This is a genomic window from Leuconostoc sp. DB-1 (assembly GCF_013414845.1).
GTDB lineage: Bacteria > Bacillota > Bacilli > Lactobacillales > Lactobacillaceae > Leuconostoc > Leuconostoc mesenteroides.
The window spans coordinates 115343-230685 of the sequence record NZ_JABFNJ010000001.1 but is presented as its reverse complement, the minus strand read 5'-3'; the positions used below and the strand labels follow the sequence as shown (position 1 = coordinate 230685).

Annotated in this window: 100 protein-coding genes, 5 tRNA genes, 9 pseudogenes, 1 riboswitch and 1 other annotated feature (2 of these 116 running past the window's edge); of the genes and pseudogenes, 21 read left to right on the top strand and 93 right to left on the bottom strand. The window is 38.0% G+C overall.

The window, feature by feature from the left end:
* The 6 genes from HFP47_RS01140 to HFP47_RS01115 form a co-directional block, all read right to left on the bottom strand.
* Positions 1-742, bottom strand: partial view of a M1 family metallopeptidase gene (locus HFP47_RS01140; protein ID WP_096638967.1) — the start only. It extends 1793 nt beyond the left edge of the window; 742 of the gene's 2535 nt are visible here — the first part of the coding sequence; its start codon is at positions 740-742; the stop codon falls past the left edge of the window.
* A gap of 81 nt (positions 743-823) precedes the next feature.
* Positions 824-1768 (bottom strand): phosphoglycerate dehydrogenase, encoded by a 945-nt coding sequence (locus HFP47_RS01135; RefSeq protein WP_042250780.1) that lies wholly within the window; start codon positions 1766-1768, stop codon positions 824-826.
* A 1-nt stretch (position 1769) separates the two neighbouring features.
* The gene (locus HFP47_RS01130; RefSeq protein WP_011679338.1) at positions 1770-2732 is read right to left on the bottom strand and encodes a sugar kinase; all 963 of its coding nucleotides are present in this window, start codon (positions 2730-2732) and stop codon (positions 1770-1772) included.
* A gap of 21 nt (positions 2733-2753) precedes the next feature.
* Positions 2754-4031 carry a hypothetical protein gene (locus HFP47_RS01125; protein ID WP_014324368.1) on the bottom strand — a complete coding sequence of 426 codons (1278 nt, stop codon included), beginning with the start codon at positions 4029-4031 and terminating at the stop codon, positions 2754-2756.
* A gap of 15 nt (positions 4032-4046) precedes the next feature.
* Entirely contained in the window at positions 4047-4790 is a 744-nt protein-coding gene (locus HFP47_RS01120) for a sugar phosphate isomerase/epimerase (protein WP_042250782.1), read from the bottom strand.
* Positions 4791-4800: 10 nt separating this feature from the next.
* Positions 4801-5055: a hypothetical protein gene (locus HFP47_RS01115; RefSeq protein WP_010286019.1), complete on the bottom strand. Its 255-nt coding sequence runs from the start codon at positions 5053-5055 to the stop codon at positions 4801-4803.
* A gap of 119 nt (positions 5056-5174) precedes the next feature.
* Here HFP47_RS01115 and HFP47_RS01110 point away from each other — a divergent pair, with 119 nt between their 5' ends.
* Complete coding sequence (locus HFP47_RS01110; protein ID WP_025267825.1) at positions 5175-6164, top strand: LacI family DNA-binding transcriptional regulator; 990 nt, start codon at positions 5175-5177, stop codon at positions 6162-6164.
* A 45-nt stretch (positions 6165-6209) separates the two neighbouring features.
* Complete coding sequence (locus tag HFP47_RS01105; protein WP_179875929.1) at positions 6210-8297, top strand: sodium:proton antiporter; 2088 nt, start codon at positions 6210-6212, stop codon at positions 8295-8297.
* A 43-nt stretch (positions 8298-8340) separates the two neighbouring features.
* Here HFP47_RS01105 and HFP47_RS01100 read toward each other — a convergent pair whose 3' ends face one another.
* From HFP47_RS01100 to HFP47_RS01085, 4 genes are all read right to left on the bottom strand, one after another.
* The gene (locus HFP47_RS01100; protein WP_179875928.1) at positions 8341-8934 is read right to left on the bottom strand and encodes a DUF1054 family protein; all 594 of its coding nucleotides are present in this window, start codon (positions 8932-8934) and stop codon (positions 8341-8343) included.
* Positions 8918-9778 carry a YihY/virulence factor BrkB family protein gene (locus tag HFP47_RS01095; protein ID WP_011679332.1) on the bottom strand — a complete coding sequence of 287 codons (861 nt, stop codon included), beginning with the start codon at positions 9776-9778 and terminating at the stop codon, positions 8918-8920. The genes HFP47_RS01100 and HFP47_RS01095 overlap by 17 nt, the downstream gene beginning before the upstream one ends.
* A 77-nt stretch (positions 9779-9855) precedes the next feature.
* The gene (locus HFP47_RS01090; RefSeq protein ID WP_004164582.1) at positions 9856-10539 is read right to left on the bottom strand and encodes a VIT family protein; all 684 of its coding nucleotides are present in this window, start codon (positions 10537-10539) and stop codon (positions 9856-9858) included.
* Positions 10540-10553: 14 nt separating this feature from the next.
* Positions 10554-11240, bottom strand: a complete 687-nt coding sequence (locus tag HFP47_RS01085; RefSeq protein ID WP_011679331.1) for a VIT family protein — start codon at positions 11238-11240, stop codon at positions 10554-10556.
* Positions 11241-11350: 110 nt separating this feature from the next.
* On the opposite strand from HFP47_RS01085, the gene HFP47_RS01080 reads away from it, so the two are divergent.
* On the top strand, positions 11351-11755 hold the full coding sequence (locus tag HFP47_RS01080; RefSeq protein ID WP_004164584.1) for a Fur family transcriptional regulator: 405 nt from the start codon (positions 11351-11353) through the stop codon (positions 11753-11755).
* Positions 11756-11813: 58 nt separating this feature from the next.
* On the opposite strand, the gene HFP47_RS01075 is transcribed toward HFP47_RS01080, so the two are convergent.
* Positions 11814-12743 carry an alpha/beta hydrolase gene (locus HFP47_RS01075; protein WP_179875927.1) on the bottom strand — a complete coding sequence of 310 codons (930 nt, stop codon included), beginning with the start codon at positions 12741-12743 and terminating at the stop codon, positions 11814-11816.
* 157 nt (positions 12744-12900) lie between these two features.
* Between HFP47_RS01075 and HFP47_RS01070 the strand changes: the two genes are divergently transcribed.
* On the top strand, positions 12901-14712 hold the full coding sequence (locus HFP47_RS01070) for a M3 family oligoendopeptidase (RefSeq protein ID WP_115230966.1): 1812 nt from the start codon (positions 12901-12903) through the stop codon (positions 14710-14712).
* A 36-nt stretch (positions 14713-14748) separates the two neighbouring features.
* On the opposite strand, the gene HFP47_RS01065 is transcribed toward HFP47_RS01070, so the two are convergent.
* The 14 genes and pseudogenes from HFP47_RS01065 to HFP47_RS01000 form a co-directional block, all read right to left on the bottom strand.
* A complete protein-coding gene (locus tag HFP47_RS01065) occupies positions 14749-15501 on the bottom strand; it encodes a DUF1003 domain-containing protein (RefSeq protein WP_179875926.1) in 753 nt (250 codons plus the stop codon).
* A 111-nt stretch (positions 15502-15612) separates the two neighbouring features.
* On the bottom strand, positions 15613-17019 hold the full coding sequence (locus tag HFP47_RS01060) for an NAD-dependent succinate-semialdehyde dehydrogenase (protein ID WP_179875925.1): 1407 nt from the start codon (positions 17017-17019) through the stop codon (positions 15613-15615).
* Between the two features lie 119 nt (positions 17020-17138).
* Positions 17139-17777 carry a thiamine phosphate synthase gene (gene thiE / locus HFP47_RS01055; protein WP_011679327.1) on the bottom strand — a complete coding sequence of 213 codons (639 nt, stop codon included), beginning with the start codon at positions 17775-17777 and terminating at the stop codon, positions 17139-17141.
* The gene (thiD, locus tag HFP47_RS01050; protein ID WP_179875924.1) at positions 17770-18603 is read right to left on the bottom strand and encodes a bifunctional hydroxymethylpyrimidine kinase/phosphomethylpyrimidine kinase; all 834 of its coding nucleotides are present in this window, start codon (positions 18601-18603) and stop codon (positions 17770-17772) included. The genes thiE and thiD overlap by 8 nt, the downstream gene beginning before the upstream one ends.
* Complete coding sequence (thiM, locus tag HFP47_RS01045) at positions 18596-19375, bottom strand: hydroxyethylthiazole kinase (RefSeq protein WP_014324356.1); 780 nt, start codon at positions 19373-19375, stop codon at positions 18596-18598. Before thiM ends, thiD begins: the two co-directional genes overlap by 8 nt.
* Before the next feature lie 144 nt (positions 19376-19519).
* Positions 19520-19610, bottom strand: a riboswitch (TPP riboswitch).
* 37 nt (positions 19611-19647) lie between these two features.
* Positions 19648-20361, bottom strand: coding sequence for an ABC transporter ATP-binding protein (locus HFP47_RS01040; protein WP_014324355.1), 714 nt, complete (start codon positions 20359-20361; stop codon positions 19648-19650).
* Positions 20358-21143 carry an ABC transporter ATP-binding protein gene (locus HFP47_RS01035; protein ID WP_179875923.1) on the bottom strand — a complete coding sequence of 262 codons (786 nt, stop codon included), beginning with the start codon at positions 21141-21143 and terminating at the stop codon, positions 20358-20360. Before HFP47_RS01035 ends, HFP47_RS01040 begins: the two co-directional genes overlap by 4 nt.
* On the bottom strand, positions 21115-22089 hold the full coding sequence (locus tag HFP47_RS01030) for a branched-chain amino acid ABC transporter permease (protein ID WP_014324354.1): 975 nt from the start codon (positions 22087-22089) through the stop codon (positions 21115-21117). The genes HFP47_RS01035 and HFP47_RS01030 overlap by 29 nt, the downstream gene beginning before the upstream one ends.
* The gene (locus tag HFP47_RS01025; protein ID WP_179875922.1) at positions 22089-22967 is read right to left on the bottom strand and encodes a branched-chain amino acid ABC transporter permease; all 879 of its coding nucleotides are present in this window, start codon (positions 22965-22967) and stop codon (positions 22089-22091) included. Before HFP47_RS01025 ends, HFP47_RS01030 begins: the two co-directional genes overlap by 1 nt.
* Before the next feature lie 57 nt (positions 22968-23024).
* Positions 23025-24200: an ABC transporter substrate-binding protein gene (locus HFP47_RS01020; protein WP_014324352.1), complete on the bottom strand. Its 1176-nt coding sequence runs from the start codon at positions 24198-24200 to the stop codon at positions 23025-23027.
* 350 nt (positions 24201-24550) lie between these two features.
* Entirely contained in the window at positions 24551-25057 is a 507-nt protein-coding gene (locus HFP47_RS01015) for a hypothetical protein (RefSeq protein ID WP_014324351.1), read from the bottom strand.
* On the bottom strand, positions 25054-25344 hold the full coding sequence (locus HFP47_RS01010; RefSeq protein ID WP_179875921.1) for a hypothetical protein: 291 nt from the start codon (positions 25342-25344) through the stop codon (positions 25054-25056). The genes HFP47_RS01015 and HFP47_RS01010 overlap by 4 nt, the downstream gene beginning before the upstream one ends.
* A pseudogene (locus tag HFP47_RS10900) lies at positions 25341-26497 on the bottom strand (VWA-like domain-containing protein). The gene HFP47_RS01010 and the pseudogene HFP47_RS10900 overlap by 4 nt, the downstream one beginning before the upstream one ends.
* Complete coding sequence (locus HFP47_RS01000; protein WP_179875920.1) at positions 26494-27645, bottom strand: AAA family ATPase; 1152 nt, start codon at positions 27643-27645, stop codon at positions 26494-26496. The pseudogene HFP47_RS10900 and the gene HFP47_RS01000 overlap by 4 nt, the downstream one beginning before the upstream one ends.
* Positions 27646-27769: 124 nt before the next feature.
* On the opposite strand from HFP47_RS01000, the gene HFP47_RS00995 reads away from it, so the two are divergent.
* From HFP47_RS00995 to greA, 3 genes are all read left to right on the top strand, one after another.
* Positions 27770-28387: an NAD(P)-binding oxidoreductase gene (locus HFP47_RS00995; protein WP_011679316.1), complete on the top strand. Its 618-nt coding sequence runs from the start codon at positions 27770-27772 to the stop codon at positions 28385-28387.
* Positions 28388-28475: 88 nt separating this feature from the next.
* Positions 28476-31085 (top strand): YfhO family protein, encoded by a 2610-nt coding sequence (locus HFP47_RS00990; RefSeq protein ID WP_179875919.1) that lies wholly within the window; start codon positions 28476-28478, stop codon positions 31083-31085.
* Positions 31086-31140: 55 nt separating this feature from the next.
* Positions 31141-31623, top strand: coding sequence for a transcription elongation factor GreA (greA, locus tag HFP47_RS00985; RefSeq protein ID WP_011679314.1), 483 nt, complete (start codon positions 31141-31143; stop codon positions 31621-31623).
* Between the two features lie 81 nt (positions 31624-31704).
* On the opposite strand, the pseudogene HFP47_RS00980 reads toward greA, so the two are convergent.
* From HFP47_RS00980 to HFP47_RS00925, 13 genes and pseudogenes are all read right to left on the bottom strand, one after another.
* Positions 31705-32669, bottom strand: a pseudogene (locus HFP47_RS00980) (GRP family sugar transporter).
* Positions 32670-33052: 383 nt separating this feature from the next.
* Positions 33053-34354: a glycoside hydrolase family 73 protein gene (locus HFP47_RS00975; RefSeq protein ID WP_179875918.1), complete on the bottom strand. Its 1302-nt coding sequence runs from the start codon at positions 34352-34354 to the stop codon at positions 33053-33055.
* 74 nt (positions 34355-34428) lie between these two features.
* Positions 34429-35688 carry an acetate/propionate family kinase gene (locus HFP47_RS00970; protein WP_042250835.1) on the bottom strand — a complete coding sequence of 420 codons (1260 nt, stop codon included), beginning with the start codon at positions 35686-35688 and terminating at the stop codon, positions 34429-34431.
* Positions 35689-35750: 62 nt separating this feature from the next.
* Positions 35751-36739, bottom strand: a pseudogene (locus tag HFP47_RS00965) (class I SAM-dependent methyltransferase).
* A 37-nt stretch (positions 36740-36776) separates the two neighbouring features.
* A complete protein-coding gene (locus HFP47_RS00960; RefSeq protein ID WP_179875917.1) occupies positions 36777-36983 on the bottom strand; it encodes a hypothetical protein in 207 nt (68 codons plus the stop codon).
* Between the two features lie 72 nt (positions 36984-37055).
* Positions 37056-37244 (bottom strand): hypothetical protein, encoded by a 189-nt coding sequence (locus tag HFP47_RS10460; RefSeq protein WP_257229676.1) that lies wholly within the window; start codon positions 37242-37244, stop codon positions 37056-37058.
* Positions 37245-37294: 50 nt separating this feature from the next.
* Positions 37295-37468 carry a prepilin-type N-terminal cleavage/methylation domain-containing protein gene (locus HFP47_RS10455; RefSeq protein ID WP_257229675.1) on the bottom strand — a complete coding sequence of 58 codons (174 nt, stop codon included), beginning with the start codon at positions 37466-37468 and terminating at the stop codon, positions 37295-37297.
* Positions 37458-37670 carry a hypothetical protein gene (locus HFP47_RS00950; RefSeq protein ID WP_223316978.1) on the bottom strand — a complete coding sequence of 71 codons (213 nt, stop codon included), beginning with the start codon at positions 37668-37670 and terminating at the stop codon, positions 37458-37460. The genes HFP47_RS10455 and HFP47_RS00950 overlap by 11 nt, the downstream gene beginning before the upstream one ends.
* Positions 37671-37766: 96 nt before the next feature.
* Positions 37767-38045, bottom strand: a complete 279-nt coding sequence (locus HFP47_RS00945) for a Tfp pilus assembly protein FimT/FimU (protein ID WP_257229674.1) — start codon at positions 38043-38045, stop codon at positions 37767-37769.
* Positions 38029-38340 carry a competence type IV pilus major pilin ComGC gene (gene comGC / locus HFP47_RS00940; protein ID WP_011679307.1) on the bottom strand — a complete coding sequence of 104 codons (312 nt, stop codon included), beginning with the start codon at positions 38338-38340 and terminating at the stop codon, positions 38029-38031. Before comGC ends, HFP47_RS00945 begins: the two co-directional genes overlap by 17 nt.
* A complete protein-coding gene (locus HFP47_RS00935; RefSeq protein ID WP_179875916.1) occupies positions 38337-39347 on the bottom strand; it encodes a type II secretion system F family protein in 1011 nt (336 codons plus the stop codon). Before HFP47_RS00935 ends, comGC begins: the two co-directional genes overlap by 4 nt.
* Positions 39316-40257 carry a competence type IV pilus ATPase ComGA gene (comGA, locus tag HFP47_RS00930; RefSeq protein ID WP_010289199.1) on the bottom strand — a complete coding sequence of 314 codons (942 nt, stop codon included), beginning with the start codon at positions 40255-40257 and terminating at the stop codon, positions 39316-39318. The genes HFP47_RS00935 and comGA overlap by 32 nt, the downstream gene beginning before the upstream one ends.
* A 108-nt stretch (positions 40258-40365) precedes the next feature.
* Positions 40366-41211 carry a bifunctional 5,10-methylenetetrahydrofolate dehydrogenase/5,10-methenyltetrahydrofolate cyclohydrolase gene (locus HFP47_RS00925; RefSeq protein WP_004164635.1) on the bottom strand — a complete coding sequence of 282 codons (846 nt, stop codon included), beginning with the start codon at positions 41209-41211 and terminating at the stop codon, positions 40366-40368.
* Positions 41212-41282: 71 nt separating this feature from the next.
* Here HFP47_RS00925 and HFP47_RS00920 point away from each other — a divergent pair, with 71 nt between their 5' ends.
* Both HFP47_RS00920 and HFP47_RS00915 read left to right on the top strand, forming a co-directional pair.
* Positions 41283-41759, top strand: coding sequence for a deaminase (locus HFP47_RS00920; RefSeq protein WP_014324339.1), 477 nt, complete (start codon positions 41283-41285; stop codon positions 41757-41759).
* 200 nt (positions 41760-41959) lie between these two features.
* Positions 41960-42928: a thymidylate synthase gene (locus HFP47_RS00915; RefSeq protein WP_179875915.1), complete on the top strand. Its 969-nt coding sequence runs from the start codon at positions 41960-41962 to the stop codon at positions 42926-42928.
* A 21-nt stretch (positions 42929-42949) separates the two neighbouring features.
* On the opposite strand, the gene HFP47_RS00910 is transcribed toward HFP47_RS00915, so the two are convergent.
* From HFP47_RS00910 to HFP47_RS00810, 22 genes are all read right to left on the bottom strand, one after another.
* The gene (locus tag HFP47_RS00910) at positions 42950-43558 is read right to left on the bottom strand and encodes a JAB domain-containing protein (protein ID WP_179875914.1); all 609 of its coding nucleotides are present in this window, start codon (positions 43556-43558) and stop codon (positions 42950-42952) included.
* 35 nt (positions 43559-43593) lie between these two features.
* Positions 43594-44982, bottom strand: a complete 1389-nt coding sequence (locus HFP47_RS00905) for an MFS transporter (protein WP_011679302.1) — start codon at positions 44980-44982, stop codon at positions 43594-43596.
* Positions 44972-46153 carry a folylpolyglutamate synthase/dihydrofolate synthase family protein gene (locus HFP47_RS00900; protein WP_011679301.1) on the bottom strand — a complete coding sequence of 394 codons (1182 nt, stop codon included), beginning with the start codon at positions 46151-46153 and terminating at the stop codon, positions 44972-44974. Before HFP47_RS00900 ends, HFP47_RS00905 begins: the two co-directional genes overlap by 11 nt.
* Positions 46154-46297: 144 nt before the next feature.
* Positions 46298-47887 (bottom strand): DEAD/DEAH box helicase, encoded by a 1590-nt coding sequence (locus HFP47_RS00895; protein WP_042251003.1) that lies wholly within the window; start codon positions 47885-47887, stop codon positions 46298-46300.
* 35 nt (positions 47888-47922) lie between these two features.
* Positions 47923-49065 carry a serine hydrolase gene (locus HFP47_RS00890; RefSeq protein WP_011679299.1) on the bottom strand — a complete coding sequence of 381 codons (1143 nt, stop codon included), beginning with the start codon at positions 49063-49065 and terminating at the stop codon, positions 47923-47925.
* A gap of 23 nt (positions 49066-49088) precedes the next feature.
* A complete protein-coding gene (gene murF / locus HFP47_RS00885) occupies positions 49089-50417 on the bottom strand; it encodes a UDP-N-acetylmuramoyl-tripeptide--D-alanyl-D-alanine ligase (protein WP_042250864.1) in 1329 nt (442 codons plus the stop codon).
* Between the two features lies 1 nt (position 50418).
* Complete coding sequence (gene rlmD, locus HFP47_RS00880; protein WP_042250866.1) at positions 50419-51810, bottom strand: 23S rRNA (uracil(1939)-C(5))-methyltransferase RlmD; 1392 nt, start codon at positions 51808-51810, stop codon at positions 50419-50421.
* Positions 51811-51849: 39 nt separating this feature from the next.
* Entirely contained in the window at positions 51850-52116 is a 267-nt protein-coding gene (locus tag HFP47_RS00875; RefSeq protein ID WP_004164650.1) for a type B 50S ribosomal protein L31, read from the bottom strand.
* A gap of 92 nt (positions 52117-52208) precedes the next feature.
* Positions 52209-53495, bottom strand: coding sequence for a UDP-N-acetylglucosamine 1-carboxyvinyltransferase (locus HFP47_RS00870; protein WP_011679296.1), 1287 nt, complete (start codon positions 53493-53495; stop codon positions 52209-52211).
* Positions 53496-53575: 80 nt separating this feature from the next.
* Positions 53576-56032 (bottom strand): phenylalanine--tRNA ligase subunit beta, encoded by a 2457-nt coding sequence (gene pheT / locus HFP47_RS00865; protein ID WP_042250869.1) that lies wholly within the window; start codon positions 56030-56032, stop codon positions 53576-53578.
* Between the two features lie 2 nt (positions 56033-56034).
* Positions 56035-57084 carry a phenylalanine--tRNA ligase subunit alpha gene (gene pheS / locus HFP47_RS00860; protein ID WP_025267790.1) on the bottom strand — a complete coding sequence of 350 codons (1050 nt, stop codon included), beginning with the start codon at positions 57082-57084 and terminating at the stop codon, positions 56035-56037.
* A gap of 99 nt (positions 57085-57183) precedes the next feature.
* Positions 57184-57377: a binding site (T-box leader), on the bottom strand.
* 10 nt (positions 57378-57387) lie between these two features.
* A complete protein-coding gene (locus HFP47_RS00855) occupies positions 57388-57756 on the bottom strand; it encodes a helix-turn-helix domain-containing protein (RefSeq protein ID WP_014324330.1) in 369 nt (122 codons plus the stop codon).
* A gap of 18 nt (positions 57757-57774) precedes the next feature.
* Entirely contained in the window at positions 57775-58704 is a 930-nt protein-coding gene (locus HFP47_RS00850) for a phosphoglycerate dehydrogenase (protein WP_042250874.1), read from the bottom strand.
* Entirely contained in the window at positions 58704-59144 is a 441-nt protein-coding gene (locus HFP47_RS00845; protein WP_004164656.1) for a nucleoside 2-deoxyribosyltransferase, read from the bottom strand. The genes HFP47_RS00850 and HFP47_RS00845 overlap by 1 nt, the downstream gene beginning before the upstream one ends.
* 16 nt (positions 59145-59160) lie before the next feature.
* Entirely contained in the window at positions 59161-59550 is a 390-nt protein-coding gene (locus tag HFP47_RS00840; RefSeq protein WP_011679291.1) for a cytidine deaminase, read from the bottom strand.
* Positions 59551-59660: 110 nt separating this feature from the next.
* Positions 59661-61454 carry an oligoendopeptidase F gene (pepF, locus tag HFP47_RS00835; protein ID WP_115230952.1) on the bottom strand — a complete coding sequence of 598 codons (1794 nt, stop codon included), beginning with the start codon at positions 61452-61454 and terminating at the stop codon, positions 59661-59663.
* Positions 61455-61511: 57 nt separating this feature from the next.
* Complete coding sequence (locus HFP47_RS10860; protein WP_306556659.1) at positions 61512-61820, bottom strand: hypothetical protein; 309 nt, start codon at positions 61818-61820, stop codon at positions 61512-61514.
* A complete protein-coding gene (locus HFP47_RS00830) occupies positions 61820-62533 on the bottom strand; it encodes a competence protein CoiA (protein WP_306556658.1) in 714 nt (237 codons plus the stop codon). The genes HFP47_RS10860 and HFP47_RS00830 overlap by 1 nt, the downstream gene beginning before the upstream one ends.
* Positions 62534-62574: 41 nt before the next feature.
* Positions 62575-64020 (bottom strand): ABC transporter substrate-binding protein/permease, encoded by a 1446-nt coding sequence (locus HFP47_RS00825; protein ID WP_096638949.1) that lies wholly within the window; start codon positions 64018-64020, stop codon positions 62575-62577.
* Positions 64021-64086: 66 nt separating this feature from the next.
* Entirely contained in the window at positions 64087-64839 is a 753-nt protein-coding gene (locus tag HFP47_RS00820; protein WP_011679288.1) for an amino acid ABC transporter ATP-binding protein, read from the bottom strand.
* Entirely contained in the window at positions 64836-66278 is a 1443-nt protein-coding gene (locus tag HFP47_RS00815; protein WP_011679287.1) for an ABC transporter substrate-binding protein/permease, read from the bottom strand. Before HFP47_RS00815 ends, HFP47_RS00820 begins: the two co-directional genes overlap by 4 nt.
* Positions 66279-66534: 256 nt before the next feature.
* Positions 66535-67590 (bottom strand): BMP family protein, encoded by a 1056-nt coding sequence (locus HFP47_RS00810; RefSeq protein WP_011679286.1) that lies wholly within the window; start codon positions 67588-67590, stop codon positions 66535-66537.
* A gap of 172 nt (positions 67591-67762) precedes the next feature.
* Between HFP47_RS00810 and HFP47_RS00805 the strand changes: the two are divergent.
* Positions 67763-68739 (top strand): annotated as a pseudogene (locus tag HFP47_RS00805) (sugar transferase).
* A 70-nt stretch (positions 68740-68809) separates the two neighbouring features.
* On the opposite strand, the gene HFP47_RS00800 reads toward HFP47_RS00805, so the two are convergent.
* The 3 genes from HFP47_RS00800 to HFP47_RS00790 all read right to left on the bottom strand — a co-directional run bounded on the left by HFP47_RS00800 (position 68810) and on the right by HFP47_RS00790 (position 74039).
* On the bottom strand, positions 68810-69256 hold the full coding sequence (locus tag HFP47_RS00800; protein ID WP_011679284.1) for a hypothetical protein: 447 nt from the start codon (positions 69254-69256) through the stop codon (positions 68810-68812).
* A 6-nt stretch (positions 69257-69262) separates the two neighbouring features.
* Positions 69263-71926, bottom strand: coding sequence for a calcium-translocating P-type ATPase, PMCA-type (locus tag HFP47_RS00795; RefSeq protein ID WP_011679283.1), 2664 nt, complete (start codon positions 71924-71926; stop codon positions 69263-69265).
* A gap of 271 nt (positions 71927-72197) precedes the next feature.
* Complete coding sequence (locus HFP47_RS00790) at positions 72198-74039, bottom strand: DUF2207 domain-containing protein (RefSeq protein ID WP_050894794.1); 1842 nt, start codon at positions 74037-74039, stop codon at positions 72198-72200.
* Positions 74040-74135: 96 nt separating this feature from the next.
* Here HFP47_RS00790 and HFP47_RS00785 point away from each other — a divergent pair, with 96 nt between their 5' ends.
* The 6 genes and pseudogenes from HFP47_RS00785 (at position 74136) to HFP47_RS00760 (ending at position 80111) form a co-directional block, all read left to right on the top strand.
* Positions 74136-74795 (top strand): YoaK family protein, encoded by a 660-nt coding sequence (locus tag HFP47_RS00785; RefSeq protein ID WP_179875913.1) that lies wholly within the window; start codon positions 74136-74138, stop codon positions 74793-74795.
* 446 nt (positions 74796-75241) lie between these two features.
* A pseudogene (locus HFP47_RS00780) lies at positions 75242-76086 on the top strand (MetQ/NlpA family ABC transporter substrate-binding protein).
* A 27-nt stretch (positions 76087-76113) separates the two neighbouring features.
* Positions 76114-76955 (top strand): annotated as a pseudogene (locus HFP47_RS00775) (MetQ/NlpA family ABC transporter substrate-binding protein).
* Between the two features lie 51 nt (positions 76956-77006).
* Positions 77007-78338 carry a M20/M25/M40 family metallo-hydrolase gene (locus tag HFP47_RS00770; protein ID WP_373562331.1) on the top strand — a complete coding sequence of 444 codons (1332 nt, stop codon included), beginning with the start codon at positions 77007-77009 and terminating at the stop codon, positions 78336-78338.
* A pseudogene (locus tag HFP47_RS00765) lies at positions 78335-79413 on the top strand (methionine ABC transporter ATP-binding protein). The gene HFP47_RS00770 and the pseudogene HFP47_RS00765 overlap by 4 nt, the downstream one beginning before the upstream one ends.
* Before the next feature lie 2 nt (positions 79414-79415).
* On the top strand, positions 79416-80111 hold the full coding sequence (locus HFP47_RS00760) for a methionine ABC transporter permease (RefSeq protein WP_004164688.1): 696 nt from the start codon (positions 79416-79418) through the stop codon (positions 80109-80111).
* Positions 80112-80144: 33 nt separating this feature from the next.
* On the opposite strand, the gene HFP47_RS00755 is transcribed toward HFP47_RS00760, so the two are convergent.
* From HFP47_RS00755 to HFP47_RS00745, 3 genes are all read right to left on the bottom strand, one after another.
* Positions 80145-80843, bottom strand: a complete 699-nt coding sequence (locus tag HFP47_RS00755) for a GntR family transcriptional regulator (RefSeq protein WP_011679277.1) — start codon at positions 80841-80843, stop codon at positions 80145-80147.
* Between the two features lie 4 nt (positions 80844-80847).
* Complete coding sequence (gene nagA / locus HFP47_RS00750; RefSeq protein ID WP_179875910.1) at positions 80848-81984, bottom strand: N-acetylglucosamine-6-phosphate deacetylase; 1137 nt, start codon at positions 81982-81984, stop codon at positions 80848-80850.
* Between the two features lie 140 nt (positions 81985-82124).
* Positions 82125-82649 carry a phosphatidylglycerophosphatase A gene (locus HFP47_RS00745; protein WP_004164692.1) on the bottom strand — a complete coding sequence of 175 codons (525 nt, stop codon included), beginning with the start codon at positions 82647-82649 and terminating at the stop codon, positions 82125-82127.
* Positions 82650-82747: 98 nt separating this feature from the next.
* Between HFP47_RS00745 and HFP47_RS00740 the strand changes: the two genes are divergently transcribed.
* Positions 82748-82819, top strand: a tRNA-Gln gene (locus tag HFP47_RS00740).
* Between the two features lie 45 nt (positions 82820-82864).
* Here HFP47_RS00740 and alr read toward each other — a convergent pair.
* Entirely contained in the window at positions 82865-83986 is a 1122-nt protein-coding gene (alr, locus tag HFP47_RS00735; protein WP_050884244.1) for an alanine racemase, read from the bottom strand.
* Between the two features lie 111 nt (positions 83987-84097).
* Positions 84098-84646 (bottom strand): TetR/AcrR family transcriptional regulator, encoded by a 549-nt coding sequence (locus tag HFP47_RS00730; RefSeq protein ID WP_011679274.1) that lies wholly within the window; start codon positions 84644-84646, stop codon positions 84098-84100.
* A gap of 222 nt (positions 84647-84868) precedes the next feature.
* Here HFP47_RS00730 and HFP47_RS00725 point away from each other — a divergent pair, with 222 nt between their 5' ends.
* Positions 84869-86695, top strand: a complete 1827-nt coding sequence (locus HFP47_RS00725; RefSeq protein ID WP_179875909.1) for an MFS transporter — start codon at positions 84869-84871, stop codon at positions 86693-86695.
* A 32-nt stretch (positions 86696-86727) separates the two neighbouring features.
* Here HFP47_RS00725 and HFP47_RS00720 read toward each other — a convergent pair whose 3' ends face one another.
* The 6 genes from HFP47_RS00720 to HFP47_RS00695 form a co-directional block, all read right to left on the bottom strand.
* Entirely contained in the window at positions 86728-88818 is a 2091-nt protein-coding gene (locus HFP47_RS00720; protein WP_179875908.1) for a DNA topoisomerase, read from the bottom strand.
* A gap of 133 nt (positions 88819-88951) precedes the next feature.
* The gene (locus HFP47_RS00715; RefSeq protein WP_179875907.1) at positions 88952-89362 is read right to left on the bottom strand and encodes a DUF3021 family protein; all 411 of its coding nucleotides are present in this window, start codon (positions 89360-89362) and stop codon (positions 88952-88954) included.
* Positions 89349-89816, bottom strand: coding sequence for a LytTR family DNA-binding domain-containing protein (locus tag HFP47_RS00710; RefSeq protein ID WP_014324308.1), 468 nt, complete (start codon positions 89814-89816; stop codon positions 89349-89351). The genes HFP47_RS00715 and HFP47_RS00710 overlap by 14 nt, the downstream gene beginning before the upstream one ends.
* Entirely contained in the window at positions 89794-90435 is a 642-nt protein-coding gene (locus tag HFP47_RS00705; protein WP_010295418.1) for a membrane protein, read from the bottom strand. The genes HFP47_RS00710 and HFP47_RS00705 overlap by 23 nt, the downstream gene beginning before the upstream one ends.
* 82 nt (positions 90436-90517) lie before the next feature.
* Positions 90518-91318, bottom strand: coding sequence for an ATP-binding cassette domain-containing protein (locus HFP47_RS00700; RefSeq protein ID WP_115230943.1), 801 nt, complete (start codon positions 91316-91318; stop codon positions 90518-90520).
* Positions 91319-91437: 119 nt separating this feature from the next.
* On the bottom strand, positions 91438-92886 hold the full coding sequence (locus HFP47_RS00695) for an NCS2 family permease (RefSeq protein ID WP_011679267.1): 1449 nt from the start codon (positions 92884-92886) through the stop codon (positions 91438-91440).
* Positions 92887-93220: 334 nt separating this feature from the next.
* Here HFP47_RS00695 and HFP47_RS00690 point away from each other — a divergent pair.
* Both HFP47_RS00690 and hemH read left to right on the top strand, forming a co-directional pair.
* Positions 93221-93292 (top strand) — tRNA-Glu (locus HFP47_RS00690).
* A gap of 406 nt (positions 93293-93698) precedes the next feature.
* Positions 93699-94646 (top strand): ferrochelatase, encoded by a 948-nt coding sequence (hemH, locus tag HFP47_RS00685; protein WP_179875906.1) that lies wholly within the window; start codon positions 93699-93701, stop codon positions 94644-94646.
* Positions 94647-94694: 48 nt separating this feature from the next.
* Here the strand turns inward: hemH and HFP47_RS00680 are convergent, their stop codons facing one another.
* The 14 genes from HFP47_RS00680 to pth all read right to left on the bottom strand — a co-directional run bounded on the left by HFP47_RS00680 (position 94695) and on the right by pth (position 107937).
* On the bottom strand, positions 94695-95411 hold the full coding sequence (locus HFP47_RS00680) for a YebC/PmpR family DNA-binding transcriptional regulator (protein ID WP_004164706.1): 717 nt from the start codon (positions 95409-95411) through the stop codon (positions 94695-94697).
* A gap of 70 nt (positions 95412-95481) precedes the next feature.
* Positions 95482-96015: an rRNA large subunit pseudouridine synthase E gene (locus tag HFP47_RS00675; protein WP_011679265.1), complete on the bottom strand. Its 534-nt coding sequence runs from the start codon at positions 96013-96015 to the stop codon at positions 95482-95484.
* Between the two features lie 78 nt (positions 96016-96093).
* Positions 96094-96166, bottom strand: a tRNA-Thr gene (locus tag HFP47_RS00670).
* 4 nt (positions 96167-96170) lie between these two features.
* Positions 96171-96243, bottom strand: a tRNA-Asn gene (locus HFP47_RS00665).
* Positions 96244-96349: 106 nt separating this feature from the next.
* Positions 96350-96422: transfer RNA gene (locus HFP47_RS00660), tRNA-Asn, on the bottom strand.
* A gap of 62 nt (positions 96423-96484) precedes the next feature.
* Positions 96485-97972, bottom strand: coding sequence for a lysine--tRNA ligase (lysS, locus tag HFP47_RS00655; protein ID WP_042250941.1), 1488 nt, complete (start codon positions 97970-97972; stop codon positions 96485-96487).
* An 87-nt stretch (positions 97973-98059) separates the two neighbouring features.
* On the bottom strand, positions 98060-98953 hold the full coding sequence (hslO, locus tag HFP47_RS00650; RefSeq protein WP_042250944.1) for an Hsp33 family molecular chaperone HslO: 894 nt from the start codon (positions 98951-98953) through the stop codon (positions 98060-98062).
* Between the two features lie 107 nt (positions 98954-99060).
* Positions 99061-101163, bottom strand: coding sequence for an ATP-dependent zinc metalloprotease FtsH (gene ftsH, locus HFP47_RS00645; RefSeq protein ID WP_011679262.1), 2103 nt, complete (start codon positions 101161-101163; stop codon positions 99061-99063).
* Between the two features lie 27 nt (positions 101164-101190).
* Positions 101191-101730, bottom strand: a complete 540-nt coding sequence (gene hpt, locus HFP47_RS00640) for a hypoxanthine phosphoribosyltransferase (protein ID WP_010277907.1) — start codon at positions 101728-101730, stop codon at positions 101191-101193.
* Positions 101731-103023 (bottom strand): tRNA lysidine(34) synthetase TilS, encoded by a 1293-nt coding sequence (gene tilS, locus HFP47_RS00635; protein ID WP_050884233.1) that lies wholly within the window; start codon positions 103021-103023, stop codon positions 101731-101733.
* A 30-nt stretch (positions 103024-103053) separates the two neighbouring features.
* On the bottom strand, positions 103054-103452 hold the full coding sequence (locus HFP47_RS00630) for a septum formation initiator family protein (protein WP_011679260.1): 399 nt from the start codon (positions 103450-103452) through the stop codon (positions 103054-103056).
* Positions 103453-103533: 81 nt separating this feature from the next.
* Positions 103534-103815 (bottom strand): RNA-binding S4 domain-containing protein, encoded by a 282-nt coding sequence (locus HFP47_RS00625; protein ID WP_004164715.1) that lies wholly within the window; start codon positions 103813-103815, stop codon positions 103534-103536.
* A gap of 15 nt (positions 103816-103830) precedes the next feature.
* Positions 103831-107370: a transcription-repair coupling factor gene (mfd, locus tag HFP47_RS00620; protein WP_179875905.1), complete on the bottom strand. Its 3540-nt coding sequence runs from the start codon at positions 107368-107370 to the stop codon at positions 103831-103833.
* On the bottom strand, positions 107371-107937 hold the full coding sequence (gene pth, locus HFP47_RS00615; protein ID WP_115230939.1) for an aminoacyl-tRNA hydrolase: 567 nt from the start codon (positions 107935-107937) through the stop codon (positions 107371-107373).
* Between the two features lie 125 nt (positions 107938-108062).
* Between pth and cbpA the strand changes: the two genes are divergently transcribed.
* Complete coding sequence (gene cbpA / locus HFP47_RS00610; protein WP_011679258.1) at positions 108063-108707, top strand: cyclic di-AMP binding protein CbpA; 645 nt, start codon at positions 108063-108065, stop codon at positions 108705-108707.
* Between the two features lie 71 nt (positions 108708-108778).
* Here cbpA and HFP47_RS00605 read toward each other — a convergent pair whose 3' ends face one another.
* The 5 genes and pseudogenes from HFP47_RS00605 to uvrB all read right to left on the bottom strand — a co-directional run.
* On the bottom strand, positions 108779-109381 hold the full coding sequence (locus HFP47_RS00605) for an ATP-dependent Clp protease proteolytic subunit (RefSeq protein WP_004164719.1): 603 nt from the start codon (positions 109379-109381) through the stop codon (positions 108779-108781).
* 87 nt (positions 109382-109468) lie between these two features.
* A pseudogene (whiA, locus tag HFP47_RS00600) lies at positions 109469-110412 on the bottom strand (DNA-binding protein WhiA).
* Positions 110413-111381 carry a gluconeogenesis factor YvcK family protein gene (gene yvcK, locus HFP47_RS00595; protein WP_011679256.1) on the bottom strand — a complete coding sequence of 323 codons (969 nt, stop codon included), beginning with the start codon at positions 111379-111381 and terminating at the stop codon, positions 110413-110415.
* 97 nt (positions 111382-111478) lie between these two features.
* Positions 111479-114336, bottom strand: a pseudogene (gene uvrA / locus HFP47_RS00590) (excinuclease ABC subunit UvrA).
* 31 nt (positions 114337-114367) lie between these two features.
* Positions 114368-115343: the 3' end of an excinuclease ABC subunit UvrB gene (gene uvrB, locus HFP47_RS00585; protein ID WP_218925547.1), read on the bottom strand. The gene runs 1034 nt beyond the window's last position; the window shows 976 of its 2010 coding nt (coding positions 1035-2010); its start codon lies beyond the right edge, outside the window; its stop codon occupies positions 114368-114370.

The window sequence follows — 115343 nt, the reverse complement described above, 5'->3', positions numbered from 1 at the left end:
GCAAGGCTAGTTGCCAAGAATGTGGTAATGGGTAAGGTGTCTGATAAAAATCTTCGAAAAACTCAATCGATCGTTTAGCAATGTCTAGTGCAAAATCCAATTCTTTGGGAGCATGTGCCTTGGTAGAAAATACACCAACTTTTACCCCTGTGTTAGTAACCGTTTGCTTACTTTGTAATTCACCAAAGGCAAAGGCCACTAAATAAGTTGACATCCGCACTGTTGTATCAAAATAATGTACGCCATTTTCTGTGCGTATCTCTGGCATATTGGCTAAAATTGTTTCATTTGGTTGTTCATCAAACTTGATTGATAAATCAAATGTCGCTTTAGCTTCCGGTTCGTCCACACTTGGAAAAGCTTGACGAGCAAAACTTGTTTCAAATTGTGTACCGATAATTTGTTTTTTAATACCATCTAGATCGTAATACGAAGGATAAATCCCCATCATTGTGTCGGTTAGTGTCGCCTTATAAGTCACAGTGATATCTATCTGACCAATAGTTTCTGTCGAAATTTCAATCAAATCAGCGTTATCATCAATGACAAAAGGAATCTCTTTTTCATTAATGTGAACAGACTGAATTTGCAAATTTTTTTGATGTAAGGCAATATTGTTGACTAGCGCATTACCACTAATCTTTGTTTTACCATTAAACTGTTTCGTCTCACGATTAATATCTAAATAGATATCATAGTGTTCAGGTTGAAAATTATTATAAAGCCGTGTGAATTGAGTCATGTTTTCTCCTGTAATCTATTAGAATAGGTACATTATACACCTTGAAATTAAAAAACGACTTTTAATCAGTCGTTTTTCTAGTTATTTATCAATTTTATTCACAGCTGATTCTGGGTTCTTGCCAGATAATACCCGAACAATGTCATTGGTTGCATCAACCGCCATACGCGCCTTAGTTTCAACAGTGTTAGAAGCAATATGTGGTGTGAGCAAAACATTTTCCAATGCAACTAATGGGTTTGTAACAGGCAATGGCTCTTCTTCAAAAACATCTAAAGCCGCACCAGCTATCTCACCCGATTTCAGAGCCAAGACCAAGTCAGATTCAACCAGAATAGAACCACGAGCCATATTAATTAGAAATGCGTCATTTTTCATTAACTTAAACTCATCTGCGCCAATTGAATGCTGAGTCTCAGGTAATGCCGGCAAATGGACCATCACATAGTCGGCAGTTTTAAAAATCGTTTCACGATCAACCAATTTAACACCAGGCACATCCTTGGCAAAGGGATCAAAGGCAATGACCTTAACATCAAACCCACTTAATTTTTTAGCAACTTGCTGACCAATACGACCAAATCCTAAGATACCAACAGTTTTCCCTTCAATATCACGGCCTGGGTGTGCCTTTCGATAATTCCAATTATCATCATGAATTGCTTTTGAATCTTGATATAAGTTCTTGCTGATAGCTAATAACTCAGAGACAGCCGTTTCAGCAACTGATCCTGATAAAGCTTTAGGTGTGTTCACAACATAGATACCGCGCTGGGTTGCAGCATCCACGTCAACAGCATCATAACCAACGCCGTTACGTGCAATAACCTTTAAATTTGGCATAGCGTCCATTATATCTGCATCAAACTTTTGTGTACCAATCAATACAGCACTTGCCTCTACCCCTTCAGCCTTCATCTTTTCATGATCACGACCAGAACCAACAACTACTTCTAATCCTGCTTCTTCAAGAATCTTTTTCCCAACTGCTGGAATATCATCTGGTAAGAATACTTGTTTTGTCATATTATGCCTCTTTCTTATTATCTGCCAAAAATGCTTCTAGTTCTTCCTGTGTTGGGTACCCATCGTTGTCACCTGGTGTTTGAACTTGTAGAGCACCTACAGCGTTCCCCCGTCTTACAGCATCTGCCATGGTCAATCCTTCAATCAAACCGGTAATCAAGCCAAGCGCAAATCCATCCCCTGCGCCAACAGTATCAACGACCTTTTCAACCTTAAACCCATTAACAATGTAACTCTCACCGCTCTTGTTTTTGACATAGGCTCCATCAGAACCAATTTTGACAACGACAGTTTGTGTGCGGTCACTATTATTCAGATAAAAATCGGCGATGGTCTCTGGGTCTCTTGATCCAATTAGGATTTCACCTTCATCAATACCAGGTAAAACAATTTCACCATATTTTGCTAAATCATTGATCGTTTCAATCATCACTTCTCTAGACTCCCATAAAGCAGGGCGTAAGTTTGGATCAAATGTTGTTCTAATACCATGATCAATTAATTGTTCAGCAAAATAACGGAATGCTTCACGTGCTTGAAGCGAAATTGCGGGGAAAATCCCTGATAAATGGGCTATCTTTACATCGGAAAAATCAACTTGATCAATTAATGATTTGTCAAAGTGTGCCGCAGCTGAATTTCTGCGAAAATTAAAAGTTGATGGATCTCCTTGATCAACTAATTCTTTTAACTGAAACGCCGTCCAATTGCCTTCATCTGTAGCAATATAATGATTACCAACATTATAACGCGCTATTTCCTTAATCGTAAATTGACCCAACGGATCTGCACCAACCTGAGAAATGTATTCCGTGTTATGACCTAATCGAGTAGCACCGATCATGACATTTAGTTCAGCACCACCCAAAAATTTATAGTAATTAATACTATCAACTAAACCCTTATTTAAGTCGGTGGAAGCAAACGTCACTACCGGTTCACCTAATGTTAAAATTTCACTCATCTTGTTTCTCCTAACTCCTTTTTAATGTCCAAAAAAGCCATAAACCAATAGTTCGTTCACAAACGATACTACCCACATCACTGGTATGCCCATTTTTAAGTATTCCTTTGTTTCCAACTTTGAATAAGTTAGCGCCCATGTATTCCATGACTGTGTTAAATCAATGGAAACTGCCATAATACTTGCCGTGTAAAGAAGTGGTAGCAAAAATATTGGTTGGAAAGTACCTGTAGCAGCTAAAACTGCCGCCGTAGCCGCTCCGGCACCCCAAACATGTAAAGGTCCGCGGAACAAAGCCAATGGTGCTAATATACCAATGGCAATTGCCAAAACCAATGGACTACTTGGTAAAATAACTTCAATCATGCTTTTGAAATGGGGAACGTTCATAGTAGCTGCGCCGGCAAACATAACCAACGCCATCAAGAATATGATCAAACCAGAAATATCATTGATTGCTTGTGAAACTGTTTTGTTGATAAAAGCAACTAATCCTTTATAAGATTTCATTTGCCCTGTCAATAACAACGCAATAATAGTTGCCAATAACAGAGCAGGAATAGCATCCCAATGGAAGAACATATTCAAGGCCACCGGTAAAACAGGGATGATAAATGTAATTGGATGCGTTTTCTGGAAGGTTGCTTGTTTACTGTCATCAATTGTTTCAATTTCACCATTTTTGATGCTTTTACTATTAAGCAATATGAAGATAATAACGCCTAATAATTGAACCCCCATGGCTGCTAATCCAAAAATCAAGTATTTTCCCGAAAAACTAACTGACGGGAAGAACGCTTTTATTTGATTAAATAGGACTACGTTAATGTACATTGGCGCACCAATAGCCATTGTGAATGCTGGAATGGCGACCTTTTTAGGGACCCCAATCGACAACAAGATTGGAATTAATATAACACCAATGGCGATAACCGAACCAACGCCGTATGCCGACGAGAAAATCAATGCTGTGACGAGCACAACTAATATCGTTGCAAAAATAGGCGCTTTTCGTCCAACTCTTTCAGTCTGCGCCGAAATGGATCCAGCTATACCAGAATCAACTAGTACACGACCAAACCAAGAACCAAAAACAATGTAAATAATTGTTGGTCCATAATTCAATGCTGGCTCTGCAATAACCTTTTGAACAACTTGGTCGAAAGGCACCAGCCCAATAACAGACCAGAGAAGCGCCATTACAAAGAAACCAATAACTAAATTGCCACCCTTAACAATGTAATAGATAAAGCCTACGAATGTTAGTAAGAGCAAAATACTAATAATTATATTAGTCATAAGTCTTACACCCCTTTAATTAAAGATGGCGAGTGCCTGAACGCCATCTTGTATAACTTTGTCATTAACTGTTGGATATTCAACCGCTACGGGAACGTTGCTTGGCAAGATGTTCAAAATTGATTGCCATGCAATATCTCCTTCACTAAGCGGTACGGTTACCAAATTATCACCGTGTCCTTGATCATCTTTAACATGAATATAGCGTACATACTGTGTTAGTTTTTCAGCTGCCACAACTTCGTCTTCACCAACATAACGCCAATTACCCATATCATAAACATAGCGAATATCTAAATTATTTTCGGTAACAGCAGACATAAACTTTTCAATGGCTTTTATTTTTCCCGAAACTTGGGTTTGATCATTTTCAATATTTGTTTGAATGCCGCGCGCTAATAATTGGTTTAATTCAGACACATCTTCCGAAGATAACGTTTCGAAATCTCCAATATTAAATTTAATGGCATAAATGCCAAGCGCCTGTGCTTCATCATAGTATTGTGCCAATTTTGGATTAAGACGATGGTTCACAAATACCTCATCTGGTACGGAATAAAATAACCGCAACTTGTTATCAACTGCATACTGTGCAATGGCTGGAGTTTCTTTAACAATGTCATCAAAGTACTCCCGTCGTAATTCAACCGATGAGACACCGAAAGACACAGCTTTTTTTAACATTTCAAGTTGTTGCATTCCCTTCTCATGATCATTCATGAATACTAAATTATTTAAAACAATTTGTTCTTTTCTCATTATCCGCTCCTCAATACTTGTTTAGTTCTGTTACATGTTTCAATAACTCGTCAAATCCTAAATCTGATAGATTAGGTTGTGACCGATCAAAGTTTTCGCCTTCAATTTTATTAAATTTTTCAACTAGAAAGTAAGCAGATAGATAGGCCGCAAGTTGTTGTTTAGCCATACCCTCAAGATTTTTAGCATCAAAATTTAGTTTAAAAGATTCAAGAAATTGTAACGCAAACTTTTCTGGATCAATATGTAACTGCTCTTTTTCCATTTTTCCATCCCTTTATTTTTATTACGTGTATCGTTTTCGGAAACCGGTTTACATGATATATTGTAAACGCTTCCAAATATTTGTCAACCCCTTTTTTTAATTTGTCGTATAATGTTCTCATGAGTAAAAAAGTGACCATCAACGTTATAGCTGAAATGGCAAGGGTTTCAAAGACAACTGTTTCCCGTTTTTTAAACGGGAAATTTGATAATATGTCAGAAGCAACAAAAGAACGTATTGCTGAAACAATTGCTGAATTAGATTATCATCCTAGTCGCCAAGCACAAGCCTTAAAAGCCAAAAACTCTCTGTTAATCGGTATCTCTGTAGCAGATATTTCCAATATGTATACCTCGCGTCTTTTAAAAGGCATCAGTGATTATTTTCAAAATACAATCTATCAAGTTTTGATTATGGACGGCGACAATTCAATTGAACGTGAATATAGTAATTTGGAAAAGATGGTCACCGAAAGGATCGACGGTATTATCTTGCAACCATTGGTTCACCAACCTGATCACTACCAACTATTAATTGATGAAAATATCCCCGTTGTTCAAGTTGATCGTTATACTGAACCATTTACTTGGCCAGCAGTGGTATCGGATAATTTTCAAAAATCACTAGAAGTGGCAGATCTAATGAAATCAAAAAATTACGAAGAAATTATTGTTTTATCCAATCATATCAACGGTGTGTCTAGCCGTATGAATCGTTACAATGGCCTAAAAACTGGTATTGAGAACACAAGTATTACGATTAAACTAATCGAAATTGATGACAATAAGGACTGGCAAAACACACTACAATCCATGCTTGAATCACCCACAAAAAAAGCGCTGTATGCGCTCAATGGACAAGTCTTGTGGGAAATTGTTCGATTTTTAAAGAAACATCATATTGCTATACCTGATGATGTTGGTGTAATTGGTTATGATGATGACATGTTTGCTGACATGATTTCACCCGAAATTACTTCTGTATCACAAAACCCCCAAGAAATAGGTCGAACGGCTGCAGCCAACTTAATGCAGATTATGAATGATGAAACCACTTTGTCCAAAACAATTCGAATCCCGTCAACAATCCAAATGAGAGAATCTCTTTGACTAGAACTATTGTAACCACTGAAACTTCATTCTTAAGGAGGATATATGACAGCACTATATACATTAGTTTTATTGTTAATCGGTGTGATTGGTACTAACCTAATTAAACAATTCTTCCCCAAAATTCCGGAACCATTCATCCTAATTATTGTTGGTATTTTCCTGTCATTTACACCGATATTTCAAAATTTCGAACTTGAACCTGAGTTTTTTATGCTAATGATTATTGCACCGTTAATGTTTCTAGATGGACAAAAACAATCATTTTCTAAAATAAAAAAACGTTTTTCAATTATCTTTCTCCTATCAGTAGTCCTAGCTGTGGCCACCGCAATCGTTGTTGGCTTAATAGCTAACCGCGTGGAAGTACAGTGGACATTACCATTAGCAATTGCTCTAGCTGCAATTGTTGTGCCTACCGATGCTGTTGCCGTCAAATCAATGACCTCGTCAGTTGATATGCCCAATGGTGTGGGCGAGGCTCTTGAATTAGAATCACTATTCAACGATGCAACAGGACTAGTTTTATTAGACTTAGCCCTATCCGTGCTTGAACAAGGAAAATTTTCTCTCATCGCAGGCATTGGTCACTTCTTGTTTGTTGCAGTTGGTGGTGCGCTAATTGGTGTCATTGCTGGTTTTCTACTCGTCACTATCCGAACCAATATTACTTTCAGAACCGTTAGCCCAGAAACAACGATCATCCCGATTAGTCTCTTAACCCCGTTTATTGTTTACTTTTTAGCAGAATCATTTGGCACTTCCGGTATCTTAGCCGTGGTTGCTACTGGTATTGTGCACAATTGGGAATCCAATAAGCTTCGCTTAACATCGACACGAGTACAACTGACTTCCAACACTATTTGGGAATCAATATCGAATGTCTTAAATAGTATTGTTTTCATTATTTTAGGTATTTCTTTACCGATTGTTTGGCAAGAAATTATTCATATGGGCTTAGTTGGAATCATGCAACTATTAGGTTTAAGCATCTTAATTTATATTGCTATGTATGCTGTGCGATATATTTGGGCATTTCGCGAAGACAACCAGTCGGCTAACACTTTCTTTGACAGCCACAGCAATCCCAAACAACATCGTTTTTTGTCCCATATATTCGCCATCAGTGGCGTACATGGGACCATGACGCTAGCCATGGCATTTTCTTTACCGTTAACTATTGCCAATCATGCTTTCCCTTATCGTGCTGAACTTATTGTAGTTGCCACTTTGATTATCTTAATTAGTATGTTAATGAGTGCAATTATTTTACCTATCGCCCTACCAAAGAAAGCGGTCACCTATACCAAGGCTGACCTTGAAAACACCCGTAACAAAATGGTTGACTATGCCTCATTAAAGGTTTCTGAGACTACTGCAAACCCAGCAGTTCGAGAGGCAATTATGATACAATTACAGTCGCAAAAAGGCTGGTTAAACGACAACCATTCAACAAGAAATTATAATTCTCAAAAATATAATAGTTTGCTAAACAACACGAAAGATTTTATTATTCATTATCTCCACAGTGACAGTGTTGAACAAAAATACAGTTCTGAAGTAATTGATGCATATGAAAAAATTCTTAATCGTCTCAAAATCAGCAGTTTTTTCCAACACAGCCCCCTACAAAGATTTTTTCACTATGTAAAGGCAAGATATCGTCATATAAAGTGGCACGTCCGAAATGGCCAAATTACGAAAAAACAACGGCTAAAGGGTCGTAAAAAATGGGCCAAAGAGCATCAAGGTAGTGCACAACAATGGCAAAATATTCATGAAGGATTACTGCTATTAAATAACGACGTCATTGGTGAAGTTAATCAGCACTTGGATAATCTCTTACGTAATAGTTTAGATAATGACACTGATGACCACCAATACATTAGTTATGTTCGTCAAAGATTTGATCGTTATTTTAATTTAATAAAACGTGAATATAATCAAGAAACGCCAACTATCAACAGTGATTTATATATTCAAGCATTTCAATTTGAATATAATTATATTCAACAAGCCAGCTCGACAGGCATTATTCCCAATACACTGGCAGCCGTACTATACAATGAAATAAATGAAGCCCAAACGCTAGAGTTACAACAAATTAACCAGATAGAAGCAATGAATTCTTAAAAAAATAATGGCTAGACTTAATATTCAAGTCTAGCCATTATTTTTATTTAATTTTTTCGTAGATTGGTAACAAATTTTTCATTGCTAGAACCAAGGTATCTACAATGCCATCGCCATCCCAAAGTTTATCACCACGTTTTATTTCTACTCCAATCAATACCTCACTATGCTTAACCGATTCATAACGTTCTACTGAATCGTCATATTGTAATAATGAGTATGTCTTGTTTACCATATGATCTTGACTTAATCGGTGTGAATCTGGTAATTCTCTCACTAATGGGCTCACCTCACGCAATTTTTGAGTAATTACGTTGGTTTGAGCAGGTTTCATATTCTCTTCAACAGCAAGATAAAAATAAACATTATCTTCCCAAATGCCTAATTCAAAATGTGGTAACATTTTATAACCGCGCTTATTTGGCGCAAAGGCTACCCATGTATTATCCGGCGCATAAGTTGTTCTTCGTAAATGCTTAGCTACATGTGCATACCATTCTTGCCCATTTGTATTCAATATAGGCAACACAATCGACGCAAACTCTTCAAACTTTGGATCAATAATCGTTCTTATTTTTTCCATTCGACCATTTAACGTTTTGTCTTCAAAAATATCAAAATCACTGTTTCGAAACATCTTCTTTCCTCCAATTAATGACCGATAACCATTTGATGACTACATAACCTAATACCAAAATTGTAGCAATCAAGTTTAACCAAATCAGCATAGCAATCATAGAACTCACGGATTGATAAAAATCATATTTCCCCAAAGCAAATTGAGCATAAAACGTGAATCCTCTATTCAAGAGATTCAACATCACTAATTCAAGAAAACTGCCAACTAAAACAAAACGAAATGGTGCTCGAGCGTCTTTTGCCGGCAGAAAAAAATTCATCATGACCAAAGCCAGCCAAATACCCAACCATATAAACCAACGCGTTTGATGTTGTAAAAAGTTAGTCCATTCTGAATACGGCAAGTGCTGAATGACGATGGTCAAAACATTGCTACCAACCATTAACAAAGCAAATAATGTCAAAATAAACAACAACCATATAAATGAAAAAGCTCGTGTGAACAAACTATTAATGTGTTCTTTAACGTCTGCAATGGCATTAAATGATTGACGAAAGACCGCAATCACACGTGAAATCGACCAAATCGTAAACAGGACGGAAAAAGAAAGTAGCGAAGTACTTCTTGATGATAAAACGGATTCCATAATTGGAATCACAATATTCTCAATATTTTTTGGTAATACATTACGCATCATTGCTAGTAAATCAGCAGTACTGATGCTCGTGAAAGAGACAATTAAAGCTGCCCCCATCAATATAGGAAAGACTGTTAAAAGTGCATAATAAGCAAATGTCGGTCCAACATAACCAATTTGTGAGCGTGTAAAAAAAGTAGTTAAAGTTGATATTTTTAATCGTGCATCTAAAACACGCCATTTGTGCATAATTTTCTTATTCATAATACTATTATCTCAAACATAGCCCGTATTCAGCAACATTAATTAAAAATATAACAGATATTGTTAACTTATACTAGTTAGAATATTTTTCCTATGCCAAAGTGGATTGCAATCGTAATAAGACCAATGATAATATTACGAATCACTGCACGCTTAACTAAGCCGTTAGAAATTTTCGCACTAAGAAATCCAGTAAGTGCAACTGCTACTACAGTTGCTGCAATTGTGGCAACGAATTGATACTTTCCTGACACAATTAACAACGTCAACAATGGAAAGGCACCACCTAAAGCTGCAGAAAACAATGATGACCAAGCAGCTGACCATGGACTCATATAGTGTCCTAGTGTAATATCATACTTAACACTTAATACTGTTTCTAAAGGCTTTTTCTGCAACAGCTCATCAGCTATTGCACTTGCTGTTTTTTCAGACACACCACGTTCCATGTAAAAGTCTCGTACACAACGGTGTTGCCCTGGCATATCAGTTTTTAACAATTCTTTTTCAGTTTCAACGGCCACCTTTTCGCTATCTGACTGTGAACTGACAGAGGCGTATTCTCCAGAAGCCATTGATAAAGCACATGACACTAAGTCAGCTAGCCCAGCAATAAAAATTGCAAATTGATTTGTCGTTGCTGCTGCTACTGAAAACAAAACCCCAACAACCGTCAGTATGCCATCATTAGATCCGAGAACCCCTGCTCGAATGGCATTTAATCGTTCATCCATGGTTTCGTGTTTTTTTACTTTTTCCATTTCAGTCCCCTTTTTTATCTAAACAAACTACCGATTAAGAACGTCACAATCATTGTAAAGATACCGGCAATGACATTACGAATTACGGAATGCTTTTTGTTTGCACCATTTACTTGAGCTGCTGCATATCCTGTAATGGCTAATGCTACAATAACAGCAATAAATGTGGCAATTTCTCGCGTTCCCTGAGGCGCTATAGAAATAGCAACCATTGGTAATATTGATCCTATGGGGAAACTAACTAATGACGCCAAAGCAGCGTGGCCAGCACTTAATTCTTGGTTTAAAGAAAATCCATAGCGTTCGCGGACAGATGTGACCAAGGGATCTTTTGACATCATCTCCTGCGTAGCTTGTTGAGCTAACGTTGATGATATACCTGTTTCTTCATATTTTTTTTGTACAAATTCAAATTCGCCATCGTAATCATTTGCAACAGCCCGAGTTTGAATTTGACGCACTTTTTCTTGTGCATCATGTTGAGAATTGACCGAAACATATTCCCCCATTGCCATCGACACAGTTCCAGCTAACATACCAGCAAACCCCGCTAGTAAGATTGTATCTGTGTGACTAGTAGCACCTGCAACACCTAAAACGATACCAGATACTGATAAAATACCATCATTGGCACCCATAACTGCTGCACGAATAATATTATTTCGCTGCATAAAGCTTGTTTTTTCAGATTTTTCAGACATAACTTCCCCTTGTTGTTAGAACTATTCTAACTCATCTAGTTTCATAAATCAAGTTATTTGGAACAATTCTACATATCATGATATAATAGTAATAAATATGGAGGATTCTTATGACTGATCAAAAATTGCGTACAATATTGCAAGAACACGGTTTAAAAGCTACGTATCAACGAATGGCCGTTTTAGAATATCTCGCCACAAATAAAACCCACCCCACAGCAGAAATGATTCACGAAGATTTAAATAATATTAGTTTGGCAACAGTTTATAACACGCTTGATAAATTAATTGAAACTGGATTAATCATCGCTATAGACATTCATGATGATGGCAAGCGCCACTTTGATTATTATGGTGAGCCACATTATCACATCATCAATCAACAAACTAGTGAGATTATTGATGCAGATAATTTCGATATGGCTCCTTTGTTTGACGCAGCACGTAAAGCTAGCGGTTTAAATATTACAGGATATCATATTGAGATCTTTGGGGTTAATCCAGAAGATTCGTAGTGTTTCTGATATTAACTTTGTTCCAAAAAAGGATCAACTCATTAATGAGTTGATCCTTTTATTTATCATATTTTTCCAAAAATGCTTTTATTTTACTTCTATAAGCGACTGGGTAGTCATGAAAACTTTGAACATGTTTTGAGCCCTTGGTAATCCATAACTGCTTTGGTCCTCTAGAAGCGTTGTACAGCGGGTAAACCATTTTGGTTGGCACAAAAGTGTCGGCCCCACCTTGAATGAAAAAGGTTGGCCGCGTGTTTTTTTCAACTTGTCTCAAAGGACTAGCTTCCTCATATGAGTATCCGGCCCGTACCTTCGAGATACCCGAAACCACATTAACAAGTGGAAACCATGGTAAGCCATACATATCTCCTGCTTCATGTTTAATCTCTTCTATAACACTTGTGTAGGACGAATCAGCAATAATTGCTTTCACCTGATTCGGTAAATCATTTTCACCAGAAGTTGACAACACAGTAGCAGCACCCATGCTCATACCATACATGACAATATCTGATTTTTGACCATTATTTTCTAAAATTTGATTCAACCAACCGATATAGTCTCGCCGATCTAACCAACCGTAGCCAATCATTTCACCCTGTGAATCACCATGTGCACGATTATCTGGAATTAATACGTTGTAGCCCAACTCATGGAATAGCTCACCATATATGGCCATCGTCGTTTTATTGTTGTGCCAGCCGTGAGCCAGGATAGCTGTTTTACCTGTTTTTTTCTCAGCAGGTACGTACCAAGCAATTAGTTTCAAATTATCAGATGTTTTTTGTGTCCATGTTTGCTTTTCACGAGACAAAAAATCATGTTCGTAGTGATAAAGTGAATTTGTTTTTGCACGCAATTTGTCTGGCTTATCTGCTGCTACATCGCGGGCCTCAGCAACATGAAAAAAATACATACCAGCTGATAACAATAAAATAGCAATAAAAACCAAACAACCAATTAACCACTTATACTTTCTTTTCATAAATCACTTTCCCTTATAATCAATCCATAAAATTGTACGCTAATTTTGGTTATGGAGCAAATAAATTATGATTAAAATTGAAGTTTCATAAATTATTATCCCTAGAATTTCATTAAGAATGGTATCATAAATTATAAAGAAAGCGAGGTATATTAACGTGACCTACTCACAAAAATGGAATTTAGAAAGTATATTCCCGGGTGGTATAACTTCACCACAACTCACTCAAAAATATGAACTTATCGCAAAGCAAATCAATGATTTTACTGATATGATAGCCGATTACAGCCTCGCACAGGATAAAGATTTCACGGTGTTGTCTGATTTAGCTGATTTAGCACAAAATATTGGTGCTGGAATTGGTACTGCCAATATTTTTGTTAATGGTTGGTCGTCTGTAGATTATGGTAACAGTGTTTATGCGCCTCATTTTAATAAATTGGGAAACTTATGGGTATCTTTCTCATCTCCTTTAAATGCTTTTCAAAAACTACTTTCAAAATTAGATGATGAAACATTTGAAAAAGCTATCACTACTAGCCGTCTTGCACCAATTGCTTTTTACTTAACAGAGTTGCGTACTGATGCTAAACGATTGTTGGACGATAAAACAGAAACGTTAATTAACAAATTTGATCTTGATGGACAGCAAGCTTGGTCCCAGCATTATGACACAATATCTGCTTCATTATCGATGAGCTATACCGATGAAAACAATAAAACTCGTCAAATTTCCGCTGGACAAGCTTTGAACATGTTAGATGGTGAACCCGATAATGAGGTGCGGGCTAACCTCATGACAAACTATGAAAAAATGTGGGCAAAAGCTGAAAATTTAACGAGTGATACATTAAATCATTTGGCTGGATTTCGTCTAACCAATCAAGAAGCTCATGGTCGTCAATCACACTTAGAACAGCCACTGGAGCTCAACCGTATGTCTCGCGGAACTTTGGATGCTATGTGGCAAGTTGTAGATGCTAACAAGAGTATGTTTAAACCATATTTTGAACGTAAAAAGCAATTACTCGGTTTGAAATCCATCGGTTGGCAAGATCAAGTCGCGCCACTAACCAACATCGGTGACTACAAACCATCAGATGTTTCTTATGATGACGCTGCTAAATTTATTATCGAACAATTTGGTAAGTTTTCACCTAAGATGGCAACGTTTGCTCAAAAGGCTTTTGAGAATAATTGGATTGAATCAGAGAACCGTCCTGGTAAACAACCAGGTGGTTATATGGAATCTGTCCCAGATTTACACGAGTCTCGAATATTTCTAACCTACACAGGTTCAGTAAATGATGCTGCGACAATTGCGCACGAACTGGGTCACGCATTTCACTCTGCGCAGCTAACTGACTTACCATTTTGGCGTGATGCCTATGCTATGAACGTTGCCGAAACAGCCTCAACTTTTGCCGAATTGATTGTTAATGACGCTAACGTAAAAGAAGCAACAACAGATGCCGAGAAAATTGTATTATTAGATGCAAAAATGACTAATCCTATTGCTATGTTTTTAAACATACATGCCCGCTTCTTATTTGAAGATTCGTTTTACACAGAACGTAAGCATGGCCTAGTGACACCACAGCGTCTCAATCAACTAATGGATAACGCGCAAAAAGAAGCTTTTGATGGTATTTTAGATGTCCGTCATCCCCACTTCTGGTCATCAAAACTGCACTTTTTCATTGATTCTGTGCCATTTTATAATTTCCCTTATACATTTGGTTATTTATTCTCATCAAGCATTTACGCGCAAGCACAAAAAGATGGTGACAATTTTGAAGAAAAATATATTGCCTTACTACGTGACACTGCTAATATGACTTCAGAAGAATTAGCAAAAAAGCATCTTGGTGTTGATCTAACGAAGCCGGAATTTTGGCAGACTGGTGCCGATTTGGTTAAAGAAGATATTGACGAATTCTTGTCACTTTCTGAGCAATTTATAAAATAAAAATAGACAGAACAAAAGGCCTAAAGTGTATCACACCTAGGCCTTTTTATTTGTCAACATTTTTAATTTTTGGTGACTATGTAAATCATTGACCTGTTTTTGTAATTCTCCAAGCATTTTTGTCTGCATTTTTTGAATTTCAAATAAATCGGGGTTATCTTTTTGAATAATACGGTCAATTTTAGCATGCAGTACCCTCATCTCCTCCTCGGTCTTTAAATTCACATGGTAATCATTATCCGCGTGCAATCTGTCATAATCAGATGATCGATTCTGACTCATTAGTATTAACGGCGCTTGTAATGCGGCCACCATACTCAAAAATAAGTTTAATAATATAAAAGGGTAGGGATCAAAATGCATGTTGAACAATTGAAAAACATTGGTGATGATCCACATAATCATTGCACAAATGGACACGATAATAAATCCCCAACTACCGCCAAAATGTGCAACATTATCTGCTATTTTTTGGCCAAATGTATAGGATTCTCTTTGATGCTTATTCACATTAACAACTTTAAAACTTTTATCTGTCAATATGTGCGTTAGTTTGTTATTAATATGTTTGTTTGTTCTATGCTTCTCCAATATCATTTTATCGATTTTTTCTAAACGGTATTGAAGCAAATGATCAAAGCAAATAAAATCTGCCAACATGCTGTCAGGAAAATCATGCTTTATCTTTTGTTGTAGTTCAATATCTAGTTCTGCCAGTAAGACACCATCGACAACATTCTTTTCTTCACCATCCACAAAACATGTAAAACTTCTTTGCATACTGGTCATTATTTATCCTTTCCAACCAAGTTCTCAATTTGAAGTAACGAAAAACGATTAAATCTCAGCATTATTCGAGATCTAATCGTCTAACCAGTAATAACCGGCATTTAGTAATTTTTAAACAAATCCACCAAACGTATTATCTAAATCAATTGGTTCCTTTTTGGTAACAATAAGTTCCTTGTTCACAAAGGTTTCGATACCAAAGCGTCCTAGCTCACGTCCATAGCCAGAATTTTTAACACCACCAAATGGTAACTCAGGTAATGTTCCACCAAAACTATTCACATAAACCGCTCCCGTCTCAATACGAGAAGCAACTTCCGTCGCATGCTCAGGTGAACCACCAAATACCACGCCCGATAAGCCATAATTAGAATCATTAGCTAGTGTAATTGCCTCTTCTTCATCTTTCACTTTGTAGACTTGTCCAACTGGACCGAAGAACTCTTGATAATAAGCTGGGTTGTCTTTTGTAATACCAGTTAAAATAACGGGATCAAACAGTGCAGCTGGTTTATCTTGGACAACACTACCATATTCAAGAGTAGCACCGGCCTCAACTGCCGCTTTCACTTGTTTGGTCAAGTTTTTCTTAGCCTTGCTGGTACTTAATGGTGCTAATGTCGTATCTTCCAACAATGGGTCGCCTAGTTTTGCTTCAGCAAAGGCATCTTTTAACATTGTAAGTACCGCATCATAATTTTTTTCGGTTACAATAAACCGTTTAGACGAAGTACATACCTGTCCTGCATTGTATAGACGAGCACCCCCGATAATCTTTTTAATCTCAGATAAATCGGCATCATCCAGAACAATGAATGGATCACTTCCACCAAGTTCAAGCGAACTTTGTTTCATATTTTTACCAGCTTCGGCAGCAATTAATTGTCCAGCACGTTCTGAACCAGTTAACGCCACCCCCTGTACACGATCGTCAGCAATAATTTTATTCACTTGATCGTAATCAATGAATAAATTAGCAAACGCACCAGTAGGGGCACCAGCCCGTTCAACAATTTTTTCAAATTCTGATGCAGCCATTGGCGTATTGCTTGCGTGCTTCAAAAGCATTGGATTTCCAGCTATATAATTTGGTGCAAATACACGAATAATTTGATAGTAAGGAAAATTCCATGGTTCAACCATCATCAATACACCAGTGGGGCGCGAAATTACTTGCGCATCCCCCATCGAGGATTTGATTGGTTCTGGCTTAAGAAAATCTGCACCATTTTTGGCGTAGTAACGAGCAATTGAAACACTTAATGCTACTTCACCTTGAGCCTCGACAAATCGCTTACCCATTTCAATAGTAAGTACCTTAGCTAAATGATCAGCATCTTCTTCCATCAAGTCAGCAATTTTGTTTAATATCTCTGCGCGACTACTAGCCGGGTCATTGCGCCACTTTTTATACAGTGCATGACCTTCGGCAATGGCCTTCTCAACATAAGCGTCATCATGATTGTCAAATGTTTGAATAACTTCGTCGTTAAAGGGATTAATTGTTTGATAGCTCATTTTATTCGACCTTTCTTCAATTAACAAATTACATTTCTGTTCTAAACACCCCTACTATAACACCATTATTCATTCGCAAAGTATATTTTGTTTGTGATATTTTCAGCAAAACACATTATTTATAAATGTAATGAACGCCAATATTTTAAGGTAGCGCTTATATTTGCACTTTGACTAATCATACTGATTACAGCAGCACCGTTAACACCCGTAGATAAAACTGATGACAAATTTATTTCCGATATTCCACCGATTGCCACACTTGGCCATTTACTTTTGCTTGTCAAATATTTTAAACCTTCAACCCCAATCTCTGGATTTGCATCAGCTTTGCTTACCGTCGCAAAAACAGGACCAATTCCGATATAATCAATCCCTTTAATATTCTCTATTCTTTTATATTGGCTGTCATTAGACACCGATACCCCAACAGCTAGATTCCCAGCTAATTGAATATTATTGATAATATCGCCATCTTTTTGCCCAAAATGAACACCCTCTGCATCAATTTCATGTGCTAGTTGAATGTCATCATCAATAATCAATGGTACATGGTAGTCAGCTGTTAGTTGCCGGACTTTTTTGGCTACTCGTAATTTCTCTGATCCACTTAAAGCCAGTTGCCCTTTTTCTCGATATTGAAACACACTGATTTTCGATTGCAGTGCTTCCTCTAAGACTTCAAAAAAATGTCTCTCTCCATTGGTGTCCTGAGTTCCTAATACAAAATAATTTACTAATATGCTCGGATCAAACATTTTCTAGTACCTCTGGAAAATGCCTGTCAGTCACTCTTGCCTGGTGATTAAGCGGTCCATGCCCATGCCCAACATCGATACCTTCACGAATGGTAGCATCAACATAAGCTTTTGCATGAATAATAGCCGTTTTCATATCATCTCCCAAAGCTAAACGAGCAGTAATGGCCGCAGAAATTGTATCCCCTGTCCCGTGAGTTCTAATTGTATCTACCCGTGAGCTTTTAAGCCAAAAATGACTACCATCAGCCAATAGAATATAGTCATAAACATCTTTCCCGGAGGCATGCCCACCTTTTAATAATACGTTTTCAACTCCTAATTGTTGTATCTTTGAAGCTGATTGCATCACATCTTCATGGTTAGTAATGTTTGACCCACTTAAGACTTCAGCTTCTGGCATATTAGGCGTAATGAGCGTTGCCAGCGGTATCAAACTAGACTTAATAGCAACTATGGCCTCATCACTCAATAAGTGAGCGCCTCCCTTGGCAACCATTACAGGATCTAATACATAGTTACCAAAATCTGCTTGTTGTAAAAATTCAGACACTGATTTTACTGTGGGCACATCACCAAGCATGCCACTTTTTACAGCACTTATTTTTAAGTCATCAGCCACTGATTTTAATTGGGCATGGATCATAGATGGTGAAGTCATCGAAACTTGCTGTACACCCATTGTGTTTTGTGCTGTTAGAGCAACAATAACATTAGCGCCATAAACACCTTGGGCGGCAAACGTCTTTAGATCCGCGCTAACTCCAGCGCCACCACTGCTATCCATACCAGCAATTGTTAGAACTTGGGGTGTTTTATTAACCATGATTCAGCACACTTTCCTTAATAAAATTTTGAACATCGATATTATCAATAACAAATAATTCATCTAATAATTGATTTGTAAAAGAACCTGGTTGATTCGTTTTTGTAGCGGCTTTTTGTCCAGCAAGTTTGAATGTAGCCATTGCATTCATCACATTAGGAACCTTTAGCCCATCGGCAATGAACGCACCAATTAATGATGATAAGGCATCTCCTGTACCTACAATAGAAGATAATTGTTCAACATTTATATCAAGTGTTTGTGTGTATTGACCATCACTGACAACGTCACAAGCCCCGCTTAGCGCAATCACTGCACCTGTTTTTTTGGCGGCACGCTGTGCAATTTCAATTACGTCACCTTTTCCAGTAGCATCGATACCTTGACTAGCAAAATCAATATCGGCAAACCAAGCAATTTCGGCTGCATTGCCACGAATAACATCAACATGACCAGAGGCTAAAAATTGTGTAATGGCTTTAGACCTAAATGGAACTGATACAGCAACCGGATCTAATACGACTGGCTTGCCTAATTGGTATGCTTCCTGAGAAAGTTTAATAATATCGTTAATTTCTACTTTTTGAAGCGTCCCTGTGTTAATAATCACCGCATTGGCAATTCCGGCTAATTCCTTAAATTCTGCTAGCTCGCGACTCATTAACGGTGAGGCACCAACAACATTAACTACATTAGCTACAAATTGTGGTGTAACAAAATTTGCATAAGTCAGGACAAGAGGTGATTTCGTTCTAATGTCTGTAATATTCATGATTAAATTCCTTTTTTGTTTGGCTTCGTGTTTTTAAACAAATATCTTCATTAATTTTAAAAATTAACATTAATGAATAAAAAAACCGCTAACTATCAGAAAAGATTAGTTAACGGCTAAATAGGCATATTTATACACTAGAATAGTTCATTATTATAATCTTCCTTCGCACGAATTACCGTAATCAGGTTCAATGGGTATCTCTCAGCCAGCTTGGGCACCCCAGATATTTATTTAATTCTACTTCAGTGTACCTGAATCCATATGAATAATCAACCGCCTAAGTATGCTTTGCGCACGTCATCTGATGCAAGTAGCTCTGCTCCCGTACCTGTCATCGTGATCTTTCCACTTTCCAAAACATAGCCGCGATCCGCAATTTTTAGCGCTTGATTCGCATTTTGTTCGATTACTAATACTGTCATTCCTTGTGCATTAACATTTTTAATAATATCAAAAACTTTCTCAATAAATAGCGGTGCCAAGCCCATGGAAGGTTCATCCAACAATAACAATTTTGGTTTTGCCATTAATGCGCGACCCATGGCTAGCATTTGTTGTTCACCACCAGATAAAGTCGCTGCATCTTGATTACGTCTTTCCTTTAAAATTGGAAACTGATCGTAAATAAGTGTGTATTCATCTTTCAAGTTAATACCCTTGCCTCGAGTAAAAGCACCCAACTGTAGGTTTTCTTGAACAGTCATGCCAGAAAACACGCGACGTCCTTCTGGCACTTGAGCAACTCCACTTGAGACAATTCGCTCTGAATTCATAGTCAATATGTTTTGATTTTCAAATAAAATACGTCCCTTAGTGGGTTTTTCTAAGCCCGAAATCGTACGTAAAATTGTAGTTTTCCCAGCGCCATTAGCACCAATTAGTGATACGATTTCGTTATTGTTCACCACAAAGTTAACATCTTGTACCGCTTTAATGGCACCATAACTTACGTTTAAATTTTCAACTGTCAGTAATGCACTCATTCGTTATTTTCTCCCAAATATGCACGGATCACATCGGCATTTTGCTGTATTTCTAATGGTGTGCCACTGGCTAATAACTTACCGTACTCTAATACATATAATCGCTCACTGACAGCCATAACAAGGTTCATATCATGCTCAATTAAAATAATTGTCATCTTAAATTCTTGTTGAACTTGTTTAATTAAACGTGTTAAATCAGCCGTTTCTTGTGGATTCATACCAGCTGCTGGCTCATCTAAAAATAAGATTTTAGGTTTTGTGGCCAATGCCCGCACAATTTCTAAACGTCGTTGTTGCCCATATGGTAAGTTTGTTGCCAGCGTATCTTGTACCTCCAGCATATCAAAAATACTTAGTAGCTTACGAGCTTCGTTTTTTAGTTGCTCTTCATTTTTATAAAATGAAGGTAAACGAAACAATGAACTGAATACATGTGCCTGAGTACTAGAATTCATAGCAATCATAACATTCTCTAATACTGTTCGACTTTCAAACAAGCGAATATTTTGAAAAGTGCGCGCAACGCCTAATCGAGCACGTTTTGCAGGAGATTGACGATTGACATTAGCTAACTGCTGACCATCAAATAGGAGTACTTCTCCCTCACTAGGTGAATATACACCTGTTAGTAAATTAAATAATGTGGTTTTACCCGCACCATTTGGCCCAATTAAACCAATTAACTCATTTTCGGCAGCTTCAATACTAACACCATCAACAGCAGTTACACCTCCAAAACGGATACTTAAATCACGCGTTTTCAGTATTGTCTGAGCCATGTCCGTCTCCTTCATCAAATAACCATTTCTTTAATGATAGTTCTCGACTACCAAAAATACCTTGAGGTCTAACCAGCATCACAGCAATTAAAATAACAGCGTAGATGACCATACGCAAGGAACCAAAATTTTGTAACATTGTGTCTAACACACCTAACGCAATTGCTGTCACAACTGTCCCACTCATTGAGCCAATCCCACCTATCACAATAATAATTAAGATCATAATACTTTGCATAAAAGCATAGTCTTTAGGCGCAATAGATTGGATGAAACTTGCACGTAAGCTACCAGCCATAGCAGCAAATAATGCCCCTGTCACAAAAGCAATTACCTTATACTTAGTTGTATTAATTCCTAAGGATTCGGCAGCAATTTCATTATCACGAACGGCAATAATGGCTCGCCCAGGCATACTACGAACAAAGTTGACCACAATAATCAATGTTATAACTGCTAGTATATAAACTAATTGCCAACTCACAAAAGGTGCGATGCCAAAAATACCAGCTGGTCCGTTAGTTATTTTCAAGTTCATAATGACAATTCTAATAATTTCAGCAAACCCTAATGTTGCAATAGCCAAATAATCACCACGTAAACGCAAAGTTGGGATACCAACAATTAAGGCAATTACGCCACTGACTACGATGCCTGCAGCCATTCCCAAAATAAAGCCAATGATACCAGGAACAACTTCCATAACTAATGCTGTCGCGTAAGCACCGATAGCCATAAATCCAGCGTGCCCTAACGAAAACTGCCCTGAAATACCAACCACTAGATTAAGTCCCAGTGCAGCAATGATATTAATGCCGATAAGTACAATCGTTGTGATGCCATAATGACCAATAAGGCCAACCATTTGAGCTACGAATATCAAAATGAACCCCATTGCAGCCAAAGATGCCCATGATAACGTGTATTTAATATGCGCTTGATCCATCAAACTTTCTCCCGCTTGTTTTTCCCTAAAATACCAGTCGGTTTAATAAGCAATATGACAATCAACATTGCATACACAATCGCATCTTTGTAATCTGAAAAAGCTGTCGCTTGAACCATTGTTTCCAATATACCGATTAGCCAACCACCTACTGCTGCCCCTGGAATAATGCCTATACCACCCAAAACCGCGGCAACAAACGCTTTCAACCCAGGAGTCATACCCATCACTGGGTCAATACTGTTATAATATAATCCAATCAAAACGCCACCAGCCGCCGCCAATGCTGACCCAATTGCAAATGTAAATGAAATTGTGTGATTGATGTTGATGCCCATTAATGACGCTGCATCTGGATCTGCGGATACTGCCCGCATCGCACGACCCATTTTTGTATTTTTAACAATGTAAGTTAATAACAGCATCAAAACTATTGAAGTTACAGCAATAATCAACTGAATATTTGAAACTTGTATACCATAAAAGTGGTATTGTACTGTCTTAATCGCCTGTGGAAATGAACGTTGATCTGACCCATACAAATAAGTCATGCCATTTTCTAGCAAAAAAGAGATGCCTAAAGCGGAGATAAGAACCGCAATTCTTGGAGAATGACGCAATGGTCGATAGGCAATATACTCAATGACCACACCAATAATGGCGCTTACTGCCATTGCGAGAATTAACGCTATAAAGAAATTCAAATGTAAAACCTTGATGAAAAAATAGCCAAAATACGCACCGAGCATGTATATATCACCATGTGCAAAATTGATTAATTTAATAATACCGTAGACCATTGTATAGCCTAAAGCTAGTAGCGCATAGACACTACCTAGCATAAGACCATTGATTAATTGCTGAATGAAAGTAGTCATTTTAACCTCAAAATATTATCAAACGCATTAGTTTCATACGTTTCTTAGAAAACGTGTTCACTTAACAACTACGGCAGATGACTCTTTACCATCAGTCATACCGACCATAACCATTGATTTGACAGGATTGTGGTCTTTGTCAATTGACATCTTACCAGTTACACCATCAAAATTTTTCAAGTTAGCCAATCCCTTAGTAATTGCCGATTTGCTAGTTGAATTTTCATTTTCAATAGCTGCTTTTATCATGCGAACTGAATCATAAGCTAAAGCTGTAAATTGTGATGGATACTTGCCGTAAGCCTTTTTATAAGCTTTGGCGAATGGTGCTGAAACCTTAGTAGCTGGTGCATCAACTGAGAAATGTGCCGCGTAATAAACATTGCTTGTATTTTTATTTCCTGCAATTTCAGCCGTTTTAGGATCACCAATGCCATCTGGTCCAATAACCGGCACATCAATCCCCATATCACGCATTTGCTTCAAAATTGCGCCACCCTCAGTGTAATAGCCATTGATTGCAATTGCGTCAAACTTTTTATCCTTAATTTTTGTCAAAACTGCTTGAAAGTCTTTCGTCCCTTCTTGATAAGATTCAACATCTACGACGTTACCCTTAAAGGCTTTTTTAAATGCAGATGTGATACCAGTACCGTAATCGGAAGAATTGTCCTGGAAAATCACAATATTTTTAGCTTTTAAAGTCTCTGTGGCAAATTGTGCCATCTTTGTACCCATAAAAGAATTTTTGTATTGTGCGCGGAATACGTAAGGTTGAACATTCCCATTCTTTTGCAAAGTAATGTTGTCTGCACCAGCAGTTGGTGAAATCATCGGCGTCTTACCCTGAGTTGCCACTGGCACTGCTGCTTGAACACCAGAGGTAATCACGGGACCAACGATAGCACTGACTTTTTCTTTGTTAATCAAACTACTTGTTACCGAAGCAGTTTCAGTATTGTCCGTCTTAGCATCTTTGTTAATGATTTTAAACTTATAGCTTTTTCCGTTAACTTTAACACCACCATTAGCATTAATTTGCTTTATAGCAAAGTTAGCACCATCTTGCTCAGCTTTTCCATATGAGGAAGCGTCACCAGATGTATCAAAAACACCCCCAATTTTGATCACATTTGATGTTGATGCTTTGCTAGACTTATTGACTACCCCAAATGCAACAATACCACCAATAGCAACAATAAACGCAGCGCCGACAATTACAATTTTTTTCATTCTTTCTTCTCCAATTTATTCTCTCAATTCCTTCTTTTCGCAAACAAAAAACCCATGAATACCAAAATTCATGGGTTACTAATCGTTAATAATGACAGCAGTTATACTCATCACTTCAACACCCATGAACACTGATTCCAGTTAGTCATGAGTGCGAAAAACCTCATCATGACTACAGCATGAGGAGGAGAAGGAGGGCTTGAGATGAGTTTTGTTTTTGATTCATATTTTGCATGATGTGTTGCCTCCTAATTTCTTAATATCTAATATCATACAGGCCAGTAAAAACATTGTCAAGAACATATCGGGATTTACACGATAAAAATGTGAAAATTAGCCTTCGTAATTACTTATCCCCACCACTCCTTGTCAAAGTCACGCATTTTGGTAGTCAAGGATAATTGCGATTGATCAGTCACGTGCTGATAAGTTGTAGTATACGGATTTTTCATCAAAGCGTGCATTTGTTGATAGATTTCACTAGCTAGAAAACGTGCCAATTCATCGTGAGTAGACCAGAATGACCAAATCATGTACTCTGACTTACCATTGTCATTTTGAGCCATAATGGCATTCCCAGTTAATAACTTTGCAATCAATTCATCATTGTTATCTTTAGCCTGAAAAGCAATTTGATGGATAACATTCCCCTTAAATTGTCCGATAACTGCTCGACTCTCAAATCCAATAGGACGGGCAAATTTTGCAACGACATTCTGTGCATCAATGATGAGTAAATTTGTCCCCGCCAGTTGAGAAATTTTTCCTAAATAAAATACATTTTGCGGTTGAGCACTTTGTAATGTTAACAGTTCCGAAACTGGCTGCTCTGGTGCTAATACTAAGTTTATTTTCATAAAAATGGCTCCTTTAATAGTTTAACAACGTCTGGTGATAGTCGACTGTTGTTGTGGCTTATAAATTTCTGTACACCCTTAAACGTCGACAAATCAACATCTGTTTTAACAACATTTGCTTCGCTTAATGTTTTCGCAAAAGAAACATCGGCTCGTGTAATCATCGGCATGTTCCACGGCTCACTTAATAGCAATGATTCCCACTGCCCAATCAGTAATGCTTCTGCCCGCTTGTAGCGTATGTCTTTATCAATAAAACTCTTAAGATCTCGAGGTTTTAATTTCATAGCGTAATAACCTTTCCAAATGGTGATGGTATGCTTAATGTTTGCCCCTCTGGTAGTAACCAATACACATGTTTAAATTTGGTTTGAATCAACTCATTTTCGCCATCGCCATCCGTAAAAATAACTACCAGTGTTTGCAAAGGAGAAAATTTCAAAGCGGGCAATACATCAAATATGCTTTGGAAAGTTGTCCCACCACCGGCATGGCGCTGCCAAGTTTTTATATTTTTAATTTGATGCACCTTCGTATCAAACGAAAAGAAATGCACGTTAATATCAAATTGTTTTGTTATCTGCATTGCATTGGCTAAAAACTCACTTGCCTGTGAATTAGATATTGATGCAGAATTATCAATGAAAACAGCAATTTCCGTATCATAACGACTAATTTCTCCTGGTAGATCAAGTCGATAAGCCTGTCGGCGATTAAACCTAGCTCGTGAATCTTTCTTTTTATTTGGTGCTTGACTGATACCAGATCGCAAAATACTTTTCCAGTTACGTTTTGGTACGACAACCTCGCTAATTTGTTGCAAAACCGCACCCGATACATTACCACGCCCAGCGTATTTCGTATCGTCATTAGCTTTTTTTATCACATTTTTAAGTGCAGACTCAGCTTCTTCTATTGAATTACTCGCGCTCTGCCATTCCGTATGTTTTGGCAAAGCCTTCTTTTTTGCCCGTGAATTTTTTGATCAACTTCTGACAATAAAGAAATATAGGTCGATGAATCTTGATTGTGTGGTAAATTAATGTGATAGAGTTCATTAATAGTTTGAAACGATATTGCACCAGGTAGTTCACCCAAATCTCTTGGTAAGTATTGGTTGACCGCTAAGTCAGTACCTATATCAACCATTTGATTATGTTCTCGTTCTTTCGCATAACGAGTCGGATGCTGCCAAATAACATGCAAAGCCTCATGAGCTAACGCAGCAGCAACCTGGTTGTGTGATGTAAAACGAGCCGTTAATAAATTAGGGTTAACCAGTAAGTACCAGTTGTGTCCTTGCCATTTTAACGCTAATGGATTAGCAGCCTGTGGGTTCACCTCTCGGACTAAGTTCATCACAATATTGCCGTAGAGGGGCGATACATCGAGCAATGTTTTAATACCATCAATAATTAGATTGTCATTCTCTGATTTCATCGTGTAGCAATATCCATAATCTGTTGATATAACACGTTGGCATAATGATTATCAGAAGCATATAAATCATCCAAAATTGGCGCGCTCGTCATTTGTTTTACCAGTGCATACTGTCCATCGGGAGCAATCAAATTGAGTAACTCACTGAAACGTCCAGCATTATTGTCTAGTCTCATATCTGCCGTTAATAATAAGGTTTTCATCACGTTCAGCTTTTGAATTTCTGAAAAGCTCTCAAATTTTTTACGTATTGTCTGTGGTAATTTTGGACCACTTGGTACTGAATTAAAGACATCTTCAGCTGTTAGACTAGTTGTTTTTTCTTGGACAAAAGTCACAAATTGTGTGGCACAATTGTCCCCAAGATCTCCTGCCACGATATCAAATAACAGTTCATCCTGCTGCTCATTGGTTAGTTTTTGCAACTGGAATAAATTATCAGATACGCGCTGCCACGCACGCGGGGTAGGGTTCAAGTCAATATCTCGATTTTTTGGGTACAATAATTCGGCATTTTCGGCAATAAATTGGCGGACCAAGTCGTGTATGTGCGGCCGCTTTTTTCCAGATGCGGCCCACTGCAACCAATCACGAACTGAGACAGTCATGACAAGTCGAGTGGTTCGATCTTTAATCGCTGCATCAGATGTTTGAACCGCATATTCGGCATTCTCAAACCCTTGCATTGAATCATCAGGATTTTCTGCGAGAATGAGTTTAACATTATCAGGCAATACCAGATCATTAATCTGTCGCTGTAAAACAAGATTCATTAGTTCACCTTGTACTGCTTGTGATCCTCGGTTGAATTCATCTAAAAACCAGATAATTGTTCGGTCCGGTTCGACTTCAGCTTGTTCTATAATCTGTATCAAAGTGTGTGTATAACCAAATTTGATATCAGCCAATCGACCATAATTTTTAGTTTGCAAGAATGATGTCTCATTCAAAGGTGGAATTGGAATTGCTAAATCTCCTTTTTCAGATAATGAAACTACTGTTGTAAAAAGTTTTGCACCCAATTTTTTAGCTATTTCAGCAACAAGGGCAGATTTTCCAATTCCAGCTTCTCCCACAATCGTCGGTACGTTACCGCCACGCAAAATCAAAGGTACAGCTACTAGTAATTTTTGATAAGTTAAACTCATATAAACCTCATGTTTTATGTATAGTTAACCGTGTCTAAAAGCTAATAATTATCACCACGTTTATTTCTATACCCTTTCTAAGTATATTCTACCGCAACACAAACAATCGTGCTAAAATGAAGACATGACAAAAAACATTTTAATCCTCGGTGCCAACGGTCAAATTGCTAAAATTGTGGTTGACATACTGGCAAATACCGATACAAAAATTACATTAACTTCTCTTCATGCTCGCCCTGAAAAGTCAATCAAATCACTTGATGCTACCAAGGAAGAAAACTTGGTTCGTGCGCTAAAAGACATTGATATTGTTTATGCAAATATTGGTGCAGAAGGTCGACAAAAAAACGCCGCTAATGCCTTAGTTAACGCAATGCACACTGCTGGCGTTAAGCGCTTAATTTGGGTCGCAACAATCGGTATTTACAATGAGATAGCTACCGAAACTGCTGACATTTGGCGTAATATTTTGGGCACCCCAGACAATGAAAACACCTACATGGGCGATCAAGCTGCTGCAGCTAAGCGCATCGAAGAGTCCCAATTGGACTATACAATCATCCGACCCAATGAATTAACAGATGATAATAAAATGCAACAAGTGAATGTCCAAACTGATCCTCACGAAAAAATTATTGGTGGCCCAATCACTAGAACAAGCGTCGCAGAATTTATTGCACAGCTATTATTAAATCCCGAACAACATATTGCAGAATCTGTTGCGATTTCTTCAACTAAATAACAACAACTTGGCCAGAATTTTCTAATACGGAAGAAGATTCTGGTTTTAATTTTTCTCAATTTAAATAAAATTTGGTATGCTAATACTTATGAAAAGTAAAATTAAAAAATACACAATTTCACCGCTTGCACTCAGTTTCTGGATTCCTTTTCTTGTTCTAATCGGATATTTTGCTTATCGAAAAATGGCACCCTTTGGTTCCAACTCTATCCTGACTGTTGATCTTGGTCAACAATACATTGATCAATTTGCAGCATTCAAATACACTATTTTACAACACCCATCCAGTTTCTTCTATTCATTTTCAAACGCATTAGGTGGAGATATGTTAGGTGAATGGGCCTACTATTTGATGAGCCCATTTAACTTCATTTTTCTTTTTGTATCAAACGCTAATTTACCTGCTGCGATTCTATTGGTTATCTGTTTAAAGATTGGTGCAGCTGGTCTCTCAATGGGTTACCTTTTAAAAAAATTGCATTTACAACATGGCTACTATATTACCCTCTTTGCCATCAACTTTGCTCTATCTGGTTGGTTTGTCGCTAATAATCTCAACCTATTATGGCTTGATACAGCTGTCATGCTGCCACTTGTAATTTATCAGCTTGAACAAATATTCTATCGTCAAACCTGGTGGCGTTATAGTGTCTTACTTGCTATTACTATCATCACGAACTATTATATTGGTTTCATGATAGCCATCTTTATTGTTCTTTATTTTTTGTGGCGCCTCACATGGCCTAATGTTAAACATCGTCTAACTATTTTATGGCACTTTACTCTTGGTTCTATTATTGGTGGCGCATTATCCGCGTGGCTTATTTTGCCCACCTACTTCCAATTGACGCTTGGTAAATCACAATATAATTCCGAATTTTCTTTCAAATTTGATAACAATCCTTTGCATCTATTTCTCAAGTTAATTCCGGGCAGCTTTGATTTTGACCAGATGCAGAGTGGTCAAGCCAATTTTTATGTTAGCGCGTTTATTTTAATCACATTGGTTACCTTTATTACTACTCGTGTCATACATTGGCGTGTCAAAGTTGGTGCGTTTGCTATTTTGAGTTTTCTCATCTTGGCAACAACATGGGCGCCCTTAACCTTACTTTTTCATGGTTTTCAATATCCGGTTTGGTATCCTTACCGGTTTAGTTTCCTAATTAGTTTTTTTGTTATATACTTAGCTGCAATGAGTTGGCAGCCGACTTGGCGACCTCAAAAAATAACACTTGTTTTGCTATTTGTCTCTTTAGTAGGCGTCGCGGTATATGCGTTTATAAATGATCAAAAGACAAGCCACACAGACAGTAATAGCATTGCCATTTTTATTGGATTAGCTTTATTAACGCTAGCCCAATTTACTTTTAAAAGTCACGATCGTATTTGGTTGCCGATACTTAGTCTAATCACCATCGTTTCCCTTGGCGCCAATGTAGCATTAACACTGAATCATTTTTCATATCTTACAAACACCGAATATCAGAATGCCATTCACGCCCTTACCGACGCAAATCAAAAAATTAAAAAAGATCATTCATGGTACCGCGTGGCACAAACATTCCAGCGCACACGTGGCGACTCAATGATGCTTAACTATTATGGTGGTGCTCATTTTAGTTCTGCTTTACCAAAGGCAACACCAACTTTCTTTGGTAATTTTGGTCAACCAGATGGTGATAATTACGTTGTTTATAGTAATGGTAGCGTATTATCCGATGCCTTTTTGGGGATGAAGTATTTTATCACGGCAAATGGCAAAGATAATGGAGACGCTGGCCAGCCTAGCCAACATCTAATTGGTTTTCGTCCTGATAGCAAAAAATACAACCTTAAGGCCACTACCAAAACCACAAATGTTTATCAAAATAAAAATGCTTTGCCACTCGCATTTGCAGCTAGCTCTGGTGCATTGAATACGAAAATGCTTTTCAATAATCCACTCCAAAATCAAGGTAATCTTTGGCAAGGTATAACAGGCTCAACAACCTCAACTGTTCATGTAGATAACTTCCAGAAGTCCATCGGACATAATATTACTGCACCAAGTATGATTACTGGTTCAATTATCACTCGACAAAATGCTGCAAAACCTGCAAGTCTTGACTTACAATTTACGCCCACAAATAATGATAGTTATTATCTGACGATCGGCAGCGGATTAGACATTAAAAATTTTGATTTATTAATTAACGGCAAGGTAATTACACAATTCAATACTTACCGACACACTGTTGTTGTTAATTTGGCCACAAATGCCAAAGATAAACTGCAAACTATCACGTTTAGGCTTAAAGATACCCAAACACTAGCGCTGACAAATGTGACTCTGTATCACATCGATAATGAGCGAATAGCCAATGATTCGACTAATTTGAAACAGAATGGTCTAAAGATAAGCAAACGCTCGCAGCGACGCATTGAAGGCACTATCAAAACAACGACAAAAAAGCCACTCGTTATGACAACTATTCCGTCAATTCCAGGCTGGCAAGTTAAGGTTGATGGTAAAACAGTCAAAACGACCAAAGTAGCTAATTATTTTATAGCAGTAAAAACAAAACCTGGCCTTCATAAAATATCCTTTGTATATACACCACCTCTTTTCTATTACGGTGTAATAATTAGCTTACTCGCCTTATTGCTATTATTAATAATTAATCGAAAATCTATTGCAAAAAAAATCCACACATGATATGCTTTTTCCGTTATATTTTGCGGAAAAAAGCGCAAATTGAAAGGAAACACTTATGTCTGAAGAAAAAACATATCCAATGACTGCTGAAGGCCGTGACAAGCTTCAACTTGAGTTGGAAGATCTTATTGCTAATCAACGACCAGAAATTACAAAACGTATTCAGATTGCAAGATCATACGGTGACTTATCAGAAAACTCGGAATATCAATCAGCTAAAGATGAACAAGCCTTTGTTGAAGGACGCATTCAAACATTAAAAAATATGATTGATAATGCTGAAATCATTGATTCTAATGCAACAGCTAAGGACGAAGTTTCATTAGGTAAGACGGTGACATTCAAAGAATTACCAAATGAAGAACCTGAAACATATGCTATCGTTGGTTCTGTAGAAGCTGATCCTTTGGCAGGAAAAATTTCTAACGAGTCTCCAATGGCTAATGCCTTAATTGGTAAAAAGGTCGGAGAAACCGTTGCTGTTCCATTGCCAAATGGTATTAGCATTGACGTTGAAATTATTAACGTAACTAAATAATTTGAGTATTCAAAAAGCACCTGCCTAGGTGCTTTTTTATTGCATTAAAAAACGTCTGAACAATGTTTCAGACGTTTTATATTATGCGAAAGTATAAATATTGCCGATGATAATTGCGCCAATAACAACTAATATTGTACCGATCACAATTAACTTCATCTGATAACTTGACTTCTTCTCTCCTAATATATAGATACCACCAAAAGTACCAACAATAATACCTAATTGTGAGAATGTTGTCGCGATAGTTTGACCAACATCAGGATTGGCAGCTGAGATGAACATGAAAATATTACCAGCAGCCCAAACTAAACCTGTTACAATGTTACGCCAAGTTGGTAACTTAAACATGATACTTGATTCTTTCAAAACGAAGGCAACAATTAGAAAGGCACCAATAACTTGACCGATAGCTTGTGGTCCAACAATGGCGGTCATATAATCGACACCATTACCACGTGCTTTAATGGCATCAGAGATGTAACCAACTTTGTTTAAGAAGTTTGGTAAAACAAAATAGAACATGAATCCGATGGTTGAAACAATCAGGTAGATAAGCCCTTTAGTCCAGTCCTTTTTTTGCTCTTGTGCTTCAATTCCTGCGCTGTTTTTTGCTTTATCACGTGCTGAAATTAAAGTTGCACCGATAACAACCGTAATGATTGAAATCACACCAATTGCCCACATTTTAGCAGTTTTCCATTCGCCTAAGACAGCAGCAGCCATTAAAGCATTTGCTACAATTTGACCGGCCGTTGACAATGGAATAGCAAGCGAAACGCCCAAATCCTTGATAGCCAAAAATTGTCCTGCTGTTCCAACTGCCCAAACCAATCCAGAAACGATACCGACAACCCAAATATGACTGCTTAATTCGATGTGGCGTGGCATGACAAAGAAAAACATTGTTGCTAGGCCAAATATCAAAGCACCAAAAGTCATACCTAAGGTCTGTTGCCCTGCTGTTCCCCCATTTTTGTGTTGACGATTCCAACGGAACCCCAAGCTAGTGCCGGCACTAGGGCCAGTAAAATTGCTAAACTCATGCTAAATATTGCTCCTTTTTCATATGATGTTCTGCAACACATCATTTTTTAACACTGTTTATTTTACATTAGTGAAACCGTTTACACAAGTCTTTTTTTACAATTTCTGTAAACGTTTTCAAATACTTGTTAATTTATTAAAAATTTTGAATAAAAATCATGAAAAAGTTTACGTTATAAAATTACTGATAATCTTTATTACTATTGGTGTGCACTTACTTTTATTAAGTACAATACAATCATTTACACGATAATTTTTGTAAATTTACATCATTTTTTTAAAATATTAAAATTAAATAAGAAATAAAAATTGAAAACATATTCAGTTATATCGTATATTAAAAACCGATCATCTAAAATGTCTAGATGATCGGGTACATTTTTTATTTATCAAAACGTTGTAAATTCCATGTCTCGATCAAATTTATAATCAATTTTGGATAATTAACATCGGTTGCATATGAATCCTTATACAGAGCTTTAGCGGCTTCCTTGTAGTTTTTTGCATCCAATACATCTTGGAACTGATTAGGATTCCAAGTATTACCATTCACTAATGTCTCAGCATGTTCTTTCATGCTATCTTTCCAATCACTATACACAGCAAAACGTGCTTTTTGTGTCTCAGGTTTCCCATCAACATACTCAGTCGTTTCCAAAACAACTGATTTTCCTGCTGTCTCATCCTGAGTTTTAACACCAAAATAGTTATTGTATTTAGATGATAGCTTTGAGTTATCCCAGTTTGATTCATGTGCCGCTTGAGCTATGGATATTGATGCTAAGATACCATATTTCTTACTGAGTGTCTGAGCATATGTCGCAATTTTGTTGACAAAAGCCAAACGATGTTCAAATTCGCTTTTACCCGAAGTAGCCATCAATGTTATAACAGCAGGCTTATTTATACCATCTTTGTTCAAGTCTTTATAATACGACTTTAGTTGTTTATCTGAAGTTGCCAACAATTTCGTCATTAAATCAGTAACATCTGTCACTTTATTTAAATCGTATGCTGCTGGGTAAACGTAATCGGCCAAGTTACTCTTAGAAGACATATTTTTCAATAAATCCGGATACTTTGATTTCATCTTAGAAATAATAGATTTATCACCAAATGCCTTATTCACTTTATCTTGTGACAATTTAGTCTCACTGGCAACGTTTTTGGCAATAGCCGCCTGATCTTGACCTGTTGCTACCAAAACATATCCTTTGCCCAATTGTGGGCCGGCATTAGGCCCCATCGTCAACTGTTTAAAAATCAATTGAACAGTTTGAGAAGGTGATATTTTATAAGTTCCTGCTTGGAGATCTTCAGCACCGTGCTTTAATGAATATTTGTAAAAGGCCTCAGAACTTTTAATAACTTTTTGTTTTTGCAATGCTTTTGCCATCTGAGAGGGTGTAGATCCGGATGGTATTTTCACAGTTTTAAACGTTGTGTCATTCGGATCTAATGCAGCTGTATTATCTGTCAATAACACTTTTAATCCGAAAAACAGACCTATCACTATAACTAAAAGTAACAAAAGTAATATCAGACGATTAGGCTTTTTACGTTTTTTTCTAGGGCTACCACCCTTATTCCCACTATTCATTGTATCAGCAAATGGATCGAGGCCTTTCTCAATCGCCTCAGCATTTTTGATCTCATGCTGATGTCTTTCTTTTCTAGACTGCATATCTCATCTCACCTCTTACAGCGTAATAAAGCGGCTAGTGTTGTCCACTAGCCGTCCACATACTCTACATCTAACTATGCTTTCAAAGATTCAACATCTCTAGCAATCATTAGCTCTTCATTGGTTGGGATCAACAAGGCTTTTACCTTGGAGTCATTCGTAGATATTTCAACTTCTTTGCCGCGAACATTATTTTTTTCTTCATCTAATTTCACACCAAAGTAGTTTAATTTATCAACAATCATTTTACGAACTGGGACTGAGTTTTCACCAATCCCTGCTGTAAATACGATAGCATCAACGCCTCCCATTTCAGCAACATACTGTCCCACATATTTAACAACACGATTAATAAATATTCTAATCGCCATGTCAGCATGCTCATTAGTGTCTTGGACATCTAACAAGTCACGCATATCACTTGAAATTGTCGAAATACCAAGCAAACCGGACTTTTTGTTCAATATATTTAACATCTCTTCGTTAGATAGTTCTTCGCGTTCTTGAATATAATAAACAAGCGAAGCATCGACATCCCCTGAACGCGTTGCCATAGCAACACCAGCTAAGGGAGAAAATCCCATAGAAGTATCTAATGACTTACCATCCTTAATAGCCGTAATTGAGGCACCTGCACCCAAATGCAGCGTGATTAATTTCAAGCTTTTTAAATCTTTACCGAGCAATTCGGCTGCACGCGATGCAACATATCGGTGCGATGTGCCATGAGCACCATATTTGCGGGCGCCATAACGCGTGTAGTATTCATATGGTAAGGCATAAAGAAAGTTTTCATCAGGCATTGTTTGATGGAAAGAAGTATCAAAAACCGCCACTGACAATGCATCAGGGAGGAGCTTTTGGAAAGCACGAATTCCCATAGCATTGGCTGGGTTATGAAGTGGTGCATAATCTGCAAGACGATCAATTTTAGCCAGCACCTCATCTGTTACCACCACGGAATGATTAAACCATTCACCACCAGCAACAACACGATGTCCGACACCAGTAATTTCATTAAAGTCCTTAATAATACCCAGATCTGTTAACTTTTGCAACATGAAGTTAATGGCCTGTTGGTGGTTTTTAATTGCAGTAACGTTTTCGTACTTTTTACCTTTGCCGTCTTTGGACAAAGTAATATGTTCGTCATCTTCTGAATGGCCAACCAAGCGCTCTGCATTGATTTCTGCACCGTATTTAATCGTTACTATTGCATCGTCCATACCAATGCGTTCGATAACACCTTGTGCAATTACTTGTTCTGCAGGCATCTCTAATAATTGAAACTTTAGTGATGAACTACCTGCGTTAACAGCCATTGTTTTAGCCATGATATTCTTTTTACCTGTCTTTCTTCCTTACCTAAATTCTAAGTGACAATGCCACGAATACATCAATTTTGTTCATTCTCTAGTTTAACCCACGCTTTGATTTCTTGCAAAAAATTTTGCAATGATTTTAGATCCTTGAGCGAAGGATATTGGCCCATGAGCACTTCATTATTTTTAGTCCTTTGTTTTTTAAGCACTAAAATAGCTTTTGCTGCACGCGCGTCTTGGAAAAATTCGTTTGGTAATTGTAAAAATGCTTTTAGCTGTGCCCGTGACGTAACAAATTGTAATACTTTTTTGCTTCATCGCCGTTCAAAACATTTGCGGGTACAAGTAGATATATCCATCCATCATCTGCAACAAAATCCAATGACTTTTCAATAAGTAGGTGATGAACGAAAGAACGCCCATTTTGATTACGAGTTATAAATTTGTCACTTGGCTGGAGTGGATAATACCCGACTGGCAAATCAGCTATAACAACTTTGGCTTTAGGGGCCTCTTCTATGCTGATGGTGTCCTCCTTGTATAGAGTTGTTTCATCGCTATTGATTATTTCATCTGTGGCGGACGCGAGCGCTAGTTGTGTTTCATCATTATCAATCCCTATGCGTTTAACTGTCACATCTAGCATCTCATTTATTGTCCATAAAAGATTACCTGAACCAACATTCATGTCGATAATAGTATCATTATCTCGTAACCCAGCTGTCTGGTTGATAAAATCAGCCAGCAAATAGCCAATTCCATCGGGGGTAATCTGGTAATTAGCAGGAGTTTGATCTTCACGATTAGCTTTCAAAACAGCCAATTGTAGTGCTTTGCGTTTTTCAGCTGGTGATAATAAAGACCAGTCCATATCAATTGTTGACTGTATTATTTGCACCACATCGTTACTTGGCTTATCAAACTCGCGATGGACAGTCTGCGAATTAATATCTTCAAGTATCTCAATTAGTGCATCGATATAACTGGTGTTCGTGTCTTTAACCAAAGATTGTGAAGCGCTAGTTAAAGCATCAAAATATTGTGCTATTTTTTCTTGTGTCATAGGTTTATTTTAGCGGTTTTAGGACCAATTTTCAAGGTTATTTCACAAGCAATTCACGCTGATATATACGCTTTCCTAAGTCAATTTTTATTTGCTTATTAATAACGGTGACTTTAGCCTCATCAAAATTGAATTTGGTCTCATTATTTTTGTATACTTGCGTACTGACAATCATTTGTATCTTGTCAATTTTTGCTATTTCGACCAAATGTGTTTGTGCCCGCAACTGTTGATTAAAAGCCATATTCTGCAAAATAAATAACGCGCTTAATGCCCCCAGAACAAAAATGGTTGGTACTAAAACATAGGCATTTTTTTATTCATTTTGTACCGTCTTCTTTAAATGCAATATACTTGAAAATTTACCTTTGTTAGTTGTAATTGTTAAATTCAAATAATTATTGCGATCATCCACCGCTAGATTTGTTACGTTCTCCATTAAAATTATCTGACCCGCACCACTGCCACTTATTTGTAATTTATTATTTTTGACTTCAAGATACATATCTTTACCCTCGTAGCTTTTAAGTCTAACTGATGTCAATGTTGCTGAGGTTATGGTATATTTTGAGTTTCAAGTTGATGCGTGATCGTTTGCAGGACTGTTGCCTTTGGAGCATCAGAAATTTGCTTTAAAAACGGAACAACAAATTGTAAAGAAGTCAAAACTAACGCGGCTATAAGCAATGATATCAAGGCTTCTAGCAATGTAAACCCATCATTTTTCATTACACCCTTCCCACTGATTTATTGCATCAATTCGTTCTCGTTCTGCAACTTTTAATTTCCTTTCCAAGTTACTTTTGTGAATATGAAATTGGTGAACTTGTTCATACTCAAATGACATGCATACTGATACTAGTATTAAAGCTAACATTGATTCTGCCAAAACAAATGCGGACTGCTTATTTTGAATTATTTGTTTCAACACGATATTCTCCTCCTCCAAGACTAAATATTAGTTTTATCGTCTGTTCTCCTGTGAGTGTCACTGTGGTTGGTGCAACATAGCCTGTTGTTAAGACATTTATTCTTTGTTGCGTATCTTTTTTATACCTGATGGATAAACTAGTACTTGATTATTAAATCTCACCTCCTTCTTATCAAAAATAACCTCAACTGTTTTTTGTTCATGTTGTGCCGTTAGTCTTGCGTTTTGCCAGTAGGTTTGAAATGTTGCTAACCATTGTTGCGTGTCTATTTTGGGACGCGCCGATGTTTGTGCTCCAACAAAAAGCAGCAAACTCACAATCGTTAATGTTACAGCTGACTCGATTAATGTGAACCCACTATTTACGTGCTTCATTATGAACAATTGTTATTTTAAGATCTTGTGCTTTTTGAAACTGTTTCTCAGTTAAATAATTTTCTGACTTTAGTGCAGCGAGTGTCACATTATCCTGATTGGGGTGATCATTTTGATACAAATCAATTTGTGTTTGAACAGTTGATACCATCGCTGTCGCATGGTTTTCTACCGCATGTTTACGCTGTGCATTTAAATTTGGCAAAATAAGTAACATTAACAAACTAATAATAAAGAGTACAATTGCTGCTTCAATTAGTGTAAATGCTTTTTTCGATTTTTTAAAAATATTCATTGATATAGTCCTCCGATTGTTTGATACATTGGTAATAGCATGCTCATATACAGACCAACAATTGCAACGCCGATAATACCAAAAAATAATGGTTGCAGCGTGCCAATAAAACGGTCTGTTTGTTGCATAAGTAATTTAAATTGTGTTTTTGCATAATAATCGAGATATCGAGCAAGTATCTTAGGTTTATGACCACGAATAAAATATCCAGCCAATGAATCATTAACAAATGACTGTGATAATATATACCTCTCGATATTGCCTCCCAATTTGAGATGCTTTTGAATATCATGTGCAAGTGCAACTGCGTATGATTTATTATTTTGTTGTGCAACTTCATCAATAATTTCTGGTAACGTTAGTCCACTAAACATTAACATTGATAATTGTTGGCTAACTTGATAGGTAACAATACTGCGCACTATCGTCCCCACAAATGGTACTTTAGCCAGTATATTTAATTGTTGAATTGATGATAAATGATGCCAATACCATAACCACAGTGTTAAGAAGGTTAAAGTTAAGAGACCGGTGCAGAAAATAAATGCATATGGATAATTGATCGCCTCTTGATTAGTTTCTCGCCATTGATTGATCATTGGGTATAAAAAACATTTTAGTCCAATCAACAACAAACCAAGGATACCCAGTAAAATAATTGGATAACGCATGACCTGTGATAACTTGCTTTGTTGTTGCTGAAATTTGGCAAGGGTCTGCCCAATTCGAACCAGTGTATTGGAAATATCCCCATGTTGGTCTGATAACCGCAATTGTAATAAAATATTTGGACTAATAAATGCCTCGAGGGCTTGATAGAATGTTTGCCCTGTTGATAGACCTTTCTGAACCTGGCTAAGGATTGATTGCCATTTTTGATGTGCACTAGTTAAGATATCAATGCTCTGTGCGATACTATATCCTGATGATAGTAGCTCACCCAGCTCTTGAAAAAATAATACCTGGTCCCGCTTATTAAAGCGCGCTAAATTTTTGATAGGTTTCATTTGTTATCTTCCCTTCCTTTAAGGCATCCGCAAGCGTTTCTCGCCATCTATTAGTAAATTTTGGTGAACCTTTTAAAGGCATTCCTGCTACAACATCAGCAACAGCTGCTTGTTTATTGTCTATCGTGGGCACTAACCTTTGATAAACAATTTTTGTTAATGCTGCTTCGAGCTGACTTTTATCAACACCTAGTTCCAACAACCGTAAAGCGACGTCTTTTGTTGACATTGCGTGAATAGTACTAAATACTAAATGTCCACTCAAAGCTGCTTGTATCACAGCTTGAGCTGTTTTAACATCACGAATTTCTCCGATTAGTAAAATTTCAGGTCGGTGGCGTAAAGCTACTTTAATTAATTCTGTATAGTCAATGCCCGCTGTCTCGTTAACCTGCAACTGCACAAACTCTGGGGCATTAATTTCTACGGGGTCTTCAATGGTTAATACTAATTTATTTTCCGCAATGCTTTTTAATAAATGATAAAGTGTTGTTGTTTTACCTGATCCGGTTGGTCCTGAGATTAAAAACAATCCTGAATCAGGTAACTTTAATTTCATATCATCAAACTGCTTTTCAGCCAACCAATTTTGTGTATTGTGCTCTGGATAAATTACACGCAAAACTACTGTCTCTCGGTTCAAAAAATCTCCCACAGTTGAAACACGTATCCAAATATCCTGTTTTTGAAAACGCCCGAGTTGTGGCCTTCGTCGCTCAGAAATATTCATCTTAGCACGGTATTTAATAGCTGAAATCATTTTTTCAGCAGCTTTATTGTCCAGATATTCTTGAGTTACTATTGAACCACCAGCATGAAACTTTATCGTAAACCTATCATCGTTGGGCAATATGTAAATATCACTAGCTTCCTCAGCAACAGCGTTATCAAGTAATTGATCAATTTCCATCATTAACTCCTTTCTCTTTTTTGAGCTCACAGTATCATACGAGTTTAGATATCTTTTCGCACAAAAAAGCATCTGACAAATATGCCAGATGCTTTTTTATTTATCGTTTTATTGATGTTGTTCTGCTAGTGTTACTGTATTTTCTAACAGCGTTGCGATAGTCATTGGTCCAACACCACCTGGAACAGGGGTTATATAACCGGCAATCCCTTGGGCTGAGGAAAAGTTTACATCCCCCGTGGCTTTCCCATCAACAACGTTCATACCAACATCGATTACTGTAGCGCCCTTTTTCAGGTCTTCACCTTGAATAAAGTTTGGAATACCAACACCAACAACAACAATATCTGCATTTTTTAAAAGTGCCTTTAAGGTCGTTGGTTCAGTATAGCGGTGTGCTAAGGTTACCGTAGCGTCTGCATTAGTGAGCAAAGCAAACATTGGCCTGCCAAATAATTGTGAGCGGCCAACGACCACAGCATTTTTTCCTTTTAAAGAAATATTATATTGCGCCAAAAGTGTCATCACACCTTGAGGCGTTGCCGCAACAGTATAATTTTCCAAAGAATCACCGAATAGCATTCCTTGAACTGTTGCTCCTAGACCATCAGCATCTTTATGTGGTGCCACAGCAGAAAAAATTTGTCGTTCTTTAATTCCTTTGGCTAACGGACTCTGAACAAGGATTCCTGTAATACTTTCATCGTCATTTAGCTCTTCTACTAATTGAATAACACTTTCTGTTGTTGCATCAGTTGAGATTGGTATATCTCGCGTTACAATTCCGAGTTTAGCTGCTTGACGTGACTTCATGCCAACATATAATTGGCTCCCATCATTTGAAGGATCATAAATAACTGCTAAAGTGACAGGTCTTTTTTGTTTAGCCACACGTGCTTTTGTTTGTTCATTGATGGTTTTTGCAACCGCCTTACCATCTAAAATCTCTGTCATATTTTTTACTCCTTCAAATAAAAATGTGTTATTATCATTCTAACAGATTTATTTGATAAAGGAAGTTATTCATGGCAGATCAACGCATTAGTTGGCATCAATATTTCATTGCACAAGCAGCAATTTTATCCACACGATCTACCTGCACGCGATTACACGTTGGTGCCATTATTGTTCGTGATCATCGCATTATTGCCAGTGGGTACAATGGCTCTGTATCTGGCACGCCTCACTGTACAGAAGTTGGTGACTTGATGGTTGACGGTCACTGTATTCGAGCAGTTCATGCAGAGCAAAACGCCTTGATGCAAGCAGCAAAAATGGGTATAACAATTGATGGATCGGAAGTTTATGTAACAGACGTACCTTGCGTCCAATGTACTAAATTACTTTTACAAGCCGGCATCAATAAAATTTATTTTATGAGAGATTATCGAAATAATACCTTTGCCGAAGAACTATTAGCACAAAAAGGAATTGAATTAAAACAAGTTCCACTTTCTGCACTTACAGCACAGCAAATTGATATGAACCAATTCATTGTATGAATACGATATACCTTAGCGTTTTTTAATCCAATAGAAAGAGATATCACATCGAAAACCCCGTTAAATCATTTGCTATTTAACGGGGTTTTCGTTAGTATTTTAAGTAAAGATTAATTTTGAAAGGAAATGTGTTTGATAAGGAATCGCCTGGAGGCATTGCATGCCAATGATTCAGTCGCGCACATTACGTATTTTGACATATGTCTCAAAATGAACAACAATATCTCGACCTCGCACAAAAGATTCTTGATGAAGGATCACATAAAGGAGACCGCACTGGTACTGGAACACGTTCATTGTTCGGTACACAAATGCGATTTAACCTGGCTGAAGGATTCCCCCTTTTAACTACCAAAAAGGTTTTCTTTGGTTTGATTAAAAGTGAACTTTTATGGTTCTTAAGAGGAGATAATAATATCCGATTCTTACTTGAACACAATAATCATATCTGGGATGAATGGGCGTTTAAAAAGTGGATTGAATCTGATAAATATACCGGTCCCGATATGACTAATTTTGGTCTTCGTTCACAAACTGATGAAAATTTTGCCAAAATATACAAAGAACAAAAAGACATTTTCGTTAACAACATTCTCAATGATGACGAATTCAAGGAAGAATTTGGTTATATTGGAAATGTTTATGGAAAATTGTGGCGCAGCTGGGAAACAAATAGTCTGACCGCCGGTGATGAAACCGTTGATCAGGTCGCCAGACTTATTGATCAAATTAAGGAAACACCGAATTCACGTCGCCTCATTTTAACAGCTTGGAATGCTGAGACCACACCGCAAGCGCCCTTACCTTCTTGTCACGTACTTAGTCAGTTTTATGTTGCGGACGGTAAACTCAGTTTGCAAATGTATCAACGCTCCGGTGACTTTTTCCTTGGTGTTCCATTCAATATTGCCAGCTATTCACTGTTGCTACACATGGTGGCAGCTCAAACTGGCTACGAAGTTGGTGAATTTATTCATACCATTGGTGACACGCATATCTACAATAATCATGTTGATCAAATAACAGAACAATTGTCACGGCCTATGCACAAATTACCAAAACTATGGCTAAATCCGGAAGTTAAATCATTGTTTGATTATACGATGGATGACATCAAAATATTAGATTACAATAGTGAACCGGCCATTAAAGCGCCCGTAGCTGTCTAAATAAAAAAGTTATCTAAAAAATCAGATAACTTTTTTTAATTGTTGATTTTCTGACATACTCCAATACTCATTTTGCGTCACAATAAACGAGTCAAATAAACGTAAATCCATTTGATGACCAATTGTTGCCAAACGCTGACTGAAAGTAATATCTGCATTGGAAGGCATAATATTACCACTAGGATGGTTATGTGCAATCATGAATCCAAATGCGTTGGCTTTTAGTACGCGTTGAAATATCTCTCGTGGTGAAGCTTGTACTTGACTTAAAGTACCCACAAAGACTACTTCCCAACCGATAACATTCAACTGCGTATCAAGCAAAGCTACACTTAATTGTTCCTGCATTAAATTACCAATTTGTTGTTGCGCAAACCGGCCTATTTCTGCTGAATATTTGGCATTTAGTAACTGTGGCCGTCGCTGGTGCGCAACATGTTTGCCAATTTCAATTCCTAACAGCAAAGCTTCATTAGCAATCGGATTATGAGACAAAAAATCTTCCACTATATCATTTGTCAATTCATTTAAATTATAGTTATTTGGAAAGTAACGTTGAAAAATACGAATATCTTTCTTTTCCTTATACCCCAAAACATTGTAAAATTCCTCTACTTTTTCTTTGACCATATTGTTTACCTCTACAATATGATACGTCATTCTCTCTATTTTCTTATAGAACCTAAAGCACTTAATGAAAGAATGGCGGCTAGAACAATCAGTACTATGTCCACTCTAAATGTCCACAATGCACCAATGTGTGTTGATGAAGCCAACTCACGTACGTTAATTGCTTGCTTTTGAAATGTAGCAATAATGCCAGCAGCAAGTGCAATACCAACTGCAGCGGAATAGTTCGTTGTTGCAGAAAAAATAGAATTTCCTGAGCTTTGAAATTCAACTGGTACACTGCTTACCGAATAGGTCATGTTGTTACCAAACCAGAAACCCGCCCCTATCTGAATAACCATGAATCCACCTGTTAAACTAATGAGATTAATTGGGATAAATGCAATTAGTAACGTCCCAACAAACATCAATGTCACACCAATTGTAATTGGTAGCCGTGCACTATATCGATCATATAGGCGACCAGAAATTATAGCCATCATAGCATAACTTAAAGCACCTGGAAGTAAAGTCAAACCGGCAACTTGTGGATTTTTGAGTAAAACAATTTGTAGAACCATGGGTATTGCATAGTTAAACGTTAGATTAACTATTTGAGCTACAAATGCCGCTGCTATACCAAAACGAAAAACCTTAAACTTAAATATTTCTGGGCTTAACAATGGATTGTCAACTCTTTTTGCATAAAGAATATATCCAATAATACCCACAAACATCGCCAAAGTCATCAATAAACTTAAAAGATTTACTAATCCATGTGTGCTGATTCTTTCGATGACAAAAATACCAGAGACAAAAAACAGACTTAACAACAGCCAGCCAATAATATCTAATTTTTCTTTTTTAATTGTTGAAACTTGCTTGATTGTGGCCCACCCAAGTATGAGAGAACCAATTTGAACGGGCAGCACAACCCAAAAGACCATATGCCAACCGTAATTTTGAGTTAGATAACCACCAAAAGCTGGACCAATTGCTGGAGCAAAAGAAATAATTAATGAGCCAAGTCCGACCATCGTGCCACGCTTTTTCTCAGGAACTTGTTCGAAAATAACATTATACATTAATGGTAAGCCAACGCCACCACCAATCCCTTGTAGCAACCGGCCGAACAATGTAATCACAAAGGTATTACTCACAGCATCAATCAGAACACCTACAATCGATATAACCGTGGCAACAATAAACTGGCTCCGATTGGTGAAGTTTTTCTTTAACCATGGCGACAAAATAACTACCATACTTGTCAACAAGATGACACCTGAGGTCAACCATTGTACTGTGCTAGAGGTTACCTTAAATTCTGTCATCAACATTGGAAAGCTGACGTTCAAGGCAGTTTCTAACATAATATCAGTAAATCCCAGCAATCCAATCGCTAAGACACTTAGCACCAAACGTGGGGATAACTTATCATCTATCATATTGCTCTCTTACCTCACTTATAAAATATAATGATCCAGTCAATACCGTTAAATCCGCGGTTGATTTTTCAACCGCTTCTTGCCAATGTGGCATCGCAGATACCTGATACTGTTTTAATGTCTGCTCAATGGATAAACTAGGACGGCCATTAGGTCCAGTAAATGGCACAAGAACAATATTAAATCTGTCATCTCGCAATATTTCATTGAATTCAGCAGTAACATTTTTATCCATCAAACTACCAATAATCAAGGTGATTTTTCCCTTTGGATATGCCACTGACAACGACTTGTATAAAGCACGAAGTCCTTGAGCATTATGAGCACCATCCACCATAATGTTTGGTGCAATTAATTCAAACCGTCCCGAAAAGTGGCTCTCTTCTAGCCCTTTTTGAATTGTATCATCAGAAATATTCTGAGCAAAAGCACGTACTGCTGCAACAGCAGTCGCTGTGTTTTCTATCTGATATTCTCCTGGCAATCCGGATTGAAATTCATGGCGCAGACCTTTTATGACATGTGGGGTTTTCTTTTCAATGACCAAGCGTGCTTCATCTGGTAAATCACCGGTAACAACAGCAACATCATCATGAATAATACCGGCCTTCTGTGATGCAATTTCAGTAATTGTATTACCCAACATTTTCTGATGATCTAATCCTACGCTAGTGATAACAGCTACCTTTGTATTTGGCATCACATTAGTAGAGTCAAGTAAACCACCAATACCCACTTCTATCACTAATGCGTCTAATTTTTTTGAAGAAAAATAGGTGAACATAATCGCTGTCAAAACTTCAAATTCTACAGGAATATCCGGATATAATTCTGCATCAACGTTTACTAACACTTGTGCGACTTTGTTAGTAGCGTGCAGTAAATCATCTTTCGAAATCATCTCATTATTGATTTGTATTCGTTCCCGAAAATTAGTGATGAAAGGTGAAACAAACAAACCAGTATCATAACCTGCCACACGTAAAATGTTACTAGCCATCGTTGATACTGAGCCCTTACCATTCGTACCAGTGACATGTATGGCATATGGTAAATCATTTTGTGGATTTCCCAAGGCTGCTAACAATGTGGTCATGCGGTATAATGACTCTTTTTGACCACCTTTTGGCCGGTTATGAATATAAGATATGGCATCTTCAACTGTTTTCATTTACTTTCTCCAACTAAAAACCGTCCAAAATGTTTGGACGGTTTCATCGTGTTACAAAATGTGTGGATAACAACTCAATAATAGCTGAGCTCCACTTGTTCATAAGACATCATACAAAGATGTCTCAAACAGCATTTTAATTTATTAATCTTTTTCACGTACAGTAAATTCGCGACGTGATCCGCCACTACTGTTGCGACGACTTTCAGTTGAGCGACCGTCACGACGCTTGTAATCTCCAAAACGGCGTTCGCTAGAAGCAGCGCCACTGCCTCGACGGCGATCATTACCGCGGGTGTCACCATTACCACGACGTTCGCGATTGCCACGGTAACCACCGCCGCCACCACCATTACGACGTCCGCCGCCATTACGTGAACCACCGCGTGATCCACCATTACCACCCTTACGACGTGGTAATGGACGTTCACGAGTAATTTCAACTGGTGTATTTTGCTTTTCTAAATCAGCAACGCTAGATAATACAGCAGCAGCTAATTGTTCAGCAGTATACTTTGCTGTCAACGCATCTACCTGAGATTGAATTTCTGAAACCTCAGTTGTATCAATTAACTTAGCAACTTCACCAGCAGCATTGTTAATCTTTCCAATACGGGCGTCCTTTAGAGATGCTGGTTCAAGAGGCGTCATGCGCTTCTTAGTCAAATCTTCAACAGCACGTAAGTAATCCATTTCGTTTGGTGCAACGAAAGTGACAGATACACCCTTAGCTCCAGCACGACCAGTACGTCCAATACGGTGAACATAAGATTCTGGATCTTGCGGAATATCAAAGTTATAAACGTGAGATACGTCCTTCACATCCAAACCACGTGCAGCAACGTCTGTTGCAACTAAAATATTAATTTCATGTGACTTAAATTGAGCCAACACACGTGAACGCATTTGTTGTGTTAAATCACCATGCAAACCAGCAGCGTGGTAACCACGTGCTTCTAATCCTCGTGATAATTCTTCAACGCGACGCTTTGTACGACCGAAGACGATCGCCAATTTTGGTGCCTGCACATCAAAGATACGCGTCATAGTATCAAACTTTTCGTTTTCGCGCATACGAACAAAGTATTGATCAACCAAATCAGTTGTTAATTCTTTTGCTTCGATTTGAATATGTTCAGGGTTCGTCATGAACTTGACACCAATACGCTTAATTGCTGGTGGCATTGTTGCTGAGAACAACAGTGTTTGACGCTCTGCTGGTGTCTTTGAAATAATTGCCTCAATATCGTCTAAGAAGCCCATATTTAACATTTCATCAGCTTCATCCAATACTAATGTACGAACATTATCAATTTTTACAGTCTTACGGTTAATGTGATCAAGTAAACGACCAGGTGTACCAACTAGGATTTGTGGATGTGACTTCAAATTTTGGATCTGACGGCGAATATCAGCACCACCAAAGACAACCTGTACATCAACTCGCTTGTCGCGTCCCAACTTTTTTAATTCTTCAGCTGTTTGAATTGCTAATTCACGCGTTGGTGATACAATCAATGCTTGAATGTTTTTATTATTTAAATCAATGTGCTCCAAGATTGGCAAACCAAATGCTGCTGTTTTACCAGTTCCTGTTTGTGCTTGTCCAATTACATCACGTCCTGCTAATGTTAATGGAATTGTCTTTTCTTGGATTGGTGTAGCTTCAACATATCCATGCGTTGTAATAGCATCCAAAATGTCTTGTGACAAACCTAATTCACTAAATTTCAAAATTTTTTCTCCTTGCGCTTTGTGCGCGTTTGCCATTACTTTGTTGGAATGGCAGTCATTTTTGTAAATAATTCTCTGGCTAATGGTTGAAAACTGTGATTCTTATAATATTGATTACTAAGCAATATTACCGCATCTTGTCCATTATTTCTTATAACAACCGTGGGTTCAAATCCTGGCAAAATGCCGTGAGCATTAAGGTATTTCCCCTCGTGATACATTCCAGCAGCATAAGTCTCACCGGTTCGTGTTTGCCATAACTGACTGGGATGTTTAATGATAACTTTATCAATCATTAATCGATAAAAGTGATACAATTCTCCAGTTGTCATGGCAACATTTCCGGTGCCAGTTTCACGGTTGTATGCCACTTGATTTTCACTATAAGCTTTATCGTAACTATTATCATACCCAATAGAACGATGTTTGGAATTGATGAAATCTTGGTAATTTCTCACATTTAAATGATAAGTATTATTGAATACTTGGTTCAACAATACGGCAAACGTTTTATTAGTGAGCTTCATCAAAATACCTGCTAACAAACGATAATTGACCGGCTGGTAAGACCAACCGATTCCAGTACCAGGTTCACCAATTTTAACAGCATGAACAGCAGAAAAATCAATGTTATCTTCTTCGGACTCAAATGTCGTCGGTTGAATACGTTGGCTTAAACCACTAGTCATGGTGATTAAATCGCTAATCGTAATACGATTAGCATTCACCACATTCGGATAATAATCACTCAGCTTGGTATCAAATGACAGTTTACCAGATTCTATTTGCTGCATTATTAATACAGCAGTCATGGATTTTTCAATTGAGGCAAGCTGAAAAAGTGTTGAGGCATCGTTATCACGATGCATTTTTTCATCTGCCTCACCATAGCCCTTTTGCAAAATAATTTCATTATGGTGCACAATCAGCGCTGTACCTATATAGTTTTCCGACTGAAGTTTTTTATCCAATGTCTCAGCAAATTTATTTTGTGGCGAGATATTGCTTTTTAGTGCTGACATACTGTTAGCACTATACTTATCATCAACGATTGGATTAATCGTATATTGACCGTTATTCAACTGATTCGGCCATAACACTAATCCCATGGTACAAACTAATATTAAGAACACAGACCATTTTCTGATCTTAAATTGTTGCTTCTGACTGCGTTTCATTTTGTGCCCCTCAACACATAAAACTATTTTACCAATGCGTTAACAACGTTCTCAAGATGAATCCCATGACTTGCTTTTAACAAAATCACGTCCCCGTTTTCACCTAACGTCTGTAAATCTTTGATTAATTCGGCTAACTGATCTGTTTCATATTGGTGCAAGTGCGCTGAATCAAAGCGTCGTTGCAAGATTGGATATAGATATTTATTCATCAATGGTCCAACCAAGTAAACGCCATCAACATTCGCATTTATCACCGTTTCTGCCAGACAAGCGTGCAAGCTTGCAGCCTGTTCGCCTAATTCTAACATATCACCCAACACAACATACTTGTGTGTGGCCGGTATAATTTTTAATGTTGCCAAGACAGCAGCAACAGCCGTTGGATTTGAGTTATAAACATCGCTAATTAAGTTCACGCCGTGAGATGTGGTGAGCTGTTCTGTGCGATTTTTTGTCAAATCAAAATGCTGAAGCGCCTCTGCAGCGTTTTTTAATTCAATATGTAATAAGATACCCGCTGAAATCGCTGCGAGCGCATTCATTATATTATACCGACCCAACAGTGGAATAGCAAATCGAGTATTTTGATAAGTAAAAATTGTCTTGGAGGATGACGAATTAATATCTTTAATATCTTGTCCAAAGGTTTGCACATTTTGTTTAACTTGTGCATTTGTCAGAAGAGGTTCATCGTAAGGAATCAATAATGTTCCTTGTGATTTGAGACCTTTAGTAATTTCGAGTTTTGCCTTAGCGATATTTTCACGTGTTTTGAAAAACTCAATATGCGCCTCTCCAATCATAGTAATGATGGCAATGTCTGGACTCACTAACTCAGATAATGTCGTCAATTGACCAGGTCGATCCATACCTAATTCTACCACTAACACTTCTGTATCATCTGGCATGGTGAGCAACGTCAAAGGAACACCAATTTCATTGTTAAAGTTTTCAGGTGTTTTAAAGGTTTTGTATTGAGAACCCATTATTGCCGAAGCCATATCTTTTGTTGTTGTTTTACCATTTGAACCAGTAATAGCAACAACTTTAGGATTAATTTGGTGACGACGATATTCTCCCAATTGCTGAAGAGCTAACAATGTGTCTGATACAATAATAGCTGGAATTTTTGAATCTATTTGATGCCTGTCGTCCACTAAAACGGCTGTGGCCCCTTTTGTCAACGCCTGTTGCACATAATCATGCCCATCGTTTTCAGCAACCAGAGCAACAAATAAATCTCCAGATTTAACTTTACGAGAATCAAAAGACACACCAGTAACTATTTTGGAATCTATTTGTGTTGTCGCATTTAATATCTGACCTATCTTTTTTACTGAGTAATTCATTTTAATCCTTTCGGAACACTGTAATACTTTCGACGTGAGAAGTCTGTGGAAATTGATCCACTGGTAAGACCGAACCATCAATATGATACCCATTTTCAATAATCTCAACGGCATCACGACTCAAAGTTACTGGATTGCAGCTAATATATACTATTTTTTCTGGTGACATATCAGTTGTGGCGTTAATGAGAGAAGTCGTTAAGCCACGTCTCGGTGGATCAACGAAAACAACATCTGGCTTCAAACCTTGTTCTTGCCACTTTTTAAATTGCACAGGTGCATCAGCCAAAATATATTCGGCATTAGAAATATTGTTGACCTGTAAATTCAATTGTGCATCAGCAACTGCACCAGGAACAACTTCAACACCAAGTACTTTTTTAACCCGACTAGCAACGCTAATTCCAATAGTCCCAATACCTGAGTAAGCATCAATAACAGTGTCTGTCGGCTTCAAATCCGCTTTTTGGGCAGCTAAATTATATAGAACTTCGGTGGTTTGCGGATTAACTTGATAAAACGAATTAGGACCAATAATGAACTCATACCCAAGCAAAGTATCATAAATTGCTTTCTCGCCCCATAGTATTCGATTATTTGGACTTAACAAAACGTAGTCTTTTTTGGGACTATAGTTCAAAATCAAGCTTTTTAATTCTGTCAGCTGGTTTCGGATATCAGCAATAATTTCTGTTTCGTGCGAAATGACTTCTTCGTTTGAAACCAATACGACCATTAATTCATGAGAATAATAGCCACGACGTATCATTATATAACGAATGGCACCACGTTCCAAATCAGGATCAAATGCTGTGATATCATACTTCTCCAAAATATTTCGAACCACAATAATTGCCTGATCAATTTCTGCATCGTTAACAAAATAATCATCCATGGGTACTAAATCATGAGTCCCCCTCTTGTAAAACCCGCTAGTCAAATGATCATTCTGCCATTTCACTGGCACAATAGTCTTATTACGATAGTATGTTGGATTGTCCATCCCAATCGTTCGGTCAACTGACACATCAATATGCTGTTCTTCAAACAGTCTCTTCACTTGGGCTTGTTTTAGTTCAAGTTGTGCCTCATATTTCAAGTTCACTAATGGTGCTGTACCGGCATCAATCAAATACTGCCGGTCACTATTTTGACGTTTATCTGAACTTTCCAACCAATCAAGAACTTTAGCATAGCCAGAAAATTTGTCTACTTGAGTTACCAGTAAATGCACCTTTTCTCCTGGTAATGCATCAGCAACATACAACGGATACTTTGCTGTGACATAAACAATACCCATACCATCAATCCGAATATCATCGACGACAACGATCAACTCTTGATTTAATTTTACTGGTAAAACTGTGCGTGCGATAATTTTCACCTCATACATAAAAAGCGTTCACTAAAGTGAACGCTTCTAAAAGAACAATTACTTGTCTTCGTTGTTCTTGAAACCAAATCCAGCAAACTTCTTGTTGAACTTGTCGACCGCACCATCGGCTTGCGTAAACTTTTGCTTACCTGTGTAGAATGGGTGTGAATCAGATGTAATATCCATACGAATTGCTGGATATTCTTTACCTTCAAAATCAGTTGTGTCATTTGATGTTACAGTTGAAGCTGACAAGAACTTCTTTCCTGTTGAAGCATCAATGAAAACAACTTGACGATAATCTGGGTGGATTTCTGCTTGCATTGTTCATTTCTCCTTAGCGCCCTGAGTCTCGTGACCCAGAGTCAGTTATTAACTAAACTAGTATACCAAATATTAATTCGTAACGCAATACATTATGGCATTAGATTGATAAGGTCGATGCCTTCAATATTAATGTCGGCACCTAAACTTGTTAACTTCTCTTGAATACGATCATATCCACGTAAAATATGATCGGCATTGTTAATGATCGTCTCACCATCAGCCATAATTGCTGCAATGACTAATGCTGCTCCTGCGCGAATTTCTGCAGCCTCAACATCCGTACCAACCAAGCGCGGTGACTGATTAATTTTAATTTCGCCCGGCTTAGCTGAAGCAATATCACCACCCATACGACGTAATTCAGCAATATGCTTCACTCGTTTTGGATAAATGGTATCAATAATAGTACTTTCACCCTGAGCTATTAGTAGTAAAGGAGTGATAGGTTGTTGCAAGTCAGTAGCAAAACCAGGGTACGGCATCGTTTTGATGGCGACCGGTTTTAATGCATCTGATTTGTATACATGAACTGCATCTTCACCAATATCAAGGTTAACACCCATTTCAATTAGTTTTGAGGTATATGATTCTAAGTGTTCTGGAATAACATTTTTTATTGTCACGCCATCCCCATATGCTGCTGCCATACTCATGTATGTTCCAGCTTCAATCCGATCAGGAATAACAGTGTGCGTATTGCGTGCCTTCAAAGTCGGTACGCCAGCAATACGAATAGTATCTGTTCCCGCACCACGAATGTTAGCACCCATGTTGTTCAAAAATGTTGCAATATCAATGATTTCAGGTTCTCGTGCAGCATTTTCAATAACTGTTTGGCCTTTTGCACGAACCGCAGCCAAAACGATATTAATAGTAGCGCCAACAGATACTGTATCTAAAGCGATACGCGCACCAATTAGACCATGATCCGTTGCATCAATATGAATAATATCATTGCTTTCAGTCACCACGGCACCTAGCGCTTCAAACCCCTTAATATGCTGATCAATAGGACGTCTGCCTAAATTATCGCCACCAGGGAAAGTCACTGTTGCACGGCCAAACCGGCCAAGTAATGCACCCATAAAATAATATGAAGCGCGTAATGACTTAATAGCGCCACTGGGCAAATCACTTTCTTCAATGCGTGTTGGATCAATATCCAACACCCCATTTTCAAACTTAGACGTCACATTCATTGCTTGCAAAATCAATTGCAGGTTTTTAACATCTAGAATTTGTGGTACCGTATCAAATTTCACCGGTGTATCAGCTAAAATGGCCGCCGGGATTAATGCTACTGTTGAATTTTTAGCGCCACCAATTGTGACTTCTCCACGTATGCGTTTACCGCCGTGTACGATTATTTTTGCCATGAAATTATCCTATAACTTTATAGTCTGCAACCCATTATATCGTATTTACAATGACAACTCAAATAACATTAGAAAAATAATTAGCGTATTTCTACATTAAATTTAGATTGTAATTCACTCATAATATGTTCAAAATCAGAATTCACATCAGTTTCTAGCAACGTGCCATCACTATCTTGATAAGTTAACGTGTAAGCAAGTGATTTTTTGCTTTCTGGCAGATTGTTACCTGTATAAACATCAAACAAAGTCACATCAACTAAGTGCTCCCCTGCTGTCTCTACAATTGTTGCACTAATTTCACTATTTGTTGTCGCCTGATCAACTAATAATGCGGCATCTCGACTAATTTGTGGAAAACGTGAAATAGGATTAAATTGAATACTATCTGTCACATGATTAAATACAGTAAATAAATTAAGTTCAAACCCAAATACTGGCGCTAATTTTTGCTTTTTTGTAATCTTGGGATGAATTTGACCAACAAATCCGACATATTGTTCTCCAATATAAATATCAGCCGTTTGACCAGGGTGCATACTTTCATGGCGTTCTGTCGCAATATAACGGACGTTATCGACACCAATCTGATCTAAATAATTTTCTACAATTCCTTTGATATCATAAAAATCAACGGCTTTTTCTTGCTTAGATTCTTGCCATGATGATTTTTGTAAATTACCAGTTACTACTCCCGCTATATGCTCAATTTCTTTTGGTTGCTCATTAGGTTCATTAGCAATGAACACTCGACCTTGTTCATATAACGCAACGTTAGGTACAAAATGGCTCACATTATAACTGACATCATCTAATAATCCTGCTAATAAATTTTGGCGAGCCGTTGTACGGTCAGAGCTCATAGGATAGTTTAATGTTACAACACCATCTGCTTTATTTTCAGCAAATAACTGGGCTTTTTCACTCGTTGTTAACACATATGAAATTGCTTGATTTAATCCCAAGCTTTCCATAATATGCCGACTAGCACGGATTTGACGTTGCTCTCTAGACAATTTGCCAGACGTTGTAGGACCGTAAGGCAATGTAACTGGTAAGTTATCATAACCATACAAACGTGCTACTTCTTCAATTAAATCGGCCTCAATAGAAATATCAGCACGACGTGCTGGCACATCAACAACAATTTTTTCATCATTTTTTTCATAAACAAAGTTCAGCTTATCAAAAATGTTAGCAATTTCATCTGTTTCTAATGATGTACCCAAAATATTATTTACCCGTTGCGTTGACAATGACAATCGGATATCTTTACGAACATCATCAGCGGCAACAATTTGGCCACGTGCTACTTGACCGTCTGCTAATTCATCTACTAAACTAGCTGCATGATCCAAGGCATTAAGTGTTTCATCCCAGTTTAATCCACGTTCAAAGCGTGATGATGCCTCAGAATGCAAATTATGGCGTCTTGCAGTTGCTCGAACCAAACTTGGGTTAAATATGGCACTTTCAATCACAATATTTTTCGTATTATTATCGATTTCAGAACCCATGCCACCCATGACACCAGCTAACATCAATCCTTCTGATTCATCAGCAATGACAATGTCTTCACCGGATCGCAATGATCGCTCTTCACCATCAAGGGTTACCAACTTTTCGTCATCTTTCGCACGGCGTACGTAAATATCTGAACCATTTAACTTGTCCAAATCAAATGCATGTAGTGGTTGCCCATAGGTTAACATCATATAATTAGTGATATCAACGATATTGTTGATTGGACGCATACCTGCATTCCACAGGCGCTTTTGTAACCACAAGGGAGAATCCTTTATGGTGACGTTGTTTACAACGCGCAACGCATACTTTGAAACTAGTTCTTGATCCTCAATTTGAACAGCAACTTGACTATCTGCTGTTTGTTCGTACTCGACCAGTTCAAATGATGGCAGAGTAACCGGCTTATTTAACATCGCCCCAAATTCATAGGCTGTACCGATCATTGATAGCATATCTGCTCGATTAGGCGTTAAGTCAGTATCTAATACCGGCTCATTCATTCCCAAAGCTACAAGCGCATCATCTCCAGGTTTAACATCATCAGTTTCATTAAAAACATAAATTCCTGCTTCAAAATCTTTGGGAGCAATTTTGTCACTGAAGCCAATTTCCTGTAGTGCAACTAACATGCCATAAGAGAATTCTCCACGTAATTTAACTGCATTTAGTTCAATTAGCTCACCATTTTCACGGTTAATAATATGTGCACCAACTTTAGCTAAGATAACCATTTGTCCTTCGGCTACGTTAGGCGCTCCTGTGACAATTTGTATTGGTTCTGGCTCACCAGCCTCAACCTGAGTAATAACCATGTGGTCAGAATCTGGGTGTGGAATTACTGATAATATTTTAGCTACTACAAGACCGTTTTGCCCTGAAGCAATCGTTGTATTACTGTCGATTTCTACACTTGTACGCTCTACTTTTTCCGCTAAATCACTCACTGATTTTGGGTGCAAGTCAATTGCATTATCCAAATATTCATTTATCCATGTTAAGCTTGTTTTCATAATCAGTTCCCCTTTCGATTGAATTGTGACAAGAAACGCACATCATTCAAGTAAAATTGGCGGATGTCATCTACGCCATATTTCAACATAGCAAATCGATCTGGTCCTAAGCCGAAGGCGAAAGCTGAATATTTTTCAGGATCAATGCCATCCATTTTTAACACATTTGGGTGTGTCATTCCAGCACCAAGAACTTCAATCCACTCAATGTCTTCTGGATTCATATCTGGTGTAACTTCATTCCAGGAAACATCTACCTCCACAGATGGCTCAGTGAAAGGGAAATAAGAAGGTCGCATGCGAATTTGATGTTTTTCACCAAATAATTCTTGCATAATGGAAAGCAATGTACCTTTTAAGTCAGCCATTGTGATATTTTCGCCAACCACCATGCCCTCAACTTGATGGAACTGATGCGAGTGAGTGGCATCATCCGTGTCACGACGATAGACTTTTCCAGGAGCAATCATTTTCAGTGGTCCTTTTGAAAAATCATGTTTTTCAAGCGATCGAGATTGAACTGGAGATGTTTGCGTACGCAATAAAATTTCTGGCGTAATGTAAAATGTATCTTGCATATCGCGAGCAGGATGATCCTTAGGCAAATTTTCACGTTCAAAGTTATATTCATCAGTCTCAACTTCTGGTGAATCAACTGTATCATCGATTATTTCAAACCCAAGGCCCAAGAAATGTTGTTCAATTTCGTCAATAATTTGTTGTAAAACGTGTGGTTGTCCCACCTGATGCGCGCTACCCGGCAGAGTAACATCAATTTTTTCTGCCAATAACTGTTGATTTAAAGCATATTCTTCTTGCGCTTGTTTTTTTTGTTTCAATAACTCTGTGATAGTTTGACGAACATCATTACCAACTTCACCAACCATTTTACGATTTTCTGCGGCGACATCCTTCATCCCCTTCAGCAAACCTGTTAACTCACCCTTTTTTCCTAATAACTTCACACGTAATTGCTCAATATCAGCATTTTTATCATTAATTCGTTCTACTGCTGAATTTTTTAAAGCCGTAAGATCTTCAATTAAGCCCATATTTTTTCCTTTCAATATTGTGACCATTAACTTTTATCTTTACCAGTCACCTATACTTTACAAATTAAAAGTCCCATGTAATTCTTCCAAAAAAGAACTACATGGGACGTTAAATACCGTGGTACCACCCAAATTCCTGGATAAATCCAGCTTTGGTGTCCATAACGGAGACAACCGTTGGCGATTAAACCAATACTCCTGACTGAATTTCACCGTATCTTAGCCACGGTCTTTCACTAATCACCGTTCGCTGAGGGCATCAATACAATTACTGGGTCATTCATCGTATGCTTCTTTAGTATATCAAAATTTTGTTGCACTGTCAGGTTCTTCCAGGTTAGCAACGTTATTGAATTGATCTGACCATTCATGAATTGCTGTCATCATAGGTCGCATAGCTTCTCCCGCCTCAGTTAATTTATACTCAATTAAATTGGAATCTTCATAAGTTTGACGAATTACTATGTTTGCAGCCTCTAACTCTTTTAAGCGCTCAACTAACACCCGATCCGAACACCCTGAAACAGCACGTGATATTTCTAAAAACCTTTTGGCACCACTAATCAGCAATGTTTCAATAATTAGTCCGTTCCATTTACGCCCCAAAAGTTCGAAAGTACACGTGAAGTTCTTGCACAAAGTATTTTCAGTATTTTTTGTTTTTTTAACCATCATAACCCCCTATTTTAGTTAATTCACTTGAAATACAGCTCGTTCACCTTCCAAGACACGAACGATATCCTCTGCCGCTTTCAAAGCTACATTATCCATGGCCTCCTTGGAAATCATAGCGACATGTGGTGTAACAAATGCATTAGGCAAGTGTAGTAATGGATTTTCCGCTGTAATTGGTTCTTTTTCAACAACATCTACCCCAGCGCCAGCAATTTCCTCATTAGTTAATGCCTCAACCAATGCCCTCTCATCAACAAGTGCTCCACGTCCGATATTAACTAATACGGCACTCTTTTTCATTTTTCTAAAAACACTCGCATTAATCATATGCTTTGTTTCAGGAGTTGCTGGAAGCGCTGTCACTACAAAATCCGCTTGTTCATATATCTCATCTAGCGTTGCCATATGACCATTAGTTACCTCATGTTGATGTCGTGCATAAGCCAATACTTTTACATTAAATCCTGTCAACATACGATTAATTTCTTGGCCGATGTGCCCATAGCCAATAAGACCAACTGTTTTTCCAGTTAACTCTTGACCGTGATGCGCGGCTAGGTAACGCTTGTTCGCGTTATCAGTAATAGCTTGACGACGCTGATAAAACAGTCGTCCAGCCATCAATATATGCATCATAGCCGTTTCGGCGACCGCAGTTGCATTCGCTCCAGGCGTGTTGGTCACAACAATATCATGTGCACTGGCTGCATCTAAATCAACATTATCATATCCAACGCCATGACGTGCAACTACCTTGAGATTGGGCATTTTGGACATCAAGCTTTCACCAAATGGATGCATCATAATTAGAATGCCATCAACATCTGCATGCCCCAGAAAATCATCATCTGAGGCCTGATCATTTTTAATCACTTGATATCCCTTGGATTCAAGATAGTCGACAGCTTTTTGAGATGTCATGTTAGCTACTAATACTTTTTTCATTAGAATAGTTCTCCCGTAAATGGTAACTTTGGTGTTTGATCAAAATCATACGTTGCAATGTCGTCCGAATTTGTGATGTAGGCAGTCAGTGATTCTGATAGCATCAAATTCACTGGGAACTTCAATTCATTAAATACAATAATTGGCTTTTTTTGTACCCATGCCATGCCCTGCTCAAAGGCTGTTCCTGAATCGGCATCATTATCACGATAATCAATAATCGACAAAATAATGTCCGCATCTGTGACATTCTTGATATCACGTTGAAAAACCTCTGCCGCCCATGGTGAGGTGAATTCAGGGTTTTCAGTCTTTTGATGTTTGCGGGGTGAATAATAATCAGTAACAGTTGGATTCGAATCAAGAGCAGCTTCAATACGTTTCACACGATCGATTTGTTCATCTGAAAAAAAAGGTCCTGCAAGATAGATTTGTGACATTATTATTCTTCTTTCTTTATTGTAATGAATTAAAGGATCCCGGCATTAGTTCTGCAATGTTTGTTTCAATTTCTTTACCCTGATCGTTAATCAACCAAATCGGCATGTCAGGATCAAAAAACTCCACCATCACTTGTCGACAAGCACCACATGGAGCTATAGGTTCGTCTGTACGCCCTGAAATAACTAACCCATGAAAATGGCGTTGCCCTGCTGCTATAGCTGTAAAAATTGCAGTTCTCTCGGCACAATTGGTTAGACCAAATGATACATTTTCAATATTAACGCCTTTGAAAATTTCACCGTTTTCGCCGAGTAACGCAGCACCTACAGGAAAATGAGAGTAAGGGGTATATGTATCGTTAAGTGCTTGATTTGCAACGTCGACAAGTTTTCGTGGGGCCATGATCATTTTCTCCTAATGTTATTTTAGCAAAAAATCAGCCGCAAGGACTGATTAGTTTTGTTTTTTATATACGTGGTTAACAATTTCTATTTAACCAATAGACAAATATTTTACTTTAACATGATTTTTTCAAACTCATTTAATCGCTCTTCAAACACTTTGAAAGCTTCATTTAAATAGTCCGGTTGACTCATGTTAACGCCAGCTTTTTTGATCACATTTAAAGCATAATCTGAATTACCTGCTTTCAGATAGTTCTTATAATCCTCAGCACCATTTTGTGTTAGTATGCGTTCTGCCAAAGTTGTGGCAGCAGCTTCGCCTGTCGAATATTGATAAACATAGAAATTGTAATAAAAATGTGGAATACGTGCCCATTCATACGCAATAGCTTCATCTGGAAATAAGTCCGATCCATAAAACTTTTGATTCAACGATCCATAGAATGTACTCATCTCATCAGCTGTCAAAGCCACTCCAGCCGCACTTTGTTCATGAATCCATTGCTCAAACTCAGCAAATTGAGTTTGGCGGAAAACTGTTCCTTTGAATCCATCTAAATACTGGTTCAATACGTAGGCCTGAAACTTGGGATCATCATTTGTCTTTAGCAAATAATCCGTTAATAATCCCTCATTAGTAGTTGAAGCAATTTCAGCTAAGAATATTGGATAATCACCATAATGATACTCTTGATTATGGCGTGTAAAGTATGAATGAACCGAATGTCCCATTTCATGAGCCAATGTATAAACATTATTCAAATTGTTCTGCCAGTTAAGCAAAATGAATGGTTTTGTATCATACGAACCGCTTGAATAAGCGCCAGTACGCTTCCCCTTATTTTCAACCACATCAATCCATCGTTCATCAAAAGCCTTTTGAACAATAGCGATGTAATCCTCGCCTAACGGTGCCAATGCCGCCAAAACAATGCCTTTTGCTTTTTCATATGTTACTTCAAAATTAATTTCATCAACAAGTGGTACATATAAATCGTAAGAGTGTACATCGTCAACATTAAGAATTTTTTTACGTAATGATACAAAACGGTGTAGTAATGGCAGATTGGCATCAACTGTTTTGGTTAATGTTTCAAAAACTGACTCAGGAATATCATTGGCTGTTACAGCAGCTTGACGAGCTGAGTCATAGTGACGGGTTTTAGCCAAAAAGTTATGTCCCTTGACATGTGAAGATAAAGTTGAGGCAAATGTATTTTGCAAAGCAATATAACTATCATAAAGCGTTGTGAACGCTTCCTCACGTAATGAACGATCTTTAGACTCCAACAACAATGAATAGAGTCCATTTGTCAATGGCACAATTTCACCTGTTTCAGTATGGACATCACCAAAAACAATATCTGAATTATCCAATGCACCAAAAGTCTGTTCAGAAGCATTAAAGATGTCGCTTGCTCCTGCTAGTAAGGCTTCCTGTTCTGCAGGTAGCGTATGCGGTTTACGAGCTTTTAAAACGTCAAAAAAGTGTGCATATTTTTTCAAACCAGCTGTCGCTAAGTATGCATCTAGTGTCTCGTTTGACAATGCTAACACTTCAGGCTGGAAGAAGGCTGTATTCGCACTTAATTCAGCATATAAGCCTTGAACACGAGCATTATACGCACTATACTTTTGATTAGTTGTATCTTGATCATAAATTTGATGAGCATATACGTAGACTTTTTCGAATTGACGTTCTACTGCTAAATCTGCTTCTAAGGCTTCTTTCAAAACATCCGCAGAATCCCCGACGTGTCCAGCGTACTTACTTAATGCTTGTGCAGACTTTCGTGTCTCATTAAAAGCGGTTTCCCAAGCTTCATCTGTCGGAAAAATTGAGGATAGATCCCATGTAAGATTTTCTGGTACTTGATTACGTAATAGTTGTTTTTCAGACATAATTATTTAATTTGCGATCAAACGCATACTCCTTATCATTCAGTACTAATCATTTTATCATATTTTCACTATACTTTGTTGACGCGCATTTTTCCACTGTGGCAGACGCCTCACTAATATGTAGTTCTCTTGCTGCAAGATGTAATCATGTACTTCGAGATCATGGTATAACTCTGCAATTTGTTGTCGCTTAAATGTATTATCCCCTAACAAAAAAGGGATTAGCTTAACTGTTAATTCTGTCTTTTTCACAACATTTTGTTGACCTATTTTTTCTAAAAATAGAATAGTAATCAAGCGCCAATACCAATTAGGCACCTTAAGCCCAAAAGTATTTCCACCATGTACCCACACGGGCACATCCATTAGCAGCCGATTCTTTTGTATAGATAATCAACCAACTTAGGATCGACTCGCTGCTGTAGAATTAAGCTCTGCAGTTTATAGATTTGTTTTGGAATATTTAATCTCGTTCTTTGTTTTGGAACTTTTGCATTAAATAATGTTGTATCTATTTTATCAACAAAAAGTACACGTGAAAAATCTGGTTTTCTAAAATGCTGCCGATGTACAAAATATTGTTTATCAGGCAAATAGAAAACCAATGCATTATCAGCCATGAATTTCATAATTGTTCCTTGTGTCATTGTTCTATTAAAATAAGTTTGCCCTAAAATCCAAATAACATGAATATTTTCAGCGAAATATCCTTTATTTCTCATGTCGAGTTTTTTTTGCGATATGGGACTGCACTGATACTCGATAGCTATTCTTTTATGGTTATGTATTAGTAGTATATCTGGTCGCTGTTGAATTTCTGGCAAAACTGCTTCAATTTGCACATCACCATAATACTGTAGTTTAGACGCGAGTTGCAATTTTCCAGACAAATGTTGCATCGATTCGTTTTCAGTAAAAGTCACGCATGCCGCACCAGCACAATGGGAAAAATGTTTTTGTTTGACTTCCCCATTCTTTAAAATAACTTTTTCATGGCATCCAGGGCAAAAGTAATTATTTCTTTTATTTGCTTCGTCGGCCCGCACATATTTCTTGTTACTATCACATGCAATAATCATAAAACACCTCTAATTCATCATACGAATTAGAGGTATCCTTATCACTGTATTTTCTTTTGAGCCCAGTTACTCAACCATGTGAGTAATGTAATAATTATCAAATAAATAATAGCGATGATTGCCCAAACACGAAAACCTTGTGAATTTCGCGCCACGATCAATGTTCCAGTTTGTGTTAACTCTAAAATACCGATGGCTGACAAGATTGAGGTATCTTTCAACGTGATGATAAATTGGTTAATGAAACTTGGTACCATAATCTTCAATCCTTGTGGCATGATGACCTTACGCATCGAACGATTATAAGTGAACCCTAGACTTCGTGCTGCCTCCATCTGACCTTTATCAACGGCTTCGAAGCCACCACGTACAAAGGCCCCTGTATAAGCACCTTCATTTAAGATTAAGGTAATTAGTCCCGCTGTAAAGGCGGGGATCTTTGTTCCAATCACTCCTGGCAAGCCAATATAAATGAAGAATGCCAATACCATCAATGGCAAACCACGGAAAATATAAATAAGTGTTGTTGACAAACCACGAACTGCGCTGTTTTGACTAACACCCATGACTCCTAGAATTACGCCCCAAATTGAGGCTAAAATAATTGCCAATACAGTCAGCTCAATTGTTAACCATAATCCTTTTAGAAATGCACCATCATTGGCTTTTAGGATACCTAGCACTGAATTATTGTTTTTCTTAGAACCAGTAAACGTTGACTGTGTCGCACCAAGATATTTTTTGATAATTTTGTCGTAGGTACCGTCTTTTTTAATTGATGCAAATCCTCTGTTGAAGGATGCCAATAATTCTTTATTTGCGCCTTTTTTAACGAAAAAACCGTATGATCCAGCATTACCTGGATTATTGGCATTCATTACCTTGAGCTTTACACCATTTTTAATAGCATATTGAATGACTGGCATATCCTCGAAAGTGGCAGCAGAGTTACCCACAACGACATCATTATACATCGTATCAGTATCATTAAAATATTTGATGTTAAAACCGTATTTTCTTTGAAGTGACTTACCATATTCAGAGGCAGCTGTGCCCGTTTTCAAAGCTACTGTTTTACCTTTCAAATCCTTCAAAGACTTAATTTCGCTACCTTTTTTTACAATCCAAGCAACACCGGTTTTATAATATGGCGTCGAATTATCATAAACTTCTTTGCGTTCATCTGTAATAGCCATACCGGCAATAATGCCATCCGCTTGACCATTAGCCACTAGTTGCGCCGCTGAGGTAAAGCTCATTGGTTTAAGTGTATAAGTAAAATTTTCTCGTTTAGCAATTTCTTTCAAAATATCTTGATCAATACCAATATAATCATTGTTCTTATCCTGAAAGTCAAATGGTGGATAAGTGGCATCTGTTGAAATTGTATAGTGTGGTTTATCGGCATGAATGCAATCTGCCGCCAATGAAAAAGATAGTAGTGCTACAACCAGTGTAACAGCAAGGATGAAACCTTTTTTGAACATGTTTTTCCCTCTCAAAAAAAGATGGCATTTTAAGCCATCTTACTTAATTGTTTTTTGTTTACGCTATTATGCATGCATAACTTTGCTCAAGAATTCTTGTAAACGCTCATTTTTTGGTGCATTGAAAACTTGTTCTGGTACGCCAGATTCTTGAATCTTACCTGATTCAAAGAACACAACCCGATCCGCCACTTGTTTAGCAAATCCCATTTCGTGTGTCACAATAATCATTGTCATACCTGATCCGGCCAAATTCTTCATAACATCCAAAACATCCCCAACCATTTCTGGATCCAAAGCGGATGTTGGTTCATCGAAGAGCATAATATCTGGCTCCATGGCTAAGGCACGTGCAATAGCAATACGTTGCTTTTGTCCACCAGATAATGAATTCACTGATACATCTGCTTTTTCAGCTAGACCAACCGTTTCCAGTAATTCACGGGCCTTTTTTTCGGCCTTTTCTTTATCCATCTTACCAAGTTCAACAGGTGCCAACATGATATTTTCTAAAACAGTATAGTTATTAAATAAATTGAAGCTTTGGAAAACCATACCAATATTTTCACGAACTTTATTAATATCTGTTCCTTTATGAGAAAGATCGTAGCCATCAACAACGATTGTACCATTGTCAGGCGTTTCTAACTGATTCAACATACGTAAGAATGTTGACTTACCTGAACCAGATGGTCCAATCATTACGACAACTTCATTTTCATTAATATCTAAGGAAATATCACGCAAAACATGGTTCGAACCGTATGATTTATTAACTTTATCGACATGTACTTTAACTTTAGTTTGTGCTTCACTCATGCACGTGTCCTCTTTTCTACCCAATTACTCAACCACGTGAGTAATGTAATAACGACTAAGTATATCACAGCCACAATAGCCCACACACGGAAACCTTGCGAATTACGTGACACAATTAAGGTTCCAGTTTGTGTTAACTCTAAAATACCGATGGCTGACAAGATTGAGGTATCTTTCAACGTGATAATAAATTGGTTAATGAAACTTGGTACCATAATCTTCAATCCTTGTGGCATGATGACCTTACGCATCGAACGATTATAAGTGAACCCTAGACTTCGTGCTGCCTCCATCTGACCTTTATCAACGGCTTCGAAGCCACCACGTACAAAGGCCCCTGTATAAGCACCTTCATTTAAGATTAAGGTAATTAGTCCCGCTGTAAAGGCGGGGATCTTTGTTCCAATCACTCCTGGCAAGCCAATATAAATGAAGAATGCCAATACCATCAATGGCAAACCACGGAAAATATAAATAAGTGTTGTTGACAAACCACGAACTGCGCTGTTTTGACTAACACCCATGACTCCTAGAATTACGCCCCAAATTGAGGCTAAGATAATACCCAAAATCGTTAACAACAATGTTTGCCACAAGCCACGCATGAACGCCCCATTGTTGGCTTTTAAAATACCTAATACTGAGTTATTATCCGACTTTTTACCAGTGAAATCCGATGCTGGTGCACCAAGATATTTTTTGATAATTTTGTCATATGTACCGTCTTTTTTAATTGCTGCATATCCCTTGTTAAAAGAAGCTAAAAGTTGTTTGTTTTGGCCCTTTTTAACGGCGAATCCATACCATCCTGATTCATATGGTGACTTCGCGTTCATAACTTTCAACTTTGTGCCATTTTTAATACTGTATTGCAACACTGGTAAATCACCAAATGTTGCCTGTGCATTATCATTCACAACATCATTGTATAGCGTATCTGAATCATTAAAATAGGTAACCTTGAAGCCATACTGCTTTTGAATTGAAAGTGCGTAATCAGCACCCGCAGTTCCCGTCTTTAAGGCAACGGTTTTCCCTTTTAAATCGCTTAACGATTTGATATTAGATCCTTTTTTTACTGCCCATGCAATACCAGATTTATAATAAGGCGTTCCAAAGTCAAACACTTCTTTTCGTTCGTCAGTAATTGACATACCAGCGATAATCCCATCAGCTTGACCTGATGTGACCGATTGTGTTGCCGCATTGAAGCTCATAGGCTTTAATGTGTACGTGAATCCTTCACGTTTTGCGATAGTTTTCAAGATTTCTTGATCAATACCTGTATATTGATTATTGCTATCTTGAAAATCAAACGGCGGATATGTTGCATCCGTTGTGATGATGTAGTTTGGTTTTGCTGCGCTGACGGTCGTAACAGACGCCATTGCAATGAAACTAACTGCAAGCGTTGTGAGAATTATCCATATTTTTTTCATAATATATTTAGTATAACAAAAAAACGATTGGTTAGACCAGATAATGTTAGATTTTAATCTAAAAGCATATAACAATTGATACTGAAATGCAGCTAACCTGTTTATGTCTTACGAAAAGTCATCTGTTTTTTAGAAATGTTATTAATCTGTATCCAAGAAATTGTAGCAGAAACTGGCCTCTTTATTTTTGAGTTCAATATTACATCAAAAAATTATCGACTTATTAATCGATAATTTTTTACTTAGCTGTTCGTTTTTAAGGATGCACTGGCACAGTGATTTTCCCACTAATAATCTTCTTTTGTGCCGTCTGAACTGCTGACCAAACATCTTCTGAAGCTGAATCCTTTGATAAGCTTACCCCTTTTTGCTTCAGTCCATATGTAATGGTCTTTCCACCAGGGAACTTATCGTTTTTCGCCTTGTTTGCCACATCTTCAACCGCACTGTCAACGCGCTTAACTGCAGATACTAAAGTAAAGTTTGACGCTTTACCATCTTTATCTTTATAGTTACCATCAGTTTTTTGATCACGATCGACACCGATGACCCAGACCTTTTTATCTGCATTTGCAGCTAACTTTTGGTTTTCTGCCTTGGCTTCGGCAAACACACCATTACCTGCGCCACCGGCAGCTTGGAAAATCACATCAGCACCATTCGCAACCATTGAAGCCGCGATTGTCTTTCCTTTAGCTGCATCTGTAAATGAATCTGTATATTGCGTAATGACCTTGATGCTGCTGTCTGTATCTTTCACACCAGCTTTAAAGCCAGCTTCAAAAGTGTCAATTGTGTCACTGTGAATACCGCCGACAAAACCAACGGTCTTTGACTTAGTTTGCTTTGCCGCAGCGACACCCGCCAAATAAGATGATTGTTCTGACTTGAATAGCAATGAAGCTACGTTTTTGTTGTTTACGACTGAATCAATAATCGCAAAATTAGTCTTAGAATTAGCCTTAGAAACACTAGTAACGGCAGGGGCGGCTGCGAATCCCACACCATATACTAATTTGTAACCACCCTTAACAGCAGTTTGCAAATTAGTTTTTATATCCGAAGTATCTGAACTTAGGAAATAATTATAACCACCTTTCCCTTGTTCGAGGTTGTTAGCCTTTCCATAGGCTTTCAATCCCTCCCATGCTGATTGGTTAAATGATCGGTCGTCAATACCACCGCCATCAGTAACCAAAGCTACAGCGTATCCTGTACTTTTAGTAGAAGACTTTTGCGTTGCGGCATAAATACCACCACCAATAACGACTACTGCTGCTACACCAATACCAATTTTTGCTGAACGTTGCATATCTTTTCTCCAAATATTCTTTATGCTCTTATTATCCGTTTTTTAAGCAGCTTTTTTCTTAGAATTTGATTAAAAGTCTGTTTTATATCCGAATATTTAACGTTTTGTTATTTTATAGTTCGTTTTTTGACAAAAAAATTTAAAAATGTTCGGATTTTGATATAATCGTACTATGACAAACTTTATAACTCATACAATAGAACCCTGGATGCCACCAGGTGCTTTAAAAGCAAAAGCGGACTACGCAGCAATTGCCGCTGCAACTGGTTGGAAAATTTTACCTTTAGAACGCTATAACGATGGACGTTTTGACAGCGAAACACGTCAACAAAAGATTCGATCATGGCTAAATATGGTAAATCCGGGTGATCAGGTCATCCACCAATTTCCAACTTATATGAGCGCTGATTTTGAACTTGAACTTATCACGGCCTTGAGTAAACATCAGGCACAGAGCGCTCTATTGATTCATGATATTGAGCCCTTACGCTTGATTAAAACAGCGCCTTGGGAAATAAATGTGTTAAATAGCTACGACACCATTATCGTTCATTCGCAAGCAATGTATGATGAACTTAAGAAATTGGGTGTTCACGTACCTGCCATTATTCAACCTTTTTTTGATTATTTAGGTGACGTCACTAAAAAAGCTACTTTTAGTCACAAAATTAACTTTGCGGGTACTTTTCAAAAATCTCCGTGGCTTAAACATTATAATGGCCCCAAAATAGAGCTTTTTGGTTCAAGACCAAAGCGTTGGGCTGACGTGACCTTTCCTTCAAACATTAACTATCGTGAAAACTTCGACCCTACCAGTATTTTAGATGCTTTTCATGATGGTTTTGGCTTATTATGGGATAGTGATTTTGAGGACAAAACATACCAAACCTACACACGATTCAATGCACCACACAAAGCTAGCCTATATTTGCGCGCTGGCTTGCCATTAATTGCTTGGAATCAAAGTGCAATTGGTCATTTAATCCTTCAATACAACCTAGGGTTTGTTATTGACTCCTTGTCTGAGCTTGAGAGGATTTCTTCAATATCGGAAAAACAATATACTAATTGGCAAAAAATATTATTCCTTTGGCCAAGCAGCTAGAAAATGGTTATTTCACACAGCAAACACTTAAAAAATTAATGTAATAAAAAACGAGTAACTTACTGAGTAAGTTACTCGTTTTTCAAACCTTATATTAATAGCAAGTTACCGTTCTTAACGACCGGCACCCATCATAATTTTTGAAACATTTGCTTGTATTTTGCCAAGATAAAGTTCCTGGTCTTCCTCTGATTTAACGTATAATACGTCATCTACTGTCTGATCGGCAACATTTAATGCCTCGCTCATCATATTGGTTGCTCCAGCATAGGCACTATAATTTTTAGCCAATGATTTATGCAATCCCAACAAACGAACAGGTGCTTGAACCGCATTTAAAATTTGAGCATTCTTTTGATATGCTGCTACAGCGTCTTCAAATTCTGCTTTGATTTCGGCGAATTCTGCTGCAGGGATATCTGCAACAGCATTCGCTTCTTTTGCATCATCTAACTTTGTAAAAAATGGTGCTACACGATCAGCAGTGTCTTGAGTTATTGTTAATACTTCTTGCAATGTTTGTACGTAAACTTGTGCTTGTTTGGGGTTGAATTTTGCCAATGTTGTTTATCCTTTTTTGAAAATTGATCTCTGTATCAATTTTACCAGTTCTACGATGACAATGATACTCATTCCAGCCACTAACACAATAGCCCATTGATAACCATCCAAATGTGATACGTGGAAAAGTGGGTTCAAACCTGGAATAACAACAACTGCAGCCATTACTAAGACAGATCCTAACAATGCCCAGTTAAACATTTTGTTTTGGAAAGCTTGCGGCCCAATCATTGAGCCATAGACAGATTTTACGTTAATAGCATTAAACATTTGCATTAAACCAAGCGTCATAAATGCCATTGTCAAGGCATCTTGGTGCGCCAAATGTACTTCTGGATGAACAGGAGCTGCTAACGCAAACCCATAAACACTTAACACAATCACAGCTTGCAAAATCCCTTGCCAAATAATTGCTGGTCCAACACCACCTGATAAGAAGCTAGCGCCACGACCTCTGGGCTTATTCTTCATAATACCTTTTTCAGCCGGTTCAATACCTAATGCAATAGCTGGCAAAGTATCTGTTACTAAGTTAATCCATAAAATCATGATTGGTGCCAATATATTCCAGCCCAATAATGTCATAACGAAAATTGCAATAACTTCAGCTAAGTTTGAGGCCAATAAGTATTGCAAAGCCTTTTGTATGTTGGCAAAGACCTTACGTCCTTCTTCAACGGCATGAACGATCGTAGCAAAGTTATCATCAGCCAAAACCATGTCAGAAGCACCCTTGGATACTTCTGTACCGGTGATACCCATGGCAATACCAATATCAGCTGTCTTCAAGGCTGGGGCATCATTAACACCGTCTCCTGTCATGGCAACGACTTTGCCCTTCTTTTGCCAAGCATTAACAATTTTAACCTTATGCTCAGGCGCTACTCGTGCATAAACATTATATTTATCAACATTTTGTGCAAATTGCTCTTCGCTCATTGCATCTAAATCAGATCCTGAAATAACAGCTGTTTCTTTATCCGCTTCATCCAATATACCCAATCGAATAGCAATAGCAGCTGCTGTATCTCGATGGTCACCAGTAATCATCATTGGACGAATACCAGCTGCTTTAGCTTCTGCAACGGCTTGTGCAACTTCAGGACGTTCTGGATCAATCATGCCAACGAATCCGGTAAATACTAGTTCCTGCTCAACCGTTTCTGTATCCAGATTGCCAGGTATTTGGTCAACTGTCTTATAAGCAAAACCAAGTACACGAAGAGCTTGCGTTGCTAACTCTGAGTTAATCGACAAGAGCTTTGCTCGAATGTCATCAGATAATGGCTTAATTTCACCATTAATCTCAATTCGTGTCGCACGCTTAAGTAATTCATCAGGTGCGCCTTTGACAGTTATAATATAGCCAGTCGGTGCCGGATGAACAGTTGACATTAATTTACGTTCTGAATCAAACGGAAGCTCGGCCACACGTGGCATTTCTGTAAACAGCTTATCTAAATCACGCCCATGATTTTCATTAAAAGCGATCAAAGCTGTTTCTGTAGGATCACCGATAAAACCATTTTCAGTTCGCTTTGTATCGTTATTTAAAGCCAGAATATCTGCTAAGCGAGCGTAAGTTCCCGTCAATTCTTCAGTAGTAGCAGCATCAGAAATTTCAGTATTGACGACTAATTTCTCCACAGTCATCTTGTTTTGTGTCAAGGTACCTGTTTTATCAGATCCGATAATATCTGTAGAGCCTAGCGTTTCTACCGCAGGTAGTTTACGAACTAGTGCATGACGAGCGGCCATACGCGTTGTTCCTAATGCTAAGGTTATTGTTACAATGGCAGGTAATCCTTCTGGAATTGCCGCCACCGCTAGAGAAATGGAGGTCAACAACATGTCAATAATTGTTTCCTTACCACGTGCTAGACCAACGATGAAAGTGACCACAGCAATACCGAGAATCAAATAAGTTAATACTTGTCCCAACTTAGCCAAGTTTGCTTGCAATGGTGTCTTAGTTTCATCCGTTGCTTCTAACATACCAGCAATATGACCAATCTCAGTTTGCATACCAGTACCTGTGACGACACCAACACCACGACCATAAGTCACATTAGTGTTCATGAATCCCAAGTTTGTACGATCACCGAGGGGCAAATCTGTCTCTTGCAGTGTTTCCGCACTCTTATTGATTGGCACAGATTCACCGGTCAGCGATGCCTCTTCAACCTGCAAGGACGCAGATTCAATCAAACGTACATCAGCTGGTACAATATCTCCAGCTTCCAAACGAACAATATCACCGACTACTAATTCTGTGGACTTAATTGAAGTTTCTTTACCATCACGAATTACACTAGCATTTGGTGTCGACATTTCTTTTAGGGCATTAATCGCATCCTCAGCTTTAGCTTCTTGGAAAACACCAAAAATGGCGTTAATAATAACAATAGCTAAAATGAAAATTGCATCAACCACTTCTCCAGTAAATGCGGCAACAATGGCGGCGGCCAACAGAATAGCAATCATCAAGTCCTTAAATTGATTAATAAATTTTTGGACTAAATTCGTTGACTTAGCTTCATTCAATTGATTAGCGCCATTTTGCTCAAGACGCTTATTAGCTTCAGAACTCGAAAGCCCCTTACTAGCATCCGTCTGCAAATGAGATAACACTTCTGTGTTATCTTGATTATAGAGTGGCTTATCTGCCATGTTGAATATCTCCTTATTCTTTCAAATAAATTTCCAAGTTTTTACCAACAAAAGAAAAAACTCATGTAAACACAAATAAAAGTGTGTTTACATGAGTCTCACTGTTTAATGCTAAACCGGCGCAATAAAGCGCGATATAAAACATTGCTGTTTTGCTTTGACGATTCAGCCACGATCATTCCGTCAGTTACTCCCTCAGAAATTAACTTATGTTTATAGTATAACAAATTTTTCTAAGTACGTGTCATTTTTGTTTGGAAATTTTATCATTTTAGAAAGCACCATCACTGCCGCCCCCTGCACCTCCTGATGAGCCAGCGGAAAATCCCCCACCGTCGCCATTCACATTATTATCGACGTGAAAAGCACCGTCATTTTCAATATTATAAATCAAGCTCTCGCTCCAGTCATCGCCATATAACATGATTGGCACAAAAATTATAGAATCATCTGTATCAACCTTTTGTGACCAAACTTTCATTTGTTTTGCGACATTTTTTGCCTCGCCAAATATGATAGCATAGGCCAACAACTTATCCCAAAGTTGTACGTCCAAAACCGTTTTATTCTCTAAATGAGCAATATCGTGTAACATTTTGGCAAATCCATCCCACTGCCATTTTTCCTGAAAGCCATCAGGAACCTTATAAAATATTGCTGGTTTAATACTAAAAATAAGAACTAATATGACAACAATAATTTCCGTAAAAATAACATACCACATGGACCATGCTTGTGTACTATAAGCAAAAATTCCTAACAAAAAAGTAGATATTATTGTACTAATAATTAGGGCTAGCGTTAGAAAAAATTGCTGACTTTTTATTTTGTTAGTCAGTACATGGTCAATTATTGAAGCCTGCTTTTCAGCTTCCTTTAGTGCTTTTGTAAAAGAACTGATATCTTTTTTAATCCGATTTGACACCCCTGATTCTGGCTGCTTAAATTCGGCATGTACAACCGCTCTACGATACTTACCAAAAATCATATTAATGAAAACTAATTCAAATGGCTGTAAATTCGTTTCATCCAAAACTGAATAGGTTATGTCATCTTGCTTTTGAATATCGTCATATGTCATTGCAATTTTGCGACGGGCAATCAAATCGAGCAGTGTTGCAATAATAAGTTTCGCATTTGTAACTGATTTAGCAATTCGTTCGCTGACCAGCGCTGGTCCAATATCATTTGGTATATCAAAGATATGGACAATGTCACCAGTTACACCGCTCTGTTGTCGCGCGCTTTGTAATAGCTTTCGTCGTTGGATAGTTTTTAGCATAATAATGAATACGAGTATCATAATAACAATTGGAGAAACAATGAATCCAATTACTTTCTTTATCTGTAGGGATTTCTTATTTTTTAACGCAATCGCTTTTTCTTGCTTTTGAATATAGGCAGCACGGTTACCTGACTGCTTATTCGTATTCAACGGAGTCTGGCTGGTATCAAAATAAGTATGGACTTCGACGGTATCATCGGGGCCAATTTTCTTGCTGTTAACTGTTATGTTCGCCTGTTTCTTATTCACAAGAACATGTCCCACCGACCGACCATGTACCCAAGCCTTTAAAGTTGATGCTGGTTGATTAGGTAGTGCAAATTCCAAACGTAATTTTTCGATGGCAACGTCCCTAGTTCCTATAGGTAACCAGTTTATCTCAGCAATATCATCCCAATTTACCACGACACCTTTTAAAGTGTAATGATAAAACATTGTCAACTGATCATTCTCTTGGACTGGATAATATATTTTTTCTTGAACCTGCTGACTGGTTTTTGTTTCAACATAACCATAACTACTATCACCCTGACGAGGTAAAATAGTCTGCTTTTCCCCATTGTTATGGCTAACCTCAATTGAAGTTAATCCTCCCCACTGTAACGATTGTGAATCAGTTCCTTTTTTAAGTGATTCTTTAAAATACACACCGTTCATCTCATCATCAAAATGATAAGTGACCTTTTTAGTAATACGCGCATCCCCGTTGGCATCAATTCGTACAACCTCATTCAAATCAGTAATACGATAATCGCCATCTGCGGAAACCGTTAAGACACCCATCATGGCAAACAAAAATGTAAATACTACTATCTTCAATTTTATCAATTAACTTCCCCTCTCCAAATGGTAGTATCAGTATATCTATTTTTTACTAGTATTAGCAAATCAGGCGTGTTAAAATAATATTTTTTAGGAGATATTATGATATTGAAGAATAAAAATCCAATGCAAGAACGATTGCGTATTGGTCTACTGCTCGTCATGAATTCGGGTTTTATCGACTCGTACACATTTGAATACCACCACGAACGATTTGCTAGCTTACAAACTGGAAATATTATCCAAGCAGGATTCCACCTTGCCCAAGGACACTGGAAAGCAACCTTATTTTTTGTTATCCCAATCATTTTCTTCGTGCTTGGGGCTGCATTTAATACTGTATTAAATCATTTTGTTCCAGCCGGCAAATTATCCTTACAACAGCACAGTATTTTGATCGAATTTATTGGTATTGCAATGATTGGTATCTTTAATCATCACCTAGCTAGTACGGTCATCATATCGGTACTATCCTTTCTATTAGCAATGCAATTAGACTCATTCCCCAAATTACGTGGTCTACCTTTCACAAGCGTTATGTCAACTGGTAATTTACGTAATGTGGGTACCAATCTCGTAAAATACTTTATTAACCGTGACCATATTTTTCTACATAATGCATGGGTATTTTCAATATTAGTTGTCTTTTTCATGGTTGGTGCCTTCTCTTCTGCTGTTCTTTCTGGTATCTTTGGCACTTTCGCACTACTTGGTTCCAGCATAATTATGTTTGTTGTTTTCTTGTTATTATTCAAGAATTAAATAAAACATTTGACAAATAAATATAATCTAGTTATTATAGGCTATAACGATTTTTAAAACGAAAACAAATTGAACAGAAAAGTAGCAATTTATCGAAGCTAAGAAAGCTGACGGTTGATGAGAGCCAGCGTGAGTGCGATTGTGAAAATGACCTGTGATTGGTGTATGCGAATCGGTTTACCGTTAAGCATACAACGACTTGGCCCCGTTACCGGGCACACCATTCGGCTAGGATCATCTCCCGATGCCTGATGGTTAGTGAGCAAATATTTGGTAACAAATATCTACAACTCAGAATGGTAACACGCTATTTTTTAGCCGTTTCTGTATCTATGACTATGATATGGAAACGGCTTTTTTGAACTCATCAAAACTGTTTCGTTCTGTTGTTTGTTTTAAAAATCCGTTTTGCACGTTATTTGGGAATATTGAGGAGAATATATATTATGAGTAAAAAAACCAAATGGCTTATTGGTGGTGCTGCAGTGATTGTAATTGCTGGTGCCGCTTACGCCAGCTTTGGGCAGCACTCAAAAACATCGTCAAAAACAGTAACCATCGGCATAATGTCTGGCTCTAAACAAGACCAAGCCATTTGGAATACTGTTAAGAAAACTGCTAAAGATAAATATGGCATTACAATTAAATTCAAAGAATTTACAGATTATTCACAACCAAACAAAGCCTTGGCTGCAGGCGACATTGATCTTAACGCCTTCCAGCATTATGCATTCTTAAAGGCGTCAAATAAAGCAACCGGTAATAAAATTATTTCAATCGGCGACACGGTTATTTCACCTATCCGATTGTATTCTAAAACATACACCAAGGTTTCTCAGTTCAAAAGTGGTGACACAATCGCCGTACCAAATGATCCATCAAATGAAAGCCGGTCACTGTATGTTTTAAAATCTGCTGGATTAATTGATTTAAAAAATGGTCTGACGACTGCAACAGTTAAAGACATCACAAAAATCCTAAAAATTTGAAAATTAAAGAATTAGCTGCCGATCAAACAGCTCGTACCTTATCTGACATCCAAGGCGCAGTAATCAACGGTACTTATGCAGATTCAGCTAAATTGGACTATAAAAAAGCTATTTTCGTCGAACCAATCAACAAGAATTCACATCAATGGGTTAACATTATTGCCGCAAACAGCAAAGATAAAGACAATAAAACTTATAAACAAGTTGTGAAGGCTTACCAAACAGATGCCGTTAAGAAAGCCATTAATAAGCAATATGATGGTGTTGAACTACCTGCTTGGGATAAAGATTTTTCAAAATAAGAATGAGATACTAAGGGAGAATTTATTATGAGTAAGAAAAAGAACTATATTATCGCTGGTGTTGCCGTTGTCGTTATCGCTGGTGCGGCCTACCTGTCATTTGGTGGACAAGGAAAAACAGAATCTAAGACCGTTACTATTGGTGTAATGGCTGGATCAAAAGCGGAAGATGAAATCTGGGCTTCCACTATTAAAACTGCCAAAGATAAGTACGGCATTACCTTGAAAACAAAGAAATTCACTGACTATTCACAACCGAACAAAGCCTTAGCAGATGGTGACATTGATCTGAATGCTTTCCAAAACTATCCTTTTTTGAAGAACTGGAACAAGACTTACAAGACTAACATTGTTTCTATTGGAGACACTTGGACAACACCACTTCGTATATACTCAACATCATATAAGAAGATCTCTGAATTTAAGTCTGGTGACCAAATTTTGGTAGCTAACGATGTCACTAACGAAAACCGTGGTATTCATCTTTTGGCTGAAGCAGGACTAATTAAGATTAAAGATACTGACACAGCTACACCAAAAGATATTACATCAAATCCTAAAAACTTGACGATTACGCCGGTTGATGCTTCGCAAACCGCTAAATCGTTAGATGATTCAAAAGTTGCTGGTGCCGTGGTGAACACCAATTACGCCGTATCAGCTAACTTAGATGTCAATTCAGCCATTTACGTGGAAGGTTTGAATAAGGAAACTGAACAATACTTCAACTTCATCGCTGCCAATAAGAAAGACAAAGACAACGAGACTTACAAAAAGGTCGTGAAGTCATTGCAAACTGATAAGACAAAGAAACTAGTTAAAAATATTACGGTTCAGCGGAAGTTACAGTTTGGGACTATAACAAGTAAAGACATGCGCCTCGGCGCGTACATAATTTCTGTGGAAGGTAATAAATGAACATGAGCTCTAATCAAAAATATCTAAACTTACTCCGCGATTTAGTTGCACTACCCAGTGTTTCGGCAACTCATCGCTGTTTACCCGAAGCAGCTCAACTCTTGACGACAACTTTTCGTGAATTAGGTGCTCAAGTAACCTATGATGATACTTATTTTGCGCCATTCGTATTAGCGCAATTTAGGAGCAGCGTCCCTGACGCTCAGACGCTAGTTATCTATAATCACTATGATGTACAACCAGTAGAACCAATATCATTGTGGCAAACAGATCCTTGGACGCTTTCTGAACATGACGGTAAATTATACGGACGCGGAACTGATGATGACAAAGGAAACATCACTGCCCGCTTGACAGCTATCGAAGATTACTTAACTGAACACGAAGGTCATTTACCAGTAAATATCACTTTTATTATTGAAGGTTCTGAAGAATCATCCTCTCAGCACTTGGATGAATACTTAAGTAAGTATCAAGATCAACTATTCGCAGATTTAGTTATTTGGGAATCAGGCGGAAAAAACGTGCATGATGTGGTGGAGATTTTTGGTGGTAACAAGGGTATCGTAACATTCAATGTTGATGTAAAAACAGCAAAGACCGATCTTCATTCATCTTTAGCTGGTGTCGTAGATTCTGCTGCTTGGCGTCTGACCCAAGCTTTAGCAACCCTATTTGATAGAGAAGGTCACATTGCTGTCCCAGGATTCTATGACGATGTAGCCATCCCTAATCAACGAGAAAAAGAACTGGTTAGAAATCTTCCTACAACAAGAGACACATTGATTCAACAACATGGTCTAACCTCGCCACTTTTAAGTGATAAAACTGGCGATGACCTAAAAGAAACATTATATTTTCAACCAACATTAAATATAGAAGGTATTCAAAGTGGCTATTTAGGTGACGGTGTAAAAACTGTTTTGCCTGCTGTTGCCTCTGCTAAACTTGAAGCACGTTTAGTTCCTAATATGGATCCTGACAAAACCTTGCAACAAATTAAACAGCATTTCCAAAATGAAGGATTTTCTGATATCGTGGTAACTAAGACGTTAGGTCAACCAGGATATCGCAGTGACATGTCGGATCCCGAAATTTTGCGTGTTATTGATATCACTGAAAAGTATTATCATCAGCATCCAGTTATTATGCCAACGTCACCCGGTACTGGCCCAATGTATTACATTCACGAAGCATTGAACGCACCCATAGCTAGCTTGGGTGTAGGATACGCACATACATTAGACCATGCACCCAATGAAAATATCCGATTAACAGATTATCATCAACATATTGCTGTAATCAAAGAACTAATTAGGAGTTATGAAAAATGACAGAACCAATCATTGAACTAAAAAATATCGATGTCACTTTCCATCAAAAAAGCGCACCATAGAAGCTGTCAAAAACGTTTCCATCAATATTGAACGTGGTGATGTTTACGGTATCGTAGGCTATTCTGGTGCTGGAAAGTCAACACTTGTACGTGTAATTAACTTACTACAAGAACCAACTAGTGGTTCTGTAACTGTTAATGGAGAAACTTTTTTTCAGGCTGATAGTCAGGATGCTAAAAAAACACGCATTGGCACAAATGACTTGCGTGTTCGCCGTCGAAAGATTGGAATGATTTTCCAACATTTCAATTTATTAAATGAACGAACAGTCACAGAAAATGTTGCCTTCGCATTGCAACACAGTAAATTAAAAGACGATGAAAAGAAAGCTAAAGTGGCTGAGCTACTCGAATTAGTTGATCTATCTGATCGTGCAGAACAATACCCTTCACAACTTTCTGGTGGTCAAAAACAACGTGTCGCTATCGCTCGTGCGTTAGCCAATGACCCTGAAATTTTAATTTCTGATGAAGCAACTTCCGCATTGGATCCTAGAACAACGAATCAAATTTTGGCCCTATTAAAAAAGCTAAACCAGGAATTTGGTTTAACAATTGTATTAATTACGCACGAAATGCAGGCCGTCAAGGAAGTTGCAAATAAAGTGGCTGTGATGCAAAATGGTGAAATCATTGAACGCGGCTCACTTTTGGAAATATTTGCCCAGCCAAAGCAACAGTTGACACGAGAATTTATTGAAACAGCTACAAATATTGATAAAGCCATTGAAACAATTAGGCACGAACCACTAGTTAATGAGTTAAAAGAAGGCGAAATTTTTGCTCGTTTATCATATGTTGGTGAAACAACTGATGAACCATTAATCGCTAGCTTGTTCCGTGATTTCAATGTTACGGCAAACATTCTGTATGGTAATATCGAAGTCTTACAGGATACACCAGTTGGATCTTTGCTTGTTATTTTGTCAGGTGAACCCACGCAAGTGCAAACAGCCCTATCTACATTACATGATCATCATGTTGAAGTTACAATTCTTAAAGGAGGCAACTAATTATGAGTCAATGGTTTACAAATACATTCCCTAACGTTGTTTATCAAGGTTGGAGCGGCGATACTGGTTGGTGGACATCAATTATTCAAACGCTGTATATGACTTTTTGGTCAGCTATTTTTGGTGGCATACTTGGGCTAATTTTTGGTCTTGGATTAATCATTACTGCGCCCAACGGTATTGCACCGAACAAAGCTTCATTTTGGATTTTTGATAAGGTCGTGTCCCTTTTCCGTGCTATTCCATTTATTATTTTGCTGGCCTTTATCGCACCATTTACAAAGCTCCTCATTGGTACTCAAATTGGTACCACAGCTGCTTTAGTGCCATTATCATTGGGTGTATTCCCTTTCTATGCGCGTCAAATACAGGTAGCCTTGAGCGAAGTTGACAGCGGAATTGTTGAAGCTGCTCAGTCAGTGGGTTCATCATTTTGGGATATTGTCTTTGGCGTTTATTTACGGGAAGGCCTTTCAGAAATCATTCGTGTATCGACTGTGACTTTAATTAGTCTGATTGGTTTAACTGCCATGGCTGGTGCCATTGGTGCTGGTGGTCTAGGTAATATGGCCATTTCATACGGATACAATCGTTTTGCAACTGACACAACTTTGGTCGCTACACTGCTTGTCTTAATATTGGTGTTAACTGTTCAAGTTACCGGTGACTTCCTGGCTAAGAAGTTTAATCATAAATAAAAAAAGATGGTTGATCATAGATCAACCATCTTTTTATCTTGTTAAAGTAAATTCGAAACGCTCACCTACATAATATGATCGCACATATTCAAACGGCGTATCATGTTGATCATATGAGACCTGTCGCACAGATAAAATTGGATCACCTCTTTTTATCTGTAATAATTCCGACAATCTTTCATTTGCTAACGTGGCCGTAATTGTTTGCTCAGCATGTCCAGGGTATACCCCCGCTGATGCTAATGTGGCGTACAATGATTCTGTCAATGCGCCACGAGTGAATGACTCAATTAATTGGACTGGCAAGGTTGTACGTTCTAGTAAAATAGGTTCATCATCCCCCAAACGTAAACGCTCCATAATCAATACTTTATCTGTACTATCCAGTTGCAAATGCTCAATTTCCGAAGCGGATGGCGTCGTGGTCTTATAGCTAACCGTCACCGTATGCGGCGTTCGACCTGTAGCTGCCATTAATTCTGTAAAACTAGTGACACCCAGGGCACGTTCAGAAACCTTCTGTTCAGCGACGTAAGTGCCTGATCCTACTTTACGCTCCAATATGCCTTCGTCAACCAATGTTTGAACTGCTTGGCGTAATGTCATACGCGACACGTTAAATTCAAGTGCCAAATCTCTTTCAGCAGGTAAACGTTCTTGTGATCGCCACTCACCAGCTTCGATACGTGACAATATTTGATTGTGAATTTCAATATATCGAGGTTTAGCCATTGTTTTACCGTGCAAAACGGCGACCAAGTGAATACGTCGCCTCTAAATGCAATTCCTTGTCAAAAATGTTAAAGTCAGCATCCTTCCCTTCGGATAAGTTGCCTTTTTGGGTTAGCCCAAACTCACGTGCTTGGTTAACTGAACTCATTTGCACTGCATCATTAATATCAGCACTTGTGAATTTTTGAATGTTGGTGAACGCATCATCATAAGCCAGTACAGAACCAGCCAAGTGACCATTATCTAAGCGCGCTTGCTTATCTTTAACAGTAACTTTTTGTCCGCCAAGTTCAGATATACCATTTCCTAATCCTTCAGCTCGCATGGAATCTGTTACTAGTTCTAATTTTTGAGCGCCTTTGATTCTAAAAGCTAATTGTAACATGTCAGGTACAATATGAAAACCATCAGCGATTAATTCACCAGTAATTGCGTCCTCTAGCATAGCATGTCCTGTAACACCAGGTTCACGATGTTGTAATGGCCTTTGGGCATTATACAAATGAGTAATATGTGTTGCACGCGAGTGTACCAATTGTGCTCGTGTCGCGTTAGAATGTCCAATTGATGGAATAATGTTACGCTGTAGCATAAATTCTTCAAAATCAGGAATACCGCCATTTTCTGGCGCATAGGTCACTAATCGAATACGTTCGCCTGAAAGTGCATACCATTTTTTCAGAAGTTCTGTGTTTGGATCAATAATATATTCTTCAGGCTGTGCACCCATGAAGACTTTGTTAATAAAAGGTCCTTCCAAATGAATCCCCTGAATAACCGGATTAGTTTTGGCGACTTGATCAATGTTTTTTAAAGCACGTTCAATATTTTCTGGTGACTGTGTAATTGTTGTTGGGAATAGTGATGTAATGCCTTCCGTAACCATCTTATTAATCATGGTGTTTAACTTTTCGGGATCACCATCCATCGTGTCTAATCCATAACCGCCATGTTTATGAACATCAATAAACCCTGGAACAATTATCTTTCCTGATGCCTCATTAATCAATTCGTCATCAGCTTTTTCCTTGAAGTCAATCATGTAACCGACTTCCTCAACCGTATCTGTAAAACGCATGAAGGCATCTTCCATATGTTGATACCCTGTGTAAAGATCAATGTTTTTAATTAGTTTTGCCATAATATTTCGTACGCGAAGTGAAGTCACCACGCAGCACATTCCTCCTCAATCTTGCCTCTACAACGATAATAATGAAGTCTATAATTATAGTATAATTGGTCTAGACCTATTATGCAAATTTAACTACAAAAAAATAACGCCTAAGCGTTATCTTGGTTTGGTAGAACAGAATCAACTCTACCGGTCGCATACTTGTGCGCAACCTTAGATGCTGCAGCTGCGGCCAGTGCGCCCACAATATCATCTGCAAACGTTGTTACCGCTTCAGAAGTTTTTCCTTTACGATCTAATTCGCCAACAAGGCCAACTTTTGTTTTATCAATGTAACCATAGTTTGTGACACCAATTGTATCAAAGGACATTGCAATTGCTGTACCGATAGTTTCATCAACACCAAAAAGCCCATCATCATTTTCAACCAAATCTTGCAATGGTGCTTCTAGCAAATGAGCTTCGGCCAAACGATCAAGTTCTAAACCAACCCATACCTGGTGCTGAACAACCCGCTTATGTAAGATACTTTCAACTGCATCTTCTACTTGTTCAATTGTTAATCCTTCGACATACGATTGCTCATTGTTAAAGGCTATTCGCGCGATATCTGAAATCGTAATATGATGCGCAGCTAACTTTGCGACTGTATTTTCATATGTTGCATATTGCATAGTATTCCCCTTTAAAGTATTTTAACCAGTATAACGAATTTATCTCCTAATTTCCACTTGCAAATTGATAACAAATTCTGTAAAATATATAAAGTAATTGCCCCTTGGCCAAGCGGTAAGGCGGTGGCTTCTGGTGCCACTACGCGCTGGTTCGAATCCAGCAGGGGCAATAATTTTAAAAGGTGAACGACCTGATGTCGTTCACCTTTTTCTTTTTATGAAACAATTATTCGTTGCAGTCTCGGTGCAAAATCATTCATTAACGCCACAATACTACTTTGTGTATGCTCAGCCAAATCCTGCATCGTTATACTTTGATCACCAACACGACCAATTAAGGTCACCGTAGTGCCAACTGCAACTGGATTAGTAACAAAGATCATTGATTGATCCATGGCTACGCCCCCGACAATATGACCAATTTGTCCATCCGCAACCAGAGCACGCATGCCACTCCCATTGAACGGATAACCGTCAGAATGTCCAATTGGAATAGTAATCAAATACCCATCATTTGGTGCATGATATTCTGCCCCATAGCCGACCGCATCACCTTTTTTCAGCGGTTTGCTGTTAACAACCTTAGCTTTCAATGATAAAGCTGGTATCAACTCGAATGGCATCGACATTATTGGCACAGAACCGTTAATGCCAAATAATCCAATACCCAAACGAACAATATCCGTATTAATTTTTTCGGGATACCAAGTAGCAATACCCGTATTCGCAAAATGCTTTTCATTTGGTTCTACTGGTAAATCATGTGTCAAGCGCTGCCATTCAGAAATTTGAAAATCCACATAGTCAACATTTGGTGTATCTGCAGTAGCAAAATGCGTCCACATACTTTGAAAAATGAGTGTATCTTGCGCTGATACCTCTTGAATTGCTGCCACTAAATCTTCACGACTTTTAAAACCAATACGGTTTAAGCCCGTGTCAACGGGTAACGATACCTTTAATGTCAACCCTGTACCAGCTAACTGTTCAGCTGCTGCTTTTATTGACTCCTTAGTACTAAAAGCTAGCGTAATATTACGTTCAGCAGCCAATCGCGCATAGCGTGGATCTGTTAATCCGAGTACATCAATTGGTTGTATATAGCCCAAATCACGTAATGTCAAAGCTTCATCGAGCATGGCCATGCCAAAGCGGGTAGCCCCAGCTGTAATACTCAAAGAGGCCATCTCAGGTAATCCATGCGAAAAAGCATTAGCTTTCAAAACAGCCATAATCTCTTTGGCATGCGTGTTCTCTTTAATCACTTTTAAATTATGCACAACCGCTGATTGCGACAACTCAATTACAGCATGTCGATGTGGTGCATTATAGTTCATTCATTTTCACACTTTCATTTTATAAATAATTTCTCATGTAATTCTCTTAATTATACAATAACACAAGAATTTTATAAAACTGTATGTTGATGTGTATTCTTTCCTAATTTTTTATAAGGAATTAAACGATTGGATTAGTATTTTGGCAACTTCCGTTATTTCAATCTTTTCACGATCAAATTCAAGCCATTCCCCGTATACGTTCCATAAGCCGCCAACCCCGTACCTTGTTGTATATATTATTTCACGACTATTCACCTCTTTTTGAATATGCCAAGGCGCAGAAATAGTCGCGTACAACTCAGGGATCATTTTGTTAAACTCACTTAACACATAGGTGAATAAACCGTTCTTTTGTAATATAAACAACTCGTGATCATACTGACCCCAATAATTAAAAAAATAAACGATAAACTCTTTGAAATTTGCTAATTTTTTTGAGCGTAAGTCATTACCATACTGCTCAATTAGGATATCAATGTATTCCGTCAAAATATCTTCTTTAGAGGCATAGTAGCGGTAAAATGTTCTCCTTGATATTCCTGATCGTTTACTAATATCTGAAATGGTAATTGATTTAATATCTTCTACTTCATCCAATAACTCCAAGAATGCACTCCGTACCCATTCTCTTGTTTGCAACGACATTCGGTTATTCATCAAGTTCCTCCTATATTTGACACAAATCTTTTAATCTGTGTAACTAGTTACAATTTTATTTCAGCGCTTCTATTTCATTTTTTTAAGCCTATACTATATGTTGTTGTCACAATTGTGACATGAATACACTTCTGTGTCAAGCGTCACTACAATTGTACACTTTTATAACGATGCACAAAAAGGAGAAAACAAGGTGAATAAAAATAGTAGGAGAATTTTAAGATGATTAAATCAACAAAACGTTTGGGATTCATTGGTCTGATAATCGCCATGTTTATGGGGACATTAGACAGCACCATAGTCAATATTGCTTTACCAAAACTAATGACGACATTCAATACTAATTTGGCAGGAGTTAGTTGGGTTGCTACTACCTACACGCTTGCCTTAGCCGTTTTTATGATTACAGCGACAAAATTAGGCGACAAGTTTGGTCGAAAAAAACTCATGATTATTGGTTTACTTCTTTTCGCAGGATCTTCGGCAGCTTGCATGTTTGCCCCCTCACTCATGTATCTTTTAGTTTTTAGATCTTTTCAAGGATTGGGTGGCGCAATAATTACACCACTGGTATTGCCCATGGGTGTTGAACTGTTTGGTAAACAACACATGTCAAAAATTGCGGCAATTGTAGGTGCCATTACTGCCCTTGCCGCAGCTGGTGGTCCTGCTGCTGGTGGCTTTATTTTGGAATATATGTCTTGGCACTGGATATTTGGCCTTAATGTACCGATTGGCCTAATATCTCTACTACTAGTACTGCTCTTTACAAAAGAGTCTTTTGATGAAACACTTGTTGGTCATTTCGATATTTCTGGCATGCTTTTTTTAACCATATCATTAACAAGAATTACTTTTGGTTTACTTGAAGGCCGTGAGTACGGTTGGACATCAACGCTTATTTTGTCAAGCTTTTTAGCTGGCATCATCGGGTTAATCGCGTTTATTCTGATAGAACTAAAAGTTAGTTCACCCATTGTCGAACTTAATCTTTTTCGTGAAAAAACATTCACTTCATCTTGTATTATTTATTTCGCGACTGGATTTGCGCTAGTCGCCCCAGCTGTTATTTTTAATTATTATCTACAAAATGTACTCAACTATGATGCTTTGCATGCTACTTTAATGATCATCCCCGTCTCATTAGCTATTGCTGTGACAATGCCCCTTGCTACACGACTATCTGATAAAATCAGCGCCATCCCTGTAAACTTGATTGGTATGCTACTTATAGCTGGTAGCCTACTATCATTCTCATTTATAACTACAACAACACCAAAAAGAGTAATGATTGTTTTCTCGATTATTGTCGGTTCAGGATTCGGTTTCTCTACGGTTTCTTTTGTTTCTTCCGTCAGGCACTTACCAAAATCAAAAACTGGCATTGGGTCTGGTATTACGAATGCTTCCCGCCAAATTGGTACTTGTCTGGGAATTGCCGTATTAGTTACTGTCCTCAATACTAATATATCAACAGCCAAGTCTCATATACAAAATCATTCGGTAGCCATAATCAATCGAAAAAACTTATCTCCAAATGTTAAAAATACTGCAAAATCCGGAATCAGGCAGATTTTTTCAAGCAATGATCAAAAAAATGTCAACTATACGTCGCGACAAAAACAATTTACTAAACAATTAAAGCATGCTGCTTTAAACAAAAGTAGCATGCCCCGACCTAAAAAAGGCACAGACTACCGAAAGCTATATGATGCAACATTTAAAATTAGTGAGGGAAATCAAAAAATCAATGTTTCTTTACAAAAATTAGCGGGCACAACCACAACAAATAAAGTGTTAAACAACAGTATTATTGCGCTATCTGATGGTACCTTAACTTTACTAAATGGTCAAAAAAACATGTTAGAAGCCATTAAATTGCTGGCTCAAAGGGATGAATTGAAAAGTAGTTTATCAGAAATTAAAAAGGAAAAAAATACATCCCTAAGCCATGCATTCAGTAAAACCTATGTCATATGTGCTTTCTTACTACTTCTTTGCTCCCCAATCGCTTTGTTGTCAGATAAACGTCAAAAGAAAACACATTAATAAACAAAAAAGCATAATCAACCCTATGTTGACTATGCTTTTTTTGTTTTTGGGTTCAACTTAAAACCATAAAAAGTATTCCCCTTAAAAGTTTGTTTCGCCATTTTTCCAACAGCCGTGTATGATTTGCCACGTTTAGACTTAGCTGGAAAGCTGACTTCTGATCCAGTCAGTAGCTTTTGCAGTTCTTCATCTGTAAAAACGTGCCCACTCCATTCGCGAGCAAAGGTAATTTCCTGTCCTTGCCAGATACCGGTCATTTTTTCAGATGTTTTACGTGGCTTTTTTATACTTGGTTTGGGCTTACCAAGCAATGTTTCAAGTGTCTGCGCATTGTCTAACATAATCGGCATATCGTGTTCAACTACTTTTGTCGCTGAATCCAGTACTTGAACCATCGTCATTTCAAATCGGCCGACTTGGTCCATCATTTCGAATAAACGCTTTGTGATTTTTGGTGAAGCAATCCAAGTATCTTTTACCATGATTGCAGATACATTTCCAGTTTCCGTCAAACCTAATTTACCACGCTTTTCAGTTAACATGGCTTTGGTGCCACGAGACGTTTCAGATAGTGTTGATACGCGCGTCGCACCAGTTCCAACGTTATACTTTTCTAAAAACGCCATAATCCATTTGGTCGTCGGTACCTGTGGCTTTGGATTCGCACCTTCATGTAAATATGGCATTGCTTGCGGACCTAATTGGCCACTAATTGACTCCTCTTCTTCACCTTCTTCAACCTTAATAGCTTTTTGTGAGTCATAGACTAACTTAAAGTTTAGCTTAATTGGGATGTTGAAGGCTGTCTTGAATTCCGGATAATCTTTCAAATTAGCCGTAACATGGTCATAAACGTAATCTTCTGCTAACATCGCTAAGTAGTTTTTAGCCAAAACTTCATAAATCGCTGGTCCACTAGAGCCAAATTTTGCTAAAGATTGCGTAGTTTGTGGCACATTCTCACCAGGACGATTGGCACCGTGTGCCCCTTGTGACTTAACATGTGTTTTTCGTGGTGAACGGTGTGTTAGTAAATTCTTATCAACACCAACGACGCCTGCAATTTGATCAATCAACGGCAATAACTCATTAAATTGTTCCGGCGTCACTGTCTTATCCTCTGTACGCGGATAAGACACGATCTGTGCTTCATACATTTTTTGATAGGTACTTAATACTTCTTTGGAAGAAAACCCACGAGGTGCCAATATAGAAGCCAATCCTGCTAAATCTAACAGCTTACCGGGTGCTTGTGTACGTGTTTGGTGTTTTTCATTAATAACTTCAGTTTCATGATAATTATTAAAATCGACTTTTGCTTGTTCTTTTGTTGCAAAACGCCAAGGAATTACCTCTCCCTGCGGTGTCACTCGTCCAAAAATATGCCCCGCTGGATCTTTAAACTTCACTTCAAAATATGGCGTTTTAATATAATTTTTAATAGCTGCAAGTTGTTGATAAATACGCCAAACAATAACAGATTTCAACCGACCTTCACGCGCGACCACTTTAAATCCTTCTTTTTTAGCGGCGGTAGTTGCAATTCGCGTAAGTTGCATAGACGCAAAATCCCAGCGGTTACGACTTTCACCCTTTACATACTCCCCATCCGCCATTTTATCGGAAACATTTCGTAATTGGTGCATGGCTTTTTGAATGCCGGACACTGACTCATCCATAAAATTAGCCCGTAATACCTGTCCACGCCAGCCAATTGCGTCTAATGCTTCCCAAGCGAGTAGTTCCCCTTCTCCGGAAGGATCTGTATCAGTTGCGATTACAATCGCATCGTACCCTGATTTGGACTCCTTTTTCAATTCATCAATAAGTTTTTTGGTTGATTCAATCTTTCCTGTACGAATATTACGTTGGCGAATATAAGTACGTGCCCAAGAAAAATCTTCCAAATTCCATGGTAAATATTTCACCAACCAAGACTTATATTGCTTTTTTAAATCTTCAGCCACCATCTCTTCAGGATCTTTTAAGGTCATAACATGACCACGTAAATTCGTAATTTTATATGTAAAATCACTAAAAACTCCTGTTTTTCCACCAAGCGCTTTTACAAAATTAGCTGCCGCTGAAGGCTTTTCAGTTAAAATGAGGTAGTTTGGCATAAGTAATATTTTTAATCTTTCTTAAAGTTGATTTATTCTATTTTAACAGATTACAAGTTAATCCGCGAAGACGGTCAACTAGAAAATTAAACCATGAATGTATAGCCAATATAAAAAGCAATTCAACATCTCATTAATTTGTTGAATCACTTTTTTTCGGCTTATTTTTTTGCAATTGCTCATTAATACGGCGCGCATTATCTCTGCCTTGTTTCCTGAAGTAGATAAAAATAATGACATAAGTAATCACAAATGTTGGTATATTAGTAAACGTAATCACTGCACTTCCAAACGTTAACCAAATGAAAAATCCATACGTCAACATCTCCAAAATGAAATGGCTAATGAGCTGTGTAATAAACGTTATCTTGTCATACTCAAATATGAGAGATAATAAGCCTATAATTGCGCTCATGGTCATTAACAGACCAAATTGCTTCATCGATGGTGTTGCATGATTTAAGGTAAACGATAATAGAGAGATAAATGATCCAACGCCAATGCCAACTAATAGATATACAATTGCCTCTTTAAAATGCTTCATCTTCTGCGCTCCCTTCTAATCTTTTTAGAATACCTTTGATAAACCGTCTAGATACGGTTACTCGAGCCTGGTTGGTCAAAAAAGCGTAATAATTACCGGAAAACGCAGATTCCATCTTCGACAAATAAGATAAGTTCATTACTTCTGATTTGGAAATTTGCACGAAATCAGATTTTTGGTTTTCTTCCAAAAACCTTTTCAACGTTTTTCTAGTTGTGATTTTGTGATTATTTTTGAGTGTAAAAGTTAAATCATTTCCATAACTTTCAACTAAAATAATATCTTCTTTATCTACAACACGAATATTGTCAGCTGTTTTGATAGCAAGCTGTCGTGAAGGTGTGTTTCTAGATTTAAGATACTGCGCAATATCTGCTAATTGCTCAATATCACTACCTGAAATAACAACTTGAACATCTTTCAATTTATCATCAATATTGATGTTTATTTCCATTTTTATTTCTCACAATCACTTTCAAAATCACACCCAGAATACCTAATAAAATAAGTAGATATAGACCTATTTTACCAGATATATAATCAGTGTCATTAAGATGATTGGTATAATTGGTGACAAATAATTTGATTGGCAAATAATCTCCTAACTTACCGACATCCATATTACCCATAATTCCTGAAATAATCATGATAGCAAAATAGCTAATCATGGAAATACCATAGACACGGGAAAATTTCTTCAAAATCGTTGTCAGGATAAAAACAATGATGAAATATACTGCTGTATTTAATATTTGAAATATTGCCATTTGACCGATGATTACTGCATTTGGCAGAGGCAAATTAAAATGTGATAGAAAAATCCACGAGTAGATGATGCTTGATAATAGAACAAACACTGTTAGTGCCATAAATTTGTGTAAGGCTTGTGAAACGCGCGAATAACCGAAAAGTTCGGCACGCAATGTAAAACCTTGCTCGACTTCTTGTGAAAATAATGAACTAAAACCAACAAATACCATCGAAAGCGGTATCGTACAAAAAAAGCCCAGGTAAAGTTGGTTCAAAGCTTGCGGTACGTTAGCATAGCTATTGCCAAACACTAATGCCATCATTGGTGCAAACGCAAACCCAAAAAATAATGTAATGATATTGCCTAATAAATTTTGAAATTCAAAAACTAACTTCCTTTTTTAATCATGCCCGCTGTCCCTTCATAACTTCCGTATAAACTAATTCAATATCGCTTTGTGTCCGCCTAAAGTCATCCCCATCATCAATCAGTCGACGTGCGACCTTGTATTCATCTTCTGGTTGTTGGACTTTGATGCTTTTTTCAGTATGATTGTCTACTATAAAAGCAGAATAACCTATATACTGCTTAAACAAATTTTTGGGTTCATCAAAAGCTTTTACTTGTCCATCATGAATAACTAGAAGTTTATCAGCTAACGCTTCAATTTCTTGTGCGTAGTGCGTGACCATCAGAACAGTCGTCTGGTGTTGCTTAAAATAGATTTTCAATTGACTAATTAGTGCTTGCCGACTTTCAAAATCAAGTCCCGTCGTCATTTCATCCAAAAATAGTAATTCTGGTTCTTGATAAAGTACCATAATCAAGCTCATTCGTTGTTTTTGCCCACCAGATAAATTTTTAAAATGAAGTGATAGTTGGTCACTAAAATCAAAAAAATTAATTAACTCAGTTAATTTTTTATCTCGCTTAATACGCGTGTTCAGCATGCCTTCTATCATTTTTTGATTTGTCATCGTATCAACGTAGTGCTGTTCCTGCATTAAGATGCCAACATCGTCGGTATCAATTCTCACCTGACCCTTAAAAGGAATCAACCCGAGACAGCTATTAACTAACGTCGATTTCCCTGAGCCAGATTTACCCATTACTCCTATAATCTCACCCTTATTGATGGATAGTTTTGGCACCGTTAAGGCAACTTTTCTTCCGTAAGACACACTTAAATTTTTTATGTTTAACATATATTATCACCCTTCTAATATTGGCTTTATTGTAGCAATTGAGGGCATAAAAAAACCGCTTTTGTGATAAGCGGTTGAATACAAGTAATGAAAATACCTGTTAATATAATTCACTGACATTACATAAATGCAAGTACAGCAAAGTTAAGCAAGAAGAATGCAGATACGATTAATAACACTGGTGAGACTTCCTTAAACTTTCCTAAAGCAAATTTCACGATAATAAAGAAAATGAAACCAGCAGCGATACCATAAGAAATTGAATAACTAAAGGCCATAAACACAGAAGTAAAGAAAGCAGGTAACGCAACTTCTAATGATTCCCATGAAATTTTCTTAAATTCGCCCATCATCATAATACCCACCAAAATAAGTAGTGGAGATGTAGCTGCTGTTGGCACAACACCAACCAAAGGAGCAAATAAGATCATTAAGGCAAATCCTGCAGCTGTTACGACATTGGCCAAGCCTGTTCTTGCTCCGGCTGCAACCCCTGATGCTGATTCAATGAAGGTTGTCGTATTTGATGTACCAACAATACCAGCAAATGCTGTTGTAAATGTATCAACAACTAGCGCACGATCCATTTTAGAGTTAAAGCCATTACTAGACTCAAATGACTTCTGATCTTCCTTTGAAAAAATGCCCGTTTGATTACCGATACCAATTAATGTGCCAATAGCGTCAAATAATCCGGTTAGGCCCATAGCAAAAATCGTAACTAACGCTAATGACGCATGATGCCAGTTATTAAATAAGCTGCCCAATCCTTGAGCACCTAATGATTGACCAAACACCTGCCCCAATTCACCGAAGGCATGGCTAACTGAGGTTCCAGCCCCAATATGCGTATTCGTAACACCCATTGGAATACCAATTAATGTGGTCACTATCAATGATATAAGGAATGCGCCAGGCACCTTTCGCATCACCAACACAACCAAAATAACAAAACCAATTAATGCTAATAAGGTACTAGCGTTGTTGAATTTAGTCAATTCTGGTGTTACACCACCATTGGCCAAGATGCTATTTACCGCACCATGTACTTCTCCAGTGAACGGTTTGCCATTTAGCGTCATAATATTGCTAGGATCAACAATAAAATTGATAAAACCGGCGTTTTTCAACCCTATATAAGTAACGAACAACCCAATTCCACCACCAATAGCCGCTTTTAATTCAGTTGGAATACCCTTAACAATTGCACGGCGACCATGTGTCAACGTAATGACAATATCCACTACACCAACTAAAAATACGATAGCCAATGCTTGCTGCCAGGTAAATCCGAAGCCAAACACGATAGTATACGTGAAGTATGCTTGCATGCCGATACCTGGTGCCAAAGCAAACGGTACATTAGCAAACAAGCCCATAAACAATGTACCAAAAACTGCTACTAGAATAGCCGCTAAAAATACGGCTTGTGTTGGCACACCAGCTTGCCCTAGAATTTGAGGGTTCAAAAAGAAAATATAGGCCATTGATACAAATGTCGTAATCCCAGCAATGATTTCACGACGGACAGTGGTTTTATTTTCTTTCAATTGAAATAATTTTTCCATTATTCTCTCCTATACAATTATGTAACTCATCAGCCTATTTGTATGAATACATCAATGGAAAATAAAAAATTGACGCACGAGTGGCTATCAATTAAATAACATGTTTATGATAGTTCCAGCATGGGTGCTGGCTAGAAACAATCGACCATTATTCGATACTATATCAGCTAAATTTCACATAGAATAGTCTAGCATTGATATCCAAAGAAGACAAGTGCTTAAACTGAAATGATAATAATTACTTGTCCAAAAATACTTATAAATAACTTGACGACTACTTAAAAACTTGATATTATATTATAGTCATCTGATACAGATTAACATTATTGACCATGGCTCGTTGGTCAAGTGGCTAAGACGCTGCCCTTTCACGGCGGAATCGAGAGTTCGATTCTCTCACGAGCTATATCAAGTCGCAACTCCGGTTGCGGCTTTTTATTATCTCTTCTTAAATAATCAACAATTCCTTTTATTTTAGACGTTGTCAGGCTTTTTTCTCCACGACGAATATGCTGACATTACTCAATCCTAATTCTATTGTTATGGAAATTATTTCAATTTTCAAAATAAACTGTGCTGATGATTTAAGGCTTAAAAAACATAGTCTCGACATACTATAATGTCAGAGCAAACAATCCGAGAAAAAATTATAGTATTTATTAACAAATTCGAATTATTTTTGTAAGCAAAAATAATTTCTAAATAAAAGGACAATAGTTATCCTTATCACAATTTTTAGCTTTTCGACATACATTTTAGTCAAAAATTGAGTTATAGTATTAAATATTAAACTAGATAAGGATCGCTTCCATATGAATAAAAAAGGTCTATTATTAGTCAACCTAGGCACCCCTGACTCCCCACATCCAGATGATGTGAAAGCATATTTAAAAGAGTTTCTATCAGATACCAACGTTATTCAAATGCCCAGACTACTCTGGCAACCCATTTTAAGAGGTAAAATTTTGCCTAAGAGATCGTTTAAATCAGCTGAACTTTACCAAAAAATTTGGCGAAAAGACGGTTCGCCATTAATGGTCTATGCGAAAAAACAAGTTGAGCAAGTACAGCAATTACAACCAAACTGGATTGTTCGTTGTGCAATGACTTATCGTAAGCCTAACATTGCAGAAACACTGAAAGAAATGCGTCTGGCGGACGCTGACGACATTGTTGTATTGCCACTGTTTCCCCAATATTCTGTTACATCAACACAATCAGTCATTGACCAAGTCCGTAAGGCCGACAAAAACATTAACATTGTTAAGTCATTTTACAACGATGAAGCCTATTTGGATTTATTAGCTAGAGACATTCGCGAGGCGTGGGCTAAAAACGATTATGATCGTTTAATCATTAGTTATCATGGTGTTCCCGAATCATATGTTCGTCGTGGTGACCCTTATGTTGACCACTGTACAGCAACCACACAAGGCGTTTTAGAGCGCGTTGGGCCGTTAACACCTGATAATACTCACCAGGTTTTCCAATCACGATTTGGGCCAACTGAGTGGGTCAAACCATACTTAAGTGACACACTAAGGTCACTGCCCAGCCAAGGTATCAAACGTGTCCTAGTAGCAACTCCAGCATTTGTAGCCGACTGCTTGGAAACCATCGAAGAAATTCACGTTGAAAATCATGATATTTTCAAACAGGCAGGTGGCGAAGTCTTTGATGTTGTCCAACCTTTTAATGAACATATTGATTTTTCCAAATATATTGCTTCTCTTGCGAATCGGCATTTTGCACAAAATTAATTCACAAATAAAAAACGCAATGAATGCCATTGCGTTTTTTATTTATTATTATAATTCAACGTTATGATAAACTTTTTGAACATCATCGTCAGATTCTAATACATCAATTAACTTTTCGAAAATTTCTAAGTCTTCGCCTGCCAGTGTCATTTCTGATTGTGGCAACATGCTGATTTCCGTAGTTGAGAAATCGCTCACACCACTTTCACGCAGAGCAGCAATTGCTTGATGCAAAGCAGTTGGTTCTGTATAAACAACAATATGATCATCTTGTTGTTCGGCGTCACGAACATCAACTTCAGCGTCTAGCAGTGTTTCCAACGTAGCATCGGCATCTTCACCCTCAAAAACAATCACGCCTGTTTCATCGAATAAATAACTAACAGAGCCAGCAGCACCGTAAGTTCCACCATTTTTATTGAAAGCTGTGCGCACATTTGTAGCTGTACGATTAACGTTTGATGTCAACGTATCTACAATAATCAATGAACCGTTTGGTCCAAATCCCTCGTAACGTCCCTCGATAAAGGTTTCATCCCCTGAACCCTTTGCCTTTTCAATGGCACGTTCAATAACGTGCTTTGGCACTTGTGCTTGCTTAGCACGTTCAATAACAAACTTTAATGTTGAATTAGCCTCAGGGTCTGGACTGCCACCTTGCTTCGCTGCAGCATAAATTTCAATGCCATACTTACTGTTAACTTTAGCGGCAGCACCATCAGTCTGCGCCTTCTTCATTTTAATGTTTTCCCATTTACGTCCCATGAGGTCACCTCTTTTAATTTACATCTTTTACTATTATAACCGTTTATGATGCTTTTGCACCACAAAATCATTACTTCACAATTCGATATTGTCCTGGTTTTAAGTCGGCAATATGATATTCACCAATATGTGTCCGTATCAAGCGTAGCGTTGGAATACCAACAGCTGCTGTCATACGGCGTACTTGCCGATTACGGCCCTCTTTTATTTTTAATTGAATAAAACTCGTTGGCTGGTTTTTACGAATACGGATTGGCTTCTCTCGTTCCCATAACCATTTTGGATAAGGAATACGTTTGACTTTAGCTGGTAAAGTTAACCCATCTTTTAACGCCACACCTTGCTCAAGTTGCTTTAGTTGTGACTTTGTTGGGACCCCTTCTACTTGAACAACATAAGTTTTATAGGCTTTATTATCAGGATCAGTCAATTCATGATTCAGTTTACCGCTATCAGTCAGCAATAATAGGCCCTCACTGTCCATGTCCAAACGACCAGCGGCATAAACCCGTGGAATATCAATGTAGTCAGCCAAAGTTGGTCGCCCTTCAGCATCAGTAAACTTAGTTAAAACATTGTACGGTTTATTGAATAGTACAATCATGTTTTTCAATTGCGTCCTTTTCATTGTAAAAAAATAAGCAAACCTCAGATGATTTGCTTTGCAAGATATGCATAATAGTGCCGACGAGAGGATTCGAACCTCCGACCCCAGGTTTACGATACCCGTGCTCTACCAACTGAGCTACGTCGGCGAAACTCCGACTGCCGGGCTCGAACCGGCGACAACCTGATTAACAGTCAGGTGCTCTACCAACTGAGCTAAGTCGGAATGACGTTGCTAACACAACTATATTATTATGCCATGAGTGAGAAAATCTGTCAACAGTTTATCACATAAAAAAGAAGCAAATCAAGATGATTTGCTTCTCATAAAACTCCGACTGCCGGGCTCGAACCGGCGACAACCTGATTAACAGTCAGGTGCTCTACCAACTGAGCTAAGTCGGAATGATGTCGCTAACACAACTATATTATTATAACTAATTGTGTAACGACTTGTCAATGATTTATTATTCTGGACGCATTGTTGGGAACAACACAACGTCACGAATTGTGTCAGAATCAGTCAATAACATGACCAAACGATCAATACCAACACCAAGTCCACCTGTAGGTGGCATACCATATTCCAAAGCTTCTATGAAGTCTTCATCAATACCTTCAGCTTCGTCATTACCATTCTCACGTTCAGCCGCTTGAGCCTCAAAACGTGCACGTTGGTCAATAGGATCGTTTAACTCAGTAAAGGCATTCGCATACTCGCTACCCATAATAAACAATTCAAAACGATCAGTAAAACGAGGATCATCAGTATTTTTCTTAGCGAGTGGTGACACTTCAACTGGATGTCCATAAACAAATGTTGGCTGTACCAAAGTGTCCTCAACGAACTCTTCAAAGAATGCGTTGATAATGTGACCAACACCCCAGTATTTTTCATACTTAACATGCTTATCATCTGCTAATTTTTGCGCATCCTCAACAGACATTTCCTGCCAAAAATCAATACCAGTTTGTTCTTTAATCAAGTCAACTAAATGCTTGCGCGCAAACTTTGTACCAAGATCAATTTCAGTTCCCTGATAAGTAATTTTCAAGTCATCTGAGACGACAGAAGCGGCAGCTTTGAAAATACCTTCAGTTTCGTCCATAACATCTGTAAAGTCCATATAAGCTGCATATGACTCCATTGTTGTAAACTCAGGATTGTGCTTTGGATCCATACCCTCATTACGGAAAATACGGCCAATTTCATATACACGTTCCATGCCACCCACAACCAAACGCTTTAAGTACAATTCTGTTGCGATACGCATGTACATATCAATATTCAAAGCATTATGATGTGTGATAAATGGACGGGCTGCAGCACCACCGGCTTCAGTTTGCAAAATTGGCGTTTCAACCTCAAGGAAATCATTTCTATCCATATATGCACGAATAGCAGAAATGATATGTGAGCGTTCTTGGAACTTTTTGAAAGAATCTTCATTGGCAATCAAATCCAAGTAACGCTTACGATACCGTGTTTCAACATCAGAAATACCATGGAACTTATCAGGCATTGGACGAAGAGCCTTAGATAAATGTGTTAATTCTGTAGCCAAAACTGTTAATTCACCAGCTTCAGTCTTCATCATAATTCCCTTGATTCCAAGGAAGTCACCCAAATCTGCTCTTTTAATAATCGGATAATTATCTGCTAAATCATCACGTCTTGCATAAACCTGAATTTTTCCAGAAACATCACGAAAATCAGCGAAAATAACTTTACCTGCGCCACGCTTTGCAACCATACGACCTGCAATAACAACTTCATGTTTTGCATTCTCTAACTCTTCTAAAGAGCTGGCATCATATAGATTATGCAGTTCTTGCGCTTTTGCTGTACGTTCAAATCGCTTACCGAATGGGTCTAAGTGTAAATCACTAACGATTGTTGCCAACTTTTGTCGACGCGCTAGCATTTGATCATTAAGGGCTTTTTCTTCAGCCATTTGTATAAAATCCTTCCCTATTGCGCGTTTTTTAAATACACGCCTACTAACTAAATATCATACCAAAAAAAAACAATAATCTCAAAGTCACTCGTTATTTTTTTCAATCTGCTTCAAAATTTCGGATAATTGTTCCTCTGTGAAAAAGTAACGCTTTCCGGAGAACTTTCCCACAATTTCAGCGCCATGGTCTTCTTTGATCATTGCCTGAATTTCAGATGCTGGAAGTGTGAGCAACATTTTAGCATAAGCGTCTTTGGATGGCTCTGCGGCCAAACCGATGCCAGCTGTTTGAAGGATCTCAACTTCACCTTTCCCAAAAATTTCTTCAAGCACTTCTAATGGCGTATATCTTTCTTGAATCATTTCAGAAAGTGGTTTCATATTTTTTAGAGCTACCTCAAGTTGATCAATTGCTTCATCAGTAGCGTCAGGTAGCGCCTGAACAAGAAAGCCACCTGCTCCAGCAACCGTATCATCACTGTTCATATAAACGGAAACACCTATAACCGATGGTGTTTGCTCTGATTGTGCTAAGTAATATGTAAAATCGTCCCCAATTTCTCCGCTAACCAATTGACTCTGACCTATGTAAGGATCAGAATAGGGAGCAAACTTTGTAACCTGTAGAAAGCCATTTTTTCCAACAGCTTTAGCCACATCAAGCTGTCCCGCTTCATTTATAAGTGTCTCAAGGTTAGGGTTGGTTACGTAGCCACGCACACTTCCTTTAGCATCAGATTCTACTACAACATTGCCAATTGGTCCGCGTCCATTAATTTTTGTTGATAAGGTTTCTTCACCTTTCAAAACGGCCTGAGCTGTCAAGGTCGTGGCCAACAAACCACGTCCAAGAACAACAGCAGCAATACGCGATGTTTCGTGGATTTGCGCTGCCTGATGGACGAGATTGGTCCCATTTATGGCAAACGTACGAAAATACTTGTTTTTAGTAATTGCTTTGATAAATTGATCTGCCATAATTTTCCCTATGTTTAATTTAATATTTTTTATTTAACAGTTTATTACTTTTGTATTTGCTAAACACATGACAAAATAAAAAGTCGACGTCACCGTCAACTTCTATTTTACTTATTTTCTGTATTATTGTCATCTGTTTCTGACTTATCTGTTGAATCAGTATCCTCATTTTTGGACTCTGAGTGATCGTCAGATGACTTTTCTTCATCTTGTTTTTCAAAGCGTTGTTCAGCTTGTGAATCCTTAGCATCAGCAGCAGCTTTTGCTTCTTCAAACGACTTTGCTTTTGCAAGCTCTGTATCATCTTGGATATCCTTACGAGTAAAGGTTCCTGTTAGATAAATATCCTTGATTTGCTTTTCATCTAATGTTTCAACTTCAAGTAGAGCCTCAGCAATTGCTGTCAATTTGTCTTTATTGTCGCGCAATATAGCAATAGCATCATCAAATGCTTCACGTGCCAAACGACGTACTTCCTCGTCAATCAAACGAGCTGTTTCTTCAGAGTATGCACGGTTACCAGCTTGATCAGCATAGCCAACGCTAGCATTACCTTCAAGTTGAACCATGCCTAACTTATCAGACATTCCGAAAGCCGTAACCATTTGACGAGCCAAACCAGTTGCTTGTTGGAAATCATTTGACGCGCCTGAACTAGCTTCGTTAAACATAAATATTTCTGAGGCACGACCACCCATCAAACCTGCCAGTTGCTCCTTAGCCTCTGAATATTTTAAGTTATATCGATCATTCTTAGGCGTCATTAAGGCATAACCACCAATGCGACCACGCGGAACAATAGTAACTTTTCGAACGACTGAAGCTTCTGAACGAACTAATCCTACTAACGCATGACCAGCTTCATGATAGGCAGTTGTACGACGCTCTGATTCAGACATGTTATGGTTTGTCTTGGCTGGACCTTGGAAAATACGATCTTCAGCCTCATCAATATCTGCAGCATCAACTTTGGACTTGTTTCGACGGGCAGCAAGTAATGCCGCTTCATTTAACAAGTTTTCCAAATCCGCTCCAACATACCCTGGAGTTTGCTGAGCAATAGCTTTCAAATCAACATTGTCTGCCAATGGCTTGTTCTTTGCATGGACGTTTAAGATTGCTTCACGTCCTTTAACATCCGGCGCTCCAACTAAAATCTTACGATCGAAACGACCTGAACGAAGCAACGCTGGATCTAAGACATCAGAACGGTTAGTAGATGCTAAAATAATAACACCTTCAGAACCTTCGAAACCGTCCATTTCTATCAAAATTTGGTTCAAAGTCTGCTCACGCTCATCATTACCACCGCCCATGCCTGTTCCTCGACGACGGCCAACTGCATCAATTTCATCAATGAAGATAATGGCTGGCGCAGATTTCTTAGCATTTTCAAATAAGTCACGAACACGGGATGCACCAACACCAACGAACATTTCTACGAAATCTGATCCTGACATTGAGAAAAATGGTACGCTAGCTTCACCAGCAACAGCTTTGGCCAAAAGCGTTTTACCTGTTCCGGGAGGTCCCTCTAGCAATACACCCTTTGGTATGCGGGCCCCTAAGTTCACAAACTTCTTTGGCGCTTTTAGAAATTCAACAACTTCAACCAGTTCTTGCTTTTCTTCTTCGGCACCAGCAACATCAGCAAAACGTACTTTGTTATCCTTGGGATCTGAAGGTTTAGCTTTGGATTTACCAAAGCTCATCATGCCACCTTGACCACCTTTTCCGCCACCAGCTTGGTTCATCATCAGGTAAAATACCGCAACAATCAACAAAACGGGTACTAAGGATACCAACAAGTTTAACCAAAATCCAGAATTTTCAGCTTGTTTAGTCACTAATTCTGTTTTAGTCTTTGTAGCAGCGTCTGTCACTGACTTTAGCGACGCATCATTGGGTAGCAAAGTTGACGTAAACTTAGTTACCTTTTGTGTAGGTTGGAATAAACTAAGTCCCTTATCCTTGGTTGCTGTTTGTGCCTTCTTATACGTTCCAGTAACATTATAGATGCTGTTACCAGGCTGTACTGTAACTGACTTCAATTCTTTATCATTCAGTGCTTTAATAAATTCACTTGATGTAATCGTTTTCGTGGTTGTCTTATCGTTACCAAACAAGCCGTAAACCATTCCTACAACAGCAAGAAATATGAAAATATAGAATACACTGCTTCGTAAGAAGCCACCTTTATTATTGTTCATTGTATTTCCTCAATTCTTGTTCGAAGTTTATTTAGTGTATACTTCTTTTTTCAAAATACCGACATAAGGTAAATTGCGGTAGTGCTCTTCATAGTCAAGGCCGTAACCAACTACGAATTCATTACGGACATTGAATCCTGCATAGTCAGCATCAACTTCGACTTTTCGACCTTCAATCTTATCAAGTAAAGTCGCTACTTTAATTGATTTTGCACCACGTTTCGCAAGTAATTCTTTCAAAAAAAGTAATGATTGTCCAGTATCGACAATGTCTTCTAAAATGATAACATCTCGTCCTCGAACATCTGAGCGAACGTCTGTTACGAGCGTTATTTCATCAGAACTTGAGACACCGCCATGATAACTAGAGATTTTTATAAATTCTAGTTCAGCATATAAATCTACTTCGCGCAGTAAATCAGCTGTCCAAAGGTAGGCGCCTTTCAGCACTGATAAAAACAAAGGCGTTGAACCCGCATAATCTTGGGTAATTTGTTTTCCTAAACGCTCTGCCGCTTTTTGAATACTTTCTTGGTCATACAACACTTCTTGTATATCGTTATCCACTTAGGTTTCCTCAATTTGACATACGAGCCAATATGGCTGTGTATTTTCTTTAACAGCAAAATCCGCATTTACACGCCACTGATTACTGCGTAAATGCACTGCAATTACTTCATCATCGGCTGTCGCAAGAACCCACATCATTGTACGTTCTTGCGGCGTCAGTTTCTCATCAATTGCTAAACGTCGTAAATTTTTATGGCCGTTTATGAGAGCAATTTTATCACTCGCTTTTGCTGGGCGCAAGCTTAGATATGGTAATGAACGCGTAAGCTGAAACTTGATAAATGATTGGCCGTTCATAGGGACATTATCAGTCCACATGAACGTTGTTTTTGCAAAAGAATGCCATTGATTCAATTTTAACATAACTGGCGTCAAAACTTGCGCCATATTTTGTTGTTTTTGTATACTAATTTTTTGATAATTTTTTATGAACTCAAAATTATCTGCCAGAGCAATTTTTCCATTCGGTTTATGGGTATTGCTCAACAATTGAATCATTTGCTGCAGTTGATTTTCTTTAATGTTAAATAGCTTATTTTTTTGGAGCCAATATTTCAGTGTTGGTAGTTGCCAAAGTGTAGGAATCTTCTGCCAGTCTTGAATATCATTAGCGTATATTTTAGCCTGATTATCAATTAACCGCTGTTGTTGTAAAATTTGTGCGGCCATATTATTAATATGTCTGACGGCTCGTTGATTAATAGTTGTTAATTTTGGTAAAACATCGTTACGCAATAAATTTCTCGGCGTATAATCAACGTCAAAGTTCGTTTTATCCTGACGCCACCCCAACTGATTATCCTGTGCATAAGTAATTAGTTCTTGTTTAGTTATCGACAAAAAGGGCCTAATAACTTTATGGTTCTTTGTTTGCATGCCACCCATTTGTTGTAGTCGCCCTCCTCGTATCATCTTAAGAAGGACTGTTTCTGCTTGATCGTCTGCATGATGGGCAACAGCGATTGTATTCGTGTGATACTTTTGAGCTAACTCCTCAAAAAAATCATAACGAAATTGACGAGCTGCTTTTTCCACTGCATGGTCAGGAATATGTTGCCAAACCTGTTCTTCAAATATGGCACCAGTTTGAGTCGCAAGCTGCCGAACGAAGTCAGCATCATCATCACTTTCCTCACGTAACCTGTAATTCACGTGTGCAATAACAAGGTTGGCCTTAGTTTTTGACAACGCATGAACTAGAACTACGGAGTCAACACCACCAGAAACTGCAACGATAACTGTCTCTGGCCAATTATACTGTTGTATAGTTTGCAAAATTTTTTCTGTCATATACGAAAAAGGCACCCCTAGGGCGCTTCCTTAATTATTATCGGATGGTAAATTATAAACAAGTTCTCCTTGCTTTGAATAACCATATTTGTCTCGTAGTAGTTGCTGTAAATACGTTGCGTCTTTTAAACGTTTTGTATCAGCAGTTAAATCAGTATTGGTTTTTTGGACTTTTTCCAAACGATCTTGTGTATTCGTTAGTTCTTGATTAGCCGCATGCAACTTCACTTGGCCTATCAAGAGTTGCACAACAAAAATTATCGCTATCAACCCGCCAAAAAGAAGAATTTTTTTCTCCCGTCGCGCGTGCGCCTTGCGATAATGTTTTGCCGCTTCCGAGTTAGCACGTTCTGATTTTTTAATTTCACGTGCTATCGCTGGGTTTAACGGTGTAATATTTGATTGTCTTCTTTTAAAATTACCCGCCATAGTGAATTCTACCTAATGTAATTTTGTCACGTTCTTTATCATTTTACAATAATATTTAAACTAACTTAAACATTTTGGCTATTATTCGTCACCAATTTTACGAAAATCTTGCTGAAATTTCTCACTAATAACTTCATACATGTCAGCAGATTCTTCTTTTTTGGTTGTTTCAACAATTTTGAGTACTTTAACTGTCAGCGTTTTGTTTCCAAAACGTACTTCTAATTCATCATTTGTGGACACATCTGATGATGACTTAGCAACTTTACCGTTAATTGAGATTCGTCCTTGGTCAGCAATCTCTTTGGCGACCGTCCGACGCTTAATTAACCGCGAAATTTTAAGATATTTATCTAAACGCATATTCTTCTCCTATATTTAATGATGAAGTTCATTTAATGTTTTTGCTGATAATTTATTAATAATGACTAACAAAAAGTTCCGTAAAATATTGAGCCAGATACTACTTTCTGCGACATCGTTTACAGTGAAGATCACTTGTAAATTACCTTCTTCTGTTCGTACAGCTGCTTTTAACGGCACGTCAACCATTGTCTCAAATATGGCTTCTCCAGCTAAGTTTTTCGTAGCTATTTCATTAAATGTCATAATTAATTGTTTTCTTTGGCGTCGTATATTCGTAATTTGTGACTGATCAGCTAACTGCTTAATTTGACCTACGAGCAATAATCGGGCCACCTCATCTGGCATTTCACCAAAGCGGTCAAGCATATCAGACTCAATGTCTTCAAATTCTGCATCAGTCCTAGCCTGACGAATGCGAGAATATAATTCAATTTTTTGTGCATTATCACTAACATACTCATCTGGCAAATAAGCTAGCACACCTAAGATTAATTCTGCATCCGTTTCTGGTTGGCTTGTCGTAACTTGTTTTCCCTGTTTTTGTGCCACAGTATCTTTCAACATTTGAGTATACATGTCATAACCCACTGAATCAATAAATCCGTGTTGTTGTTTACCGAGCAAATCACCTGCACCACGAATACTTAAATCACGCATAGCTATTCTGAAACCTGAACCGAGTTCCGTGAAATCGCGTATGGCCTCAAGTCTTTTCTCGGCTTCTTCTGAGGGTGTACGCGTAAATGGATAAGTAAAATATGCATATGCTAAGCGTGTCGAACGCCCAACACGACCACGCAATTGATAAAGCTGTGCCAACCCCATATGATCAGCATTTTCGACAATTAAAGTATTTGCATTAGGGATGTCGACACCTGTTTCAATAATTGTGGTTGTTACTAGAACATCATATTGTCCATTCAAAAAGTCATATAGGATACTTTCAAGCTGTGTTTCTGACATCTGCCCATGAATTGCAGCTACACGCGCCGAAGGAATTAATTCTTCTATTTGACTAACAATACGGTCTAGGTCAGCAACACGATTGTGTAGATAAAAAACTTGACCGTTACGTGCAATTTCTTTTTCAATCGCATCACGAACTATTTTCCAATCCATTGCCAAAACATAAGTTTGAATTGGATATCGGTTTGCAGGTGGTGTTTCAATGACAGATAAATCACGGGCGCCCACCATAGCCATATTAAGCGTACGTGGAATTGGTGTTGCAGTCAATGTTAGGACATCAACACTTGTTCGTAACTGTTTTAGTCTTTCTTTATGTTTAACACCAAACCGCTGCTCTTCATCTATGATTAGTAAACCAAGATCTGAAAAGTCCACATCTTTGCTCAACAAACGGTGCGTACCGACAACTACATCGATTTCGTGATTTTGAAGCTGCTCAATAATCATTTTGTTCTGGGTTGGCGTTTGAAAACGACTTAATACGCCAATTTTAATTTCTGGAAAATCACTAAATCTAGCCAACATTGTTTCATAATGTTGTTGAACCAAAATTGTAGTTGGCGCTAGAAAGGCGACTTGTTTACCAGAATGAGCAGCTTTAAAAACAGCACGCAAGGCAACCTCAGTTTTTCCAAAGCCAACGTCTCCCACAAGTAACCGGTCCATTGGTCGCAGCTTTTGCATATCAACTTTAATTTCTTCAATACTGCGAATTTGATCAGGTGTTTCTGGGTAACCAAAAGAATCATCAAACTTAATTTGGGCATGATCATCCGGTGGAAAAACGTACCCTTGCTGCGCTTCACGTTTAGCGTATAACTCTAATAAATCATCAGCAATATCTTCAATTTTTGCCGCAACTTGTCTTTTTGTTTTAGCCCACTCACTACCACCCAATTTGTTTAACTTAGGTTTCTTAGCAACATCAGATGCACCAACATATTTTTGAATAAGATTGAGTTGTGTGACAGGAATAAATATTTTCGCATTTTGCTGATAAGCAATTGTTAGATAATCCTGTTTTCCACCGTCAGCTTCAATTGTTTGCAAGCCTTCATAGCGACCAATACCATGATTAATATGAACAACGTAATCGCCCACATTCAATTCATTATAAGATTTCAAACGCTCTGAGTTAGCAATTTTGCGGGTTCGCGGTGCGGAATGCTTTGCTTGTGTAAATAGTTCATGTGTAGTTAGTACGGTCAAATGTAATTTTGGCCATTCAAATCCAGCTGATAGCTCACCTGGCATAATTTGTACTTGGTTTTTCACTATATCTCGCGTCTCAGTGACCGGTACTTCTAATTCAGATAAACTACGAGAAAAGTTAGCCCGTCGTTTAGCGTCAGGAATTAATAACACCATTGTAATACCAGATTCCTGTGCATATATTAAATCATTTTTCAAGGCAGGAATTTGTCCATAATACTGATTTGCTGGGCGCGTTGTCACTTCTTCAACATTGGTAAACTTAATTCGGTTGAGTCCACGCTGAAAATTAGCTAAGTAGATTGTCGCATGTTGATTACTTGCTAATAAATCGGTGATTTCAGTTCGCCAAGTTTGTTTTGGTAATAACTGATACGCTTCAATTTGCTGCTCAATCCATTCCTGATCACGTGTCATTTGCTGAAGTCGCGTTTCCATTAATCGTGTGTATTCATCAATGATGATTAACGAATCAGTTGGAAAATAGTCAAGTAGGGTTGTCTGGCCATCAAAGAAAAAAGGAGCATATGGCACTAACACACTACCTCGTTCTCGTTCGTTCAACATATACTGTGTGGGAGCAAAGCCATCCGTGGCATGCTTTTTATCAACCCCGCTTAGATTGGTGCGGTAATCGCTAAAAGCGTTTTCAATCGCTAACTTAGCCTGGTCATACTGATGCTCTGATACGATAAAATCTGTCGCCGGTTCAATATTGATTTCGTCAAAACTAGTGGTACTTTTTTGGGTCGCAACATCAAAGCTCTTTAATTGGTCCAATTCATCATCAAAAAAGTCAAGTCGAATAGGATCATCAAAGGTAATTGGATAAACATCAACAATTGATCCTCGATGTGCGAATTCACCTGGTGTTTGAACTAATTTAGTTGGCGTATATCCCATCATCATTAAAGTGTTTTTAATGACATTCAAATTGTAAGCATCCCCAACTTTAACATGTAAATGTGCTTGTTCTAGTGACTGCTTTTTAGGTACCAAACGTTCTGCACCTGCCAAACTTGTAACCACAATAATAGGTTTTTCTGTTTTTAAGGCAAGTAATGTTTGTACGCGTTGTAGTCGTAATTCAGAAGAACTAATTGCCATTTCTGTGGCAATAGACTCTTCTGCTGGAAAGTTGTAGACCAGATCTTCAAGCAAAGATGACAGATCATCGAAAAATTGATCAGCATGCACTTGCGTGTCAGATATAATCAACATTGGTCGGGGATTTTTACGGTATAAGGCAGCAATACTAGCCGCACGAGCGGTGCCATTCACGCCTAAAAGCAACTGTGCTGAGCCCACAGTTGCCTGTTCGTTAAGTTTTTTAATTGTTACTGTGTCACTTAAAAAGTCTATTAATGTCATTTATCCATTATATCGATTACTTAGTTCAGGTGCTGTGGCACCTTGAATCCAATCCGCTATCGCTTGCGTACTGCGGTTCAACATTGCGTCTATGTCTGGTTTTTCTGCTGCAGTAAATTTTCCTAAAACATAATTAACAACTACATTTTGCTCATGAACAGGATGCCCTAGTCCAAATTTCAAACGCAGAAATGTCTGGGAACCAGTATGCGTCATGATGCTTTTTAAGCCATTATGACCACCCGCCGATCCTTTCGCACGAAAACGCATTTTACCAAATGGTAGATCCATATCATCAACCAATACTAATACATCATCAACATCTCCGTCGTAATAGTCCAGAATGGCTCGAACGGCTTTACCAGAATCGTTCATGTATGTTGTTGGCTTAACCAACATGACTGATTCTCCGCCTATGATTGTCTTAGCAACCAAAGCAAATTGCTTACTTGGAGAAAATGACATATGATTTGCTGTCGCAAAAGCATCAACAGCCATAAAGCCAATGTTGTGGCGTGTTTGGTCGTATTCTGCACCAATATTTCCAAGTCCAAATATAAATTTCACGTTTCTATTCCTCATAAAGCATTCTAAAATAATCTAACCTCCAGTATACCACGCACACACTACAATTTTGTGTTATCATATTGTATGGCTATTTAATGATAAAAAAATTAGATTAGGACAGGATAATGTTTCAAAAATCTTTGGTAATCCCTAAATCGGAGTTAACAACCGTAACCGAAAATGCAACAATTCAAGAAGTGTACGATATTTTTAATGACCCAGAAAACGCACACACACGCACCATGCCTATTCTTGACGAATCAGGCAAGCTTTTTCGTGGTAATGTCTATAAACAACACGTTTTTGAACACGTTGCAAAAAACGGGAATATGAACTTACCTGCAACAGCCATTATGCGCAACTCAACAAAATTCATTTACACGAATAGTAAATTTTATGAAGTTTTTTTTGCGATTAGAGATTTACCATTTATTGCTGTCTTAGATGAAAATCATCAGTTTTATGGTATTTTTACGCACGATGCTTTAATGGACTTATTGTCACAAAGTTGGTCAGTCCGTTCTGGGGGTGTTGCCATAGCTATTTCAACACATAACACTCAAGGGGATTTGAGCAAAATTTCTAAAATCATCACACGCTATTCAAATATTGAATCACTACTTACCATTCAATCTGAGCTTAAACCCTTAACTGTTCTCTTCACGCTTCCCTTGCAAGAAGATAGCGAGCAATTGGAAAAACTTATCAAACGCTTAGAAAAGAAAGGTTATCATGTTTCAAGCGTCGAAAATTTAAATCGTTTTAGATAATAAGTAATATACAAAAACACCGCACCAAGGTAATAAAACCTTGATATGGTGTTTTTTTCATGTATTGCGTATTACTTTGTTGCTGGTTTTTCACCTGATTTTGTTAAAATACCATCAATGAAACCATATTCCAATGTTTCTTCAGCACTCATCCAATTATCACGTTCAGTGTCGCGGCCAATTACCTTCAAATCCTTACCTGAAGCATCAGCTAAAATTTTGTTCAACTTGGCACGTGTCTTCGTCAATTGTTCTGCAATGATTGCCATGTCAGTTTGCTGTGTTCCACCGGCAGCACCGCCCATTGGTTGGTGGATGAGGTATTCAGCATTTGGCAACATAAAACGATGCCCTTTTTCACCGGATGCAGCAATGATTGTTCCCATTGATGCCGCTAGGCCCATTACAATAGTTGTTACTGGTGCCTTAATGAAATTCATTGTATCAGTGATTGATAATCCAGCTGTCACCGATCCTCCGGGTGAATTGATATACATAGAAATTTCTTTTGTTGGATCTTGAGCTTCTAAGAATAGCAATTGCGCAACGATTGATGTTGCCATACTATCTTCAATTTCGCCCTGTACCAAAATAATACGATCTTTTAACAAACGTGATGGTAAATCATAATTTTCACGTCCATTGGCAGTTTGTTCAATAACTCCTGGCCACATATATTTTACCTCATATCTTAGAGTGGTTAATTTAATAATTAACTTATATATATTTTAGCACATTAGAGACGAGAGTGCTAAAAAGTTTTACAACTTTGTTAAATCATAGTCTATACCTTGCTCAATCATTGTTGCCAGTTGTGTTAATTTACGCATGCGATGGTTAGCACCTGATTTACTAATATCTAGTACTTCACCTAATTCTGCCAACGTTTCATCAGGATATTCTAATCTTGCCTTCGCGATGTCACGCAGTTTTTTTGGTAATATGTCTAGACTACCCAATGTATCAATAATTAAATTAATCTGACTAACTTGTTTATTAGCTGCGATTGCTGTTTTTTGCATGTTTGCTGTTTCAGCATTGACCAGGCGATTAACTGAATTACGCATATCACGCATCATACGAATATCCTCAAACTTGAGCATAGATTGAGTCGCACCAATTGTTTGCAAAAAGTCCACGATTTTTTCTGCGCGTTTCAAATAGACAATAAAACCATTACCTCGCTCAGAAATTTTTGATGGCAAATCAAATTCTTGCATCATTATCATCAATTGCTCAGCTAGTTCTTCGTGGGTCGTATAAATTTCCAAATGATAGTTAGCTCGTTCTGGTGAATTAACTGATCCAGCAGCCAAAAAAGCACCGCGTAAAAAAGAACGCCGTTTGTCAACTTGATTTAGCATACGCGGAGGTACTTCTGGATGTAAGCCAAATGGATCAATACCTAAATCATCCAGTACCTCATCAATCTTAGTTTTTAGTAATACCCCATAGGATTTGTGTTGTGATAAATGATTGTGATCTGTTACGCTGACTTCAACTTCAACTTCAACGTAAGTTTCTTTTAAGAGTGTATAAATTCGACGGGCAATGGCAGCGTTTTCAGTTTGTACCCGAATTGTTTGATCAAAACCAAGGGTACTAACCCCGTTCATTCTCATTAAAGCTGCCAACTCAGCTTTTGCATTTCCGGCATGAACAATCAAACCAGTCAGCTCTTTTTTACATCTGCTGCATATGACATTTAGCACTGCTCCAAAATTTTCAATAATTCTTCAGTAATTTTTTGACCATCATGAAATGCACCAGCGTCACGTAACTGCAAAAAATCACCTGAAATTTGAGTTGCTCCTTGAACCACAACTGCCTGCTCGTCAAGCTTCACCTGATTAGAAACCTCATTCCACTTTTGAAAGTCGACAAAATCATCAGGAACCTTTTCACTATTTGAAATGACATAGTCAATTGCTTGCATGCCAATATGTGCATTTAAAGCAAGGAGATGTTGTGCATCTGTATAAGCATCAGTTTCGCCCTTTTGAGTCATAATGTTGGCAATGTAAACTTGCTTGGCTTTAGTGAGCTGTAATGCCTCACGGACTTCAGGCACAACTACATTAGGTAAAATTGATGTAAACAGACTTCCGGGACCATAGACAATTAAGTCCGCACTCAAAATCGCTTCAACAACCTCTGGAGCAGCTTTAGGCTCTTCACCCGGTTCATCACCTGTTACCCAAACATGGTCTATTGTTTGATGTGCATGTGTTATTTCAGCTTCTCCAGCAACTGTGTTGCCATTCTTAAATTCAGCATGTAGCACTAGAGGCTCGTTAGAAACAGGATAAATATGCCCTTGAACATGCATAAAATTAGCTAGATATTGCACCGCATCAAAAATATTTCCATGCATTTCAGTCATCGCAGCGATAATTAGATTTCCAACAGCGTGCTTGGCAAAAAAATCATCTTTTGCATCAAAACGATACTGCATAACCTTTAAAAATTCCGCGTCCGTATCTGCCATTGCTACGAGGATATTTCTAATATCTCCGGGAGGTACTATATTAATGTAGTTTCGTAGTAGTCCACTTGATCCACCATCGTCAGCCACTGTCACAATTGCTGATAAATCAACTTCTTGTTTCACAAGCGGCTTGATAATTACAGGTAGACCCGAACCACCACCAATAATGACGATTTTGGGTTTCATATAATAGTTAACCTTCCATATACTTACATTCATTTTAACACAAAACCACCCAACAAATTGCTAGGTGGTTTTAGTCGTTGCTTGAGAGATTTCTTGTTTAAGCTCGTGACAAATCGCGCTCAATTACTTCTTTCAAGTACTTACCGGTATAAGATCCTGCCGTTTTCATCACCTTTTCAGGTGTGCCGGCGACCAAAACTTTTCCACCACCAGCGCCGCCTTCTGGACCCATGTCAATTATCCAATCAGCTGACTTAATCACATCCAAGTTATGCTCAATAACTACAATAGTATTGCCAGCATCTACTAGCCGTTCCAGCACTTCTAGCAAGCGAGCAATGTCGTCAGTATGTAAACCAGTAGTTGGTTCATCCAGAATATAAATTGTTTTACCATTAGTGCGTCGATGAAGTTCCGATGCCAATTTCATACGTTGGGCTTCACCACCTGACAAGGTCGTTGCAGATTGCCCTAGTTTTACGTAACCCAAGCCCACATCATTAATCGTTTGTAGCTTTTTAGCAATTTTTGGAATAGGCGTGAAAAATTCAAGTGCCTCTGAAGCAGTCATGTCTAAGACTTGTGATATATTTTTGCCTTTATAGGTAACTTCCAACGTTTCTGAATTATAACGAGTACCACCACAAACTTCACAGGCTACATACACATCAGGCAAGAAATTCATTTCTATTTTGATCACACCATCGCCACGACAATTCTCACAACGACCACCTTTTGTGTTAAATGAAAAGCGTCCTTTGTTGTATCCACGCATTTTAGCTTCATTTGTTTGTGAAAACAAATCACGAATATCATCGAATACACCTGTATAGGTCGCAGGATTAGAACGTGGTGTACGTCCAATTGGTGATTGATCAATATCAACTATTTGTTCTATATTTTCAGTGCCCTCAATCGATCGATACGCACCTGGTTTTTCAGAGTTATTATTTAGTTTTTGTTTCAAAGCTCGCTTCAACACTGTATTGACTAATGTTGATTTACCAGAACCTGAAACACCTGTTACCGCAACAAACTTTCCTAGAGGTATCTTTGCAGTAATGTTTTTTAAGTTATTTTCTTTGGCGCCTTTCACCGTAATCCAGTTGCCATTCCCTTTTCGGCGCTTGGCAGGTATTGCAATAAATTTTTTCCCAGATAAATATTGTCCAGTTAATGAGCTTTTGTTGGCTTCAACTTCAGCTGGCGTGCCACTAGCCACAATAGTACCGCCCAAAGCACCAGCACCCGGGCCGACATCTATCAAATAATCAGCCGCACGCATTGTATCTTCATCGTGCTCGACAACAACTAAGGTATTTCCTAAGTCACGCATACGATGCATTGACTCTAGCAACATATCATTGTCACGCTGGTGCAAACCAATGGAAGGTTCATCTAAAACATAAAGAACTCCTGATAAATTAGATCCAATCTGAGTAGCCAAACGAATTCGCTGAGATTCTCCGCCAGAAAGCGTTCGTGCTGAACGAGAAAGTGTTAAATACTTTAAACCTACGCTTTGTAGGAAGCCAAGACGATCCTTAATTTCTTTGATAATAGGCGAGGCAATCTCACTATCCTGTTGTCCCAAGGAAACACTATTAAAAAATGCCAATTCTTGATCAACCGGTAACTCCGACACCTCACCAATATGTTTGCCATTAATTTTGACTGAAAGTGCGGCCTTGTTTAGGCGATAACCGCCACAGGCTTTACACTTTAATTCTGTCATATAATGAGTCATTTGCTCGCGCGTGAAATCTGAATTTGTTTCCGTGAAACGGCGAGCAATGTTATTTATTACTCCCTCAAAGGGATATCAACATCACGAACCCCGCCAAAATCATTTTTATAATGGAAGTGAAAATCCTTTTCATCAGAACCATTCAGAATTAAATCTTGTTGTTTTTTAGGAAGTTTATTAAATGGTGTGTCCATGTCAATAGCAAATTGCTCAGCAAATTGACGCAACATTTCCGGATAATAATTGGATGATATTGGGTTCCATGGCAGAATAGCTCCCTCATTCAAGGTTTTCGCATCGTCCGGAATTACTAAATCAATATCCACTTCGCGCGTGACACCCAAACCTTGACAAAACTCACAAGCTCCTAATGGTGCATTGAAACTGAACAAGCGCGGTTCTAATCGCCCTGCACGAAAATCCTTCAACTCTCCAAGATAGTGGTCAGAAAACTTTAATGGTGCAACTGGATTTTCATCATCACGAGTTACCACATCAAGTTCAACTTGGCCGTCATTCAAACGAACAGCTGCTTCAATCGAGTCAAATAGACGTGACCGAGAATTGCCACGTAAAACAATTCGATCGATCATAACGTCAATGTCGTGAGGCTTGTTTTTATTAAGACTCAACTGCTGTGAATCAATCTCAATAATATCTCCATCTACACGAGCTCGAATATATCCCTGTTTGCGCATATGGTCAAATGCTGTTTCATGCGATCCGCGTTTTCCTCTAATTATTGGTGCAAATACTTGTAATCTCGTACCCTCAGGCAGGTTATTCAATGTATATTCAACCATTTGATCGATTGTATACATAATTTTTGTACCATCTTTTGGATCATCCGGTCGCCCAACACGTGCGTATAGTAAACGGAAGTAATCATTGATTTCAGTCACTGTACCAACGGTTGAGCGTGGATTATTAGATGTTGTTTTTTGGTCGATAGAAATAGCAGGTGATAAACCATCAATAGAATCGACATCTGGTTTGTCCATTTGACCTAAAAATTGGCGTGCGTAAGAACTTAAACTTTCCACGTAGCGCCTTTGCCCCTCTGCGTATAGGGTATCAAAAGCTAATGATGATTTACCTGATCCAGATAGACCAGTAACGACTGTGAGTTGATTTTTAGGAATATTTACATCAATATTTTTTAAATTATGAGCGCGAGCACCGCGTATTTCGATATGATCTTTTGCCATTATTTTCTCTTTTTCGTTTATATCAGTTCAATTAAAGATTAGCACGTGTTTTTAATTCCATTACCGTATCGCGTAATTGAGCTGCCTCTTCAAAGTCAAGTGCCTTAGCAGCCGCCTTCATTTGACTCGTCATATTATCCACAATAGACTGTTGCTCATCTTTAGGTAAGTCGTTAAACGCCACCTTTGTCAAATCAACAACTTTTTCTTCAGTAGCAGCATGTGTGACAGATATCAGGTCACGAATATCTTTCTTAATTGTTTTCGGTGTAATACCATGTTGCGTATTATATTGCATCTGAATTTCTCGCCTGCGGGCTGTTTCATCAATAGCTTCAAGCATGGATCTAGTCATCTTATCCGCATACATGATAACGTGTCCATTTTCATTACGTGCGGCACGGCCAATAGTTTGGATTAATGAACGTGGATTACGCAAAAATCCTTCTTTATCAGCATCCAATATAGCTACTAAGGATACTTCAGGAACATCAATCCCCTCACGCAATAAGTTAATACCAATTAAAACATCATATTTACCCAAGCGTAAATCACGGATAATTTCCGTACGTTCAAGTGTTTTGATATCCGCGTGCAAATAAGCTACTTTTATTCCCAAATCCTTCAAATAATCAGTTAGGTCCTCAGCCATACGTTTGGTTAACGTTGTGATAAACACACGTTCATCACGCTCCGATCGCTTCGTTATTTCCCCGACCAAGTCATCAATTTGTCCCATAACAGGTCGCACTTCAACTTCTGGATCAAGCAACCCCGTTGGTCGAATAATTTGTTGAATAACGTGTTTTGAATCGACACGCTCATTTTCATAATCACCAGGTGTCGCTGACATATAAATAATCTGGTTAACGTGTTTTTCGAATTCAGGAAGTTTTAATGGCCGATTGTCTAATGCGCTTGGCAAACGAAAGCCATAGTTAACCAACGTTTCTTTTCTAGCTTTATCCCCATTAAACATACCGCGAATTTGTGGCATGGTAACATGA

Coding starts and splice junctions, on each gene's coding strand:
- HFP47_RS01135 (WP_042250780.1), bottom strand. CDS start 1,768: ATGACAAAACAAGTATTCTTACCAGATGATATTCCAGCAGTTGGGAAA.
- HFP47_RS01130 (WP_011679338.1), bottom strand. CDS start 2,732: ATGAGTGAAATTTTAACATTAGGTGAACCGGTAGTGACGTTTGCTTCC.
- HFP47_RS01125 (WP_014324368.1), bottom strand. CDS start 4,031: ATGACTAATATAATTATTAGTATTTTGCTCTTACTAACATTCGTAGGC.
- HFP47_RS01120 (WP_042250782.1), bottom strand. CDS start 4,790: ATGAGAAAAGAACAAATTGTTTTAAATAATTTAGTATTCATGAATGAT.
- HFP47_RS01115 (WP_010286019.1), bottom strand. CDS start 5,055: ATGGAAAAAGAGCAGTTACATATTGATCCAGAAAAGTTTGCGTTACAA.
- HFP47_RS01110 (WP_025267825.1), top strand. CDS start 5,175: ATGAGTAAAAAAGTGACCATCAACGTTATAGCTGAAATGGCAAGGGTT.
- HFP47_RS01105 (WP_179875929.1), top strand. CDS start 6,210: ATGACAGCACTATATACATTAGTTTTATTGTTAATCGGTGTGATTGGT.
- HFP47_RS01100 (WP_179875928.1), bottom strand. CDS start 8,934: ATGTTTCGAAACAGTGATTTTGATATTTTTGAAGACAAAACGTTAAAT.
- HFP47_RS01095 (WP_011679332.1), bottom strand. CDS start 9,778: ATGAATAAGAAAATTATGCACAAATGGCGTGTTTTAGATGCACGATTA.
- HFP47_RS01090 (WP_004164582.1), bottom strand. CDS start 10,539: ATGGAAAAAGTAAAAAAACACGAAACCATGGATGAACGATTAAATGCC.
- HFP47_RS01085 (WP_011679331.1), bottom strand. CDS start 11,240: ATGTCTGAAAAATCTGAAAAAACAAGCTTTATGCAGCGAAATAATATT.
- HFP47_RS01080 (WP_004164584.1), top strand. CDS start 11,351: ATGACTGATCAAAAATTGCGTACAATATTGCAAGAACACGGTTTAAAA.
- HFP47_RS01075 (WP_179875927.1), bottom strand. CDS start 12,743: ATGAAAAGAAAGTATAAGTGGTTAATTGGTTGTTTGGTTTTTATTGCT.
- HFP47_RS01065 (WP_179875926.1), bottom strand. CDS start 15,501: ATGACCAGTATGCAAAGAAGTTTTACATGTTTTGTGGATGGTGAAGAA.
- HFP47_RS01060 (WP_179875925.1), bottom strand. CDS start 17,019: ATGAGCTATCAAACAATTAATCCCTTTAACGACGAAGTTATTCAAACA.
- thiE (WP_011679327.1), bottom strand. CDS start 17,777: ATGTTTGATCCGAGCATATTAGTAAATTATTTTGTATTAGGAACTCAG.
- thiD (WP_179875924.1), bottom strand. CDS start 18,603: ATGGTTAATAAAACACCCCAAGTTCTAACAATTGCTGGTATGGATAGC.
- thiM (WP_014324356.1), bottom strand. CDS start 19,375: ATGAATATTACAGACATTAGAACGAAATCACCTCTTGTCCTGACTTAT.
- HFP47_RS01040 (WP_014324355.1), bottom strand. CDS start 20,361: ATGAGTGCATTACTGACAGTTGAAAATTTAAACGTAAGTTATGGTGCC.
- HFP47_RS01035 (WP_179875923.1), bottom strand. CDS start 21,143: ATGGCTCAGACAATACTGAAAACGCGTGATTTAAGTATCCGTTTTGGA.
- HFP47_RS01030 (WP_014324354.1), bottom strand. CDS start 22,089: ATGGATCAAGCGCATATTAAATACACGTTATCATGGGCATCTTTGGCT.
- HFP47_RS01025 (WP_179875922.1), bottom strand. CDS start 22,967: ATGACTACTTTCATTCAGCAATTAATCAATGGTCTTATGCTAGGTAGT.
- HFP47_RS01020 (WP_014324352.1), bottom strand. CDS start 24,200: ATGAAAAAAATTGTAATTGTCGGCGCTGCGTTTATTGTTGCTATTGGT.
- HFP47_RS01015 (WP_014324351.1), bottom strand. CDS start 25,057: ATGAAAATAAACTTAGTATTAGCACCAGAGCAGCCAGTTTCGGAACTG.
- HFP47_RS01010 (WP_179875921.1), bottom strand. CDS start 25,344: ATGAAATTAAAACCTCGAGATCTTAAGAGTTTTATTGATAAAGACATA.
- HFP47_RS01000 (WP_179875920.1), bottom strand. CDS start 27,645: ATGAGTTTAACTTATCAAAAATTACTAGTAGCTGTACCTTTGATTTTG.
- HFP47_RS00995 (WP_011679316.1), top strand. CDS start 27,770: ATGACAAAAAACATTTTAATCCTCGGTGCCAACGGTCAAATTGCTAAA.
- HFP47_RS00990 (WP_179875919.1), top strand. CDS start 28,476: ATGAAAAGTAAAATTAAAAAATACACAATTTCACCGCTTGCACTCAGT.
- greA (WP_011679314.1), top strand. CDS start 31,141: ATGTCTGAAGAAAAAACATATCCAATGACTGCTGAAGGCCGTGACAAG.
- HFP47_RS00975 (WP_179875918.1), bottom strand. CDS start 34,354: ATGCAGTCTAGAAAAGAAAGACATCAGCATGAGATCAAAAATGCTGAG.
- HFP47_RS00970 (WP_042250835.1), bottom strand. CDS start 35,688: ATGGCTAAAACAATGGCTGTTAACGCAGGTAGTTCATCACTAAAGTTT.
- HFP47_RS00960 (WP_179875917.1), bottom strand. CDS start 36,983: ATGGCTTTTAATCAACAGTTGCGGGCACAAACACATTTGGTCGAAATA.
- HFP47_RS10460 (WP_257229676.1), bottom strand. CDS start 37,244: ATGTATCTTGAAGTCAAAAATAATAAATTACAAATAAGTGGCAGTGGT.
- HFP47_RS10455 (WP_257229675.1), bottom strand. CDS start 37,468: ATGAAAAATGATGGGTTTACATTGCTAGAAGCCTTGATATCATTGCTT.
- HFP47_RS00945 (WP_257229674.1), bottom strand. CDS start 38,045: ATGAAGCACGTAAATAGTGGGTTCACATTAATCGAGTCAGCTGTAACA.
- comGC (WP_011679307.1), bottom strand. CDS start 38,340: ATGAATATTTTTAAAAAATCGAAAAAAGCATTTACACTAATTGAAGCA.
- HFP47_RS00935 (WP_179875916.1), bottom strand. CDS start 39,347: ATGAAACCTATCAAAAATTTAGCGCGCTTTAATAAGCGGGACCAGGTA.
- comGA (WP_010289199.1), bottom strand. CDS start 40,257: ATGGAAATTGATCAATTACTTGATAACGCTGTTGCTGAGGAAGCTAGT.
- HFP47_RS00925 (WP_004164635.1), bottom strand. CDS start 41,211: ATGACAGAGATTTTAGATGGTAAGGCGGTTGCAAAAACCATCAATGAA.
- HFP47_RS00920 (WP_014324339.1), top strand. CDS start 41,283: ATGGCAGATCAACGCATTAGTTGGCATCAATATTTCATTGCACAAGCA.
- HFP47_RS00915 (WP_179875915.1), top strand. CDS start 41,960: ATGTCTCAAAATGAACAACAATATCTCGACCTCGCACAAAAGATTCTT.
- HFP47_RS00910 (WP_179875914.1), bottom strand. CDS start 43,558: ATGGTCAAAGAAAAAGTAGAGGAATTTTACAATGTTTTGGGGTATAAG.
- HFP47_RS00905 (WP_011679302.1), bottom strand. CDS start 44,982: ATGATAGATGATAAGTTATCCCCACGTTTGGTGCTAAGTGTCTTAGCG.
- HFP47_RS00900 (WP_011679301.1), bottom strand. CDS start 46,153: ATGAAAACAGTTGAAGATGCCATATCTTATATTCATAACCGGCCAAAA.
- HFP47_RS00890 (WP_011679299.1), bottom strand. CDS start 49,065: ATGAAACGCAGTCAGAAGCAACAATTTAAGATCAGAAAATGGTCTGTG.
- murF (WP_042250864.1), bottom strand. CDS start 50,417: ATGAATTACTCAGTAAAAAAGATAGGTCAGATATTAAATGCGACAACA.
- rlmD (WP_042250866.1), bottom strand. CDS start 51,810: ATGTATGAGGTGAAAATTATCGCACGCACAGTTTTACCAGTAAAATTA.
- HFP47_RS00875 (WP_004164650.1), bottom strand. CDS start 52,116: ATGCAAGCAGAAATCCACCCAGATTATCGTCAAGTTGTTTTCATTGAT.
- HFP47_RS00870 (WP_011679296.1), bottom strand. CDS start 53,495: ATGGCAAAAATAATCGTACACGGCGGTAAACGCATACGTGGAGAAGTC.
- pheT (WP_042250869.1), bottom strand. CDS start 56,032: ATGAAAACAAGCTTAACATGGATAAATGAATATTTGGATAATGCAATT.
- pheS (WP_025267790.1), bottom strand. CDS start 57,084: ATGGGCTTAATTGAAGATCTTACGGCTTTAAAAAATTCAGCAGTAGAA.
- HFP47_RS00855 (WP_014324330.1), bottom strand. CDS start 57,756: ATGGTTAAAAAAACAAAAAATACTGAAAATACTTTGTGCAAGAACTTC.
- HFP47_RS00850 (WP_042250874.1), bottom strand. CDS start 58,704: ATGAAAAAAGTATTAGTAGCTAACATGACATCTCAAAAAGCTGTCGAC.
- HFP47_RS00845 (WP_004164656.1), bottom strand. CDS start 59,144: ATGTCACAAATCTATCTTGCAGGACCTTTTTTTTCAGATGAACAAATC.
- HFP47_RS00840 (WP_011679291.1), bottom strand. CDS start 59,550: ATGGCCCCACGAAAACTTGTCGACGTTGCAAATCAAGCACTTAACGAT.
- pepF (WP_115230952.1), bottom strand. CDS start 61,454: ATGTCTGAAAAACAACTATTACGTAATCAAGTACCAGAAAATCTTACA.
- HFP47_RS10860 (WP_306556659.1), bottom strand. CDS start 61,820: ATGGATGTGCCCGTGTGGGTACATGGTGGAAATACTTTTGGGCTTAAG.
- HFP47_RS00830 (WP_306556658.1), bottom strand. CDS start 62,533: ATGATTATTGCATGTGATAGTAACAAGAAATATGTGCGGGCCGACGAA.
- HFP47_RS00825 (WP_096638949.1), bottom strand. CDS start 64,020: ATGTTCAAAAAAGGTTTCATCCTTGCTGTTACACTGGTTGTAGCACTA.
- HFP47_RS00820 (WP_011679288.1), bottom strand. CDS start 64,839: ATGAGTGAAGCACAAACTAAAGTTAAAGTACATGTCGATAAAGTTAAT.
- HFP47_RS00815 (WP_011679287.1), bottom strand. CDS start 66,278: ATGAAAAAAATATGGATAATTCTCACAACGCTTGCAGTTAGTTTCATT.
- HFP47_RS00810 (WP_011679286.1), bottom strand. CDS start 67,590: ATGCAACGTTCAGCAAAAATTGGTATTGGTGTAGCAGCAGTAGTCGTT.
- HFP47_RS00795 (WP_011679283.1), bottom strand. CDS start 71,926: ATGGCAGATAAGCCACTCTATAATCAAGATAACACAGAAGTGTTATCT.
- HFP47_RS00785 (WP_179875913.1), top strand. CDS start 74,136: ATGATATTGAAGAATAAAAATCCAATGCAAGAACGATTGCGTATTGGT.
- HFP47_RS00770 (WP_373562331.1), top strand. CDS start 77,007: ATGAGCTCTAATCAAAAATATCTAAACTTACTCCGCGATTTAGTTGCA.
- HFP47_RS00760 (WP_004164688.1), top strand. CDS start 79,416: ATGAGTCAATGGTTTACAAATACATTCCCTAACGTTGTTTATCAAGGT.
- HFP47_RS00755 (WP_011679277.1), bottom strand. CDS start 80,843: ATGGCTAAACCTCGATATATTGAAATTCACAATCAAATATTGTCACGT.
- nagA (WP_179875910.1), bottom strand. CDS start 81,984: ATGGCAAAACTAATTAAAAACATTGATCTTTACACAGGGTATCAACAT.
- HFP47_RS00745 (WP_004164692.1), bottom strand. CDS start 82,649: ATGCAATATGCAACATATGAAAATACAGTCGCAAAGTTAGCTGCGCAT.
- alr (WP_050884244.1), bottom strand. CDS start 83,986: ATGAACTATAATGCACCACATCGACATGCTGTAATTGAGTTGTCGCAA.
- HFP47_RS00730 (WP_011679274.1), bottom strand. CDS start 84,646: ATGAATAACCGAATGTCGTTGCAAACAAGAGAATGGGTACGGAGTGCA.
- HFP47_RS00725 (WP_179875909.1), top strand. CDS start 84,869: ATGATTAAATCAACAAAACGTTTGGGATTCATTGGTCTGATAATCGCC.
- HFP47_RS00720 (WP_179875908.1), bottom strand. CDS start 88,818: ATGCCAAACTACCTCATTTTAACTGAAAAGCCTTCAGCGGCAGCTAAT.
- HFP47_RS00715 (WP_179875907.1), bottom strand. CDS start 89,362: ATGAAGCATTTTAAAGAGGCAATTGTATATCTATTAGTTGGCATTGGC.
- HFP47_RS00710 (WP_014324308.1), bottom strand. CDS start 89,816: ATGGAAATAAACATCAATATTGATGATAAATTGAAAGATGTTCAAGTT.
- HFP47_RS00705 (WP_010295418.1), bottom strand. CDS start 90,435: ATGATGGCATTAGTGTTTGGCAATAGCTATGCTAACGTACCGCAAGCT.
- HFP47_RS00700 (WP_115230943.1), bottom strand. CDS start 91,318: ATGTTAAACATAAAAAATTTAAGTGTGTCTTACGGAAGAAAAGTTGCC.
- HFP47_RS00695 (WP_011679267.1), bottom strand. CDS start 92,886: ATGGAAAAATTATTTCAATTGAAAGAAAATAAAACCACTGTCCGTCGT.
- hemH (WP_179875906.1), top strand. CDS start 93,699: ATGAATAAAAAAGGTCTATTATTAGTCAACCTAGGCACCCCTGACTCC.
- HFP47_RS00680 (WP_004164706.1), bottom strand. CDS start 95,411: ATGGGACGTAAATGGGAAAACATTAAAATGAAGAAGGCGCAGACTGAT.
- HFP47_RS00675 (WP_011679265.1), bottom strand. CDS start 96,015: ATGATTGTACTATTCAATAAACCGTACAATGTTTTAACTAAGTTTACT.
- lysS (WP_042250941.1), bottom strand. CDS start 97,972: ATGGCTGAAGAAAAAGCCCTTAATGATCAAATGCTAGCGCGTCGACAA.
- hslO (WP_042250944.1), bottom strand. CDS start 98,953: ATGGCAGATCAATTTATCAAAGCAATTACTAAAAACAAGTATTTTCGT.
- ftsH (WP_011679262.1), bottom strand. CDS start 101,163: ATGAACAATAATAAAGGTGGCTTCTTACGAAGCAGTGTATTCTATATT.
- tilS (WP_050884233.1), bottom strand. CDS start 103,023: ATGACAGAAAAAATTTTGCAAACTATACAACAGTATAATTGGCCAGAG.
- HFP47_RS00630 (WP_011679260.1), bottom strand. CDS start 103,452: ATGGCGGGTAATTTTAAAAGAAGACAATCAAATATTACACCGTTAAAC.
- HFP47_RS00625 (WP_004164715.1), bottom strand. CDS start 103,815: ATGCGTTTAGATAAATATCTTAAAATTTCGCGGTTAATTAAGCGTCGG.
- mfd (WP_179875905.1), bottom strand. CDS start 107,370: ATGACATTAATAGACTTTTTAAGTGACACAGTAACAATTAAAAAACTT.
- cbpA (WP_011679258.1), top strand. CDS start 108,063: ATGTTTCAAAAATCTTTGGTAATCCCTAAATCGGAGTTAACAACCGTA.
- HFP47_RS00605 (WP_004164719.1), bottom strand. CDS start 109,381: ATGTGGCCAGGAGTTATTGAACAAACTGCCAATGGACGTGAAAATTAT.
- yvcK (WP_011679256.1), bottom strand. CDS start 111,381: ATGAAACCCAAAATCGTCATTATTGGTGGTGGTTCGGGTCTACCTGTA.